Annotated in this window: 102 protein-coding genes, 5 tRNA genes, 1 other RNA gene, 1 pseudogene and 2 riboswitches (2 of these 111 running past the window's edge); of the genes and pseudogenes, 74 read left to right on the forward strand and 35 right to left on the reverse strand. The window is 67.0% G+C overall.

Annotation, left to right across the window (positions count from 1 at the left end; translation table 11 throughout):
- Positions 1–253: the 3' end of a ribonuclease III gene (gene rnc / locus AC6JAM_RS17025; RefSeq protein ID WP_056387882.1), read on the forward strand. The gene continues 476 nt to the left of window position 1, outside the view; 253 of the gene's 729 nt are visible here — the last part of the coding sequence; its start codon lies off the left edge, out of view; the stop codon is at positions 251–253.
- 6 nt (positions 254–259) lie between these two features.
- Positions 260–1,228, forward strand: coding sequence for a bifunctional DNA-formamidopyrimidine glycosylase/DNA-(apurinic or apyrimidinic site) lyase (gene mutM / locus AC6JAM_RS17030; protein ID WP_497935303.1), 969 nt, complete (start codon positions 260–262; stop codon positions 1,226–1,228).
- 24 nt (positions 1,229–1,252) lie between these two features.
- On the opposite strand, the gene AC6JAM_RS17035 is transcribed toward mutM, so the two are convergent.
- From AC6JAM_RS17035 to AC6JAM_RS17045, 3 genes are read right to left on the reverse strand one after another with little or no spacing between them, the layout of a single operon-like run.
- On the reverse strand, positions 1,253–2,224 hold the full coding sequence (locus AC6JAM_RS17035; protein WP_497935304.1) for an NAD-dependent epimerase/dehydratase family protein: 972 nt from the start codon (positions 2,222–2,224) through the stop codon (positions 1,253–1,255).
- Positions 2,221–4,923, reverse strand: a complete 2,703-nt coding sequence (locus AC6JAM_RS17040; RefSeq protein WP_497935305.1) for an alpha/beta fold hydrolase — start codon at positions 4,921–4,923, stop codon at positions 2,221–2,223. The genes AC6JAM_RS17035 and AC6JAM_RS17040 overlap by 4 nt, the downstream gene beginning before the upstream one ends.
- Entirely contained in the window at positions 4,917–5,969 is a 1,053-nt protein-coding gene (locus AC6JAM_RS17045) for a 3-oxoacyl-ACP synthase III (protein ID WP_478223264.1), read from the reverse strand. The genes AC6JAM_RS17040 and AC6JAM_RS17045 overlap by 7 nt, the downstream gene beginning before the upstream one ends.
- 200 nt (positions 5,970–6,169) lie before the next feature.
- Here AC6JAM_RS17045 and smc point away from each other — a divergent pair, with 200 nt between their 5' ends.
- Entirely contained in the window at positions 6,170–9,793 is a 3,624-nt protein-coding gene (smc, locus tag AC6JAM_RS17050) for a chromosome segregation protein SMC (protein WP_497935306.1), read from the forward strand.
- Positions 9,794–9,896: 103 nt separating this feature from the next.
- Complete coding sequence (gene ftsY / locus AC6JAM_RS17055) at positions 9,897–11,102, forward strand: signal recognition particle-docking protein FtsY (RefSeq protein ID WP_497935307.1); 1,206 nt, start codon at positions 9,897–9,899, stop codon at positions 11,100–11,102.
- Between the two features lie 66 nt (positions 11,103–11,168).
- On the opposite strand, the gene AC6JAM_RS17060 is transcribed toward ftsY, so the two are convergent.
- Positions 11,169–12,410 carry an MFS transporter gene (locus AC6JAM_RS17060; protein WP_026265614.1) on the reverse strand — a complete coding sequence of 414 codons (1,242 nt, stop codon included), beginning with the start codon at positions 12,408–12,410 and terminating at the stop codon, positions 11,169–11,171.
- A 226-nt stretch (positions 12,411–12,636) separates the two neighbouring features.
- On the opposite strand from AC6JAM_RS17060, the gene AC6JAM_RS17065 reads away from it, so the two are divergent.
- Positions 12,637–13,998 carry an ammonium transporter gene (locus tag AC6JAM_RS17065; RefSeq protein WP_018768295.1) on the forward strand — a complete coding sequence of 454 codons (1,362 nt, stop codon included), beginning with the start codon at positions 12,637–12,639 and terminating at the stop codon, positions 13,996–13,998.
- The gene (locus AC6JAM_RS17070; RefSeq protein ID WP_018768294.1) at positions 13,995–14,333 is read left to right on the forward strand and encodes a P-II family nitrogen regulator; all 339 of its coding nucleotides are present in this window, start codon (positions 13,995–13,997) and stop codon (positions 14,331–14,333) included. The genes AC6JAM_RS17065 and AC6JAM_RS17070 overlap by 4 nt, the downstream gene beginning before the upstream one ends.
- A 93-nt stretch (positions 14,334–14,426) precedes the next feature.
- On the opposite strand, the gene AC6JAM_RS17075 is transcribed toward AC6JAM_RS17070, so the two are convergent.
- On the reverse strand, positions 14,427–15,830 hold the full coding sequence (locus AC6JAM_RS17075) for a glucose-6-phosphate dehydrogenase (RefSeq protein ID WP_026265613.1): 1,404 nt from the start codon (positions 15,828–15,830) through the stop codon (positions 14,427–14,429).
- Positions 15,831–15,914: 84 nt separating this feature from the next.
- Here AC6JAM_RS17075 and ffh point away from each other — a divergent pair, with 84 nt between their 5' ends.
- Together ffh and AC6JAM_RS17085 are read left to right on the forward strand one after the other, a co-directional pair.
- Entirely contained in the window at positions 15,915–17,498 is a 1,584-nt protein-coding gene (ffh, locus tag AC6JAM_RS17080) for a signal recognition particle protein (protein WP_018768292.1), read from the forward strand.
- A gap of 101 nt (positions 17,499–17,599) precedes the next feature.
- On the forward strand, positions 17,600–18,334 hold the full coding sequence (locus tag AC6JAM_RS17085; protein WP_223991944.1) for an alpha/beta fold hydrolase: 735 nt from the start codon (positions 17,600–17,602) through the stop codon (positions 18,332–18,334).
- Here the strand turns inward: AC6JAM_RS17085 and thiC are convergent.
- The gene (gene thiC, locus AC6JAM_RS17090) at positions 18,331–20,172 is read right to left on the reverse strand and encodes a phosphomethylpyrimidine synthase ThiC (protein WP_497935308.1); all 1,842 of its coding nucleotides are present in this window, start codon (positions 20,170–20,172) and stop codon (positions 18,331–18,333) included. The two genes, AC6JAM_RS17085 and thiC, sit on opposite strands and share 4 nt — an antisense overlap.
- Positions 20,168–20,275: riboswitch (TPP riboswitch) on the reverse strand. It overlaps the preceding gene by 5 nt.
- A gap of 79 nt (positions 20,276–20,354) precedes the next feature.
- Here thiC and AC6JAM_RS17095 point away from each other — a divergent pair.
- From AC6JAM_RS17095 to AC6JAM_RS17175, 17 genes are all read left to right on the forward strand, one after another.
- Positions 20,355–21,437 (forward strand): amidohydrolase family protein, encoded by a 1,083-nt coding sequence (locus tag AC6JAM_RS17095; protein ID WP_497935309.1) that lies wholly within the window; start codon positions 20,355–20,357, stop codon positions 21,435–21,437.
- Positions 21,438–21,536: 99 nt separating this feature from the next.
- The gene (locus AC6JAM_RS17100; protein ID WP_018768288.1) at positions 21,537–22,412 is read left to right on the forward strand and encodes a VOC family protein; all 876 of its coding nucleotides are present in this window, start codon (positions 21,537–21,539) and stop codon (positions 22,410–22,412) included.
- A gap of 167 nt (positions 22,413–22,579) precedes the next feature.
- Positions 22,580–23,035, forward strand: coding sequence for a hypothetical protein (locus tag AC6JAM_RS17105; RefSeq protein ID WP_056387866.1), 456 nt, complete (start codon positions 22,580–22,582; stop codon positions 23,033–23,035).
- A gap of 233 nt (positions 23,036–23,268) precedes the next feature.
- Entirely contained in the window at positions 23,269–23,691 is a 423-nt protein-coding gene (gene rpsP, locus AC6JAM_RS17110) for a 30S ribosomal protein S16 (protein ID WP_497935310.1), read from the forward strand.
- 1 nt (position 23,692) lies between these two features.
- Complete coding sequence (locus AC6JAM_RS17115) at positions 23,693–23,935, forward strand: RNA-binding protein (protein ID WP_013601399.1); 243 nt, start codon at positions 23,693–23,695, stop codon at positions 23,933–23,935.
- 118 nt (positions 23,936–24,053) lie between these two features.
- Positions 24,054–24,599 carry a ribosome maturation factor RimM gene (rimM, locus tag AC6JAM_RS17120; RefSeq protein ID WP_208324221.1) on the forward strand — a complete coding sequence of 182 codons (546 nt, stop codon included), beginning with the start codon at positions 24,054–24,056 and terminating at the stop codon, positions 24,597–24,599.
- Complete coding sequence (gene trmD / locus AC6JAM_RS17125; RefSeq protein ID WP_018768284.1) at positions 24,600–25,412, forward strand: tRNA (guanosine(37)-N1)-methyltransferase TrmD; 813 nt, start codon at positions 24,600–24,602, stop codon at positions 25,410–25,412.
- 235 nt (positions 25,413–25,647) lie between these two features.
- Positions 25,648–26,007, forward strand: coding sequence for a 50S ribosomal protein L19 (gene rplS / locus AC6JAM_RS17130; protein ID WP_018768283.1), 360 nt, complete (start codon positions 25,648–25,650; stop codon positions 26,005–26,007).
- An 88-nt stretch (positions 26,008–26,095) separates the two neighbouring features.
- A complete protein-coding gene (gene lepB, locus AC6JAM_RS17135; protein WP_018768282.1) occupies positions 26,096–26,773 on the forward strand; it encodes a signal peptidase I in 678 nt (225 codons plus the stop codon).
- Positions 26,774–27,604: a signal peptidase I gene (gene lepB, locus AC6JAM_RS17140; RefSeq protein WP_056387858.1), complete on the forward strand. Its 831-nt coding sequence runs from the start codon at positions 26,774–26,776 to the stop codon at positions 27,602–27,604. It begins immediately after the preceding gene.
- A 50-nt stretch (positions 27,605–27,654) separates the two neighbouring features.
- Positions 27,655–28,410 (forward strand): ribonuclease HII, encoded by a 756-nt coding sequence (gene rnhB, locus AC6JAM_RS17145; RefSeq protein ID WP_056388162.1) that lies wholly within the window; start codon positions 27,655–27,657, stop codon positions 28,408–28,410.
- A 48-nt stretch (positions 28,411–28,458) separates the two neighbouring features.
- On the forward strand, positions 28,459–28,785 hold the full coding sequence (locus tag AC6JAM_RS17150; RefSeq protein WP_056335405.1) for a DUF2469 domain-containing protein: 327 nt from the start codon (positions 28,459–28,461) through the stop codon (positions 28,783–28,785).
- A gap of 108 nt (positions 28,786–28,893) precedes the next feature.
- Positions 28,894–29,250: a YraN family protein gene (locus tag AC6JAM_RS17155; protein WP_018768278.1), complete on the forward strand. Its 357-nt coding sequence runs from the start codon at positions 28,894–28,896 to the stop codon at positions 29,248–29,250.
- Positions 29,250–30,794 (forward strand): YifB family Mg chelatase-like AAA ATPase, encoded by a 1,545-nt coding sequence (locus AC6JAM_RS17160; RefSeq protein WP_018768277.1) that lies wholly within the window; start codon positions 29,250–29,252, stop codon positions 30,792–30,794. The genes AC6JAM_RS17155 and AC6JAM_RS17160 overlap by 1 nt, the downstream gene beginning before the upstream one ends.
- Positions 30,791–31,978 carry a DNA-processing protein DprA gene (gene dprA / locus AC6JAM_RS17165; protein ID WP_223991931.1) on the forward strand — a complete coding sequence of 396 codons (1,188 nt, stop codon included), beginning with the start codon at positions 30,791–30,793 and terminating at the stop codon, positions 31,976–31,978. The genes AC6JAM_RS17160 and dprA overlap by 4 nt, the downstream gene beginning before the upstream one ends.
- Before the next feature lie 46 nt (positions 31,979–32,024).
- On the forward strand, positions 32,025–32,951 hold the full coding sequence (locus AC6JAM_RS17170) for a tyrosine recombinase XerC (RefSeq protein WP_018768275.1): 927 nt from the start codon (positions 32,025–32,027) through the stop codon (positions 32,949–32,951).
- Between the two features lie 239 nt (positions 32,952–33,190).
- Positions 33,191–33,694 (forward strand): DUF3145 domain-containing protein, encoded by a 504-nt coding sequence (locus AC6JAM_RS17175; protein WP_026265612.1) that lies wholly within the window; start codon positions 33,191–33,193, stop codon positions 33,692–33,694.
- A 114-nt stretch (positions 33,695–33,808) separates the two neighbouring features.
- On the opposite strand, the gene AC6JAM_RS17180 is transcribed toward AC6JAM_RS17175, so the two are convergent.
- The 6 genes from AC6JAM_RS17180 to aceE form a co-directional block, all read right to left on the reverse strand.
- On the reverse strand, positions 33,809–35,044 hold the full coding sequence (locus AC6JAM_RS17180) for a beta-ketoacyl-[acyl-carrier-protein] synthase family protein (protein WP_018768273.1): 1,236 nt from the start codon (positions 35,042–35,044) through the stop codon (positions 33,809–33,811).
- 177 nt (positions 35,045–35,221) lie between these two features.
- Positions 35,222–35,467, reverse strand: coding sequence for an acyl carrier protein (locus tag AC6JAM_RS17185; RefSeq protein WP_009359314.1), 246 nt, complete (start codon positions 35,465–35,467; stop codon positions 35,222–35,224).
- A 77-nt stretch (positions 35,468–35,544) separates the two neighbouring features.
- Entirely contained in the window at positions 35,545–36,606 is a 1,062-nt protein-coding gene (locus AC6JAM_RS17190; protein ID WP_056387340.1) for a beta-ketoacyl-ACP synthase III, read from the reverse strand.
- Positions 36,603–37,532: an ACP S-malonyltransferase gene (locus tag AC6JAM_RS17195; RefSeq protein WP_497935311.1), complete on the reverse strand. Its 930-nt coding sequence runs from the start codon at positions 37,530–37,532 to the stop codon at positions 36,603–36,605. The genes AC6JAM_RS17190 and AC6JAM_RS17195 overlap by 4 nt, the downstream gene beginning before the upstream one ends.
- A gap of 88 nt (positions 37,533–37,620) precedes the next feature.
- Positions 37,621–38,865 carry a PucR family transcriptional regulator gene (locus AC6JAM_RS17200; RefSeq protein WP_018768270.1) on the reverse strand — a complete coding sequence of 415 codons (1,245 nt, stop codon included), beginning with the start codon at positions 38,863–38,865 and terminating at the stop codon, positions 37,621–37,623.
- A gap of 191 nt (positions 38,866–39,056) precedes the next feature.
- Positions 39,057–41,798, reverse strand: a complete 2,742-nt coding sequence (gene aceE / locus AC6JAM_RS17205) for a pyruvate dehydrogenase (acetyl-transferring), homodimeric type (protein WP_223991926.1) — start codon at positions 41,796–41,798, stop codon at positions 39,057–39,059.
- Between the two features lie 427 nt (positions 41,799–42,225).
- Here aceE and AC6JAM_RS17210 point away from each other — a divergent pair, with 427 nt between their 5' ends.
- The 8 genes and pseudogenes from AC6JAM_RS17210 to AC6JAM_RS17245 all read left to right on the forward strand — a co-directional run bounded on the left by AC6JAM_RS17210 (position 42,226) and on the right by AC6JAM_RS17245 (position 47,862).
- Positions 42,226–42,645, forward strand: coding sequence for a DUF3052 domain-containing protein (locus tag AC6JAM_RS17210; protein WP_026265808.1), 420 nt, complete (start codon positions 42,226–42,228; stop codon positions 42,643–42,645).
- Positions 42,642–43,136: a peroxiredoxin gene (locus AC6JAM_RS17215; protein WP_018769522.1), complete on the forward strand. Its 495-nt coding sequence runs from the start codon at positions 42,642–42,644 to the stop codon at positions 43,134–43,136. The genes AC6JAM_RS17210 and AC6JAM_RS17215 overlap by 4 nt, the downstream gene beginning before the upstream one ends.
- 6 nt (positions 43,137–43,142) lie before the next feature.
- A complete protein-coding gene (locus tag AC6JAM_RS17220; RefSeq protein ID WP_134164633.1) occupies positions 43,143–44,063 on the forward strand; it encodes an NAD-dependent protein deacetylase in 921 nt (306 codons plus the stop codon).
- A 104-nt stretch (positions 44,064–44,167) separates the two neighbouring features.
- Positions 44,168–44,243: transfer RNA gene (locus AC6JAM_RS17225), tRNA-Val, on the forward strand.
- Positions 44,244–44,354: 111 nt separating this feature from the next.
- A complete protein-coding gene (locus AC6JAM_RS17230; protein ID WP_018769520.1) occupies positions 44,355–44,633 on the forward strand; it encodes a hypothetical protein in 279 nt (92 codons plus the stop codon).
- A 452-nt stretch (positions 44,634–45,085) separates the two neighbouring features.
- A complete protein-coding gene (locus AC6JAM_RS17235) occupies positions 45,086–46,015 on the forward strand; it encodes an NAD(P)-dependent oxidoreductase (protein WP_043424978.1) in 930 nt (309 codons plus the stop codon).
- Positions 46,012–46,782 (forward strand): SDR family oxidoreductase, encoded by a 771-nt coding sequence (locus AC6JAM_RS17240; RefSeq protein WP_497935312.1) that lies wholly within the window; start codon positions 46,012–46,014, stop codon positions 46,780–46,782. The genes AC6JAM_RS17235 and AC6JAM_RS17240 overlap by 4 nt, the downstream gene beginning before the upstream one ends.
- Positions 46,782–47,862 (forward strand): annotated as a pseudogene (locus AC6JAM_RS17245) (L-idonate 5-dehydrogenase). Before AC6JAM_RS17240 ends, AC6JAM_RS17245 begins: the two are co-directional and overlap by 1 nt.
- Here AC6JAM_RS17245 and AC6JAM_RS17250 read toward each other — a convergent pair.
- On the reverse strand, positions 47,843–48,568 hold the full coding sequence (locus AC6JAM_RS17250; protein WP_018769516.1) for a FadR/GntR family transcriptional regulator: 726 nt from the start codon (positions 48,566–48,568) through the stop codon (positions 47,843–47,845). The pseudogene AC6JAM_RS17245 and the gene AC6JAM_RS17250 overlap by 20 nt on opposite strands.
- Positions 48,569–48,799: 231 nt before the next feature.
- On the opposite strand from AC6JAM_RS17250, the gene gnd reads away from it, so the two are divergent.
- On the forward strand, positions 48,800–50,239 hold the full coding sequence (gene gnd / locus AC6JAM_RS17255; RefSeq protein WP_018769515.1) for an NADP-dependent phosphogluconate dehydrogenase: 1,440 nt from the start codon (positions 48,800–48,802) through the stop codon (positions 50,237–50,239).
- A gap of 79 nt (positions 50,240–50,318) precedes the next feature.
- On the opposite strand, the gene epsC is transcribed toward gnd, so the two are convergent.
- From epsC to msrA, 3 genes are all read right to left on the reverse strand, one after another.
- A complete protein-coding gene (gene epsC / locus AC6JAM_RS17260) occupies positions 50,319–50,903 on the reverse strand; it encodes a serine O-acetyltransferase EpsC (RefSeq protein WP_018769514.1) in 585 nt (194 codons plus the stop codon).
- Positions 50,904–50,942: 39 nt separating this feature from the next.
- Positions 50,943–51,878 carry a cysteine synthase A gene (cysK, locus tag AC6JAM_RS17265; protein ID WP_026265806.1) on the reverse strand — a complete coding sequence of 312 codons (936 nt, stop codon included), beginning with the start codon at positions 51,876–51,878 and terminating at the stop codon, positions 50,943–50,945.
- Positions 51,879–51,942: 64 nt separating this feature from the next.
- Positions 51,943–52,467, reverse strand: coding sequence for a peptide-methionine (S)-S-oxide reductase MsrA (msrA, locus tag AC6JAM_RS17270; protein WP_018769512.1), 525 nt, complete (start codon positions 52,465–52,467; stop codon positions 51,943–51,945).
- 99 nt (positions 52,468–52,566) lie between these two features.
- Here msrA and AC6JAM_RS17275 point away from each other — a divergent pair, with 99 nt between their 5' ends.
- Both AC6JAM_RS17275 and AC6JAM_RS17280 read left to right on the forward strand, forming a co-directional pair.
- The gene (locus AC6JAM_RS17275) at positions 52,567–53,490 is read left to right on the forward strand and encodes a Nif3-like dinuclear metal center hexameric protein (protein WP_497935313.1); all 924 of its coding nucleotides are present in this window, start codon (positions 52,567–52,569) and stop codon (positions 53,488–53,490) included.
- A 109-nt stretch (positions 53,491–53,599) separates the two neighbouring features.
- Entirely contained in the window at positions 53,600–54,337 is a 738-nt protein-coding gene (locus AC6JAM_RS17280) for a zinc ribbon domain-containing protein (RefSeq protein ID WP_056390741.1), read from the forward strand.
- A gap of 9 nt (positions 54,338–54,346) precedes the next feature.
- Here the strand turns inward: AC6JAM_RS17280 and AC6JAM_RS17285 are convergent, their stop codons facing one another.
- The gene (locus AC6JAM_RS17285; RefSeq protein WP_497935314.1) at positions 54,347–55,111 is read right to left on the reverse strand and encodes a YaaA family protein; all 765 of its coding nucleotides are present in this window, start codon (positions 55,109–55,111) and stop codon (positions 54,347–54,349) included.
- A 56-nt stretch (positions 55,112–55,167) separates the two neighbouring features.
- Here AC6JAM_RS17285 and rnpB point away from each other — a divergent pair.
- From rnpB to AC6JAM_RS17310, 5 genes are all read left to right on the forward strand, one after another.
- Positions 55,168–55,555: RNase P RNA component class A (gene rnpB, locus AC6JAM_RS17290), an RNA gene on the forward strand.
- A 44-nt stretch (positions 55,556–55,599) separates the two neighbouring features.
- The gene (locus AC6JAM_RS17295) at positions 55,600–56,133 is read left to right on the forward strand and encodes a TspO/MBR family protein (protein WP_018769508.1); all 534 of its coding nucleotides are present in this window, start codon (positions 55,600–55,602) and stop codon (positions 56,131–56,133) included.
- Positions 56,134–56,402: 269 nt separating this feature from the next.
- Positions 56,403–57,881, forward strand: a complete 1,479-nt coding sequence (locus AC6JAM_RS17300) for a glyceraldehyde-3-phosphate dehydrogenase (RefSeq protein WP_081620199.1) — start codon at positions 56,403–56,405, stop codon at positions 57,879–57,881.
- A 74-nt stretch (positions 57,882–57,955) separates the two neighbouring features.
- Complete coding sequence (locus AC6JAM_RS17305) at positions 57,956–58,165, forward strand: hypothetical protein (protein WP_018769506.1); 210 nt, start codon at positions 57,956–57,958, stop codon at positions 58,163–58,165.
- Positions 58,166–58,292: 127 nt separating this feature from the next.
- Positions 58,293–59,090: an HNH endonuclease family protein gene (locus AC6JAM_RS17310; RefSeq protein WP_134164638.1), complete on the forward strand. Its 798-nt coding sequence runs from the start codon at positions 58,293–58,295 to the stop codon at positions 59,088–59,090.
- A 37-nt stretch (positions 59,091–59,127) separates the two neighbouring features.
- On the opposite strand, the gene def is transcribed toward AC6JAM_RS17310, so the two are convergent.
- The 3 genes from def to orn form a co-directional block, all read right to left on the reverse strand.
- A complete protein-coding gene (def, locus tag AC6JAM_RS17315) occupies positions 59,128–59,700 on the reverse strand; it encodes a peptide deformylase (RefSeq protein WP_018769504.1) in 573 nt (190 codons plus the stop codon).
- 133 nt (positions 59,701–59,833) lie between these two features.
- Positions 59,834–59,906 (reverse strand) — tRNA-His (locus AC6JAM_RS17320).
- A 129-nt stretch (positions 59,907–60,035) separates the two neighbouring features.
- Complete coding sequence (gene orn / locus AC6JAM_RS17325; RefSeq protein WP_081620198.1) at positions 60,036–60,665, reverse strand: oligoribonuclease; 630 nt, start codon at positions 60,663–60,665, stop codon at positions 60,036–60,038.
- Between the two features lie 154 nt (positions 60,666–60,819).
- Here orn and mptB point away from each other — a divergent pair, with 154 nt between their 5' ends.
- A complete protein-coding gene (gene mptB / locus AC6JAM_RS17330) occupies positions 60,820–62,376 on the forward strand; it encodes a polyprenol phosphomannose-dependent alpha 1,6 mannosyltransferase MptB (protein WP_018769502.1) in 1,557 nt (518 codons plus the stop codon).
- A 24-nt stretch (positions 62,377–62,400) separates the two neighbouring features.
- Here mptB and AC6JAM_RS17335 read toward each other — a convergent pair whose 3' ends face one another.
- Entirely contained in the window at positions 62,401–63,108 is a 708-nt protein-coding gene (locus AC6JAM_RS17335; RefSeq protein ID WP_018769501.1) for a DNA alkylation repair protein, read from the reverse strand.
- Positions 63,109–63,189: 81 nt separating this feature from the next.
- On the opposite strand from AC6JAM_RS17335, the gene AC6JAM_RS17340 reads away from it, so the two are divergent.
- The gene (locus AC6JAM_RS17340; protein WP_268003237.1) at positions 63,190–64,092 is read left to right on the forward strand and encodes an aldose 1-epimerase family protein; all 903 of its coding nucleotides are present in this window, start codon (positions 63,190–63,192) and stop codon (positions 64,090–64,092) included.
- 34 nt (positions 64,093–64,126) lie between these two features.
- On the opposite strand, the gene AC6JAM_RS17345 is transcribed toward AC6JAM_RS17340, so the two are convergent.
- Both AC6JAM_RS17345 and AC6JAM_RS17350 read right to left on the reverse strand, forming a co-directional pair.
- Positions 64,127–64,888, reverse strand: a complete 762-nt coding sequence (locus AC6JAM_RS17345) for an alpha/beta hydrolase (RefSeq protein ID WP_134164641.1) — start codon at positions 64,886–64,888, stop codon at positions 64,127–64,129.
- On the reverse strand, positions 64,888–65,976 hold the full coding sequence (locus AC6JAM_RS17350) for a LacI family DNA-binding transcriptional regulator (RefSeq protein WP_497935315.1): 1,089 nt from the start codon (positions 65,974–65,976) through the stop codon (positions 64,888–64,890). Before AC6JAM_RS17350 ends, AC6JAM_RS17345 begins: the two co-directional genes overlap by 1 nt.
- A 168-nt stretch (positions 65,977–66,144) precedes the next feature.
- On the opposite strand from AC6JAM_RS17350, the gene AC6JAM_RS17355 reads away from it, so the two are divergent.
- Genes AC6JAM_RS17355 through AC6JAM_RS17365 form a run of 3 tightly spaced genes read left to right on the forward strand, consistent with a single transcriptional unit; the run spans position 66,145 to position 69,364 of the window.
- The gene (locus AC6JAM_RS17355) at positions 66,145–67,314 is read left to right on the forward strand and encodes a Gfo/Idh/MocA family protein (RefSeq protein WP_018769497.1); all 1,170 of its coding nucleotides are present in this window, start codon (positions 66,145–66,147) and stop codon (positions 67,312–67,314) included.
- A complete protein-coding gene (locus AC6JAM_RS17360) occupies positions 67,314–68,528 on the forward strand; it encodes a dihydrodipicolinate synthase family protein (RefSeq protein WP_497935316.1) in 1,215 nt (404 codons plus the stop codon). The genes AC6JAM_RS17355 and AC6JAM_RS17360 overlap by 1 nt, the downstream gene beginning before the upstream one ends.
- Entirely contained in the window at positions 68,525–69,364 is an 840-nt protein-coding gene (locus AC6JAM_RS17365) for a sugar phosphate isomerase/epimerase family protein (RefSeq protein WP_018769495.1), read from the forward strand. Before AC6JAM_RS17360 ends, AC6JAM_RS17365 begins: the two co-directional genes overlap by 4 nt.
- 126 nt (positions 69,365–69,490) lie before the next feature.
- Here the strand turns inward: AC6JAM_RS17365 and xylB are convergent, their stop codons facing one another.
- Positions 69,491–70,924: a xylulokinase gene (xylB, locus tag AC6JAM_RS17370; protein ID WP_497935317.1), complete on the reverse strand. Its 1,434-nt coding sequence runs from the start codon at positions 70,922–70,924 to the stop codon at positions 69,491–69,493.
- Between the two features lie 3 nt (positions 70,925–70,927).
- Positions 70,928–72,115 (reverse strand): xylose isomerase, encoded by a 1,188-nt coding sequence (xylA, locus tag AC6JAM_RS17375; RefSeq protein WP_144599806.1) that lies wholly within the window; start codon positions 72,113–72,115, stop codon positions 70,928–70,930.
- Positions 72,116–72,259: 144 nt separating this feature from the next.
- On the opposite strand from xylA, the gene AC6JAM_RS17380 reads away from it, so the two are divergent.
- On the forward strand, positions 72,260–73,486 hold the full coding sequence (locus tag AC6JAM_RS17380; RefSeq protein ID WP_056390715.1) for an ROK family protein: 1,227 nt from the start codon (positions 72,260–72,262) through the stop codon (positions 73,484–73,486).
- Between the two features lie 49 nt (positions 73,487–73,535).
- On the opposite strand, the gene AC6JAM_RS17385 is transcribed toward AC6JAM_RS17380, so the two are convergent.
- Positions 73,536–73,608, reverse strand: a tRNA-Arg gene (locus AC6JAM_RS17385).
- Between the two features lie 206 nt (positions 73,609–73,814).
- Between AC6JAM_RS17385 and AC6JAM_RS17390 the strand changes: the two genes are divergently transcribed.
- From AC6JAM_RS17390 to ettA, 3 genes are all read left to right on the forward strand, one after another.
- Positions 73,815–74,366, forward strand: a complete 552-nt coding sequence (locus AC6JAM_RS17390) for a single-stranded DNA-binding protein (RefSeq protein ID WP_056390711.1) — start codon at positions 73,815–73,817, stop codon at positions 74,364–74,366.
- Between the two features lie 214 nt (positions 74,367–74,580).
- Positions 74,581–75,150 (forward strand): DUF6993 domain-containing protein, encoded by a 570-nt coding sequence (locus tag AC6JAM_RS17395; RefSeq protein ID WP_018769490.1) that lies wholly within the window; start codon positions 74,581–74,583, stop codon positions 75,148–75,150.
- Between the two features lie 61 nt (positions 75,151–75,211).
- Positions 75,212–76,894 (forward strand): energy-dependent translational throttle protein EttA, encoded by a 1,683-nt coding sequence (gene ettA / locus AC6JAM_RS17400; RefSeq protein WP_018769489.1) that lies wholly within the window; start codon positions 75,212–75,214, stop codon positions 76,892–76,894.
- Between the two features lie 148 nt (positions 76,895–77,042).
- On the opposite strand, the gene AC6JAM_RS17405 is transcribed toward ettA, so the two are convergent.
- Positions 77,043–77,963 carry an acyl-CoA thioesterase gene (locus AC6JAM_RS17405; RefSeq protein ID WP_056390708.1) on the reverse strand — a complete coding sequence of 307 codons (921 nt, stop codon included), beginning with the start codon at positions 77,961–77,963 and terminating at the stop codon, positions 77,043–77,045.
- A gap of 63 nt (positions 77,964–78,026) precedes the next feature.
- Between AC6JAM_RS17405 and AC6JAM_RS17410 the strand changes: the two genes are divergently transcribed.
- Positions 78,027–78,686, forward strand: coding sequence for a DUF8185 domain-containing protein (locus AC6JAM_RS17410; protein ID WP_018769487.1), 660 nt, complete (start codon positions 78,027–78,029; stop codon positions 78,684–78,686).
- Positions 78,687–78,729: 43 nt separating this feature from the next.
- On the opposite strand, the gene AC6JAM_RS17415 is transcribed toward AC6JAM_RS17410, so the two are convergent.
- Both AC6JAM_RS17415 and AC6JAM_RS17420 read right to left on the reverse strand, forming a co-directional pair.
- Positions 78,730–79,224: a globin gene (locus AC6JAM_RS17415; RefSeq protein ID WP_056390703.1), complete on the reverse strand. Its 495-nt coding sequence runs from the start codon at positions 79,222–79,224 to the stop codon at positions 78,730–78,732.
- Between the two features lies 1 nt (position 79,225).
- A complete protein-coding gene (locus AC6JAM_RS17420; RefSeq protein ID WP_018769485.1) occupies positions 79,226–79,909 on the reverse strand; it encodes a mechanosensitive ion channel family protein in 684 nt (227 codons plus the stop codon).
- 67 nt (positions 79,910–79,976) lie between these two features.
- Here AC6JAM_RS17420 and AC6JAM_RS17425 point away from each other — a divergent pair, with 67 nt between their 5' ends.
- Positions 79,977–80,975, forward strand: coding sequence for an NAD-dependent epimerase/dehydratase family protein (locus AC6JAM_RS17425; protein WP_497935318.1), 999 nt, complete (start codon positions 79,977–79,979; stop codon positions 80,973–80,975).
- Between the two features lie 17 nt (positions 80,976–80,992).
- On the opposite strand, the gene AC6JAM_RS17430 is transcribed toward AC6JAM_RS17425, so the two are convergent.
- Positions 80,993–81,466 carry an OsmC family protein gene (locus AC6JAM_RS17430; RefSeq protein WP_134164652.1) on the reverse strand — a complete coding sequence of 158 codons (474 nt, stop codon included), beginning with the start codon at positions 81,464–81,466 and terminating at the stop codon, positions 80,993–80,995.
- A complete protein-coding gene (pepN, locus tag AC6JAM_RS17435) occupies positions 81,463–84,036 on the reverse strand; it encodes an aminopeptidase N (RefSeq protein WP_497935319.1) in 2,574 nt (857 codons plus the stop codon). The genes AC6JAM_RS17430 and pepN overlap by 4 nt, the downstream gene beginning before the upstream one ends.
- A 175-nt stretch (positions 84,037–84,211) precedes the next feature.
- Between pepN and AC6JAM_RS17440 the strand changes: the two genes are divergently transcribed.
- From AC6JAM_RS17440 to AC6JAM_RS17450, 3 genes are all read left to right on the forward strand, one after another.
- Positions 84,212–85,240, forward strand: coding sequence for a hypothetical protein (locus AC6JAM_RS17440; RefSeq protein ID WP_497935320.1), 1,029 nt, complete (start codon positions 84,212–84,214; stop codon positions 85,238–85,240).
- A gap of 69 nt (positions 85,241–85,309) precedes the next feature.
- A complete protein-coding gene (locus AC6JAM_RS17445; protein WP_018769480.1) occupies positions 85,310–85,804 on the forward strand; it encodes a ribose-5-phosphate isomerase in 495 nt (164 codons plus the stop codon).
- Complete coding sequence (locus tag AC6JAM_RS17450; RefSeq protein ID WP_497935321.1) at positions 85,804–86,763, forward strand: Fpg/Nei family DNA glycosylase; 960 nt, start codon at positions 85,804–85,806, stop codon at positions 86,761–86,763. Before AC6JAM_RS17445 ends, AC6JAM_RS17450 begins: the two co-directional genes overlap by 1 nt.
- A 51-nt stretch (positions 86,764–86,814) precedes the next feature.
- Here AC6JAM_RS17450 and AC6JAM_RS17455 read toward each other — a convergent pair.
- Positions 86,815–86,888 (reverse strand) — tRNA-Gly (locus AC6JAM_RS17455).
- A 131-nt stretch (positions 86,889–87,019) separates the two neighbouring features.
- Between AC6JAM_RS17455 and AC6JAM_RS17460 the strand changes: the two genes are divergently transcribed.
- The 6 genes from AC6JAM_RS17460 to AC6JAM_RS17485 all read left to right on the forward strand — a co-directional run bounded on the left by AC6JAM_RS17460 (position 87,020) and on the right by AC6JAM_RS17485 (position 92,207).
- A tRNA-Pro gene (locus tag AC6JAM_RS17460) sits at positions 87,020–87,094 on the forward strand.
- A gap of 79 nt (positions 87,095–87,173) precedes the next feature.
- A complete protein-coding gene (gene tig / locus AC6JAM_RS17465) occupies positions 87,174–88,568 on the forward strand; it encodes a trigger factor (RefSeq protein WP_134164653.1) in 1,395 nt (464 codons plus the stop codon).
- Positions 88,569–88,801: 233 nt separating this feature from the next.
- On the forward strand, positions 88,802–89,425 hold the full coding sequence (locus AC6JAM_RS17470) for an ATP-dependent Clp protease proteolytic subunit (RefSeq protein ID WP_018769477.1): 624 nt from the start codon (positions 88,802–88,804) through the stop codon (positions 89,423–89,425).
- 36 nt (positions 89,426–89,461) lie between these two features.
- On the forward strand, positions 89,462–90,121 hold the full coding sequence (locus AC6JAM_RS17475) for an ATP-dependent Clp protease proteolytic subunit (protein ID WP_018769476.1): 660 nt from the start codon (positions 89,462–89,464) through the stop codon (positions 90,119–90,121).
- A 177-nt stretch (positions 90,122–90,298) separates the two neighbouring features.
- Entirely contained in the window at positions 90,299–91,579 is a 1,281-nt protein-coding gene (gene clpX / locus AC6JAM_RS17480) for an ATP-dependent Clp protease ATP-binding subunit ClpX (RefSeq protein ID WP_018769475.1), read from the forward strand.
- Between the two features lie 13 nt (positions 91,580–91,592).
- Positions 91,593–92,207 carry a mycothiol-dependent nitroreductase Rv2466c family protein gene (locus AC6JAM_RS17485; RefSeq protein WP_223991880.1) on the forward strand — a complete coding sequence of 205 codons (615 nt, stop codon included), beginning with the start codon at positions 91,593–91,595 and terminating at the stop codon, positions 92,205–92,207.
- A 360-nt stretch (positions 92,208–92,567) separates the two neighbouring features.
- Here AC6JAM_RS17485 and valS read toward each other — a convergent pair whose 3' ends face one another.
- Positions 92,568–95,189 carry a valine--tRNA ligase gene (gene valS, locus AC6JAM_RS17490; protein ID WP_056390681.1) on the reverse strand — a complete coding sequence of 874 codons (2,622 nt, stop codon included), beginning with the start codon at positions 95,187–95,189 and terminating at the stop codon, positions 92,568–92,570.
- A 72-nt stretch (positions 95,190–95,261) separates the two neighbouring features.
- On the opposite strand from valS, the gene AC6JAM_RS17495 reads away from it, so the two are divergent.
- Positions 95,262–95,642 carry a DUF488 domain-containing protein gene (locus tag AC6JAM_RS17495; protein WP_497935322.1) on the forward strand — a complete coding sequence of 127 codons (381 nt, stop codon included), beginning with the start codon at positions 95,262–95,264 and terminating at the stop codon, positions 95,640–95,642.
- Between the two features lie 18 nt (positions 95,643–95,660).
- Positions 95,661–96,419 (forward strand): SDR family oxidoreductase, encoded by a 759-nt coding sequence (locus AC6JAM_RS17500; protein WP_223991877.1) that lies wholly within the window; start codon positions 95,661–95,663, stop codon positions 96,417–96,419.
- A 36-nt stretch (positions 96,420–96,455) separates the two neighbouring features.
- Here the strand turns inward: AC6JAM_RS17500 and AC6JAM_RS17505 are convergent, their stop codons facing one another.
- A complete protein-coding gene (locus tag AC6JAM_RS17505) occupies positions 96,456–97,490 on the reverse strand; it encodes an endonuclease/exonuclease/phosphatase family protein (protein ID WP_497935323.1) in 1,035 nt (344 codons plus the stop codon).
- A 454-nt stretch (positions 97,491–97,944) separates the two neighbouring features.
- Here AC6JAM_RS17505 and ileS point away from each other — a divergent pair, with 454 nt between their 5' ends.
- The 4 genes from ileS to ndk all read left to right on the forward strand — a co-directional run bounded on the left by ileS (position 97,945) and on the right by ndk (position 103,573).
- Positions 97,945–101,262: an isoleucine--tRNA ligase gene (gene ileS, locus AC6JAM_RS17510; RefSeq protein ID WP_497935324.1), complete on the forward strand. Its 3,318-nt coding sequence runs from the start codon at positions 97,945–97,947 to the stop codon at positions 101,260–101,262.
- 3 nt (positions 101,263–101,265) lie between these two features.
- Entirely contained in the window at positions 101,266–102,624 is a 1,359-nt protein-coding gene (locus AC6JAM_RS17515; protein ID WP_018769468.1) for a bifunctional folylpolyglutamate synthase/dihydrofolate synthase, read from the forward strand.
- A gap of 2 nt (positions 102,625–102,626) precedes the next feature.
- Positions 102,627–103,088: a DUF4233 domain-containing protein gene (locus tag AC6JAM_RS17520; RefSeq protein WP_026265799.1), complete on the forward strand. Its 462-nt coding sequence runs from the start codon at positions 102,627–102,629 to the stop codon at positions 103,086–103,088.
- 65 nt (positions 103,089–103,153) lie between these two features.
- A complete protein-coding gene (gene ndk, locus AC6JAM_RS17525; RefSeq protein WP_018769466.1) occupies positions 103,154–103,573 on the forward strand; it encodes a nucleoside-diphosphate kinase in 420 nt (139 codons plus the stop codon).
- Positions 103,574–103,636: 63 nt separating this feature from the next.
- On the opposite strand, the gene AC6JAM_RS17530 is transcribed toward ndk, so the two are convergent.
- A complete protein-coding gene (locus AC6JAM_RS17530; protein ID WP_223991871.1) occupies positions 103,637–104,305 on the reverse strand; it encodes a vitamin K epoxide reductase family protein in 669 nt (222 codons plus the stop codon).
- Between the two features lie 438 nt (positions 104,306–104,743).
- Here AC6JAM_RS17530 and AC6JAM_RS17535 point away from each other — a divergent pair, with 438 nt between their 5' ends.
- From AC6JAM_RS17535 to AC6JAM_RS17565, 7 genes are all read left to right on the forward strand, one after another.
- Positions 104,744–108,199: an Rne/Rng family ribonuclease gene (locus tag AC6JAM_RS17535; RefSeq protein ID WP_497935325.1), complete on the forward strand. Its 3,456-nt coding sequence runs from the start codon at positions 104,744–104,746 to the stop codon at positions 108,197–108,199.
- 148 nt (positions 108,200–108,347) lie between these two features.
- Positions 108,348–108,445, forward strand: a riboswitch (TPP riboswitch).
- Positions 108,446–108,452: 7 nt separating this feature from the next.
- Positions 108,453–109,973, forward strand: a complete 1,521-nt coding sequence (gene thiD / locus AC6JAM_RS17540) for a bifunctional hydroxymethylpyrimidine kinase/phosphomethylpyrimidine kinase (RefSeq protein ID WP_497935978.1) — start codon at positions 108,453–108,455, stop codon at positions 109,971–109,973.
- A 263-nt stretch (positions 109,974–110,236) separates the two neighbouring features.
- Complete coding sequence (gene rplU, locus AC6JAM_RS17545; protein ID WP_003803420.1) at positions 110,237–110,545, forward strand: 50S ribosomal protein L21; 309 nt, start codon at positions 110,237–110,239, stop codon at positions 110,543–110,545.
- 61 nt (positions 110,546–110,606) lie between these two features.
- Positions 110,607–110,870, forward strand: coding sequence for a 50S ribosomal protein L27 (gene rpmA / locus AC6JAM_RS17550; protein WP_009372867.1), 264 nt, complete (start codon positions 110,607–110,609; stop codon positions 110,868–110,870).
- A 119-nt stretch (positions 110,871–110,989) separates the two neighbouring features.
- On the forward strand, positions 110,990–112,579 hold the full coding sequence (gene obgE / locus AC6JAM_RS17555; RefSeq protein WP_018769462.1) for a GTPase ObgE: 1,590 nt from the start codon (positions 110,990–110,992) through the stop codon (positions 112,577–112,579).
- Between the two features lie 4 nt (positions 112,580–112,583).
- On the forward strand, positions 112,584–113,720 hold the full coding sequence (gene proB / locus AC6JAM_RS17560) for a glutamate 5-kinase (protein ID WP_018769461.1): 1,137 nt from the start codon (positions 112,584–112,586) through the stop codon (positions 113,718–113,720).
- A gap of 26 nt (positions 113,721–113,746) precedes the next feature.
- Positions 113,747–114,093, forward strand: partial view of a glutamate-5-semialdehyde dehydrogenase gene (locus AC6JAM_RS17565; protein ID WP_056390655.1) — the 5' portion only. It continues 1,018 nt past the right edge of the window; the window shows 347 of its 1,365 coding nt (coding positions 1–347); its start codon is at positions 113,747–113,749; the stop codon falls past the right edge of the window.

The following is a 114,093-nucleotide window of genomic DNA, read 5'->3' on the forward strand; positions in this document are numbered from 1 at the left end:
GACCAGCATCCAGGAACTCGCCGCCAGCCGGCAGCTGGGCAGCATCCACTATGCAGTGGACGGCTCCGGCCCGGACCACGCCCGCACCTTCACGGCGGTGCTGAACATTGGCGGCAAGGCCTACGGCAAGGGCTCCGGCCATTCCAAGAAGGAAGCCGAACAGGAGGCAGCGGAAGACGCCTGGCGGGTGCTCTCCGGAGCCGGGGCCCAGGCTGACCCCAGCACCTCCGCAGGCTCCATAGCCGCCAAGTAGCGCTCCGTGCCTGAATTGCCAGAGGTCGAAGTGGTGCGCCGCGGCCTGGTGAACTGGGTCCGCGGCAGGACCATCCGCGCCGTGGACGTCATCGATCCCCGCTCCATCCGGCGCCACGCCCTCGGGGCAGGGGACTTCATCGGCAACCTCGAAGGCGCCACGGTGGCCGACGTCGTGCGGCGCGGCAAGTTCCTCTGGATGCCGCTGCTGGACGGCACCGCTGCGCTGCCGAACGCCGGGGAGGACACCCGCGTTCCCGAGGTGGCGCTCATGGCGCATCTGGGCATGAGCGGGCAGCTGCTGATGCAGGGCCCCGGCGTTCCCGATGAAAGGCACCTCAAGGTCCGTTTCCGGCTCAGTCCCCGCGACGGCATGCCGGACCAGCTGCGGTTCGTGGACCAGCGGATCTTCGGAGGCGTTTTTGTCACCGCCCTGGTACCCACGGACGACGGCGGCCCGGGCGGCCTCGCGGAATCCCCCCTTCCCCTGATCGCCGCCGAAGCCGCGCACATTGCGCGCGATCCACTGGACCCTTCGTTCTCCTTCGACCTCTTCTACCAGCGGCTTCGGAAGCGCCGGACCGGCCTGAAGCGGGCACTGCTGGACCAGGGCCTGGTCTCCGGTATCGGGAACATCTATGCCGACGAAGCGCTGTGGCGGGCCCGGCTGCATTACGCCCGGCCCACCGATACCCTGCGCCGGGGGGACGCCCGGCGTGTCCTCGACAGCGCCCGCGAGGTCATGCTCGATGCCCTGGCCGCAGGAGGAACCAGCTTCGATTCCCTGTACGTCAACGTCAACGGCGCCTCAGGCTACTTCGACCGGTCCCTCAACGCGTACGGCCGCCAGGGCGAGCCGTGCAAAAGGTGCGCGGCCGCAGGAATCCAGGCGGTCATCCGCCGCGAGCAGTTCATGAACCGCTCGTCCCACACCTGCCCCGTGTGCCAGCCGCGGCCACGCAACGGCCGCTGGTAGCACCGGGCCGCCCAGGCGATGGGCTCAGCGGGTGCCATAGTGTGCTGCCAGCCGCGCCAGGCCTTCGTCGATCGGGACGGCCGGAGTCCAGTCGAGGAGTTCCCGGGTTTCGCGCTGGTCGAACCAGTGGGCGGTGGACAGCTGCTCAGCGAGGAATTTCGTCATGGGCGGTTCGTCCTGCATTCCAAGCCTCAGCCACAGTTTTTCCACCACGGACCCCGCCGCCCTGGCAAACCGCCCCGGGACGGACCACGACGGGGCAGGCACGCCACCGGCGGCGCAGATGCCGGCAATCAGTTCGCCCACCGGCCGTGGCTCCCCGTTGCTGACAACCAGCGCCCTGCCATGGATGTGGCTGATGCGCTCCAGCGCGGCAACAATCGCCGACGCGGCGTTGTCCACGTACGTGGTGTCGATCAGGGCAGCGCCCGCATCCAGCAGCGGCAGCCGGCGCCGGGCAGCCCGCGCCAGCACCCGTTCCACCAGCTGCGTGTCCCCGGGTCCCCAGACCACGTGCGGCCGAACGGCAGCAACGCGGAAGTCCGGGGCGTCCGCGGCAAGGGCCAGCAGTTCCGCCTGGGCCTTGGTGCGGGAATAGTCCCCGTGGGCATGCTCCGGGTCCGCAGGCTCTGCGCCCAGGCCCGCAATGGCGGCGCCGGAATTGGCCACTGACGGCGAGGACACGAAGATTAGGTTCCGCACGCCAGCCGCGCGGGCGGCGAGGAGCAGCCGCCGGGTGCCGTGGACGTTTACTTCGTCGAACTCTGCGGCACGGCCGGTGAAGGAGACCTTGGCCGCCAGGTGGATGACTGCCTCGGCACCCCGGACGGCATCGCTGACCGCGGCGTCATCGGTGAGGGATCCGCGGTGGTCCGTGGCGCCGTCGACCCCTGAGGGACGCCGCTGGAAGGTGGTGACGTCATGGCCCCGGTGCACCAGTTGTCCGGCGACTCCGCGGCCCAGGAGTCCGCTTGCACCGGTAACGAGGACTTTCATGGCGTCCCCGCGCGTCCGCCGGCCAGGACGGAGGCAGCCCACCGGGACAGGCGCGTCCGGTCGATCTTTGCGTTGTGGCGGATATCTGTAGGCTGCGCGGGGACCACCAACACGGCGGCCACGGAAATGCCCGCCGTGCGCGCGGCTTCCCGGACCTTTCCAGCCAGTTCCGGACCGGCAGGGCCGGCTTTCCGGACGGGCGGGACCGTCTCGACCACGGCGGTGACGGCCTGCGTCCCCGCCGGCCCCACGCCAACAATCGCGGCCATCCGGATGCCGGCCACGCGTTCGATGGCCTGTTCGGCGCCGACCGGTGTCACCACCGAACCGGGCGCGGTGACGACGTGCGCAAGCCGGCCTTCCACCCACAACCGGCCGTCGGAGTCGAAGTGGCCGACGTCGCCGGTGCGGTGCCATCCGGCCACACCGGTGCTGGCTTCCTGGGTCAGCCAGAGCCGGTCGTACATATCCTTGACGTGCGGCGCACTGACCAGGATTTCTCCTGTGATTCCCGCGTCCGTGACAGGAGTTGAACCGGGGGCTGTGCCGTCTGCCGCCAGGGGGATGACGGCCACCCGGGCGCCGTGGACGGGCCGGCCCACGCAGACACCGTTGCCGGCCCCGGGCTTTGTTCCGGATCCGGCGTCGAAAGCCGCGGCCCTGATTTGTTCGAGGCTGATGTCGGTGACGGGGAGCGCTTCCGTCATTCCGTAGGGCGTGTGCAGGGAGGCACCCGGCAGGAGCCGCTGCATCTCCGCAAGGAGCGGTTCGGGAACGGGGGCGCCTGCGGAGAGCAGCAGTTCAACCCGTTTCAGCGCTGCGGTGCCCTCCGCACTGAGTCCGCCGCTGGTGGCGACGACGTTGCGCAGGGCAGCCGGCGAGGCGAAGACCACGGTGGCGTCGATGGCCGCTGCGGCGTCCGCGAGGGCCCGCGCGGTCAGGGTTCGTGGCGCGGTGACATCCATCGCCGGCGTCACGGACACGGTTCCCAATGCCGGTCCGAGCAGGGCGAAGGGCGCGAAACCCGCCACCAGCCGCTGGCCCGGATGGATCCCGAAGGTTTCGGCCACGGTGTCCCGCATCGCGGCGAGTTGCCGGTGCGTGTACAGCACGCCCTTGGCCGGACCGGTGGAGCCGGAGGTGAAGAGCACGGCGGCGGGGGAGTCCGGGTCCGGCCAGTATGTGCCGTTCCCGTTGCCGTTGCCGTTGCCGTCGCCGGGCCCGGCGGAGCGCACCCTACCCGCCGTTGTTAGTGCGGCCAGGGAGGTTTCCACTCCGAGAATCCGGCGGCGGGCGGCCGGGAGGTCGCGTACGCTGATGCGCCTGGCCGCCCATCCCAGGACGCGGGCAGCTGCCAGCGCCCTGTCGATGCCGATCAGAAAGTCGGGAGTAGCCCCCTTGACCGCCCGGCTCAGTCCCTTCGTCCCGAGTCCGGCATCGGCCACCACCACTACGGCTCCCAGCCGCAGGCAGGCATACAGGGCCACGGTCAGGTCCACCCCGGGCGGGACCATGAGGCTCACCCGGCTGCCCGGCCTTACGCCTGCCAGGTGCAGGCCGGTGGCCAGGCGGTGGACGTCCGAGTCCAGCTGCTGCCACGTCAGGGAACGGGCCACGGTGCCGTCCGCAGCCATTTCGACGACGGCCGGCTTACCTCCGGCGGGTCCTGCCGCCTGTTCGGCGAGGAGCGTCCACAGTGGCTGGAAACCTTCGCGGGCCGGTGGCTGGGAAGCGGCGTTCCCCACCGCGGGCGAACCGTTGCCGCCGCCGCTGACGCGCCCGGCCAGCCAGTCGAAAACCGCCGGGGCGATGTCCCGGTCCTCCACGAGCAGGTGTCCTGCGCCCTCGTAGCGGTGCACGTCAGCATGCGGGAGGCGGGTGATGAGGTCCTTGAGGTAGCGGTCGGAAAAGATCGGGTCGCGCGGACCCCACAGCATCAGGGCAGGGACCTTCAGGTTCCGGAGGCCTTCCGCCACGCCGCTGAGCGCAGAAAAGCTGGGATGCCAGGCGTCCACGGGAATGTCGGCAACAAAGTTTCCCACCCCGGCCCGCCGCTCGGCTCCGCGGTAGGGGGCCATATACGCCTTCCGGACATCCGCGGGCAGCGGCGGGTGCGCCAGCGAATGCGTCACCCGCAGGAAGGAGTCGGATGTGGTGGTTCCCCATGTGAGCACGGCAGGGTGCAGGGCAAGGCGCAAGGCCGGGGGAATGGACGAGCCTGCAGGCTGGTGAACGGCCGTGTTGGTCAGTACCACGCCGGCCAACTGGTGCTGGTGGGCCAGCGCCCAGCCCAGGCCGACCACTCCGCCCCAGTCATGCCCCACCGAGACGACCGGTCCCTCCAAGGCCAGCGCGTCCGTCAGGTCGCCCAGGTCCTGGATCCTGTCAGCCAGCCGGCGGAAGGTGCCCGTGCGTTCGGAGAAGCCCATGTCCAGCTGGTCAACCGCCACCACCCGCCACGGATGCGCGGGGTCGCATCCGGCGGCCAGCAGGCTCCGCCACAGGTAGGACCAGGTGGGGTTGCCGTGCACGCACAGCAGGGTCCCGGCGGGAACCAGGCCACGGCCGGCGAGTTCTGCGCCGTTGTCCAGCAGGTGCCAGCGGCGCACCGTGCCCGGCGCGTCGACGCCGGCTGTGGAAGGGACATCAATCTGGCGCGACCACCCGGCGCCCACGCCCGGCCAGTCCGCGATCACCAAACGATTTCCAGCATTGCGGTGTTCAGGCCGGAACCCACGCCCATGCACAGGACGCGGTCCCCGGTATCCAGGGACTGCGACTCGGCCGCAAGCGTCATAGGCAGCGAGGCGGGCCCAACATTGCCCCAGTGCGGGAACGTGATGGGCACCTTGTCGGGGTCGAGGTCAATGGCGTCAATGATGGCCTGTGTATAGGCGTTGCTGACCTGGTGCGTGACGTAGCGGTCCATGGCCGCCCAGTCCCACTCGGGCTGCGCTTCATGCCACGCGTCCACGACCAGCTGGAGGCCGCCGTCGAGCAGTCCTTTCGTGTCCGTGTTCATGCCGTCGATGCCGCCCACGCACAGTTCATGGTGCTCGGTGCCGGCACGCATCACGCCGCCCACCACGCGGTGGGCCCCGGGGTGCTCATCGGCCGGTCCCAGGACGGCCGCTGCGGCCCCGGATCCCAACGTCAGCGTGGCGAACTCGCGGTTGAAGTCGTCGCGGGTGGTTTCCGGCCGCTGCAGCCGGGCGAGGGTGGCCTCCTGCGTCAGCTGGGCGTCCTCGCCATTGACGATGACGGCGTACCTGATCTGCCCCGAATCGATCATGTTCGCTGCCAGGGTCAGGGCGTTCACGAACCCGAGGCATGCGTTGGCGAGGTCGAAGTTCATGGCCGACGACGGCAGGCTCAGGCCGTGGTGGATCTTCACCGCCACGGACGGTTCGAGGTTGCGGCGCGTGACCGAGGTGTTGATCAGCAGTCCGACGTCGGAGGCTTCGATGCCTGCCTCGGCCAGGGCCTTGGCTCCGGCTTCCACCGCGGCGTCGTCGAACGATGTTCCGGGGGCCCACCAGCGGCGGTGCGTAATGCCCGCAACGCGCTCAAGCAGCCGGGGTGGAAACTTCAGCCGCTTCAGGGTGTGCGCCAGGTGGCGGTCGAAGTCCGTGGAGCTTACGATCCTTGGAGCCTCGACGCTGCTCACCGAGAGCAGCGCGGTGTTGCTGTGGCGGAAGGTTGCATTACCTGCCAATTCAAGCCCCTCTTCGTTTCCGTCGCGCATTCATGCGGTGACTGTACCCACATAAACGCAGGCTCAAGAGCTTAACTATGCCTTTGCCGGGCCGGAACCGGCATATCCGGCCGTGGCGCCGGCCCCGGCTTCCGGGTGCTGCTCCCGGGAAATGTCGGTCCTGCGCAGTAGATTGTAGTGAGCCGGTTCCAGCAAAACTGTCCTATCCGCTCCAGGAGACCTGAAAAGCCTTGCACCTCAAAAGCCTCACTGTCCGGGGGTTCAAGTCCTTTGCCTCTGCCACCACCTTCGACTTCGAACCCGGCGTCACCGCCGTCGTGGGTCCCAACGGATCCGGCAAGTCCAACGTGGTGGACGCCCTGGCCTGGGTTATGGGGGAGCAGGGGGCCAAGACCCTGCGCGGCGGCAAGATGGAGGATGTCATCTTTGCCGGGACATCCGGGCGGCCGCCCCTGGGACGCGCCCACGTTTCGCTGACCATCGACAACGCCGACGGCGCGCTCCCCATCGAATACAGCGAAGTCACTATCTCACGGACACTTTTCCGGACAGGCGGCTCCGAATACGCCATTAACGGTGCCGCCTGCCGTTTGCTGGACATCCAGGAGCTGCTCTCCGACTCCGGGCTGGGCCGGGAGATGCACGTCATCGTGGGCCAGGGCCAGCTGGACCGCGTCCTGCACGCCACCCCCGAGGACCGCCGCGGCTTCATCGAGGAGGCGGCGGGGATCCTCAAACACCGCCGGCGCAAGGAACGGACCGTCCGGAAGCTGGAGGCCATGCAGGCCAACCTGCAGCGCCTTACCGACCTCACCGGGGAGATCCGCCGCCAGCTGACGCCCCTTGGCAAACAGGCCGAAGTGGCCCGCCGCGCCCAGCGCGTCCAGTTCGACGTCCGGGACGCCCGTGCCCGGCTGCTCGCCGATGACCTCGTCCAGCTGCAGCAGGCCCTGGAGCAGGACGTGGCGGACGAGGCAGCGCTCAAAGCCCGCCGGACCGCCGTCGAGCAGGAACTCGAAGCCGGGCGCCGGCAGCAGGCGGCGCTGGAGCAGCTGGCGGCCGAAGCCACACCCCGGCTCAACGCCGCGCGGGACACCTGGTACCAGCTGTCCACTGCACGGGAGCGCCTCCGGTCGCTCGGTTCGCTGGCCACCGAGCGCAGCCGCCTGCTCGGCTCCGACGATGCCGCACCGGCATCCGCGCGGGACCCCGAACAGCTCGAACGCCAAGCCGCCAGGGTGCGGCAGGAGCTGGCCGAGCTCGAACAGGACATCCACGCCAGGCGCACCACCCTGGACACGGCCAGCGCCGCGAAGGCCGAGGCAGAGCAGGCAGCCGTGGCCGAGGACCGGCGGCTCACGGCCCAGCTCCGGGCCGCGGCGGACCGGCGGGAAGGCCTGGCCCGCCTGGCCGGACAAGTGGCGGCGGCCCGGTCCCGGGTGGAATCTGCGCAGGCAGAACTGGGCCGGCTGCGGGAGTCCCTTGCCGCTGGCACGGAACGGCGGGCGCGCGCCCAGGCCGAGTTCACGGCCTTGGAAAACCAGGTGGCCGGCGTGGAGGAAGGGGAGGAATCCCTCGACGCCGATTACGAGGCCGCCAGTGAAGCACTTGATGCGGTCCTTCAGGAGATTGCCCGGCTCAAGGCCGCCGTCAACGAAGGCGTCCGCAAACGGGACGCCCTTGCCGCCCGGCTCGACGCTCTTAAGCTCGGCCTGGACCGCAAGGACGGTGCCAGGCACGTACTGGAGTCAGGGCTGTCCGGGGTGCTGGGCAGCCTGGCGGCCGGGATCAGCGTGCAGGGTGGTTACGAGGCGGCGGTCGCTGCCGCGCTGGGAGAGGCCTCCGAGGCAGTCCTCGTCCAGGATCAGGACACGGCGGCCGCCGTCCTGAAGGTGCTCAAGGACGACGACGCCGGGCGGGCGTCGCTGCTCCTCGCATCAGCGGTGGCAGGCCACCTGGGTGACCCCGCCACGGAGTCCACGCCGGGAGGAGCGGCCGCCCCCAAAGCAGTGCCGCTGCCCGATGGTGCGCAATGGGCCGCCGACCTGGTGGACGGACCTGGGGAGCACACCCCGCTGGTCCGGCACCTGCTGTCCGGAACCGCCGTCGTCGCAGGCATCGACGCCGCGGCTGCGCTGGTGGCCGGGCTGCCCGGACTCACGGCGGTCACCCGCGAGGGGGACGTGTTCACCGCCGTATCCGTTGCCGGCGGTTCTGCCAAGGCGCCCTCCCTCCTTGAGGTGCAGGCGGCGGTGGACGACGCCGACCGTGGCCTTTTGGCGGTCACGGCAGACCTGGAGCGGAACAGGTTCGCCCTGGCCGCCGCCGAGGCGCGCCGCGCCGGAGCGCAGGAGGAGGCGGACGCTGCCCTGGACAAACTGCACGAATCCGATGCCCGCCTGGCCGCCGTGGCCGAACGCCTGGGCCACCTGAATTCGGTCCTGCGCAGCGCCGTCGGTGAGAGCGACCGCCTGGCTGCCTCCCTGGCACGCGCTGCGGAGAACGTTGCCGCGGAGGAGGAGGCGCTCGCTGCCATCACGGCCCGGCTGGCCGCCGCCCAGGAGGCTCCGGTTGAAGAGGAGCCTTCCACCGAACAGCGGGACGCGTTGGCCCGTGCCGCATCCGCCGCCCGTGCAGCGGAAGTGGAAGCGCGGTTGTCCCTGCGCAGCGCCGAAGAGCAGCTGGCGGCAACCCGCAACAGGGTGGCGTCCCTGGAACGCGCGGCCGCCACCGAACGCCGTGCCCGGGAGGAAGCAGCCCAGCGTGCCCGGCGCCGCCGCATCCAGGCCAGGCGTGCGGCCGCCGTCTCCGCCGCGGCGGAACTGGCACTGCGTTACGTGGACGTATCGGTGGACCTCGCCCGGCACGAACGGGACCTGGCCGAGGAAAACCGCGAACAGCGTGACCGTGGGCTGCGGGACATCCGGGAAGCCAACGACGCCCTGGCCCGCGAACTGGCCGACCTCACCGACAACGTGCACAGGGATGAGCTGGCCCGTGCGCAGCAGCGGGCCAGGATCGAGGCAGTGGAATCCCGGTCCGTGGACGAGTTGGGCATCACCCCCGAAGCGCTGGTGGCAGAGTTCGGGCCGCACGTCCCGGTTCCCGTGCCTGCGGAGGAGACCGGCGACAAGTGGGCCGCGCTGCGGGCTCCCGTTGACGCCGGCGGGGAAGAAATCCGGGAAGGGAAGCCCTACGTCCGGCAGGAGCAGGAGAAACGGCTGCGCAAAGCTGAACGCGACCTCGCCAGCCTGGGCAAGGTCAACCCCCTGGCCCTGGAGGAATTCGCGGCACTGGAGGAGCGGCACCAGTTCCTCAGCACCCAGCTTGAGGACCTGAAGGCCAGCCGCCGTGACCTGCTGGACATCATCAAGGAAGTGGACGACCGGGTCCAGCGCGTCTTCGCCGAGGCGTTCGAGGACACCCAGGTCCAGTTTGTCCGGGTTTTTGAGCGGCTCTTTCCCGGCGGCGAGGGCCGCCTGGTCCTCACGGACCCGGGGGACATGCTCACCACAGGCATCGAGGTGGAGGCCCGTCCTGCGGGCAAGAAAATTAAACGGCTGTCCCTGCTCTCCGGGGGCGAGCGGTCCCTTACCGCGGTGGCGCTGCTGGTGGCCATCTTCAAGGCGCGGCCCTCGCCGTTCTACGTCATGGACGAGGTGGAGGCGGCGCTGGACGACACCAACCTCGGCCGGTTGATCACCATCTTCGAGGAACTGCGGGAGTCCAGCCAGCTCATCGTCATCACCCACCAGAAGCGGACCATGGAGGTGGCGGACGCACTGTACGGCGTCACCATGAGGGGCGACGGCGTTTCCACGGTGATCAGCCAGCGGCTCGTTTCCGAGGTGTAGCAGCACCGCCGGCGTCCGGCGGCCGCGGGGGCGCCGCATTGGGGCAGGTCAGGGGCGGGCTGCGCGCCCGAACCGGGCAGGCCGTTTGTGAGAAGCTAGGGGAGTGAATGACATCCTTCCCATTGTCCTGTCCATTCTTGTTGCGCTGGTGGTCATCGGCGGCCTGATTCCGGTCCTGCTCAAGACGCGGAGGAACATCACCCGGTACCCCGGCACGCGGGACGCCAACGATCCTGAGGTCCGCTCCGGCGGCAGCACCGCCGTAGCGGACAGCGCCGGACCAATCGAACGCACGGCGCCCGCGGGCGTGGACCTCGAAGGGCTTGACACCACTACGGTTCCGAACGACGCTGCCGGGCTGGAAACCATTCCCGTCGAAACCCCGCTGCCTGTCCCGGGCCGCCTCACCCGCCTCCGTGAGCGGCTGGTCCGCTCCAACAACATCATGGGCAAGGGCCTGCTGGCGCTGCTGTCCAGCGACCGGATCGATGAGAGCGTCTGGGACGAGGTGGAGGAGACACTCCTCCTCGCGGACCTGGGAACCGAACCCACCATGCAGCTGGTGGATGCCCTGCGCGAACGGGTCAAGGTGCTGGGCACCCGGACCCCCGAACACGTCAAGGCCATGCTCCGCGAAGAGCTCATCAAGCTTGTCGACCCCTCCATGGACCGCAGCCTGAACGTCCAGCGCCATGCGGACAGGCCTGCCGTGATGATGGTGGTGGGCGTGAACGGCGTCGGCAAGACCACCACCGTCGGCAAGCTGGCGCGCGTGCTGGTGGCAGAGGACAAGGACGTCCTGCTGGGTGCCGCGGACACGTTCCGCGCCGCCGCGGCGGAACAGCTGGCCACGTGGGGGCAGCGCGTCGGCGTCCCCACCGTGAAGTCGGACATCGACGGCGCCGATCCCGCCTCCGTTGCCTACGAGGCCGTGAAGGCAGGCATTGAGCAGGAAGTGGACGTTGTCATGATCGACACCGCCGGCCGCCTCCAGAACAAGGTGGGCCTGATGGACGAACTGGGCAAGGTCAAGCGCGTGGTGGAGAAGCTGGCCGAGGTGGACGAGGTCCTGCTGGTTCTGGATGCCACCACCGGCCAGAACGGCCTGAACCAGGCGCGGGTCTTTTCGGAGGTTGTCAACATCACCGGCATCGTCCTGACCAAACTGGACGGAACCGCGAAGGGCGGCATCGTCGTCGCCATCCAGAAGACGCTCGGCGTGCCCGTCAAACTCATCGGACTGGGCGAAGGCGCCGACGACCTGGCCCCGTTCGACACCGAAGGCTTTGTCGACGCCCTGCTGAACTAGCTAAGCCAGCCCAACCAGCTCGCATTAGTTGTCGTTTTGAGTCCTCAAAACGACAACAACTGCGGGCTAGTTGGGTTTAACCCGGAGTGTTTCGCGGGTGGGCAGCCAGCCGACGGCGGCCAGGAGCATGACGCCGCCGGTCACGCCGAAAGCCCAGCCGAAACCCAGCCGGTCCGCGAGCAGCCCGGCCGCGACCGGTCCGACGATCGCTCCGACGTCGGACGTCATTTGGTAGACGGCCAGGACCTTGCCGCCGGAGCGTGCGTTCCCAATGACGTCGGCGACGGCGGCCTGCTGCGCCGGGCCGAAAAGGCCGGACCCGACGCCGGCAAGCGTCGATGCGGCAAGGAACCAGGGCAGGTCGGAGGTCAAGCCGATCGCCGCAGTCGCGAAGGCTGCCACCAGCAGGCCGGAGATCATCATCGGCTTGCGCCCCAGGGAGTCCGCCAGCCGCCCCGAGAAGGTCAGCGCGGCGGCGTTCCCGGCAGCGAAGACTGCCAGCGCCAGTCCGGCCGCCTGCGGTCCTGCCCCGAAGGCTGCCGCGGCGAACAGCGGCACCGTTGCCATGCGGACGCCAAACGTGGCCCACCCGTTGGCAAAGCTGGACAGCAGGGCCGACCGGTAGGTTCCGGCAGCCACGGCTTCGCCAAAGCGCATGTCCGGCGGACGGTGCTGGGTTTCACCCCCGCCCCGGCGCTGGTGGCTGAGCTGGGTCTGCACCACAAACGCGGCAACGAGCAGGGCCCCGGCGTAGGCAAGGAACGGGACCCGCAGGCCCAGCCCCGCCAGCAGACCGCCCACAATCGGCCCGCACACATTCCCGATCAGGAAAGCGGACGCATAGGCACCTGAGACCCTGCCCCTGCTCTGGGGTGGGGCCAGGCGGACCACCAGGGCCATCGATGCCACCGTGAACATCACGGACCCGGCTCCGCCAAGGCCGCGGAACAGCAGCAACTGCCAATAGTCCTGCGCAAAGGCGCAGGCCGCCGTGGACAAGGCCACGATCAACAGCCCAGCGACATAGACGGGCCGTTCACCGCGCTTGCCGATCAGTGCTCCGCCGGCGGGTGCAAAGGCAAGGCGCATGAAGGCAAAGATCGCCACGATGACGGCTGCCTCGGTGTTCCCTACGCCGAAGGTTGTTGCGAACTGCGGCAATACAGGCGCAACGAGCCCGAATCCAAGCGCAATCAGGAACGCCGCGGCCAGCATCACCTTAATGTCGCGGGGAAGTTTCTCCCGCCGAGGCCTTAGCCGGGCCAAAAACCTCGAAGTGGCGCCGCTTTCGCGGGGTGTTGCCGTCATTGTGAAGGAGTCCTTGCAGGAAAGGGAGCCGGGTGGCTGCGCGGGTGCGGAAACATAACCGTAACAAGGCGGATATGCACCATTTACTTCCTAGAGGTTGTTGTAACAGGCCCGCAATCTAAATCCTCCGCGGGCGAAACACGCCGCCCACAAACTCATTACAGGACGCAAAAAGGCGTTGGCAGGCGGAGTACTCCGCAAGATTCGATGAGAGAGGACGTGCACCATGGAACTTACCGCAGGTCACGTTTGGGTCATGGTGGCGGCAGCCCTTGTGCTGTTCATGACACCCGGTCTGGCATTTTTCTACGGCGGCATGACCCGCGCCAAGGCAGCACTGAACATGATGATGATGAGCTTCATCTCCATCGGCATGGTGGGTGTTGTCTGGGTGCTGTGGGGCGCGTCCATGAGCTCCGGTGAAGGCTTCCTGGAGATCGTGGGCAACCCGTTCGCCACATTCGGCCTTGAGGGCATCACCACCCCTGACGGTCTGATCAAGGTTGGCTACGCCGCCACCTTCGCCATCATCACCGTGGCATTGATCAGCGGCGCCATCGCCGACCGCGCCAAGTTCGGCGCCTGGTCCGTCTTCGTTCCCGTGTGGGTCACGCTCGTCTACTGCCCGCTGGCGTACATGGTGTGGGGCGGCGGACTCTTCGGCCCCGAAGGCGCCATCGGCAAGGCCCTCGGCCCCGCCATCGACTTCGCCGGCGGCACCGTGGTCCACATCAACGCAGGTGTGGCGGCGCTCATCCTCGTCCTCATCATCGGCAACCGCAAGGGCTTCGGCAAGGACCCCAACCACCGCCCGCACAACATCCCGTTCGTCATGCTCGGCGCAGCCATCCTGTGGTTCGGCTGGTTCGGTTTCAACGGCGGTGCAGCCACCACTGCCGAACAGGGGGGCCTGATCTGGATCAACACCCTCGCAGCCCCGGCAGCAGCCATGCTCGGCTGGCTGGTCACCGAACGGATCCGCGACGGACACCCCACTTCCCTCGGCGCCGCATCCGGCGTGGTGGCCGGCCTCGTCGCCATCACCCCGGCCTGCGCCAACGTCAGCCCCGTCGGTGCACTCGGCCTGGGCGTCGTGGCCGGCGTAGCCTCCGCCCTGGCAGTCGGCCTGAAGTTCCGCTGGGGCTTCGATGACTCGCTGGACGTCGTCGGCGTGCACCTGGTGTCCGGCATCATCGGCACCGTGGCGCTCGGCTTCATCGCACTGCCCACCGACGGTGTTGGCGGCGGCCTCTTCTACGGCGGCGGACTGACCCAGCTCTGGGCGCAGCTCGCGGCAGCCGGCGTCGCCATCGCCTACTCCGCAGTCCTGACGGCCATCATTGCGCTGGCCATCCACAAGACCATGGGCTTCCGGGTCTCGCAGGAACAGGAAACGGTGGGTGTGGACCTCAGCCTGCACGCCGAGACTGCCTACGAGTTCGGACTGAGCGGACACGGCGGAAGCTTCCAGCCGCTGCACGACATGATCACCGGCAAGGGCCAGGGCGAGTCCCACGCGCCAGTCCAGGGGACGCCGGGTACGCAGAAGTCACAGTCAGCAACAGGTAAGGAAAGCGTGGGGGCATGAAACTGATTACTGCAATCGTCCGGCCGGAAAAGCTCGAAGCCATCAGGGAGGGACTGGAATCCTATGGTGTTCAGGGCCTGACCGTCAGCGCAGCCAGCGGATACGGCCGGCAGCGCGGCTACACCGAGGTCTACCGCGGAGCCGAATACAACGTGGACCTCCTGCCCAAGATCCGGGTGGAAGTCCTGGCCACGGACGAGCAGGCAGACGACATCCTGGACGTGATCATCGCCAGTTCCAATACCGGCAGGGCCGGGGACGGCAAGGTCTGGACCATCGATGTCCATGAAGCAGTTAGGGTCCGGACCGGGGAACGCGGAGTGGCCGCCATCTAGGCACCGGCACGGAACCATAAAGACAGGCAGGGCGGGAACCGAAAGGTTCCCGCCCTGCCTCTTGTCACCGCCGCCGGTGCTGCCGCGGACTGCTCAGTCCTTTGAGCGGTTGGTGGGCCAGGATGCCGGGCCGGCCGAACCGGCGTCGTACTCTTCAAGCGGGACGTCCCCGCGCTCCCACGCCTTGAGGACCGGCTCAACAATCCGCCAGCAGTCCTCTGCAGTGTCTCCCCGGACGGACAGCAACGGATCGCCGGTCAGCACGCCTTCCAGCACTTCGCCGTAGGGCAGGAGATCGGAGGCGCTCAGTTCGGCTTCCAGGGTGACCCGGCCCAGGCTGAAGATGTTTCCCGGACCGTTGACGTCGACGTCGAACTCCAGTGTGTCCGGGCCGAAACCGATCCGGAGCTGGTTGGGGGAGTCCACCCCCGTAAAGCCCTGGGGCAGGTGGGGCACCGGAAGGAAGGTGACCACCGCTTCCTTGCGCTTGTCGCCCAGGGCCTTGCCGGAACGCAGGATGAAGGGAACCCCCCGCCAGCGCCAGTTGTCGATGCCCACCTGGATTTCGGCAAGGGTTTCGGTTCCCTTTCCGGGATCCACGCCTTCCTCCTTGGCGTAGTCCGGGACGTCCTTGCCTGCCACGGAACCGGCGGTGTAGCGGGCCCTGCGCGTTGAGCCAGTGAAGGGGGCACTGACGCTGCTGGCCCGCAGGACGGTGGAGACGGCGTCGCGGAGGTCGCGCTCGCCGATGGTGGCCGGAGGTTCGATGGCCATGATCGCCATGACCTGCAGGAGGTGGCTCTGGATCATGTCCCGGAGGGCGCCGGCGCCGTCGTAGTAGCGCGCGCGGCCTTCCAGGGCCAGGTCCTCATCGAAAAAGATCTCCACCTTTTCCACGTGCTGCCTGTTCCATACCGGCTCAAGGAAGTTGTTGGCGAACCGAAGGCCCAGGATGTTCAGGACGGTGGCCTTGCCCAGGAAATGGTCAACCCTGTGGATATGGTCTTCGGGAACCAGCCGTGCCAGGGTCCGGTTCAGCGACCGGGCCGATTCCTCGCTGAAGCCGAAGGGCTTCTCCATTACCAGGCGGGTGCCTTCCGGAACCTCTTCCGGCTGGAGCGTCTCGCATGCCTGCTGGCTGATCCGGGGCGGCAACGCAAAGTAAACGGCCACCGGGCCTTCCAGCCCCGCGAGCAGGGCGGCCAGGGCACCCTTAGCAGTGACGTCCACCTGGTGGTACGCCGTCTCCTTCTGCAGCAGCTCGAGGGCGTCCTTTCCGGAACTGTCTGCCGCGCCGGCTGCAGCAGCGAACGATGCCTGGACCCGCTCCCGCCATTGTTCCGGCGTCCACGGATCCGAGCCTGCCCCCACCAGGGTGAGGCCCTCCGCGCGGCCTGCGGCAACGAGCCGCGCCAGGCCGGGCAGGAGGAGCCGGCCGGTGAGGTCGCCCGAGGCGCCGAGGATGAGCAGGGTCTTCACAGTCGTTTGGCTCGTCATTTTGCCAGCATGCCACCTACCGGGCCTGACTTGATACCCTAGATAGTCGAGTCCCGATCATCCACTGAAAGAAGTGCACGTCGCGTGTTCAATTCACTCTCTGACCGGTTGACAGCAACCTTCAAGAATCTCCGCGGTAAAGGCAGGCTCACCGAGGCCGACGTCGATGCCACCGTCCGGGAGATCCGCCGCGCGCTTCTGGACGCCGATGTTGCCGTTCCCGTTGTGCGTGAGTTCACTGGCCGGGTCCGTGAACGCGCCCTGGGTGCCGAGGTCTCTGCGGCACTGAACCCCGGCCAGCAGATCGTCAAGATCGTCAATGAGGAACTCGTCGAGATCCTGGGCGGCGAAACCCGGCGGATCCGGCTGGCCAAGAACGGCCCCACCGTCATCATGCTCGCCGGCCTCCAGGGTGCCGGCAAGACCACCCTTGCGGGCAAGCTGTCCAAGTGGCTGAAGGCCCAGGGGCACAGCCCCATGCTGGTGGCCTGCGACCTGCAGCGCCCTAACGCCGTCACCCAGCTCCAGGTGGTGGGGCAGCGGGCAAAGGTCCCCGTCTTCGCCCCGCACCCGGGTGCCACCTCCACCGAGTTGGACCAGCCCGCCGGCGACCCCGTCGCCGTCGCCCGCGCCGGCGTCGAGGAAGCACGCCAGAAGCTGCACGACGTCGTCATCGTTGACACGGCCGGCCGCCTGGGCGTGGACGCCGACATGATGGAACAGGCGCGCCAGATCCGCCGTGCCATCGTGCCCAACGAAGTCCTGTTCGTGATCGACTCCATGATCGGCCAGGACGCCGTGAACACGGCCCTCGCCTTCGACGAAGGCGTGAACTTCACGGGCATCGTGCTGTCCAAGCTCGACGGCGACGCCCGAGGCGGTGCCGCTCTTTCAGTCGCGTCGGTCACCGGCAAGCCGGTCATGTTCGCCTCCACCGGCGAAGGCCTGGACGATTTCGAACTCTTCCACCCGGACCGGATGGCCTCGCGCATCCTGGATATGGGCGACATCCTCACCCTCATCGAACAGGCCGAAAAGGCCTGGGACAAGGATGAGGCCGCCCGGATGGCGAAGAAGTTCGCCGACCAGGAAGACTTCACCCTCGAGGACTTCCTGGCCCAGATGCAGCAGATCCGCAACATGGGCTCCATGAAGAAGATGCTCATGATGATGCCGGGTGCACAGAACATCCGGCAGCAGCTGGAGCAGTTCGACGAGCGCGAGATCGACCGCGTCGAGGCAATCGTCCGCTCCATGACACCGCACGAGCGGCTGGCGCCGAAGATCATCAACGGTTCACGGCGGGCACGCATCGCCCGTGGTTCCGGCGTCCACGTCTCCGAGGTCAACGGCCTGCTTGAGCGCTTCGCCCAGGCCCAGAAGATGATGAAGAAGATGGCCCAGGGCGGCATGCCGGGAATGCCGGGGATGCCTGGCCTGCCCGGCGCCGGCGGCGGTGCCCGGAAGAACGCCAAGAACGCGCCCAAGAAGAAGGCAAAGTCCGGCAACCCGGCCAAGGCTGCCCAGGAGCGCAAGGAAGCGGAAGCCCGCCGTGCCAACGCCGCCAAGGCGCTGCCAACGGGCGCCGCCTTCGGCCAGCAGGGCGGGGACTTCGACCCGTCCCAGCTGAACCTCCCCAAGGGCTTCGACAAGTTCCTGGGCAAGTAGCAGTTCCCCGGCAACGCAGCGCCAGGTGTCGTTTTGACCTCTCAGAACGACACCTGGCGCTGCTTGCTTGGGATGTCAGTGCCGTGGAATAGGGTTGGGACATGTTCAAGCAGAGGGTAGTGTTCGTGCACGGCGCCGGAACCTTCGGTGCCGCCGCGTGGCCTCGCCAGCACGGCATGGCACTGTCCTATGACGCCCTGTTCCTCCGCCGCCACGGCTTTGACGCCCTCGCGGAGCCACTGGAGTCGTCCTTCGCGGAGGACACCGCCATCATCCTGCGCTCCCTTGCCGATGACGGCCGCGGCGCCGCCGGCGGGCATGTGGTGGCGCACTCCCAGGGGGCGATCGCGGCCATGATGGCCGCCGTCGAACGTCCGGACCTGGTCTTCTCATTGACGCTGGTGGAACCGGCCTGCCTCTCCCTGACAGCGGAACTCCCGGCCACTGCCGCCCACATCAGCCTCATGCAGCCCCTCTTCGACGTGCGCCACCAGCTCAGCGACGAAGACTTCCAGCGCGAATTCGTCCGGCGGGTCTTCGCCACCGACCTCCAGCAGCCCGCCACCACGGAAGAAAAAAGGTCCGCCCGCAGGCTGCGGCTCCAGGCCCCGTCATGGGAGGCGCCGCTGCACATTGTTCCCGGGGTGCCCACGCTGGTGCTGACCGGTGGGTGGGAACCGCTCTACGAGGAAATCGCCGGGTACCTCCGGGAGACCGGTGCCCTGCACCGCGTTGCCGCGGGAGGACACCGGCCCCATGACTCCCCGGACGGGGACCGGGCCATCCGGCAGTTCATCAGCCAGGTCAGCCGGAGCCAGCCGGCCCGCGCGTCCTAGCTGTCAGCAGGCACCCGCAGTTCCGGCAGGTAGACCTTGCCGCCGGCCGCCAGGAATTCCTCGCTCTTCCCGCCCATCCCGGCCGCAGCATCGGCCAGTGCCGCCTGCGCCTCCGCGGAACCAAATTCGTCGCGGATGTCCTGGCTGATCCGCATGGAGCAAAACTTGGGCCCGCACATCGAACAGAAGTGCGCCGTCTTGGCAGGCTCAGCCGGCAGCGTCTCGTCGTGGAACGCCTCAGCCGTCACCGGGTCCAGGGACAGTGCGAACTGGTCCCGCCAGCGGAATTCGAACCGCGCCTTGGACAAGGCGTCGTCCCGTTCATGCGCCCCCGGGTGCCCCTTGGCCAGGTCCGCCGCGTGCGCGGCGATCTTGTAGGTGATCACGCCGGTCTTCACGTCGTCCTTGTTGGGCAGGCCCAGGTGTTCCTTCGGGGTGACGTAGCACAGCATCGCGGTGCCGTAACGGGCAATCTCGGTGGCACCAATCGCTGAGGTGATGTGGTCATAGCCCGGAGCAACATCTGTCACCAGCGGGCCCAGGGTGTAAAACGGGGCCCCCTTGCAGAGTTCCTGCTGCCGCTCGACGTTTTCCCGGACCAGGTGGAAGGGAACGTGGCCGGGCCCCTCCACCATGACCTGAACGTCGTACTCCCACGCGCGCTGGGTGAGCTCGGCGAGCGTGTCCAGTTCCGCGAACTGGGCGGCGTCGTTGGCGTCCGCCGTCGAACCGGGGCGCAAACCGTCGCCCAGGGAGAAGGCAACGTCGTACTTCGCGAAGATCCCGCACAGCTCATCGAAGTGCGTGTAGAGGAAGTTCTCCTGGTGGTGGGCCAGGCACCAGCCGGCCATGATGGAGCCGCCGCGGGACACAATGCCCGTCACCCGGTTGGCGGTCAGCGGGACATAGCGAAGCAGCACGCCGGCGTGGATGGTCATGTAGTCCACGCCCTGCTCGCATTGTTCAATGACGGTGTCCCGGAAGATTTCCCAGGTCAGCGCGTTGGCCTCGCCGTTGACTTTCTCCAGGGCCTGGTAGATCGGCACGGTGCCGATCGGGACGGGGGAGTTGCGGATGATCCATTCCCGCGTGGTGTGGATGTCGTCGCCGGTGGACAGGTCCATAACGGTGTCGGCGCCCCATTGCGTGGCCCACTGGAGCTTGTCCACCTCCTCCGCGATGGAACTCGTCACGGCCGAGTTTCCGATGTTGGCGTTGATCTTCACCAGGAAGGCCTTGCCGATGATCATCGGTTCGGATTCCGGATGGTTGATGTTGTTCGGAATGATGGCGCGGCCGGCGGCCAGTTCGCTCCGGACCAGTTCCACATCGCAGTTCTCGCGCAGCGCCACGAAGCGCATCTCCTGCGTGATGACGCCCTGCCGGGCATAGTGCATCTGGGTCACCGTCCGGCCGTCGACGGCGCGGCGGGGCACCGGCTGCGCGCCCTGCCACTCCGCGGAGGCGGCGCCGCGGCGGACGGCCGAGCGGCCATCGTCGAGCAGGTTGCGTTCCCTGCCGCTGTAGGCCTCGGTGTCTCCGCGCGCCACGATCCACTCCGCGCGGAAGGGCTCCAGGCCGCGGACGGGGTCGCTTCCCGGCCCCGCCGTCCGGTAGGTCCGGAACGGTGCGTTCGGCTGGCCGTTGGGCGATGGCTCCAGGGCAATTTCCGTGACGGGTACCCGGATGCCGGACCCGGCGTCGTCGATATAGGCCAGCGAATGCGACGCCAGGGACCGGGTCACTTCGGACTGGTTCACCTGGGGCGTGGAGCCGGCTCCGGAACCCCCGGTGGACGGCAGGTGGGCAGGGTTCAACTGGGTGTTTTGCGTACTCAAGGGAATACTCACTTCCTTCGCCGGCATTACCCGGACAGGTTCAACGGTCGCAGGCTGCGTCAGCCCGATCTCAGCCCCTGCAAGGGCTCCCGTGTGGTCAGAGAAGAAGCTACCACAGGCCCCCGAAAGGGCGGTGTCACATTCGCGGGTGCTAGCCTGACCGGGCATCGAAAGGAAGCCCGATGGCAGACATCATCTACTTTCGCGGACCCGTCCTGGCCGCACCGGACCGGGTACGCCATGGACTCTGGTCGGTGGACGGCAAGCTCACGTTCAGCCGGCCCGCTGCCGCTCCGGCGCGGGAACTCGACGGCTGGGTGCTGCCGGGGTTCGTCGACGCCCACTGCCACATCGGCCTGGGTCCCGACGGCCCGGTGGAACCCGCCATTGCCCGGGAGCAGGCGCTGGCTGACCTCAACGCCGGAACCCTGCTGGTCCGCGACGCCGGCTCACCTGCCGATACCCGCTGGATGCAGGGCGGCCGGGACTTCCCGGTACTGATCCGTGCAGGACGGCATGTGGCCCGCACACGCCGCTACCTGCGCGGCTTCGCGGCGGAGGTCGAACCCGACGGGCTCGTGGAGGCCGTGCGGAAGCAAGCGCGCGACGGCGACGGCTGGGTCAAACTGGTGGGCGACTGGATCGACCGGAGCGCCGGCGACCTTGCGCCCTCCTTTCCTGCCGCCGTCGTGCGTGACGCTGTGCAGGCTGCCCATGATGAAGGTGCCCGGGTCACGGCACATTGCTTCGCCGAAGACACCCTGGACCAAATGCTGGACGCCGGCATTGACTGCATTGAGCACGCCACGGGGCTGCTGCCGCGCCACCTGCCCCGGTTCGTGGAGCAGGGCGTACCGATCGTGCCCACCCTCATCAACATCGCCACCTTTCCTGATATCGCGGAGCAGGCGGACGCAAAGTTTCCGCGCTACGCCGCCCACATGCGTGCCCTGTGGGAACGCAGGCTGGAACGGGTGGCGGAGGCCCATGCCGCCGGCGTCCGGATCTTTGCCGGCACGGACGCAGGCAGCGTGATCCGGCACGGCAGGATCGCAGATGAGATCCTCGCCCTGCACGGGGCCGGCCTGCCCATGCATGCGGCTCTGGATGCCGCCTGCTGGGCAGCGCGTGCGTGGCTGGGCGTTGACAGCCTGGAGGAAGGCGCGCGGGCCGACGTCGTGGTGTGCCGGGACGACCCCCGGACCACCCCGGACACGATCACGGCGCTGGAGCACGTGGTGCTGGGCGGCCGCATCATCCGTTGAGTTATTTGGTTCCGCTACTTGGAATAAATTGAAGCTTCAAGTAATTTTAATATGTGACAGGCCGCCGAAGTGACGGCCTCCAACACAAGGAGCCTTCAAATGACCGACGCAGCCAGCAGCCAGGATCTTCTTCCTGCCGACCTCGCCATGGGTACGGTAATGCTCAAGGTGGGCGACATGAAGGTCATGACCGACTACTACCAGCGCGCACTGGGCCTGGAGGCGGTGGCGGAGCAGGACGGCGGGCTCTACCTGGGCAGGCTCGGCAGGCCGCTGGTCCACCTGGCGCCGGCCCCCGGGCTGCACCTTCCCGGCAGGGGAGAGGCCGGCCTGTTCCACACCGCCCTATTGTTCGAGGACCAGGCTTCCCTGGCTGCCACCATCGCCACGGCAGCCCAGTACGAACCCCGGTCCTTCACCGGCAGCGCCGACCACCTGGTGAGTGAGGCCTTCTACTTCACCGACCCCGAGGGCAACGGCATCGAGCTGTACTGGGACCGGCCGCGCAGCAACTGGTCCTGGAACGGGACGGACGTGGTGATGGACAGCCTGGCGCTTCCGCCGCAGCGCTACCTGGAGCAGCACCTCACTGAGGAATCCCTCGAAGGCCAGCGACGGACGTCCGCAGGCGTGGGGCACGTCCACCTCCAGGTTGGCGACGTCCAGACCGCCAGGGACTTCTACGTGGGTACCCTGGGCTTCGAGAAGACGGCGGGCTGGCATGGGCAGGCCCTGTTCGTTTCCGCGGGCCGCTACCACCACCACATGGCCATGAACGTCTGGAACAGTCGCGGCGCCGGCCCCCGCAAGGACACCCTTGGGTTGGGCGAGGTGCTCATCGAGGTTCCCTCGGGTGACGACGTCGGGGCGCTGGCTGACCGCCTGAGGGTCGCCGGGGTGCCCGCCCACCACACCGGCGCGGAGCTCCGGTTCGAGGACCCGTGGCGCAACCGGCTCCGGGTGGCAGTCCGCTGACCGGTGCTCCTGCACGGGCCGTGCGCCAGTGCTGACGGGCCAGTGTTGGGGCTCGCGGGCTCCGGCCCGGCGCGTTTGCCGGCGGGCGCGCAGCAACTAGGCTGATTCCATACGGCCGGCTGCAACTCCCGGCACGCAGCTCCGCCAACGGAAGAAGGGCACCCGCCATGGGCTTCACCGAGATCTTCGTCGCCACCCATGACGCCGCGCTGAAACGCGCCGGCATCCTTGACCAGGGAAGCGGCTCCGCGGCGGACAGCGGGCCCGGGGGCCAGGCGGTGCGGATCCAGGGCATCAGCGACTTCGAAGTCGAACAGCTGGGCGATCTTGCCGGGACTGCCGTGCACGCCGGCGGGGCCGACTATGAGCTGACCATGGTGGACGTCGCCAGCGATTCGCTCCTTGCCGTGCCGCCGGCCATGGTCCGTGCGCTGGCCGACCTGCTCTCCTATGAAACCGAAGGCGAAGGCAATGTCCTTGACGACGTCGCCGAACAGTGGGCCGGCCAGGAGGATATGCCGTTCGACGCCGGCCAGGCCCGGAGCTACGTTCAGCAGGTGGCGGAGTTGGCCGCCTCGATCGACGATTCCGAGCGGACGGGACTGTACGTCTGGTCGGCCTGACCCCGTGATGCCGGTTTCGGCCGTCCTCCGCCTCCACAAGGGCCGGCCGCGGCGCCGGCGCGGTGGCTCAAGTCGAAATAACGCCGTTCATCTGGCACAATAAACAGGTACTCGATCTGCGTGGCCCCTCTCTCCGCGTCCGGATCCTGTCCTTCGAACCCGCAAGTACGGCCCGCCCCACGGGTGCAGAAAGCCGGGTTCACCCCTTTTCTGAAACAGGAGTGACCACAAAAGTGGCCGTAAAGATTCGCCTTAAGCGCTTCGGCAAGATGCGCGCCCCGTACTACCGCATCGTCGTTGCGGACTCACGCACCAAGCGTGACGGCCGCGCCATCGAGGAGATCGGCAAGTACCACCCCACCGAAGAGCCCTCGTTCATCGAGGTCAACTCCGAGCGTGCGCAGTACTGGCTCTCCGTCGGCGCCCAGCCGTCCGAGCAGGTCGCCGCGATCCTGAAGATCACCGGTGACTGGCAGAAGTTCAAGGGCCTGCCGGGCCAGGAAGGCACCCTCAAGACCAAGGTCGCGAAGGAAGCCTTTGTTGCCCCGGAGAAGGGCTCGGTCATCATCCCGGAAGCCATCACCAAGAAGGCATCCAAGTCTGACGCTGCCGAGGCCCCGACCGACGCCGAAGCTGAGACCACCGAGGCTGAGTAGATTGCTGGCAGAAGCGCTGGAACACCTGGTCCGCGGAATCGTCGATTCCCCGGATGACGTCAAGGTCAGTTCGAAGAGCAACCGCCGCGGGGACACCCTCGAGGTGCGCGTTCACCAGGACGACCTTGGACGGGTGATTGGCCGCCAGGGCCGCACGGCCCGCGCATTGCGCACCGTGGTGGCAGCACTGGCCGGTGGCGAACCGGTGAGGGTCGACGTCGTCGATACCGACCGCCGCCGCTGAGCGCTCGGCAACATTCAGTTTTTGCTCCGGCCCCTTCACCGCCAGGTGGAGGGGCCGGAGTGCTTTGACCAACATGGTGCTTCCACCGGAACCACCACAACCCGGAACAGAGGAACAGATGCAGCTTCAGGTGGCACGGATCGGCAAGCCGCACGGCATTCGCGGGGAAGTCACCGTCCAGGTGCTGACGGACGCTCCGGAGGACCGCTTTGTCCCGGGAACGGAATTCGTCGTTGAGGACGCCGCGGCAGGACGGCTGACCGTGCGGAGTGCGCGCTGGAACAAGGACATCCTGCTGCTCGGTTTTGAGGAGGTGGCGGACCGCAACCAGGCTGAAACCCTCCGCGGCGCCAAGCTGTTCATCGAAACCGAAGAACTGGACGGGGATGATGACGAGGGCTGGTACGAGCACGAGCTTGTCGGCCTGGAGGCCCGGGTAGGGGCGCAGGTTGTGGGCAAGGTGACTGCGCTGAACACCATGCCCGTGCAGGACCTTCTCATGGTCACCACCCCGGACGGCAAGGAAATCCTCATCCCGTTCGTGGAGCAGATCGTGCCTGAGGTGAATATCGAGGAAGGCTTCATCCTCCTCACCCCGCCGGACGGACTCTTCGAACTCAACACCGACGAAGCCGCTGCCCCGGAACCGGAAAGCAGGGACTAGATGCGCATCGACGTCGTCAGCATCTTCCCTGAATACCTCGCCCCGCTTGAACTCTCGCTGATTGGCAAGGCCCGCCACGACGGCATCCTGGACCTGCACGTCCATGACCTGCGCAGCTTCACCACGGACAAGCACCGCACTGTGGACGACACCCCGTACGGCGGCGGCGCCGGAATGGTCATGAAGCCCGAACCCTGGGCCCAGGCACTCGCCGCCGTGGCGGAGGAGCGGCCGGATCCGCAGCGCAAGCCGGTCCTCATCGTCCCATCCCCGGCCGGCGAGCGGTTCACCCAGGCCCTCGCCTATGAACTGGCCGAGGAACAGCACCTGGCGTTTGCGTGCGGGCGGTATGAGGGCATCGATGAACGGGTCATCGAATGGGCGCAGGAACACTTCACGGTCCGGCCTGTCAGCCTGGGCGACTATGTGCTGAACGGCGGGGAAGTGGCCGTCCTGGCCATGGTGGAAGCCATTGGCCGCCTGCTGCCCGGTGTAGTGGGCAATCCCGAATCCCTGGTGGAGGAATCCCACTCGGACGGACTCCTGGAATATCCGGTCTACACCAAGCCTTCCATGTGGCGTGACCGCGAGGTGCCGCCGGTGCTCCTGAGCGGCAACCACGGCAGGATCGCCCAATGGCGGCGCCACGAGCAGTACCGCCGCACAGCGGCGCGGCGTCCGGACCTCCTGGAAGGGTTCGACGCCGGCAGCCTCCCGCGTGCCGACCGCACCGAATTGCACAACCTGGGGTATGACATCGTGGATGGCAGGCTGGTCCGCCGGCCGGAAGCGGCAGCCGCGCCGCAGGATTAGTGCCGGGCGAATTGGCGTAACCCTGCCGCTGTGGCAAAATTAACCCTTGTGTCTGCTGGGTCCGCACCTGCCACAGGGGGTAGCGCGGCCAACAGCCGGACAACCGGCCCCGTCAACCCTTGAAGCGGCCGGACTATTTTACTTCGGCGGTGAGACCCGGCCTGCCTTCCGGCAGCCGGACTTGCCCGCCGTGACCCAAAGTGAATGACCTGTGGCGTTCACCAGGAGTGCAATCATGCATATTCTCGATTCCGTCGATGCAGCCTCGCTGCGCAACGATGTTCCCGAGTTCCGCGCCGGCGACACGCTCAAGGTGCACGTGAACATCATCGAAGGCAAGAACACCCGTGTCCAGGTCTTCCAGGGCTTCGTCCTGGGCCGCCAGGGCGACGGCGTGCGCGAAACCTTCACCGTTCGCAAGGTCTCCTTCGGTGTCGGCGTGGAGCGTACCTTCCCGGTGCACTCCCCGATCATCGAAAAGATCGAGGTTGTCACCAAGGGTGACGTCCGCCGCGCCAAGCTGTACTACATGCGTGCACTGCGTGGCAAGGCCGCGAAGATCAAGGAAAAGCGCGACTTCAGCTCCGCCAAGTAAGTAAGTTCTGCCCGGACTTACGGCCAGGCTGGAGCGCGGCCGTACCCGGCATGCGCCGGAGCAATGCACCAGCGCCAGGATACGGACCATGCACCAGACAAAACGCCAGCCCCGCAAAATGGGCTGGCGTTTTGTTTTACTGGCCCTGCTCCTCGCGGTGGCCATCAGCGGAGTGGTCCGGTCCCTGTGGCTTGACGTCTACTTCATCCCCTCGGATTCCATGGAGCCGCTCCTGCAGGGCGGGGACCGGATCCTGGTGTCACGCACGGACTTCCAGTCCGAACCCATCCGGCACGGGGACGTCGTTGTCTTCGATGGCCGTGGCAGCTTTGCACCGTTGAACAGCGGCAAGGGTCCGCTGCCGGACGCAGCCGCTGCCGCCATGCAGTGGCTCGGCCTGACCGGCAGCGACACAACCTACGTCAAACGGGTCATCGGCCTTCCCGGCGACACGGTGGCCTGCTGTGACGCCGGCGGCAAGGTCACCGTCAACGGCACACCCATGGATGAGCCCTACATTTTTTCCGGCGACGCGCCGAGCACGCAGAAGTTCAGCACCGCGGTTCCGGAGGGCAGGCTTTGGCTGATGGGGGACCACCGCTCGGTGTCCGCTGACTCCCGCAGCCTGCTCGGTGCTCCCGGCGGCGGACTGGTTCCGCTGGACAGGGTGATTGGCCGGCCGGTCCAGATCCTTTGGCCGCTTGATAGATTTGCTCCAGTAGCACGGCCGCCCGCAGCGGGGCCGACAACACAGAACGGACGGTAAATGCCCGAGAATCACGCGCGGAAACCTGAACCGCGCCATGACGGCGCATCAGAAACGCCCACCGTTCCAGTTCCCTCCGTACCCGGCGACACCCCGGAAACCGCCGCCCCCGTCCATCGGCGGCACAGGACGGCGTCGAAGGCAGCGGCCGCCAAGTCCGGCGGCAATCCCGTGCTCGGCTGGCTCAGGGAAATCGCCACGGTGGTGGTCATCGCCGTGGTGCTGTCCTTCCTTATCAAGACCTTCCTGTTCCGGGCATTCTTCATTCCCTCGGAATCCATGGTGAACACCCTCGACGTGGATGACCGGATCTTCGTGAACCTCCTGGTGCCGGAGCCCTTCGCGCTCAGCCGTGGCGACGTGGTGGTATTCCGTGACACCAAGGGCTGGCTGCCGCCGGCCCCGGCCAAGGCACAGGGACCGTTCACCTGGGTCCAGGACGGCCTGACGTTCGTCGGCCTCCTGCCCGACAACTCCGAACAGCACCTGGTCAAGCGTGTCATCGGGCTCCCGGGCGACCACGTTGTCTGCTGTGACGCCGGCGGTAAACTGACCATTAACGGGACCGCGATTGACGAGACCTACATCAATCCCGCGGAAGTCCCGCAGATCCGCAACTTTGACGTCACCGTACCGGAAGGCAAGGTGTGGGTGATGGGTGACAACCGGAACCACTCTGCCGATTCCCGTGCGCACATGGAGACTGACGGCGGATTCATCAATCTCAAGGACCTCGAAGGCAAGGCCGCGGTCATCGCCTGGCCGCTGAACAGGATCAAGACCCTGGACAACTACCCGGACGTGTTCCGCAGCGTCCCGGCGGCCCACTGACCGTGCCTTCAGCAGTGCAGGCGTCCCCAGCAGTGCAGACTACCCCGGCAGTGAAGGCGCGCTCCGGCTCAAAACCGGCAGCACGCGGAGCCAAGGCGCCCACGCTGCGGCACGAGCGTACCTTCAAGGCCCAGGGGGTGCGCCTGCTTGCCGGGGTGGATGAGGTTGGCCGGGGTGCCCTCGCCGGTCCTGTCAGCGTGGGAATCGCCGTCGTTGACCTGGAACGCCAGAAGCCGCTTGCAGGCGTGCGGGACAGCAAACTCCTGAGCCCTGCGGAACGGGAACGGCTGGATCCCCTGGTGCGCCGGTGGAGTATCGCATCGGCGGTGGGACACGCTTCCGCCGGCGAGATAGATTCACTCGGCATCATCGCTGCCCTTCGGCTGGCGGGAACCCGCGCGTGGAACAGCATCATCAGCGCCGGCATCATCCCGGAGGCTGTGCTGCTTGATGGAAGCCACAACTGGCTTTCCCCGGCAGGCCAGCTGTCCCTGTTCGACCAGCCCGTGCTGGAGGCCGCGTGTGAAGCCCCGGTCCATACCAAGGTCAAGGCGGACATGCAGTGCCTCAGCGTCGCGGCCGCAAGTGTTATTGCCAAGGTGGAACGGGACCGGATGATGCGGGAACTGCACACCGAATATCCCGATTACGGCTGGGACATCAACAAGGGATATGCCACGGCAGCCCATCGGAACGTCCTCCGCGCCGCCGGGCCCACACCGTACCACAGGGTAAGCTGGCGGCTGCTTGGCGGGGAACTGCAGGACGCCGAGGTGCCCGACGGGGACGAGCCGTACGAAGACTGACCCCCGCCACCCGCGGCACCCGTGCCGGACATGGTGCAAGATGGAAGCATGAGTGCTGAGGATCTTGAGAACTATGAAACCGACATGGAGCTTCAGCTCTATCGTGAATACCGCGACGTGGTCGGCCTCTTCAGCTACGTTGTCGAGACCGAACGGCGCTTTTACCTGGCCAACCATGTGGACCTCCAGGCCCGCAGCGCCGATGGTGAGGTCTATTTCGACCTGACCCTCCAGGACGCCTGGGTATGGGATGTCTACCGCTCGGCACGGTTCGTCAAAAGCGTCAGGGTCCTGACCTTCAAGGACGTGAACGTGGAGGAACTGCCCCGCAACGAGGAACTGGCCCTGCCCAAGGATGTAGACCTGGGCAACTAGGGTCCCGCGGGACCCTGACTTCCCCTCCACACCGGCCCCTGTCCACATACGGCAGGGGCCTTCTGTCTTCCGCGGCCCTTCGCCTCCAGGCTGGTTGCGGAGGTACACATGAAATCCAAAGACCTGTTGGGCCGGCGGGGCGAAGACCTTGCCGTGGGCTATCTTGAAGCGCTGGGCATGCTGGTGGTGGAGCGCAACTGGCGGTGCGCCGGGGGCGAGATTGATATCGTCGCCCTCGACGGCGATGCGCTGGTGATCGCCGAAGTCAAAACCCGCCGTTCGCTCGACTACGGCCATCCGTTTGAAGCCGTCGGTCCGGAAAAGCTGGCCCGGCTGCACCGCCTCGCTGCTGCCTGGTGCCGTGACCGCGAACTGCGGATGCCGCTGCGCCGCGTGGACGTCATAGCCGTCGTGGACGACGGCGGCGGGGAACCCGTGGTCGAACACCTCAAGGGGGTGGGGTAATGTCCCTCGGGCGCACCTACTCCATCGCCCTCGTCGGGCTCAACGGCTACATGGTGGAAGTCGAGGCTGACATCGGCCAGACGCTCCCGGCCTTCGTCATTCTTGGGCTGCCGGACGCTTCCCTCAACGAAGCCAAGGAGCGCATCCGCTCAGCCGCGAAGAACTCCGGGATCCCGCTCAGCCGAAGGAAGATCACCGCAAACCTCATTCCTGCCTCACTGCCGAAACGAGGCTCCGGCTTCGATCTCGCCGTCACCATGGCCGTCCTCCGGGCAGCGAACGACATCAAGCCCACGGGGCGCACAGTCTTTATCGCCGAGCTGGGGCTCGACGGGAGGCTGCGGCCGGTGCGGGGAATCCTGCCGGCGGTCATGGCGTCGGTGCAGGCCGGGTATCCGGAGATCGTGGTGGCCCAGGCCAACCTCGCCGAGGCCTCCCTGGTCCCCGGAGCCAAGGTGCGCGGGTACCGCACGCTTGCCCGGCTTGCCCTCGACTTTGGGGCGGACCCCCAGGAACTTGCCCTGGACTTCGAACCGGACGAGGCCGATGACGCCGGTGACGGCCAGGCGCTTCCCGGCCCGTGTCCCGACATGGCAGACGTCTCCGGGCAGGGCGAAGCCCGCAGGGCTCTGGAAGTGGCGGCGGCGGGCGCCCATCATCTGCTCCTCACCGGGCCGCCAGGAGCCGGCAAGACCATGCTGGCGGAGCGGCTGCCGGGCCTCCTGCCGGACCTTGGCGACCACGAGTCCATGGAAGTCACGGCCATCCACTCGCTGTGCGGCCTGCCCGCATCCTCGGTACAGCTCCTGCGCCGGCCGCCGTTCGAGAACCCGCACCACTCAGCCACCGCTGCCGCCATCATCGGCGGCGGGACCGGCCTGCCCCGGCCGGGGGCAGCATCACGTGCCCACCGGGGCGTGCTTTTCCTGGATGAGGCACCGGAGTACGAGCGGCGTGTCCTGGACGCGCTGCGGCAGCCGCTGGAGAGCGGGGAGCTGGTTATCCACCGGTCAGCCGGAACAGCCGCCTATCCGGCCCGTTTCCAGCTGGTGCTCGCCGCCAACCCCTGCCCCTGCGGCAAGGCATCGGGCAAGGGGCTGGACTGCACCTGCACACCCGTGATGCGCCGCCGCTATCTGGCCAGGATGTCCGGGCCCCTGCTGGACCGGGTGGACATCCAACTGCAGGTGGAGCGCGTATCCCTGGCCGAGTTTGGCCAAGCGGGCGCGGAAGAGGGCACTGCATCAGTGGCAGGCCGGGTCCTGGACGCGCGTGCCCGGCAGGCGGAACGGTTACGGTGCTTCGGCCTGGAGACCAATTCCCAGGTGCCGGGGCGCATCCTCCGCGGTGAACTGCGTCTCCCCGCGGCCGCGACCCGGATCCTTGACCAGTCCCTGGAGCGGGGGGTACTTACCGCCCGCGGGTATGACCGTGTCCTTCGGCTCGCGTGGACGCTGGCGGACCTGGGGCACCGCGATACGCCGGACCCGAACGACATCGGACAGGCCCTGGGCCTGCGGCAGGCTTCGGCGGCCGCGGCATGACACCCAGGGATGCCGAACGGCTGGCCCGGGCCGCCCTGTCACGGCTCATGGAGCCCCAGGACACCGCGGGCCTGGCCCTTGTCCAGATGGCAGGGGCAACGGACGCGCTGCGCATCGCTGCCGGTGAGGTGGCACCCGGGCCCGACCTGGAGCGCGGGATGACATCGCTGCTGGCTGACAGCGGGGCTGCCGGCAGTTGGGCCGGACTGGCAGCCGCGTTGAAGCGTTGGCGGCCACGGCTGCCCGACCTTGCGCCCGAACGCGACCTGGCCACTATGGCCCGGCTCGGCGGACGCCTCATCATTCCCGGTGATGAGCTGTGGCCGGCCCAACTTGCCGACTTGGGAATCCAGGAGCCCATCTGCCTTTGGTGGCGCGGGCAGGAACAACCGTTGCCGGGTGCGGACAAATCCATCGCCCTCGTGGGATCGCGGGACAGCACCAGCTATGGTGCGTCCGTGACAGGGGACATCGCTTACTCGCTGGCGCAGCGGGGTTTCACGGTGGTCTCCGGCGGAGCTTACGGTATCGACGCTCATGCCCACAGAGCCGCCCTCGCCGGCAGTTCCTCCGCCGTCCCCACCATCGCCGTCATGGCCGGGGGAGTGGACCGCTTCTATCCATCCGGTAATGACGACCTGCTGCGGGCCGTGGCAAACCAGGGTGCGGTGCTGGCCGAGGTACCACCGGGGTCGGCCCCTACCCGCTACCGCTTCCTCCAGAGGAACCGCCTCATTGCTGCCCTCTCCGCGGTGACAGTGGTGGTGGAGGCGCGCTGGCGGTCTGGGGCGCTTAATACCGCCCATCACGCAGAGACCCTGGGCCGAGCCGTCGGGGCCGTACCCGGATCCGTCCACAGTGCCAACTCCGCCGGTTGCCACCGACTCCTCCGGGACGGGGGAGCCGTCTGCGTCACCGACGCGGCTGAAGTGGCCGAACTCGCCTCGCCGAGTGGAGCTGCCCTTCCCGATCAGCCCACCGCAGACGTTGCAGTGCAGGACGGGCTGACCCTGGAGGACCTGATCCTGCTGGACGCGCTTCCGCTCCGCTCCACTGCGTCCGTGGAAAAGCTCTCAGCCGTGGCCGGGCTTGGCCAGGACTCCGTCAGGGCAGGACTTGGGAGGCTGGGGCTGCTGGGACTCGCCGTATCGGAGCGGGGCGGCTGGAAACGCGGCAAGGCATGACCGTGTCCACCGGCGGTACCGGCCGGGCAACTGGGAAAGTAGAGGAGTGGACAATGAAGAACTGCCCGGGGAACTGGCCAAGGCACTGGACGCGTTCGCCGGGTACCTGTCAGGGGAGCGCGGGATGTCCGCCCATACCATGCGTGCGTACCTGGGCGACCTGCGCAGCCTCCTGGCCCATGCTGCATCGGAAGGCGTGGCAGGGCTGAAGGAGCTTGAACTGGGGACATTCCGCCGCTGGCTTGGCAGCCAAAGTTCGGCGGGCGCCTCGCGGGCGACGCTGGCACGCCGGTCTGCCACGGCACGGGCCTTCACCGCCTGGGCCGTACGGGAGGAACTCATCACCGCAGACCCGGCCCTGCGGCTGAAGGCACCCAAACGCGAGGGGTCCCTGCCGGGGGTCCTGCAGGCCTCCCAGCTCGCGCGCATACTGGAGGGCCTGGAAAGGGCGGCCGCGGAGGGCGAACCGCTGGCTGTACGCAACCGCGCCATCGTGGAACTCCTTTACGCCACAGGTATCCGGGTAGGCGAACTCGCCGGACTGGACGTCGACGACCTTGACCCGGACCGCCGGACGCTGCGGGTCATCGGCAAGGGCAACAAGGAACGCACGGTTCCGTTTGGAGTCCCGGCCGCGGTGGCCGTGGACGACTGGCTCCGGCGCGGGCGCCCGGGACTGGTGAAGGACACCAGCGGGCCCGCCCTCTTCCTCGGTGCCCGCGGTGGACGGGTCGACCAGCGGCAGGTGCGCGCCCTGGTCAACGCCCTGTTTGAGGCGCTCGGTGATACCTCCGCGTCCGGGCCCCACGCCCTGCGCCACTCGGCGGCCACTCATCTGCTCGACGGCGGCGCGGACCTCCGGGCAGTGCAGGAGATTCTTGGCCACAGCAGCCTGGCCACCACCCAGATCTACACACACGTCTCGGTTGACCGGCTCCGGAAGAGTTACCAGCAGGCGCATCCCAGGGCCTGATCGCCGAGGTAATCGCACTGGCGTAATTCCATGGCGTACGGCACAATAAGAGTCACGTCCGGCAACTTTCAAGTGCGGCTTGAAGCTCTCACGGCTTCGGACCGCGCGGCAAGCCCGGACACAGCTTAATCTGATACATCTGAATACAGGCAGGGAACCATCGCCGCAGTGCAGGGCGCAGCAGTTCCATCCAGGCCGAGGTCGTTGGGGAAGACGTACCTAGAGCTATGGAGGATGGAATGTCTGTTGCAATGACCCGCGGTGTGCTGTTCGTTCACTCGGCCCCTACGGCGCTGTGCCCCCACGTTGAGTGGGCAGTCGGCGCCGTGGTGGACAAGCGGACGGACCTTGAGTGGACCCCGCAGCCTGCTGCGCCCGGAATGTTCCGGGCCGAACTGTCCTGGACCGGAACCCCCGGAACGGGATCGAAACTGGCGTCCTGCCTGCGCGGTTGGGCGCATCTCCGCTATGAGGTGACGGAGGAGCCCAGCCAGGGCGTGGATGGTGGCCGGTGGTCGCACACCCCCGAACTGGGGATCTTCCATGCCGTCACGGACGTCCACGGCAACATCATGGTGTCCGAGGACCGCATCCGGTACGCCTACGAGTCCGGAGCCGGCGACCCCGCCGCCGTCTACCACGAGCTGTCCCTCGCCCTCGGCGAGGCGTGGGACGAAGAACTTGAACCGTTCCGCCACGCTGCCGAAGGCGCTCCCGTTCGCTGGCTGCACCAGGTGGGCTGACCGCCGTCGTCCACTTTTACCGCGACGACACCACAACACCTCCATAGCGCAAAGGAGGCCCCGCCAAGCGGCGGGGCCTCCTTTGCCGTCCGGGGTGACTTCCCCGGGCAGCGCCTAGATGCTGCGGATAGCCACGACGGCGTTGTGGCCGCCGAAGCCAAAGGAGTTGCTCAGTGCCACGATGTTCCCTGCAGGGAGGTCGCGGGCGGAGGTGACCACGTCGAGCGGGATCTCCGGATCCTGGTTTTCGAGGTTGATGGTCACCGGCGCCTTGCGGTCATGGACGGCCAGTACGGTGAGGACAGCCTCAACCGCCCCCGAAGCGCCCAGGAGGTGGCCCATCTGCGACTTGGTGGCAGAGACCGCCACGTCGTCCACGTGGCTGCCCAGGGCCGCACGCAGGGCCGTGTACTCGGGCTTGTCGCCGACAGGGGTGGAAGTGGCGTGGGCGTTGACGTGAACCACGTCCTCAGCCTGGATCCGGCCGTCGAACATGGCCGCCTTCAGTGCGCGGGTGGCACCAAGCCCCTGGGGATCCGGGGCAGTGATGTGGTAGGCGTCAGCGGTGACGGACGTACCGGCGAGCTCGGCATAGATGCGGGCTCCGCGGGCCAGGGCGTGTTCCTCGGCCTCGAGGACCAGGGCGCCGGCACCTTCGCCCATGACGAAGCCGTCACGGCCGGTGTCGTACGGGCGTGAGGCGCCCTGGGGATCATCGTTCCGGCGGGACAGCGCCTGCATCGAGGCAAATGCTGCCAGCGGCATGGGGTGGATGGCTGCCTCGGCGCCGCCGCACATGACGACGTCGGCCTTGCCCGAGCGGATGAGCTCCAGGCCAAGGTGCATGGCCTCCGTGCCGGAGGCGCAGGCGGAGACGGGGGTGTGGGCGCCGGCGCGGGCACCGAGGTCCAGGCTCACGGCCGCGGCAACACCATTGGGCATGAGCATGGGCACCGTCATGGGCAGGACGCGGCGCGGGCCCTTTTCCTTCAGGGTGTCCCAGGCGTCCAGCAGCGTCCAGACGCCACCGATGCCGGTGGCAAAGGCAACAGCCAGCCGGTCCTGGTCGAATTCCGTGATGCCCGAATCGGCCCAGGCTTCCCGGGCAGCGATGACGCCGAACTGGGTGGACGGGTCCATCCGCTTGGCCTCGACGCGGCTGAGGACATCAAGGGCCGGCGTGCTGCACCGTGCGGCGAAGTGGACAGGGAGTTCGTACTTGGCTACCCAGTCGTCCTCCAGGGTGCGGGCACCGGAGACCCCCTTGAGGGCGTTGCTCCACATTGTGGGCACATCGCCGCCGATGGGCGTAGTGGCGCCCAGACCGGTAATGACTACTTTGCGTGTCATGGGATCACTCTTTCGTCGGTGGGGGTATCCGCCTGCGGCTGCCGCAGGGTCCCGCACAGTTTGATGATCGGCCAGTCCCGGTCGGGGGGTACTGTGCCGGATAAATGCGGCGGGCTGCCGGTCCGGTCAGTCCGGACCGGCAGCCCCGCCAAGCCGTAGGACGGCGAAAGCCCTTGGCTAGGCCTGTGCTCCGGCGATGAAGCTGACGGCGTCGCCAACAGTCTTGAGGTTCTTGACCTCTTCGTCCGGGATGCGGACGCCGAACTTTTCCTCGGCGTTGACCACGATGGTCATCATGGAGATGGAGTCGATGTCCAGGTCCTCGGTGAAGGACTTGTCCAACTCGACGGCCTCCGGGGCCAGGCCGGTTTCCTCGTTGACGATTTCAGCCAAGCCGGCCAGGATCTCTTCGTTGCTAGCCATTGGTGGCTCCTTTTCTTGTATTGCCGGCAGGGACTGCCGGAAACGGTCCGGGCCGCGGTTGCGACCCTTGGGCGTATCTAGGGAAGGACAACTACCTGTGCGCCGAAGACCAGCCCGGCACCGAAACCGATCTGCAGGGCCAGCCCGCCGCTCAGTCCGGGGTTCTCCTGCAGGAGCCGGTGCGTTGCCAGCGGGATCGAGGCAGCGGACGTGTTGCCGGCCTCGGCAATGTCCCGTGCCACTGTAACCGTCTCGGGCAGCTTCAGCTTCTTCACCATCTCGTCGATGATGCGCATGTTGGCCTGGTGGGGGATGAAGGCAACCAGGTCTTCAGCCTGGATGCCGGCAGCATCGAGTGCCTGCTGGGCCACCTTGGCCATTTCCCACACTGCCCAGCGGAACACCGTCTGGCCGTCCTGGCGGAGGGTGGGATAGAGCTCCTGGGCTTCCTCCAGGAGGGCGAGGTCGCCCGTGGAGTCGGACTGCCGGGCGGCGAGGCCGAGGTCGCGGACGTCAAGCAGGGAGCGGGTCATGCCAATGGCGTCCCACTTGCTGCCGTCTGAGCCCCATACCGAGGGGGCGATGCCCGGGGTGTCGGAGGGGCCGATCACGACGGCGCCGGCACCATCACCGAGCAGGAAGGAGATGGTGCGTTCCCGGTTGTCGATGACGTCGGAAAGCTTTTCGGCCCCCACCACCAGGACATACTTTGCGGTACCGGAGCGGACCAGGGCGTCGGCCTGGGCAATCCCGTAGCAGTAGCCGGCGCAAGCGGCGGAAATATCAAAGGCAGGTGCGGGCGTGGCGCCGATCCTGTCGGCCAGGCTGGCTGCGGCGGAAGGCGTCGCGTAGGGGTGTGTCACGGTGGAAACAATGACGGCCCCGAGCTCCGAGGCGTCAATACCGGCCTTCTCCATGGCTTCGCGGGCAGCGCCCTCTGCCATGTCGATCACGCTGACGTCGGCAGCCGCGCGGTGGCGGGTGACGATGCCGGTGCGCTGGCGGATCCACTCGTCCGAGGAATCAATCCACTGGCACACGTCCTCGTTGGTGACGATGACGTCCGGCCGGTAGGCCCCCAGGCCAAGGATGCGGCTGTGCTCGTGGATGGGAACCTGTTTCAGCGTGGGAACGCTCATGCGTTGCCCTCCAGTTCTGCAAAGAGCGCCAGGGCCGCGGAGAGGTCATCAGGAGTCTTCACCGCAACGGTCTTGACGCCGGGCATGCCGCGCTTGGCCAGTCCGGCCAGCGTGCCGGCAGGGGCGAGTTCGATCACGCCGGTCACACCGCGGTTGACCATGCTCTCCATGCAGAGGTCCCACCGGACCGGGCGGGACACCTGGGCAATCAGGCTTTCGACGGCGGCATCACCGTCCGTGACTTCACCGCCGTCGAAATTCGACAGCAGCGGCACCTTGGGCGCCACCGGGTTCAGCTGCGGCTTCAGTTTCTCAAGCGCGCTGACAGCGGGCGACATATGGCTGGTGTGGAAGGCGCCGGCCACCTTGAGCGGGATGACGCGGGCCTTGGCGGGCGGGTTCTCGGCCAGGGCCTTCAGCTGTTCAAAGGTTCCGGCCGCCACTGTCTGGCCTGCCCCGTTGACGTTGGCGGGGGCGGCGCCGGCCGCCTCGATGGCTGCCAGCACCTCGGCCGGGTCACCGCCTACGACGGCGCTCATGCCTGCGGGGGTGACGGCTGCCGCGGCGGCCATGCTGTTGGCACGTTCGCGGACGAAGGTCATGGCTTCCTGCTCCGTCAGCACTCCAGCCAGGGCGGAGGCGGTGATTTCACCCACGGAGTGGCCCGCGAGGATCACCGGAAGGGAGTTGAGTTCGACATCGAAGAGGGAGGCGGCGGTGACCAGCCCCGCGGCAACGATCAGGGGCTGCGCAACCGCAGTGTCCTTGATGGTTTCCTCGTCGGAGGTGGTCCCGTGGGCTATCAGGTCAATGCCTGCGATGTCACTCAGGGAGGCCAGCTGGCCTGCCACCGAGGGAAGTTCCAGCCAGGGGGCCAGAAAACCCGGGGTCTGTGAGCCCTGTCCAGGGCAGACTATTGCAAGCACGTAACCAGCTTTCCAAATTACTGTGTGATCCAGCGGTGTTTCACCGCACCAAGCTCACGGGGTCAGGTTGTAGGAAGTCTACAATGCCTCACGACTGGTTACGGGACGGTTGCCGCTCCGTGGCGGCCTTGGGCGGGGCCGACAGCCGGCCCACCACCAGCGCGGCCTGCAGGACGAACGCCTCCCGCGGCAGCAACGGATCCCAGCCTGTGACGTCGCAGACGCGCTTCAGCCGGTACCGAACAGTATTGGCGTGGACGAAGAGTTCCCGGGCTGTCGCCTCCAGCGAGTGGCCCAGTTCCAGGTACGTTCCCAGCGTTTCCACCAGGCCGTTGGACGCCGCCAGGAGGGGCCGGTAAATGTTCTTCACCAGCGAGCGGCGCGCCGCATCATCGCCGGAAATAACGCGTTCGGGCAGAAGGTCGTCCGCGGCTACCGGCCGCGGAGCGGAGGGCCAGGCGCGCGCGGCGGTAAGCCCCGCAAAGGCCGACTGCGCGGAACCGCTGGCTTCCAGCAGCGAGCTGGCCTCGGGCCCGTAAACCACGGGTCCGGGGGCGAACATGTCGCTGAGCTTCACATAGGCTGTTTCGCGGTCCTGCACGCCGCCAAGGATGAGGATCAGCCGGTCGCCCTGGATGCCCACCAGCGCGTCCTCGGCATAGCGCCCGGCCATCCGCCGCAACTCGCTGACGTAGCTGGCGCTGGGTTCGGAGGGCGAATTGCCCACCATCACGGTGAACCTCTCCTGCGCCTTCCAGCCAAGCGCTGCGATGCGTGAGCGCAGGGCGTCCGTGTTTTCGCCGCGCAGGATCGCATCCACGATCAGGGCTTCCAACCGGGTATCCCAGGAGCCGCGGGATTCGGCAGCGCGGGCGTACACGTCGGCGGCGGCGAAGGCCACCTCCCGCGAATAGCGCAGGACTGCTTCGCGCAGGGACGGCTGGTCGGCTTCCGGCGCGATGACCGGAACCTGGTCCTCCACCACCTCCACCACGATCCTGATCAGCTGCAACGCCTTCTGCAGGCTGATCGACCGCGTGAGTTCCGTGGGGGCTGTCCCAAAGACATCCGTGAGGATCCACGACGGCGAGCTCGGCCGTTCGTACCAGGTCACGAAAGCGGCGATGCCGTTCTGTGCCACCATTCCCAGTGCCGACCGCTCATCCGCACTGAGCCGGCTGTACCAGGGGAGCGACTGCTCCAGCTTGCGCATGGTGCTGGTGGAGAGCTGGCCGACGTTGGCGCGGAGCTGCTTGAGGGTTTCGGACTTCTCCGGCGTGACCTTCGGCGGGGTCGGTTTCCGCTTGGAGGACGGGCTGGCTGGTGCTGGCATTCTTTGAGCATACGGCCACCGTCGCGCAAGCTCCATTTGTGCGAAGGCTACAATCCGCCTTGTCACGGATCACAAGACGTCCGGCCCCGTCCGGTGCCGCACACTACAGACACGACGACGGCGGCCCCCACCTTGGTAGGTGGGGGCCGCCGTCGTCGTGATGCTGCTTGATACGCTGTCCAGCCGGAAGGCTAGGCTTCGCCCCCGGCATTGCCGGTGGTGCCGGCATTGACGTTGAGCAGCTTGTACTTCTCGATGGCCTTGACCGGGGCGTCAACATCCACCTCGCCACGGCGCGCCAGCATTTCAAGGGCACGCACCACGATGGAGTGGGTGTCGTTCTTGAAGTAGCGGCGGGCTGCTGCGCGGGTGTCGGAGAAGCCGAAGCCGTCGGCGCCGAGGGTGGCGAATTCGTTGGGGACGAACTGCCGGATCTGGTCGGGGACGGCTTTCATGTAGTCGGAGACGGCGACGATGGGGCCGGTGGCGCCTTCGAGTTGCTGGGTGACGAACGGGGTGCGGGCGGGTTGGCCGGGGTTGAGGAAGGCTTCTTCTTCGGCGGCGAGGCCGTCGCGGCGCAGTTCGTTCCAGGAGGTGACGGACCAGACGTCGGCGGAGACGTTCCAGTCGTCGGCCAGGACGCGCTGGGCTTCGATGGCCCAGGGCACGGAGACGCCGGAGGCGAGGATCTGGGTGCGGGGGCCGTCGATCTTTGCCGGGGCGAGCAGGTAGATGCCCTTGATGACGCCTTCGATGTCGAGGTTTTCGGGTTCGGCGGGCTGGACGATGGGTTCGTTGTACACGGTGAGGTAGTACATGACGTTCTTGTCCGTTGAGTCCGGCCCGTACATGCGTTCGAGGCCGGAGCGGATGATGTGGCCGATTTCGTAGCCGTAGGCGGGGTCGTAGGTGAGCACGGCGGGGTTGGTGGAGGCGAGCAGGGGGGAGTGGCCGTCGGCGTGCTGGAGGCCTTCGCCGGTGAGGGTGGTCCGGCCTGCGGTGGCGCCGATGATGAAGCCGCGGGTCATTTGGTCTGCTGCGGCCCAGAAGGCGTCGCCGGTGCGCTGGAAGCCGAACATGGAGTAGAACACGTAGACCGGGACCAGGGGCACGCCGTGGGTGGCGTAGGAGGTCCCGGCGGCGGTGAAGGCTGCCACGGCGCCGGCTTCGTTGATGCCGGGGTGGATCAGTTGCCCGGCGGGGGATTCCTTGTAGGCCAGGACCAGGTCGCGGTCCACGGAGAGGTAGTTCTGGCCCTTGGGGTTGTAGATCTTCGCGGTGGGGAAGAACGCATCCATGCCGAACGTGCGTGCTTCGTCGGGGATGATCGGGGCGATGTGCTTGCCGAAGTTCTTATCCCGCATCAGGTCCTTGAGGAGCCGGACGAAGGCCATGGTGGTGGCGGCCTGCTGCTTGCCAGAACCGCGCTTTGCCACCTCGTAGGACTTCGCGTCGGGCAGCACAATCTCGGCGTGGGTATTCCGGCGTTCCGGGACGGCTCCGCCCAGGGCAGCGCGGCGCTCCATCATGTACTTGATTTCCGGGGCGTCGTTACCGGGGTGGTAGTACGGCGGCCGGTACGAGTCCTTCTCGAGCTGTTCGTCACTGACGGGGATCCGCAGGTGGTCGCGGAACTTCTTCAGGTCATCCAGGGTCAGCTTCTTCATCTGGTGGGTCGCGTTGCGGCCCTCGAAGTGCGGTCCCAGGCCGTAGCCCTTGACGGTGTGGGCGAGGATGACGGTGGGTTTGCCCTTGAATTCGGTGGCGGCTTTGTAGGCTGCGTAGACCTTGCGGTAGTCGTGGCCGCCGCGTTTGAGGTTCCAGATCTGGTCGTCGGTGAGGTCCGCGACGAGGTCTTTGGTCTGCGGGGTTTTGCCGAAGAAGTGTTCGCGGACGAACCCGCCGGATTCGGCTTTGTAGGTCTGGTAGTCCCCGTCGACGGTTTCGTTCATGATTTTCACGAGCGAGCCGTCGGTGTCGCGGGTGAGCAGGTCATCCCATTCCCGGCCCCAGACGACCTTGATCACGTTCCAGCCTGCGCCGCGGAAGAACGCTTCGAGTTCCTGCATGATCTTGCCGTTGCCGCGCACCGGCCCGTCCAGGCGCTGGAGGTTGCAGTTGATCACGAAGTTCAGGTTGTCCAGGTTTTCGTTCGCCGCCAGCTGCAGCAGGCCGCGGGATTCGGGTTCGTCCATTTCGCCGTCGCCCAGGAACGCCCAGACCTGCTGGTCGGAGGTGTCTTTCAGGCCCCGGTTGTGCAGGTACCGGTTGTTCTGGGCCTGGTAGATCGCGTTCATCGGGCCGATGCCCATGGACACGGTAGGGAATTCCCAGAAGTGCGGCATCAGGCGCGGGTGCGGGTAGGAGGACAGGGCATGGCCCTCGCGGGACTTTTCCTGCCGGAACCCGTCCAGGTCCTCCTCGGAGAGGCGTCCTTCCATGAACGCCCGGGCGTACATCCCGGGGGAGGCATGGCCCTGGAAGAAGACCTGGTCCCCGCCGCCGGGGTGGTCCTTGCCGCGGAAGAAGTGGTTGAACCCGACCTCGTACAGGGTCGCGGCACCGGCGTAGGTGGAGATGTGCCCGCCGACGCCGATATCGGGCCGCTGCGCCCGGTGGACCATGACCGCGGCGTTCCACCGCATGTAGGCCCGGTACCGGCGCTCGTACTCCTCGTTGCCCGGGAACTGGGCTTCCTGGTCCACCGGGATCGTGTTCACGTAATCGGTGGTGGTCACCATCGGCACCCCGACACTCTGCGCGCCGGCGCGCTGCAGCAGGCTCCGCATGATGTATTGGGCACGCTCGGTGCCCTGTTCCCTGATCAACGCATCCAGGGACTCAACCCACTCGGCAGTCTCTTCCGGATCACGATCAGGCAGCTGGTTAGTCAACCCGCTGAGGATATGGGAGGTATCTTCTCCTGCAGCCACGTCCAACCTCTCTTTGCGCGCATGAATCGGCGCACTCAGGCCAGGCAGGGTGACTGCCCGGCGTACATACGCCGTGTGCGACGTATCGGTTACAACAGCCCGGGCATGTGTGCCGGGCAGCTTCCTAGCGCTCCTATGTCTGCACGGAGTCACAAGGTTGTCGTCCCGCAGCCATAGTTGTCATCAGCCACTCTAGCCCTGACCGCAACGCGATGCGTAGCCGCGGGTCAGGTGCTGCGGTTGTATTTCGTTCGTCATACTGGTTGTGTGACAAAAAGCCCTTGTGACGGGGATGCTGCAGCCGGATGTGACGCAGAATATGCGCAGTCCCGGGGGCGGCAGCTTGAAGCGCAGGCGCAAAGGGTGTTGGCTTGGGAGTAATGGAAATCACTATGCACACTGCATATATGAGGTATTGGAGGAACACGTGAGCGAGGCCGACGCCGCCACTTCGGTAAATGTGGCGGAAAAATTGGGTTTCAAGAACGGGGATCTGATTCAGGAGTTCGGTTACGACGACGATGTCGATTTCGACTTGCGTGACGATATTGAGGACCTCACCGGTTCCGAGTTGCTGGACGAGGACGATCACGAGGTGGCGGACGCCGTCATCCTGTGGTGGCGCGACGGCGACGGGGACCTGGTGGACAGCCTGATGGATTCCCTCACTACCCTGAGCGAAAACGGTGTTGTCTGGGTCCTCACCCCCAAGTCAGGCAGGGACGGCTACGTCTCGCCAGCAGACATCCAGGAAGCCGCACCCACCGCCGGCCTGCACGTCACCACCTCAGCGGGAGTCTCGAAGGACTGGAGTGCAACCCGCCTTGTCAGCAGGAAGAACAAATGACGGCAGCGGTTGAGGCCGCTTCCGCAGCTGTTCCTGCACTGGGCGCGGAAGCGCCCGACTTCGAGCTTGCCAACCAGTACGGCGAGCCCGTGACGCTGTCATCCTTCCGGGGGCAGAACGTGGCCCTGGTCTTTTACCCGTTTGCATTCTCGGGGATCTGCACGGGTGAACTGTGCGAGATACGGGACAACCTGGCCACATTCGAGGATTCGAACGCGGTGGTCCTTGCAGTGTCCGTGGACAGCAAGTTCAGCCTCCGGGCCTATGCGGCGCAGGAAGGCTACAGCTTCGACCTCCTTGCCGACTTCTGGCCGCATGGGGCCGTGGCCAGTGCTTACGGTGTGTTCGACGACGTCAGTGGCATGGCCAAACGCGCCACCTTCATCATCGACGCTGACGGCAGAATCCGTTACAGCGTTGTGAATCCCCGCGGACAGGCCCGGGACTTCGCCGAATACCGCGCGGCCCTGGCGGATCTGAAACAGGCCTGATCGACCATGGCGGAACATCGGCGGGGGACGGGCCTTACCGGCTTTGCCAGCATGCCGCCGGTAGCCCCTGCTCCGCTGTCAGCCGATGACCTTGAGGTGCTGGCCAGGATCCGCGACCTGCTTGCCGGTGCCCCGTTCGCCCTGCTGACGGGCGCGGGCCTGAGCACCGACTCCGGCATTCCGGACTACCGTGGCCCGGACTCGCCGCCGCGGCAGCCCATGACCTACCAGGAGTTTGTCCGGGACGCGGCCAACCGGCGCCGCTACTGGGCCCGGAACCACATCGGGTGGTCCCACATGCGGCACGCGGACCCGAACGTGGGCCACTATTCAGCAGCGGAGCTGGAACGCCGCGGTTACCTCACGGGCCTCATTACCCAGAACGTTGACCGCCTGCACCAGGACGCCGGCAGCTCCAACGTCGTCGATCTGCACGGCCGGTATGACCAGGTGATATGCCTCGACTGCGGGCGGACCTACACCCGGCGCCTCCTGGCCGGTGTTTTCGAGGAACTCAACCCCGGATTCCTGGAACGGGCAGCGGCGTCCGGGTTGGTGGAGATGGCGCCGGATGCTGACGCCACCGTGGAGGACCAGGTCCTCATCAGCAGCTTCGTGGTGCCGGTCTGTCCTGCCTGCGGCGGTACCCTGAAGCCGGACTTCGTCTACTTTGGGGAAAATGTGCCCAAGGACCGGGTGGAACGTTCGTACGCCATGGTGGACGGGGCAGCCGCGCTGGTGGTTGCCGGTTCATCCCTGACGGTCATGAGCGGTCTTCGGTTTGTGCGGCATGCCGCCAAGGAATCCAAGCCGGTGGTAATCATCAACAGGGGCGCCACCCGGGGTGATGACAAGGCGACCGTCAAGCTTGAAGCCGGCGTCAGCCAGGCGCTGGGCTACCTCGCGGCCGAACTCCCCGCCCTGTAGGGACACCTCAGGCGGTTCGGTGCTGGGATTCGCGTTTCCGGCCCCCTGTCGGGTAGAGTTTATGTTCGTTGGTTGCGGCAGTCCGGCCGGAAACCGCCTGATTTGGGTCTTTAGCTCAGCTGGTAGAGCGCCACGTTTACACCGTGGATGTCATCGGTTCGATCCCGGTAGGACCCACCAAACTACAAACCCGCTGTCCCCGCCTTACCGGCGGGCGGCGGGTTTTTTGCTGCCTGCCCTCCTGCCGTCATTGTCGGACCCTTGCCATACGTTGCAGGAATGGAACATGTCATGGTGCACACAGACAGCAACGGAATACCGACGACGGTGCTGAGCCGGGGCAGGGAATGGGCGGTTGGTGCCGAACCGGTCAGGTGGTTCGAGCGCATCAACTGGTGGGAAACCAGCCGGCGGATGCCGAAGGGCAACAGTGGTGTGGACGTCGAAGTCCTGCAGCTGCAGGTGCGGCTGGGCAACAACAGCAAGTCAGCGCTGACCACCGTGTACCTCCAGCGCGACGGGACCGGCGGAGGCTGGAGGCTACGGGAAACGGCAGCGGACGCAGCTTGACGTATCAATGCCCGGATACGAAGGCATCACGCCGGCGTTGACTTTCCGGCATTGGAAAACCCTCCACCGCGGCTATTGGGGGATGCCGCGGTGGAGGGCTTGGGATGAATATACCGTGAACTGCTGGAAACAAAAAGTCATGCGCCGTTCGGCTGCTTCACGTTGGATCAGGGCCACGAAAACCGCCGTTCACAGGCCGTCATGGTGGTTGTTGTTCACATGAATGGACACTATGGCAGCGCCGGGCAGCGGTTTGGGACGTGGAGGATTTGGGGATCCCAAGGTTCACGGGAAGGTCCTCAAGGATCGGTCCCCCACCAGTGAGGTCCATAAAACCTGCCTCAACCCGGACAGCAGCGGAAACGTAATTCCAAGCACTATGGAGTTCATTATGCTGAATTGTGACTAGGATATTGAACGACTCATTCCAGTGCGACGATGTGAGGCAGATCATGGAGGACAAGCGGGCAGGCTTCGTGGGCCTGGGGCATATGGGTAATTTGATGGCTTCCAATGCCATCGCAGGGGGCTGGCAGGTCAGCGGCTGGAACCGGTCGCCTGAAGCGCTCACCCGGCTGCAGGACCTCGGCGGGTGTGCCGTTGAGCGGGTCGTGGAGATGCGGAACCTCCCCGCCATCGTGTTCATGCTGCCTGACCTGCCACACATAGAGGAAACAGCACATGACCTGCTGGAGAGCTGGAAGCAGAACCCGCCGGCACCGAATACCGTCCTGCTGGTCATGAGCAGCGTTTCGCCCACCGGCGTACAGGAATTCGGGCGGCGCGTCCGGGAGTTCAGTTCCGGCAACGCACGGGTCGTGGATGCACCCGTGAGCGGAGGCACCAAGGGTGCGGCGGACGGCACCCTCGCCATCATGGCAGGCGCGGACGACGAACAGTCCTTCCGCCGCGTTGAGCCCCTGCTGCGGACCATGGGTACCACAGTGCGCCACCTTGGCCCACTGGGCGCGGGCTCACTTGCCAAGGCCTGCAACCAGTTGGTGGTGGGGACCACGACGGCGGCGCTTGCCGAGGCTGCCGAACTTGCCGAACGCTCCGGGCTGGATCCGGCGGCACTGTTCGAGGTCCTGTCCGGCGGCTTGGCCGCGAGCAGGGTCCTGGAGATCGTGGGCCCGCGCCTGGTCAGCAAGGATTACACCCCCACCGGCCCGGCCAAATTCATGCACAAGGACCTTGGGTTTGTGCTGGATGCCGCCGAGGCGGCGGGCGTGGCAACCCCAATGGCAGCGGCCGGCATCGAGCTCTACGCGGAGCTAAGGCGCCAGGGCCACGGCGACCAGGACCTTGCCGTCGTGCGGCAGGTGGTCTCCAACCTCAGTCAAGGAGCCGCGGGAGCGGCGGAAGGAACAGTTGCACCATGAGTTCTTTGTTTGATTTGACCGGCCGGGTTGCCTTGGTGACGGGGTCCAGCCGGGGGATTGGCAACGCGTTGGCGCGGGCACTGGCCGACGCCGGGGCAACGGTGGTGTTGAACGGTATCAACGGGGAGCGGCTCAAGGATGCCGCGGCGGCGATGGCCGCCGACTACGCTCCGGGCCGGGTTCACAGTGTCGCTTTTGACGTGACGAGCGACGCCGGGGCGGCGCGCGGGGTGGGATGGGTGGAGGAGCATGTGGGGCCGTTGGAGATCCTGGTGAACAATGCAGGGATCCAGCACCGGGTGCCGATGCTGGATTTGGACGTGAAGGATTGGGAACGGGTGATTTCCACGGACCTGACCAGCGCGTTCCTGGTGGGCCGGGAAGCAGCGCGGTACATGATCCCGCGGGGGCGGGGGAAGATCGTCAACATCTGCTCGGTGCAGACGGACCTGGCCCGCCCCACGATCGCGCCGTACATTGCGGCGAAGGGCGGGCTGCGGAACCTGACCCGGGCGATGACGGCGGAGTGGGCCGGGTCCGGGTTGCAGATCAACGGGATCGCGCCGGGCTATATCCATACGGAGATGACGCAGAACCTGGTGGATGATGAGCAGTTCAACTCCTGGATCCTGGGCCGGACCCCGGCCAACCGGTGGGGGACCGTGCAGGACCTGGCCGGGCCGGCCGTGTGGCTGGCCTCGGACGGGTCTGATTTCGTGAACGGGCAGACTATTTTTATCGATGGCGGAATGACGGTGGTGGTCTGATGGCACTGGATACAGCACTCCCCGTGTCCGGCCCGGCCGTGGTGGCGCACGCCGCCAACGATCTGCGGATCGACGAGCTGGCCCTTACCGCTCCGGCCGCGGATGAGGCGGTGGTCGAGGTGGCGTTCGGCGGGATTTGCGGGTCGGACCTGCACTACTGGCTGCACGGCGCGGCCGGGGAGTCGATCCTGAGGGCGCCGCTGGTGCTGGGCCATGAGATTTCCGGGACGGTGGTCCGGGCCGCGGCTGACGGGACCGGCCCGGCCGCGGGCACTGCGGTGGCGGTCCATCCGGCCACCCCGCCCGGGTGCCGCACGTTACCCGGCGGACCGGCCCAACCTGTCCCCGGGCTGCACCTACCTGGGCAGTGCCGCGCGGTTCCCGCACACGGACGGGGCGTTCAGCCGCTACGTGAACCTCCCCACCCGGATGCTCCGGCCCCTGCCCAACGGTGTTGGCCTGCGGACCGCCGCGTTGATCGAGCCGGCCGCCGTGGCCTGGCACGCCGTCTCCCGGGCCGGGGACGTGGCCGGCAAATCGGCGCTCGTGATCGGGTCCGGGCCCATCGGGGCCCTCGCCGTCGCCGTCCTGAAACGCGCCGGTGCGGCCCGGATCACCGCCGTCGACGTGCACCCCACACCACTGGAAATCGCCCAAGCCGTGGGAGCGGACCAGGTGATCACCGCCGGCGATGCGGAGGCGATCGCCGCCGTGGAGGCCGACGTCGTGATTGAATCCTCCGGCAACCACCACGGCCTGGCCTCCGCCATCCAGGGCGCGGCCCGCGGCGGCACCGTGGTGATGGTGGGCCTGCTGCCCACCGGGCCGCAGCCGGTACTGATCTCCCTGGCCATCACCCGCGAACTCGACCTCAAAGGCTCCTTCCGGTTCAACGACGAGATCGATAACGTCATCGCCGCCCTCACCGACAGGACCCTGCACATCGAGCCCGTCATCACCCACGAATACCCCGTGGACAACGCACTGGAAGCCTTCACCATGGCCCGCAACTCCGCCGAATCCGGAAAAGTCCTCCTCAGCTTCGGCCCCCGGAGCGAAGCTACTGTCGAACGGGGATAAACACCCGTGGCTGTTCCGTCCAGGTGTCGGCCATCTGGGACATGGTGCGCCGCATGATCCGGTCAGAGGCTTCGCGCGCGGACGCGGCATCGCCCCTGGCAATCGCTTGCGCCACATCCTCGTGCCACTGGAGGGCGGCCTGGTGCGGGTGGTCGGGCATCAGGCCATGAACGGTGCGGCCTGTCAGGGTCTCGGCCACCTGGCCCATGAGGTTGGCGAACATCTCGTTGCCCGAGCCGGAGAGCAGCAGGGAGTGGAACCGGATGTCCAGTTCCAGGAAGCGTGCAACTTCGCCGTTGTTGCCGGCCTCCCGCATTGCACGGGCAACGTCCACGAGCTCCATCCGCAGCGGTGCAGGGGCATTCTGTGCCGCCAGTTCGGCGGCCGCGGGTTCCACCGCGGCGCGCAGTTCGGCGAGGGAGCGGAGCTGCGCGCCGCGTGCGTCGCTTGCCAGCCGCCACCGGATCACCTGCGGATCGAAAGGATTCCAACGGCTTGCCGGCAGCACACGGATGCCCACCCGCTTGGTGGTTTCCACCAGCCCCAGCGACTGCAGGACCCGCACCGCTTCCCGGATCACCGAGCGGGACACTTTCAGTTCATCCTCCAACTGCTCCGCCAGCATGACGTGGCCCGCCGGGAGATCCCCCGAGATAATCCGGGTGCCCAGGTTGTCGATGGCACGGTGGTGGAGGCTGCTGGTCATGCTGCTAAGCCTAGTTGCTGGCCGACGCCCGGTTGTGCGTGCGCCCGCTGCCGCGGTGGTTCGCAGGGTGGCCAACCTGAACCGGCACCGAAACAATGGTTCCATTACGCAGCTGTTACTTTCGCGTCACAGCGAGAATATATATGCTTTATTCCGACCCCCTGATCTGCCCCGGTGTCTTCCCGCCTGCGGAAGCCGGCAACCGGGGCAAACAATGAATTGGAGTTATTGATGTCTGCAGCACACATCGGTGTCACCGGCCTCGCCGTCATGGGCGCCAACCTGGCCCGCAACCTGGCCCGCAACGGGTTCACGGTTGCCCTGCACAACAGGTCGGTGGAGAAGACCGACGCGCTGCTGGAGAAGCACGGCTCCGAAGGCGACTTCGTCCGGACCGAGACCCTCCAGGAACTTGTTGATTCCCTGGAAAAGCCCCGCCGGGTGCTCATCATGGTCAAGGCCGGCAAGCCGGTCGATTCCGTCATTGAGCAGCTGGAGCCGCTCCTGGAGCCGGGCGACATCATCATCGACGCCGGCAACTCCCACTACGAGGACACCCGCCGCCGGGAAGCCGCACTGGCCAAGAAGGACCTGCACTTCGTGGGCGTCGGTGTGTCCGGCGGCGAAGAGGGTGCACTGAACGGCCCGTCCATCATGCCCGGCGGTTCCAAGGAGTCCTACAAGGCCCTCGGCCCGCTGCTGGAGAAGATTTCCGCGAAGGTCGACGGCGAGCCCTGCTGCGCCTGGATCGGCACCGACGGCGCCGGCCACTTCGTCAAGATGGTCCACAACGGCATCGAATACGCCGACATGCAGGTTATCGGCGAGGCCTTCGACCTGCTCCGCTCCGGTGCCGGCATCGAGCCCGCCGAACAGGCCAAGATCTTCACCGAATGGAACAAGGGGGAGCTTTCATCCTTCCTGATCGAGATTTCCGCCGAGGTCCTGGGCCACGTGGACGCCAAGACCGGCAAGCCGTTCGTTGACGTCGTCGTCGACGCCGCCGGCCAGAAGGGTACGGGCCGCTGGACCGTCATTTCCGCCCTGGAACTCGGCTCGCCGGTGTCCGGCATCGCCGAATCCGTCTTCGCCCGCGCCCTCTCCTCCCAGGCCGGGCAGCGCAGGCTGGGCCAGGAACTGCTGGCAGGCAACGAGGCCGACGTCGAGATCCCGGAAAGCTTCGTTGAGGACGTCCGCCAGGCGCTCTACGCCTCCAAGCTGGTCTCCTACGCCCAGGGCCTGGACATGCTGACCTCGGCCGCCAAGGAATACGGCTGGGAACTGAAGCTGGACGAGATCGCCTCCCTGTGGCGCGCCGGCTGCATCATCCGCGCCGAGCTCCTCAAGGACATCACCAAGGCCTACGCCGCGGACCAGAAGCCGGCCAACCTGCTGTTCGCCCCGGCATTCACCAAGGCCATTGCAGACGCCCTGCCGGCGTGGCGCCGCGTTGTTGCCACCGCCGTCCAGCTCGGCATCCCGGTGCCGGTGTTCTCCTCATCGCTGGCGTACTACGACGGCCTGCGCCGCAAGCGCGTGGCCGCCGCCCTGATCCAGGGCCAGCGCGACCTCTTCGGTGCACACACCTACGGCCGCATCGACACCGAGGGAACCTTCCACACCCTCTGGGGCGAGGACAAGTCCGAAGTTGAAGCGGTGGACACCCACTAGCAGCTGCCGCCGCATGACAAAGGCGGGCAGTTTCCCGGTTCTCCGGGAAACTGCCCGCCTTTTGCTGTGCCTGGTACTTCTAGATCCGGTACTCGATGTCGTATTCGGCCGGATCGACGGCGGGCTTGGTTTCCCGCTGCGCGTCCCGGTGCCTCCATTTGGCCGGAACACCGGTAACGATCGATTCCGGCGGCGCATCCTTCACCACCACGGCGTTGGCGCCGACGGCACTGTCCCGGCCGATGGTGATGGGCCCCAGGATTTTGGCTCCGGCACCGATGGTGACCCGGTCACCGATGGTGGGGTGGCGTTTGATCCGGGCAAGTGAGCGCCCACCGAGCGTGACGCCGTGATAGATCATCACGTCCTCGCCGATCTCGGCTGTCTCGCCAATGACCACACCCATGCCATGGTCAATGAAGAAACGACGTCCGATCGTGGCACCCGGATGGATCTCAATACCGGTCCAGGACCGGCCCAGCTGGGACAGCAGGCGCGCCGGGAAGCGAAGCGACGGGTTCTGCCACATGCGGTGCGTCAGCCGGTGGATCCAGATGGCGTGCAGGCCGGAATAGGCGAAAAAGTTCTCAAAAGAACCTCGAGCCGCCGGGTCGTGGGACCGGGCGGCGTCGAGGTCTTCCTTCAGTCTTGCGAAAAAGCCCACAAAGTTCTTTCTACAGGAAACGGGCGGACGGCGGGCTGATCAGCCGCGGATGTCGTCATAGAGCACGGTGGAGATGTAACGCTCACCGAAGTCGCAAACGACCGCCACGATCAGCTTGCCGGCATTTTCCGGACGCTTGGCCAGTTCCAGCGCGGCCCAGACGATGGCGCCGGAGGAGATGCCGCCCAGGATGCCTTCCTTGATGCCCAGTTCGCGCGCAACGCGGACCGAGTCCTCCAGGTTCGCGTCAATAACCTCGTCGTAGACGTTGGTGTCCAGCAGCTCCGGGATGAAGTTGGCGCCCAGTCCCTGGATCTTGTGCGGGCCGGGGGCGCCGCCGTTCAGGATGGGGGAGTCCTTGGGTTCCACCGCCACGATCTGTACGCCGGGCTTGCGTTCCTTCAGGACCTGCCCGACGCCGGTGATGGTTCCACCGGTGCCAACGCCGGCCACGAAGATGTCCACGCCTCCGTCGGTGTCTTCCCATACTTCCTCGGCGGTGGTCCTGCGGTGGATCTCCGGGTTGGCTTCGTTGGCGAACTGCTGGGCCCAAATGGAGTTCTCGGTGTTGGCCACGATTTCCTGGGCCTTTTCCACGGCTCCGCGCATGCCCTCGGATCCCGGGGTCAGGACGATCTCGGCACCGAAGGCGCGCAGCATGACCCGGCGCTCGGTGGACATGGTCTCAGGCATGGTGAGGATGACCTTGTACCCGCGGGCGGCACCCACCATGGCGAGGGCGATGCCCGTGTTGCCGGAGGTGCCTTCGACGATGGTGCCGCCGGGCTTGAGGGCGCCCGATTTTTCCGCGGCGTCGATGATGGCAACGCCGATGCGGTCCTTGACGCTGTTGGCCGGGTTGTAGAACTCCAGCTTCACGGCAACGGTGGCGTCCAGCCCCTCGCTGAGCCGGTTCAGCCGGACCAGTGGGGTCCCGCCCACCAGTTGCGTCACATCGTCATAGATCCGTGCCATGTACATACGCCTATCTCTAAGGGGTGAATACTGAGGTCAGCCTAACGAGGCCGCGTAACGGAGGCTAAGCGTTAAGCCATGCAGAGTAATATTTCCGGGCCTTGGCCAGCTTGGGGTTGATGATCACCTGGCAATACCCCTGCTCCGGGTGTTTGGCGTAGTAATCCTGATGGAATTCCTCCGCCACGTGGAACCGCGGCAGGCGGCTGACCTCGGTGACAATGGGATGCGGCCACAGCGCCTGGTTGCGTTCGATGGCTTCCTCGAACAGGATCTTCTCCTCCGTGGTCTCGTAGAACATCGAGGAACGGTACTGGGTGCCCACGTCGTATCCCTGCCGGTTCAGCGTGGTGGGGTCATGAAGGGCGAAGAACATGTCAAGGACAACTTCCGCGGGGATAACCTCCTCGTCGAAGGTCACCGCCACCACCTCCGCGTGGCCAGTGGTTCCACTGCAGACCGAGTAGTAGTCCGGATGGGGATCGTGCCCGCCGGTGTAGCCGGACACCACCGAGGTGACACCCCGTGTCTTCTGGTAGACGGCGTCAAGGCACCAGAAGCAACCTCCGCCAAGAACAAAAGTTTTCATGACCTCTTCAATGGTTGACGGCCCGGGATCATTCCCTGCCGGCCCCGCGCCATGCCGCAAACTGCGGCGGCCGCAAGCCGATGGGGTAAAACTAAGACTATGGAACCTGTGGACACCGACGTTACCGGCCAGGCAGATCACGACGGCGAAGCCTCCTCCGACACGCCGGCTCCGGCCGGTTCCGCGGACGCTCCCACTTTGGCCGAACTGCTCCTGGCAGTTGAGGAACTGTGGCCGGAGTCCCTGGCGGAAAACTGGGACGAGGTAGGGCTCGTGGCAGGCCACCCGTCCGCCGCCGTCACCAAGGTGATGTTTGCGGTTGATCCCACGCTGGAGGTCATCGAGGAAGCCGTTGAGTGGGGAGCCGAACTGCTCATCACCCACCACCCCCTCCTGCTGAAGGGCGTCACGTCGGTCGCCGCCACGTCGGCGAAGGGCCGGGCAGTCCACCGGCTCATCGAGTCGGGAACGGCACTGCTGACCGTGCACACCAACGGCGACTCCGCCGTCGGAGGCGTTTCCGATGTCCTGGCCGACGCCCTGGGGCTCCAGGACGTCGCCCCGCTCACGGTGGCAGCCAACGGGCTCCCGGAGGAAGGCATTGGCCGCGTGGGCGACCTGGCGGATGCCATGAGCCTGGGCGACTTCGCGGCCCGGGTGTTTGGAATTCTTCCGTCAGTGGCCGGGGGAGTGCGGGTCTCCGGCGACAAGGACGGACTGGTGCGGCGCATCGCGGTGTGCGGCGGTGCCGGCGATTCGCTGTTCAATGAGGTGCGCGCCAGCAACGCCGACGTCTACGTCACCGCGGACCTTCGCCACCACCCGGCATCCGAGGCGCGCGAAGCCGCCCTCAACGGACGGCCGTACCTGGTGGACGTGTCGCACTTCGCCAGTGAATGGCTTTGGCTGCCTGCGGCCGCGGCCGCCCTGGGCAACGTCCTGGCTGACCAGGGACACGAGGTGGAGACCCAGGTCAGCACCACCAACAGCGACCCCTGGGACTTCATCCTCACGCCGGGCTAGGCAGCAGCCCGGGATGCGTCGAGGCAGGGAAACGGGGCCACGCGCTAGAGTCTAGGAAGCGCCGGTTCGGTGCCCGGCTACGGCCGGAAGGGATTTATCGGAGGTAACAGTGGCCAAGGCAGCACCGGCGGAACAGTTGAAGTTGCTTGAACTGCAGGGGCTGGACGCCCGGTTGAAGGGCCTCACCAACCGCCGGCGCACGCTGGAAAACGATCCCCGCATCAAGGACCTCGAAGCCGCGCTCTCTGTTGCCAACGGTGAATTGGGAGCAGCCAAGGTGGCCGTGCACGATGCCGAGGCCGCGCTTAAGCGGGCGGAAGCCGACGTCGAACAGGTTGCTTCACGGATCGAACGCGACGAGGCCAGGCTCAACAGCGGCACCGGCCTTTCCAAGGACCTGGTTGCACTGCAAAAAGACATCGCCTCGCTCAACAAGCGGCGCTCCGACCTTGAGGACGTGGAGCTGGAGGTCATGGAGCGGCTGGACAGCCTGCGGGAACGGCAGGCGGCGCAGCAGCAGATTGTCGACGACATCCAGGGCTCCTTTGCCACCATCAGGGCCGAGCTTGACGCGGCCCTCGCGGAGGTGGAAACGGAAGCGGCAGGCCTTCGCGCGCAGCGCGCCGCATTCGCTGCAGGCCTGGAGGCGGGCATGCTGGCGGTTTATGAAAAGACGCTTGCCAAGCGCGGAGTGGGCGCGGCCCGGCTGTTCCACGGCACCTCCGAAGCCTCCGGCATGAAGCTCAGCCCCGGCGACCTCGCGGAGATCAAGGCTTCGGCCGCGGACGACATCGTGTTCTGCCCGGACTCCGGCGCCATCCTGGTCCGCTCGGACGAGTGGTCCTGACCGGGCGGATCAGCCCGGCAGGATGATGTTCAGGGCGTGCGGCCTGCGGGCCGTGCCCGGCACCAGTTCTGCGTCCCACTTCTCGCGGGCAGCCTTCAAAAGGTCCGACGGCGCCGCCGGGGCTTTACCGCGGCGTACCAGCAGGTGCCGCGCCAGTTCCCCCCGGGTGTGCTTGGCGAAGTGGCTCACCACTTTGCGGACCCCACCTGTTTCGGTGAAGACGTTGACCGCCACGGTCTGCTCCGGCGGCGGTGCGCAGGCGGCTGCATAGGTGCTGGACCGGCAGTCCACCACCAGGTGCCCCCGGGCGGCGCTGCCCAGGGTTTCGCCAAGCTGCGTCTTCCAGAACGGGGCCAGCCTGCCGACGTCGGGCAGTGCCGTGCCCATGGAGAGCCGGTAGGCGGGGACGCTGTCGCCGAAGCGAAGGGCACCCCACAGGGCCGAGATCACCAGGACGGACGCGTCCGCCTTGCGCCGCTGGGCCGGTGTCAGGCTCCGATAGCCAAGGGCGTCGTACAGGACGCCGGAATAGATGCTGTGTGCGGGCGCTGCCGGCTCGGCGCCCAGGCGCGTATTGCGTTCCACGTCCTCACGCAGTGATGCGCCCACGCCCAGCAGGGCGAGGGCGTCCTGGTGGGCACTGACGGTTCCCAGCGCTTCGAGGACCTTGGCGCGGTAGGGGTTCAATTCCGGAAAGCCGAGCGTGGACCAGTCGACGGCGGGTCCCCGGAGCGCGGGTGTCTTGCCTTCGGAAGGGGGAAGCAGAATCAGCACCGTCCGATCCTACCGGCGCAAAAGCGGGTGGCGGCGCCGGTAGACTGGACGGCGGATGGGACAGCCAGGCGGCCGCGCGTCACGCAAGTGGCTCGAGGAACGTCCGGGCTCCGCAGGGCAGGGTGGTGGGTAACGCCCACTCGGGGTAACCCGCAGGCCAGTGCCACAGAAAACAGACCGCCTGCATTGCCGGCTTTGGCCGGGAAGGGCAGGTAAGGGTGAAACGGTGGTGTAAGAGACCACCAGCTTCCCGGGTGACCGGGAAGGCTAGGTAAACCCCACCCGGAGCAAGGCCAGACAGGACACGTTCGAGGGCTGCCCGCCCGAGTGTCCGGGTAGGCCGCTGGAGGGTGCCGGCAACGGTACTCGTAGATGGATGGCCGTCGCTCCCTTTCCGGTAACGGCAGGGGAGAACAGAACCCGGCGTACCGGCTGTCCCATCCACATTCCGCGTTTGACCTAGGGCGATGCGTTGGGGATGCTGGACCGTGCCCGTTATTCCTGATCCCCGTCCCGCCGCCCGGGCCGGCGTCCCCGGCATCCGTTCCCAGGTCATTGCGCTTGGCGGGTTCCTGGCGCTGTCCGCCGCGGCGTGGGTCATCGCTTCGGTTCCCATCATCCTGAATTCCAACGGGTGGTACGCCGGTTCGGTGAAGGCGCCGTGGATGCCGCCGCCGTGGATGTTCCGGAGCACCTGGATGGCGCTGTACACCGGCGTGGCGGCAGCCGCGTGGCTGGTCTGGCGCAAGGGCGGCCTGACCGGGAGCACCCGTGCAGGCTACATTGTCCAGCTGCTGCTCAACGCGGCGTGGCCGGCGGCCTTTTTTGCCCTGTACCCAATGCTCGGAGCTGCCGCCCTCTGGGCTGCGTTCGGGGTTATCTGCGCACTCGCCGGAACCTTGGTATTCCTGATCCTGCGCTTCGGGCCGGTGGACGCCGCCGCCGGCCTCCTGGTGCTGCCGTACTTTTCCTGGCTTGTCTTTTCCGCCAGCCTGAACCTCTACTCAGCCGTCCACAACTGAGTCCGGCAACACCACGGCTGCGGGGCATCCCGGCCATGTGAGTGATTTCACGCAGCGCAAGCGTGTTCCCGGCGGCGGGCCAAATTAGAATGGATCCCGGACGCAGGAGTTCTACCGCCGAAAGTTGCGTTCGCAACCGGCGGTTTTTCTTTGCACGCGATCCAGGCGCCTGGGGGCCATCCCTGCAGGCGCGGGTGCCCCTGGACATCATCAGGTGGCCTACATCTGTGTACGAGGACGTACACGGCTGAACCGAGGAAGGTATTTCTGTGAGCCAGACGTCTGATTCTTGTCTTGATACGTGGATGGGCCGGGAGGCCCTCGCCGAGGCCATGATCCCGGTGATCGGCAGGCTGTACCGCGAAAACAACGTGGTCACCAGCATCCACGGCCGGAGCCTGATCAACAAGTCCACCATGAACATCCTCAAGGCGCACCGCTTTGCACGCCGGATGAGCAAGGACGAACTGCTCCTCGAGGACACCGCGCCCCTGCTGAACACGCTGGCCGGACTGGAGCTGGGCGCTGCCGCGATCGACATCGCCCGCCTGAACCAGAAGTTCAAGGAAGAAGGCAACGGCGCCACCCTGGAGGAGTTCCTCCGCGCTGAGCTCGCCGAAATCGTTGGCAAGCGGGGCGGCGATGACCGCACCAGCACCGACGTCGTGCTCTACGGCTTTGGCCGCATCGGCCGGCTCCTGGCCCGCCTCCTCATCGAAAAGGCCGGTGGCGGCCACGGACTGCGCCTGCGCGCCATCGTGGTGCGCCGCGGCTCCGACAACGACCTCTCCAAGCGCGCCAGCCTGCTGCGCCGCGACTCCGTCCACGGGTCCTTCGAGGGCACCATCCGGATCGACGAGGACGCCAACACCATCACCGCCAACGGCGTGCAGATCCAGGTCATCTACTCCAACGACCCCGCCACCATCGATTACACCGCCTACGGCATCAAGGATGCCCTGGTGGTGGATAACACCGGCCGCTGGCGCGACGCCGAGGGACTTTCCCAGCACCTGCAGAGCAAGGGCGTGGCGCGGGTCCTCCTGACCGCACCGGGCAAGGGAGAGCTGAAGAACATCGTCCACGGCATCAACCACCGGGACATCACAGACTCGGACCGGATCGTCTCCGCGGCGTCCTGCACCACCAACGCCATCACCCCCGTGCTGAAGGCCATCAACGACAAGTTCGGCGTGGTGCACGGGCACGTGGAAACCGTCCACTCCTTCACCAACGACCAGAACCTGATCGACAACTTCCACAAGGGCGACCGCCGCGGCCGCTCTGCAGCCCTGAACATGGTCATCACCGAAACCGGCGCCGCCAAGGCAGTGGCCAAAGCCCTGCCCGAACTGCTCGGAAAGCTGACGGGCAGCTCCATCCGCGTCCCCACCCCGGACGTATCGCTGGCCATCCTGAACCTCAGCCTGGAAAACGGCACCACCAAGGACGAGGTCAACAACTACCTCCGTGAAATGTCGCTGCACTCGGACCTCCGCAAGCAGATCGACTACATCGACTCACCCGAGGTTGTCTCCACCGACTTTGTCGGCTCCCGCCGCGCCGGCATTGTTGATGGACTCGCTACGGTCTCCACGGACAAGAACCTGGTCCTCTACGTCTGGTACGACAACGAATTTGGCTACAGCTGCCAGGTGGTGCGCGTTATGGAGGAAATGGCCGGCGTGAACCCGCCGTCGTTCCCCGCCAAGGAAAGCGCCGCCGCCCTGGCCGCCATCGCGGTCTGACCCTGTCCGCCACGTCCAGCGAATTCCCGGCTGGTTCTCTGGAATCAGCCGGGAAAGGGGACCACACTGGTGGCATGGACAACGAATCGACTCTTCAGCACGACACCACCCTCGAACACGCCCTGGACGTGGCCAAGGCGAACCACAAGGAAGCCGTACGGCTGCTTGAACGCGCCCGCGCCGCACACGCGGCCGGGGATGTCAGCCAAGACCGCGTGCGCCAGCTCGAGGGACTGCTGGCCATTGCCGAGGAAGACCTTCGAAGGGTCACCAGGGAGCAGTAGCCCAAAGGCGGCCGCGCCGGCCGTGTGAGCCATCACTCGTCCTCAACAGTGTGGATATCACCGGCTTGGGGTGCCCTTTGTCCTAGGCTCTTGGGGTGCCTGACTTTCCCCTTCCGGCGTCGACGCCTTGACCGTCCACTGGGCTGCCTACCGCCGCGCACGCCGCCGTTCCCGGCAGGCCTGGGCGCTGCTGGCAACGGCCGCAGTATGCATTGTCGCTGCCCTGTCGTGGTTCTTCACCGCAGGACAGTTTGCAGCCGCAGGGCCGGCGCCGGAGGGCCCGACCGAGGCGCCGGTCTTCGATGCCGCGTGGATGAAACCGGTGCAGGAACCAAACCCTGTACCGGCGGGCAGTGCCCTCTCTGCACTCGACGGCCTCGCCGTGAAGGGCCGGGCACCGAACACCGGCTACAGCCGCGAGGCCTTCGGCCCGGCGTGGCTGGATGTCGACAGGAACGGCTGCGATACCCGCAATGACATCCTGCGACGGGACCTTGCCGGCGTGGTGTTCGCCGAAGGCTCCACCTGCAAGGTAACGGCCGGTCACTTCCGGGAACCCTATACAGGCCAGGACGTGGACTTCCAGCGCGGTTCAGACAGCAGCCGGGCTGTCCAGATCGACCATGTGGTGGCGCTCGGGGATGCCTGGCAGAAGGGGGCCCAGGGCCTGGCGCCCAAGGAACGCCAGAGCCTGGCCAACGACCCCCTGAACCTGATTGCCGCGGACGGCGCTGCCAACCAGCAGAAGAGCGCAGCGGACGCCGCCACGTGGCTGCCGAAGAACACCGCACTGCGCTGCCATTACGTGGCCCGCCAGATCTCTGTGAAGGCCGCCTACGGCCTGTGGGTGACGGCTGCCGAGAAGGACGGCATGAAGCGTGTCCTCGGCTCCTGCCCCCGGCAGGAAACCATCACTGCCCGCTGACGGGGACCTGCCCGGAAGGGATGAGTGGCCGAACTTGTCAGTGGCCGAACGGATCCGGGTCCACGCCGGGCATCCACGTCAACCCCGGCACGCCCCACCCGTTTTTCTTCGCCTGCTTCCTGGCTTTGCGGGAATAGCGGTCAATCAGCCGGTTGACATACAGCTTTCCGTCCAGGTGGTCGTATTCGTGCTGGATTACCCGGGCGAACCAGCCCGTTGCCTCAAACTTCACCGGGTTTCCAAAGCCGTCGAACCCCTCCACCCGGGCCCATTCGGCCCGCTTGAGCGGATACTGCTCACCGGGGAAGGAAAGGCAGCCCTCCTCCTCCTCGTCGGGGTCGGGCGCCGCGCCGGAGACCTTGGACAGTGTCAGCACGGGATTCACCAGTACACCGCTTGGGGGAGCGCCATCGTCGTTGGCGTACTTGTAAACGAAGATTCTCTTGCCCACGCCGATCTGCGGGGCGGCGAGGCCCACGCCATGCGCGGCTTCGTTGGTTTCGAACATGTCGGCAATGAGGGTGCGCAGTTCGTCGTCGAAAACCTCCACCTCGGCCGCGCGCCGGTGCAGGACAGGCTCGCCCCAGATGGTGATTGGCAGAACGGTCATATCAGTTGTCCCTCGGCTTTCGCGGTGTCCCCGGTTTTCCTGCGCGTACCCCCGGTGGGGCACAACAAAGGAGGCCGCACCGGATATCCGGTGCGGCCTCCCATGTTGACGGCTGCATGTGCCGCCCCGTGAGGGTGAGCGACGGGGGTTGAACCCGCGACCTCCTGGACCACAACCAGGCGCTCTGCCAACTGAGCTACGCCCACCATGTGCTTCAAGTGAAATCCGCCTTAGCGGCTCCCTGGAAACGCAACTCAAATAGCTTACCTGTTCGGAAGGGGTGCTTTGTCCACTTTTAGCGATTTTCGCCAAATTTCACCGAAACGTGGCGCAGATTACTCCCCGGACTGCCCGGCGGACCCGCCGGTGGTGATCCCCTGGGCGATCTTCTGGGCGGTGGCGCTGTCAGGTCCGGGCGCGGGGACGAAGACGGCTTCGCGGTAGTACCGCAGTTCATCGATCGAATCCTTGATGTCCCCGAGTGCGCGGTGTCCACCCTTTTTGGCCGGTGACTGGAAGTAGGCACGCGCGTACCAGCGGCGCGACAACTCCTTGATGGTGCTGACGTCGATGACCCGGTAGTGGAGATGTTCCACCACGGCGGGCATGTCCCGCGACAGGAACACGCGGTCCGTGCCCACCGAGTTGCCGCCCAGCGGCGCCTTGCGTGGATCCGGAACCCAGGCGGAGATGTACTCCATTACCGCGGCCTCGGCTTCTGCCATCGTCTTGCCGTGCGGAAGTTCCGCCAGCAGCCCCGACTTGGTGTGCATGTCCCGGACGAAGTCGGACATCTGTGCAACCGCGGCGTCGTCGGGTTTGATGACCACGTCAACGCCGTCACCCAGGATGTTCAGTTCCGAATCGGTGACCAGGGCTGCCACCTCGATGAGGGCGTCGTTCTTGATGTCCAGACCGGTCATTTCGCAGTCGATCCAGACGATTCGTTCGTTAGATATAGGCACCGGACCAGCCTACCGTTACACTCCCGGACCCCCTGCCGATGCTAGGATTTCGGGTACGCGGCGGGTCGCCCTTCCGCCCTGAACCATGTCCTGGCCGGCCCGTGCGGCGCGCCGGGCAAACCGCGGAAACGCAAGAAGATTGGACAATCCTGAGATGACGGCGCCTGTGCCCGCAACGGGGGAGATGGCGGCGGCCGGCAGTGCTGGAACGGGCAGTGCCGAGGTGGACAATCCGCGCTCGCCACTGCTTGTCGGTTTCCTGGGGTCCGTGTTCATGCTGTTCGGATCCTTCGGCGTGGGCTGGCTGGCCCCGGTATCGGAACTGCGCCGCATGCCCCTGTTTATCTGGATGCGCACTGAAGCCCCCGGCGTGGCCCTGTCCATCGTCCTGGTGGCGGTGGGGGGCATGCTGCTGGTGCGCGCCTGGCTGCGCCTTGGCCAGAAGGTCCGGGTGTGGGGACCGCAGGCGCGGCGGGCCACCCTGGCCGCGCTGGCGGCGTGGGGGCTTCCCATGATGTTCAGCGTGCCGCTCTTCAGCCGTGACGTCTACGCCTATATCGGGCAGGGGCGGCTGATGGTGGAGGGCTTCAACCCCTACGAAAACGGCATCTCCGCCCTGTCCAACTACTTCCAGCTCGGCGCGGACAAGATGTGGACCGAAGCCCCGGTTCCCTACGGCCAGCTGTTCCTGTGGATTGAACAATTTGTCGTCTGGGCCACCAACGTCCAGCCGGAGGCCTGCGTCATGCTGTTCCGGCTGGTGGCGGTGGCCGGCGTGGTCCTGTGCGTCATCTACGTGCCCCGGCTCGCGGAACTTCACGGCGTCAACCCGCACCGTGCCCTCTGGCTGACCGTGGCGAACCCGCTTTTCCTGACCAACTTCATCGCCAGCGTGCACAACGACTCCCTGATGATCGGGCTGGCCCTGGCGGGGCTGTACTACTCCGCCACCCGCCGGGAAATCCTCGGCATTGTGATCGTGACCCTGTCCATCGCCGTCAAGCCCATCACCATCGTTTTCCTGCCGTTCATCGGCCTCCTCTGGGCAGGGAAGAATGCTGGCTGGCTGCGGAAGGCTGCCTTCTGGGCGTTGACGGCCGGCATCAGCCTCGCGCTCCTGGCCGCGATGAGCCTGGTCAACGGATTCGGCTTCGGCTGGATCAACGGGCTGTCCGCTCCCGGCAGCATCTCCATCTGGTATGCCCCGGTGGGGCTGATCGGCATGGTGGTGGGATCGCTGGCCAACGCGTTCGGCCTGGACGGGTCGGTGCCGGCGGGCTGGGTGTTCGACGCCGGGAAGCTGCTTGCCGTGGGCATCGTCGCCTGGCAGATCCTCAAGGGGGACTACGACCGGCTGATGCGCCGGCTGGCCCTCGGTTTCGCCGCCGTGGTGCTGCTGGCCCCCATCATCCAGTCCTGGTATGTCGTCTGGCTGATCCCGCTCTTCGCCGTGACCGGGATCCGCAACGACTGGCAGGTCAAGGCCCTGTACTTCGTGGTGTCGTTCTTCATGATCTACGCCATTTCGGACCAGCTGGACGTCTTCCCCTACCTGCAGACCCAGGATCTGGGCTTCGCCCTTGCCCTGGCACGGATCGCCGCGGCGCTGACGGCTCTCCTGTTCGCCCTGTACCTGATCTTCTGGGACCCCGGCACCCGCAGGCTGTTCCGCAAAACGCACGAGCCCGTCGTCGAACGTCCCGTGATCTAGCCGTACGCCCATCTGCCAGGCGCACTACTGCGGCGCCGGTACGGCGGCGATCCCGCGCAGGGCCTCCCTGCGTGACAACGCGCTCATGGCGGGTCCCTGCCGGGCGACGAAGGCTTCCACCCACTCCGGCGCCGTCTTGCCATATTCGCGCAGGGCCCAGCCGATCGCCTTCCGGATGAAGAACTCCCGGTCCGCCAGGTTCGGCTCAATGACGGCCGCCAGCAACGCGGTGTCAGTGTCCTTCTTCGCACGCAGTTGCGACGTGATGGAGGCCCTGCGGATCCAAAGCTCGGGGTCGTGGCTCCACAGCCTCAGGGTTGCCGACACCGGGGCCCGGTGCGCCTGCAGCAGCCCGCAGATCCGGCCGGACACGCCATCCGCGAAATCCCACCAGGCGCCGGTGCGGATGATCTCCTCGTAGACGGGCAGCATGTCCAGGTCCCGGGCCACCAGCCGGTGCCCGGTCAGGTCTATGGCCGCATACCGTTCCTCCCGGAAGGTGGAGGTGCGCCAGAGCTCCAGTACCGTGGCGCGCAGTTGCCCGGCAGAGGCGGGCGGAAAGTCAGCCGCAGCCCGGGCCGCGATCCGCCGCACGTCCGGAACCCGGACGCCCAGCGAGGGAATCGCTGACCTCATGTAGGCCTGGGCGCCGGTGGCACGCTCCGGGTTGGCGAGTTCCCGGAGCGCGCCTTTGACGGCGGCGATGAGCTCCTGGTCGGCGGCGGTGTCCATGGGGCCAACTTTAGCCACCCGCCAAGGGCCGGGGTGGGGTACGCTGGTGAGCGCTAACACAATCAGAACCTGGGGGAATCCATGCCCGGCACCGAGATCCACCTCGCCCACGGACCCTACTCCGCCGTCGTCACCCGGCGCGGCGGGGCGCTCCGCGAACTGCGCCACGGGAACCGGGACCTGGTGGTGGGCTTCGGGCCCGAAGGCCCCGTGCCTGACTACCGCGGCGTCATCTGCGCGCCCTGGCCCAACCGGCTGGCCGACGGCACCTACACCTATGCCGGGAAACCGTACACGGCCGCCGTCAACGAACCCGAACGCGGCGCCGCGCTGCACGGCCTGGCCATCCATCAGGCGTGGAAGGTGCTGGAGGCGGCCGCGGACCGGGCGGTCCTGGGCTGCCGCATCCCGTCAGGCCCGGAGTACCCGGCCGACCTGGACCTCAGCGTCACCTACTCGCTTTCCGCTGACGGGCTCCACAGCACCGTCCTGGCCGTCAATGCCGGCCCCGTTGCCGCGCCCTACGGGGTGTGCCCACATCCCTACCTGGTGGCCGGGCCCTCCCCGCTGGATGACTGGTCGCTGGAACTTCCGGCCGCTGCCTACCTGGAGGTCACGCCGGACCGGCTGCTTCCCGTGGGGATGCGGGAGGTGGGCGCAGGTGCCTTTGACTTCCGCTCGCCCCGCCGGCTGGGAGAGGTGAAGATCGACCACGCCTTCACGGACATCTCCCGGGACGCCGCCGGCCTGGCACGCGTCCGGGTGCTGGATCGGTCGGGGACCGGCGTGGAACTGGAATGGGGGGCGGAGTGGCCCTGGGTCCAGGTGCATACGGGGGACAAGCCTGCCGGCCCGGACCGGCTCGGCCTGGCCGTTGAGCCCATGACGTGCCCTCCGGATGCCCTGCATTCCGGCACGGACCTGGTGCACCTGCAGCCCGGCGCATCACATTCCGCGGACTGGACCATCCGGGCGCTGCCCTAGCAGGCCGCCCTTCCGGCCACCGGCAGGGCCGGTCTCAGTTTCCTGCTGCCGTGCCGGCCGGGGAGCCGGCCCATCCGGCGCGCTGCAGCCACGCCGCGCACAGGGACGTCCATTGCCCGGGCCCTGGTTCGCCGGCCGCGAGTCCCAGCCCGTGCCGTCCTTCAGGGAAAACATGCAGTTCCGCCGGAACGCCGGCAGCAATCAGTGCCCTGGCATAGTCCAGGCTGTTGCTGACCGGGACGGCCTCGTCGTCGGCGGTGTGCCAAATGAATGCCGGCGGTGTGCGGGGCGTGACGTTCAGCTCCGCCGAGAGTGCCGTGAGGAGGGCCGACGGCGGTGCGTCGCCAAGGAGGTTGGCCACCGAGCCCTGGTGGGCTTCGTGGGTCAGGGACGCCACGGGGTAGCACAGCACCGAAAGATCCGGCACCGCCGCGGGATTGTCGAGGTCCGGCTTCCCCGTGGCAGCCGCCGTGCACAAGGTGGCGGCCAGGTGCCCGCCCGCGGAGAATCCCAGGACGCCGACGCGCTCCGCGTCCACGGGGAGCCCGTGCTCCCCGTTCCGGATGTGGAGCATGGCTTCCTTGGCGTCTTCCAGCGGGGCCGGGTGCCGCTCCGGGGCCACCCGGTAGCGGAGGACGAAGGCGTGGATCCCCAGTGCGGCAAGCCATTCTGCCACCGGCTCGGCTTCGTGGTCTGCCTGGCGGGCATAGCCCCCGCCCGGCAGGACCAGGATGGCAGGACGCGGGCCCGCGGCGCCGGAACGGGCGGCCACCGCGGTAAGTCCCCGCGGTGCCATCAGGCTGCCGCTTCCGTGCTGCGCCGCAGGGTTACCTCTCCGGTGATGCCGCCGGGAGCGGCGGCCTCCACCTCGCCGCCGTCGCCGTCGGCCGGATTCCGGCCAGTGGCCCTGGTGGCAAGGCGCCCGATGTCTTCCAGGGGCAGCCGGACAGTGGACAGGGCGGGGCGGAAGTCGCGGAGGGTTTCAATGTCGTCAAAGCCGGCGATGGCTGCGTTGCGGGGGATCCGCAGCCCCTCGGACCGCAGGGCTGCTGCGGCGCCGATGGCCATGACGTCATTGACCGCAAAAATACACAGCCTGGGTGCGGCCCCGTCCCCGGACTGGGCTGCTTTGATCCTGGCGGCCAGTTGAAGTCCTGCCTCATATCCACCGGACCGGTTGAAGGCCGTGCGGAGCACCTCTGCCGGCCGCCGCCCGGCGCGCTCCAACCCTTCCTGGAAGCCGCGGACACGGTCATCGGACGTCAGGAGGCCCTCAGGGCCGCCGATGATCACGAAGTCGCCGTCCCAGCCTTCCGCAAGCCCGGCGGCGAGCTGCCCGGCCAGCTCCTGGTTGGGGACTTTCACCACGTGGTACCCCTCCGGAGCGGTTGCACCCACGACGGGATGTCCCACCACGGCAACCCGGCCGCCGTTGCGGCAGTAGCGGTCAAGTTCGGCAGCCAGTTCGGCGTTGCCCTCCCGGTCCTCTTCCCGGCAGGAACGGGAACCGGCGATCACAATGGAGTCCGCGCGCCGCGCCGCGAAGGCGGCCACTGCTTCCTTCTCTTCGGCCGGGCCGCCTCCGGTGGTGGCGAGCAGCACCATTTTGCGTTGTTCCCGGGCGGCTTCCTGCACGCCCCTGGCGATGGCCGCGAAATAGGGGTCGGCAATGTCATGCACAATCAGGCCGATCAGGCCGGAGCTGGATTTCGCCAGGCCCTGCGCCTGGGCGTTGGGGATATAGCCCAGCGATTCAGCTGCCTGCCGGACGCGGTCGGCAATGTCCTTGCCCGGTTTACGGGCCGAGCCATTCAGCACGCGGGAAGCGGTGGCGGGCGAGACGCCGGCCAGGCGGGCCACCTCGGTAAGGGTACTTGCAGCCACTGCATCTCCTGGTGGTCGGTACGGGCTCAAAGGCTAAGCACATTATGACAGTTCAAACTACTTCCGGAAAGCGCTTGCCAACGGAAAGCGCGCCGTGCATTATTGAAGCAGCGGGAACGCGCTTTCCCAGACAACTTCAGTACATTGCTCACTCACCGTGGAGGACACATGGGCTACGAAACCAAAACGATCCGCATCGCCATGAACGGCATTACCGGCCGGATGGGCTACCGCCAGCACCTGCTGCGCTCCATCCTGCCCATCCGCGATGCCGGCGGCTTCACCCTCGAGGACGGAACCAGGGTCCAGGTTGAACCCATCCTGGTGGGCCGCAACGAGGCCAAGATCCGCGAGCTGGCGGAAAAGCACAAGGTCTCCGAATGGTCCACCGACCTGGACGCCGTGATCAGCGACCCCACTGTCGACGTCGTGTTCGACGCCTCGATGACCAGCCTCCGCGCCGCCACACTGAAGAAGGCCATGCTGGCCGGCAAGCACATCTTCACGGAGAAGCCCACGGCGGAAACGCTGGAGGAGGCCATTGAACTGGCGCGCGTCGGCAAGGAAGCCGGCGTCACTGCCGGTGTTGTCCACGACAAGCTGTACCTGCCCGGCCTGGTCAAGCTCCGCCGCCTGGTGGATGAAGGCTTCTTCGGCCGCATCCTTTCCATCCGCGGCGAGTTCGGTTACTGGGTCTTCGAAGGCGACATCCAGTCAGCCCAGCGTCCGTCCTGGAACTACCGCAAGGAGGACGGCGGTGGCATGACCACGGACATGTTCTGCCACTGGAACTACGTCCTCGAGGGCATCATCGGCAAGGTCAAGAGCGTCAACGCCAAGACGGCCACCCACATCCCCACCCGCTGGGACGAGGCCGGCAAGGAATACAAGGCCACCGCCGACGACGCCTCCTACGGCATCTTCGAACTCGAGACTCCGGCCGGAGACGAAGTCATCGGCCAGATCAACTCCTCCTGGGCAGTGCGCGTGTACCGCGACGAACTGGTGGAATTCCAGGTGGACGGCACGCACGGTTCCGCCGTCGCCGGCCTGAATAAGTGTGTCGCCCAGCAGCGCGCACACACCCCCAAGCCCGTATGGAACCCGGACCTGCCCGTCACCGAATCCTTCCGGGACCAGTGGCAGGAAGTTCCCGCCAACGCCGACCTGGACAACGGCTTCAAACTGCAGTGGGAAGAGTTCCTCCGCGACGTCGTGGCCGGCCGCGAGCACCGCTTCGGCCTGCTGTCCGCCGCCCGTGGCGTCCAGCTCGCCGAACTTGGCCTGCAGTCCAGCGGCGAACGCCGCACCATCGATATCCCGGAGATCACCCTCTAATGACGTCCCTCATCCTTCCCTCCGAAGACGGCGGAACCAGGGAGTACCGCCTTCAGGGCGGCACCGCCTGGGCCCGGCCCACTGCGCCCCTGACTGCACGGCGCGCCTACGCGGCCGCCCATGTCATCCCCGAGGTGCTGGCGGACAATACGCCCGGTGCCCCGGCCCGCCTGGACTGGGACGCCACCATGGCGTACCGCCACGAACTGTGGTCCTACGGTCTGGGCGTCGCCGATGCCATGGACACAGCCCAGCGCGGCATGGGCCTGGACTGGGCAGCGACGCAGCAGCTCATCAAGCGCACGGGAGTGGAAGCCGCATCCGTGGTTTCCGCCAACAACCCGGCCACCGCCGGCAAGTCCGTCCGTGACCTCGTCTCCTGCGGCGCCGGAACCGACCAGCTGGACACCGCTGCACTGCCCACCGGCGAAGCAGGCATCCAGGCGGTGCTCGAGGCCTACCGCGAGCAGATTGCCGTGGTTGCCGAGGCCGGACCCAAGGTCATCCTGATGGCCTCCCGGGCCCTGGCCAGGGTCGCCGGCGGCCCGGAGGACTACCTGCGGGTGTACTCCACCCTGCTGCAGGAAGTGGACCAGCCGGTCATCCTGCACTGGCTGGGCACCATGTTCGATCCCGCGCTCGCCGGCTACTGGGGCTCGGACGACGTCGCAACCGCCACCGAAACCTTCCTGCGCCTCATCAGGGACCACGCGGACAAGGTGGACGGCGTCAAGGTCTCGCTGCTGGATGCCGGCCACGAAATTGCCCTGCGGGCGGCACTGCCCGAGGGCGTCCGCCTCTACACCGGGGACGACTTCAACTACCCCGAACTGATCGACGGCGACGGCAGCCACCACTCGGACGCCCTGCTGGGCATCTTCGCGGCGATCTATCCCGCCGCCTCGGTGGCCCTGCAGAACTATGACGCCGGCAACCCGGCGAAGGCGCGGGAGATCCTGGACTCCACCCGCGAACTGGGCAAGCACATCTTCAGCGCCCCCACGTTCTACTACAAGACCGGCATCGCGTTCATGTCCTGGCTCAACGGCAAGCAGCCCGGCTTCCAGATGGTGGGCGGCCTGCACTCCGGCCGCTCGGTATGCCACCTGGCCAGGACCTTCGAACTCGCCGACCAGGCCGGCCTGCTCAGGGACCCGGCGCTGGCAGCCTTTCGGATGTCGGACTACCTGCGGATCAACGGGGTGGGAGTATGAGCGACTTCTCCCGCCTCTCCATCAACAGTGCCACCACCAAGAAGTGGACGCTCGCCCAGGTCGTCGAGGGCTGCGTCAACGCCGGGATCCCCGCCATCGGACCGTGGCGGGACCGGGTGGAGGAGGCCGGCCTGGACAAGGCCGCCCGCCTGATCAAGGACGCCGGGCTGCGTGTCTCCTCGCTGTGCCGCGGCGGATTCCTCACCGCCCCCGATCCAGAGGGCCAGGCGGCCGCGCTCGCGGACAACAAGGCAGCCATCCTGGAAGCCGTGGCACTGGACACCAGGGAGCTCTTCCTGGTGGTCGGCGGCCTGGCCCCGGGGGAGAAGGACGTGGTGGCAGCCCGCCAGCGCGTCGCCGACCGGCTCGCCGACCTGGTTCCGTTTGCGCAGGAAAACGGCGTACGCCTGGTCCTGGAACCGCTGCACCCGATGTATGCGGCTGACCGCGCGCTCATCTCCACCCTGGGCCAGGCGCTGGACCTCGCAGCGCCCTTCGACGCCTCAACGGTGGGGGTCGCCGTCGATACCTTCCACGTCTGGTGGGACCCGGAACTGAAGGCGCAGATCGAGCGGGCCGGCCGGGAGAGCCGCATCGCCTCCTACCAGGTGTGCGACTTCAACATGCCCATCGCCGCCGATCCGCTGCTGTCCCGCGGCTACATGGGCGACGGCGTGGTGGACTTTGCCACCATCGGCACCTGGGTGCGGGATGCCGGGTACACCGGCGACATCGAAGTGGAAATCTTCAATCAGGAGATCTGGGACACGGACGGCAATACCGTCCTGGCCTCAGTAAAGGAGCGCTACGCGGAGCTCGTCCTCCCGTACGCCTGACCTGACCCAAGACCGCGGGCTCCTGCCACGTTCCCAACATGACTGGCAGGAGCCTGCGCCCCACATGGAAAGGACCCGGACCGGCGGTGGATGCCCACCGCGGGTCCGGGTCCCTTTGTTTCTTTGTTACCTGTTGCTGCCCTGGGTATACAGCGAGGCGAACCGCCGGTACCGGGCCAGCACGCCGCCGTCGTCCTTCCCCGGTGGAAGGTTGACGGCGCCAGCAGCCCATGCAGGGAAACGTCCGGTGAGGGCCGCCGCTGCCTGGCGTGCCGCGCCGTCGGCAACATACTCACCCGGCTCCGGCACTGTGACGGGTGTTCCCAGCAGGGCCGCTGCGACTTCCTGCACGGCGGTGGATTGGGCGCCCCCGCCCACCAGGAGGATCCGGCGGGCAGACACGCCCTGGGCCTGCAGCGCCGCCAGGCCGTCGGCCAGGGAGCAGACCACGCCTTCGACGGCGGCGCGCGCCAGGTTGGCCGGGGTGTAGTTGGCACGGGTGATGCCGTGCAGGGTACCCGTGGCGTCCGGCAGGTTGGGTGTCCGTTCCCCGTCAAGGTAGGGCACCAGGGTGAGCCCTCCGGCGCCGGAACCGGCAGACAGGGCCAGCCGGTTGAACTCCGGCAGGTCCACGCCCAGCAGCGCCGCCGTGGCATCAAAGACCCGGGTGGCGTTCAAGGTGCAGACCAGCGGCAGGTAGTGCCCGGCAGCGTCGGCAAACCCCGCCACCAGTCCGGACGGATCTGCCGCCGGTGTTTCCGAGACGGCGAAAACGGTGCCGGATGTGCCCAGGGACATCACGACGTCGCCCAACCCCGCCCCTGCGCCAAGCGCGGCGGCCGCGTTGTCCCCGGCACCCGCTGCCAGGACGCTGCCTGCGGGAGTCCGCCCGGCCGCCTCCAACGGGCCAAGAACCCTGGGGACGGCAGGAACGTGGCCGAGCGCCGCGGACAGGACGTCCGGAAGGTAGTTGTCCTCCGCCGTCGAGTAGTACCCCGTGCCTGATGCGTCGGAGCGGTCTGTGGCCAAGGCGGCAAGCCCTTCGGCGCCGCTGCCCGGGCCGAAGCCGGCGAGCCGCCACGTCAGCCAGTCGTGCGGAAGGCAGACAGCGGCCACCTTTGCCGCATTCTCCGGTTCGTTTTCCGCCAGCCAGTGCAGCTTGGTCACCGTGAGGGAAGCAACGGGGACAGTTCCGGTGGTGCGGGCCCAATACTCGGCGCCGGCGGCGGGATCGCCGCCGCCGGCATCCTTGATGAGCTCCACGGCCGCGCCGGCGCTGCGGGTGTCGTTCCACAGCAGCGCCGGGCGGATGACGGCACCGTCGCTGTCCAGGCAGACCATGCCGTGCTGCTGCCCGCCCACCGAGACGGCGCTGACGTCATCCAGCCCGCCGGCGTCGGCCGCCGCCTTTTGAAGGGCAGTCCACCAATGGTCCGGATGAACCTCGCTGCCGGCAGGGTGCGTGGCCCGGCCCTGGCGGACGAGTGCTCCGGAATCCGCGTCGCGGATCACCACCTTGCAGGACTGGGTGGAGCTGTCGATGCCTGCGACGAGCACCATGGCCTAGTGGGCGCCGAGGAGGTGTTCGATGGCGAGCTGGTTGAGGCGGACGAAGGCAAAGGAGCGTTCGGCTGCCTTGTCGGCGTCGAAGTCCTGGAATGCTGCGGCGTCGGCCAGCAGGTCGGCGGTGGTTTCGCCGGCGTTGAGGGTGGGTTCGCCGAGTTCGAAGACGCCGGAGGTCTTGAGGGCTTCCTGTACCTGCGGGTCGGCGCGGAAGGCCAGGGCGCGTTCCTTCAGCAGCAGGTACATGGACATGTTGGCCTTGGCCGACTCCCACACGCCGTCGTAGCCATCGGTGCGGGAGGGCTTGTAGTCGAAGTGCCGGGGGCCGTCATAGGTAGGGCCGCCGCCGGGGAAGCCGTTCTCGAGCAGGTCCACGGTGAAGAAGGCGCTGGTCAGGTCCCCGTGTCCGAAGACGAGGTCCTGGTCGTACTTGATGCCGCGCTGGCCGTTGAGGTCGATGTGGAAGAGCTTGCCGGCCCACAGGGCCTGGGCGATGCCGTGGGTGAAGTTCAGCCCGGCCATTTGCTCGTGGCCGGTTTCGGGGTTCAAGCCCACGATGTCGCCGTGCTCGAGCTGGGCGATGAAGGCCAGGCCGTGGCCCACGGTGGGCAGGAAGATGTCGCCGCGGGGTTCGTTGGGCTTGGGCTCAAGCGCGATCCGCAGGTTGTAGCCCTTGTCCTTGATGTAGCCGGCGGCGGTGTCCACGCCTTCCTTCATCCGGTCCAGGGCGGCGGCCAGGTCCTTGGAGCCGTCGTATTCGCTGCCTTCCCGGCCGCCCCACATGACAAAGGTTTCGGCGCCGAGTTCGGCGGCGAGGTCGATGTTGCGCAGGACCTTGGAGAGGGCGAAGCGGCGGATCGAGCGGTCATTGGAGGTGAAGCCGCCGTCCTTGAAGACCGGGTGGCTGAACAGGTTGGTGGTCACCATGGGAACTTTCAGCCCGGTCTCGGACAGGGCCGCGCGGAAGTTCTTCAGGATCAGGTCCCGCTCCGAGGCGGAGGCATCAAACGGGACAAGGTCGTTGTCGTGGAACGTGATGCCGTACGCGCCCAGTTCTGCCAGGCGGTGCACGGCCTCCACCGGGTCCAGCGCGGCACGGGTGGCGACGCCGAACGGATCGGCGCCGGTCCAGCCGACGGTCCAGAGACCAAAAGTGAATTTGTCGGCGGGGGTGGGCGTAAGAGTCATGATGCGTCCTTGCGATCGGGCTCCGCGGAGGTGCGAAGCTTTAGTTTATTGCCTGAACTATATGAGCCGTCGTAGGGTTGGGTCAAGAGTCCCGGCTGGAAAACAGCCGGAAAATCTGTCGGAACTTGGACGGGGAGGTTTGTGATGGTGATGCCGGCGCCTGCAGTGGCGGGACCCGGAGGCGCAGCCCCCGGAAGCGTGGCGGATGTCCGGCGCAGCAACCTGGCACTGGTCCTTGGCGCAATCGCCGAGTTTCCGCCAGGCGTCCATCCCAGCCGCGCCCAGCTGGCCGGAGCCACCGGACTGACCAAGGCATCAGTGTCCAGCCTGGTGCTGGACCTCCTTGACGCAGGGATCGTCCGCGAAATCGGCCTCAACCCGCAGGGGCGGGGCCGTCCCGGCGTGGGTCTGGAACTCAGCCCCAGCCGGGCGGTCATGGGGATGGAAATCAACGTCGACTACATCTCCGCGGCAGTGGTGGACCTCGCCGGAACCGTCCTCGTCCGGGAGGAAGAGGAACGCGACAACCGCAACAGCCCGGACGCGCCGGTGCTGTCCGCGCTCGCAGCCCTGGCCGCCCGGGTCAGGAGCACGGCGGGGGAGCACGGCGTCGAGGTCCTGGGTGGCGGACTTGCCGTGCCCGGGCTCGTTGACCCGGCCCTGGCGCGGGTGCTCACCGCTCCGAACCTGGGCTGGGTCAATGCGGACCTGGACCTGGAGGCGCTGCTGCCCGAAGCTCCCCTTGGAGTGGCGCTGTTCAATGAAGCCAACGCCGCAGCCCTCGCCGAACTGCGGCACCGGCCGGACGGGGCGTCGAACTTCCTCTTCGTCTCCGGCGAGGTGGGCGTCGGTGGCGGGATAGTCATCGGATCAGAGCTATTCACCGGTCCGCACGGCCACGCGGGCGAGGTGGGGCACATTGTGGTTGACCCCGACGGCGGGCATTGTTCATGCGGCGGGACCGGCTGCCTGGAGACCGTTGCCGGCCAGGACGCCATTTTCGCCGCGGCCGGCCTGGCCCTGGATCGGGGTTCCCGCTCCGCGGACATGTCCGCCCTGCTGCAGGCGCTGCGGGCCGGGGAGCCCCGGGCTGTTTCCGCCGTCGAACGTGCGGGACGCTGCCTGGGGATAGCACTCGCCTCGACGGCGCGGGTGGTCAACATCGAATCCGTGGTCCTTGGGGGCCACTTCGCGGTCCTCGAACCATGGCTGCGTGCCCCGTTGCTGGCGAGCCTGGACAAATATGCGCCAGGGAAATATGCATCCAGCCAGGTGACGATGTCCGCCGTTGGCGAGTCGGGCGCCCTTTTGGGGGCAGCCGGAAGCGTGATCCGCTCCCTGATGGAAGCGCCGCACCGGCTGCACGCGTAGCGCCACGCACAACGCCCCGGTCCGAAGACCGGGGCGCCATCCACTGCGGTGCCCCAGGAGGGAATCGAACCCCCGACCGGCGGATTAGAAGGCCGCTGCTCTATCCCCTGAGCTACTGAGGCGTTGGCTTCCGGCCTGCAGGCCGGCGCCTCAAAAAGTTTACATTGCCCGGCTGCCGGCGGTGTCATCCAGCCGCCACTCATCCTCCACACCGGCCTTTCCCCCGGACGTTGTCCACATAGGCAAACCCGTCCCTCCTGCCCGACGTGGTCCGGCGCGATGCTGGTCATGCCTGCTAAAGGCGCCACCATCCAGACAGGACGTAGACATGAGCGAAACCATCACCATCCGGGGCTTCGTGGCCACCGAGATAACCAGTTCCACCACGCCAGGGGGAGTGGCAACAGCTTCCTTCCGCATCGGTTCCACCACCCGCCGCTTCGACCGCGAATCCAGGACCTGGGGCGACGGGCACACCAACTGGTTCACCGTGCAGGGCTACCGCCAGCTGGCGGGAACCCTGGGGTGCAGCATCAGGAAGGGCCAGCCGGTCATCGTGGTGGGCAAACTGAAGATCCGCACGTGGGAAAAGGACGGGCGGGTGTACCACTCCGCCATCATTGACGCCGATGCCGTGGGGCACGACCTCTCCTTTGGGTCGGCAAACTTTATCCGCACCGCTTCCAGGCCGGCGCTCTCCCTCGTGGAGCAGCCGCCGGCCCCCGATGACGTCCCCGGGCTGGACCAGGACCCGGACGAGCCGGAGGACCGCGAAGATGAACACCCCGGGGATCCCGGCCACCCCGCCGTCGTCATTGAGGACAGCGACGGCGGTCTCGCCTCCCTTGACCTGGAAACGGGGGAACTCGCCGAAGTCTAGGAACCACGTATCAGGTATCAGCGTTGCCCATCCAGTCCCGGGCGGACGGAATGGCGGCACCCCCCGGCCGCCCTCCGTCCGCCCGCCAACACCCGTCCGCCCGCCAACATCCCACATCCGCAGGCCCTTGACGGACACTGCGTCCCAGGGGAGCTCTGGTGCACTGCCCGTTTTCCGGGCCGGGCCGTCCCATCACCCATGGCAGAATGACACCATGCGTCCCATCCCCCGTAAACGGCAGTACAACCGCGCCGGCGCAGCCCTGGCATGTGCAGTGCTGGCCTGCCTCCTGTCCGGGTGCACCGCTGCTCCGTCCGGAACCGGACCTGCAGCCGGTGGCAGCGGCAACCAGCCCTCACCGGCGGCCCCGGCTGCCGGTCCCGGTGCGGACGGACAACCGGTCCAGGCCAAGGACTCCGCGACGCCGGGCAGTAATGCCGGCGGGGAACCGCTGGCCAACACGTCCGGCGGCGCGGTTTCGGCCGCAGCTGCCGCCGCCACCGAAACGGTGAAACGGACGGTTACGGATACCCTGACCAAACTGGCCACGGGAACGCCGAAACCTGCCACTGCCCAGGTCAGCGACGCCCTGACCGGGGCCGGCATCGCGCCGGCCGCGCTTCAGGTCTCGCAAAGCCGCACACCCACCGGGCTGGAGGCGGACGCCATCGAAGCCGCCGTGCTGCAGGGCAAGGACTGCGTCATCGGGCAGGTTCGCGAAGGTGCGGTGACCGTCACAGTCCTTCCGGTACTTGCCAGCGGCAAATGCTTCGTGGGCTCCTGATCCGGCTGAGCTGTCCGCCGCAAATGTGAGATCTGCCCGCCAACCCACTAGATTTGAGACCATGGCGGAATTTATCTACACAATGACCAAGGCCCGCAAGGCCGTTGGCGAAAAACTCATTCTTGATGACGTAAGCATGTCCTTCTTCCCGGGCGCCAAGATTGGTGTTGTGGGCCCAAACGGTGCCGGTAAGTCCACCATCCTCAAAATCATGGCCGGGCTGGACACGCCCTCCAACGGCGAGGCCAGGCTCAGCCCCGGCTACAGCGTGGGCATCCTGCTCCAGGAACCGCCGCTTAACGAAGAAAAGACTGTCCTGGGCAACGTCCAGGAAGGCGTTGGCGAGATCTACGGCAAGATCCAGCGCTTCAACGAAATCTCCGAGGAAATGGCCAGCCCCGATGCTGACTATGACACCCTCCTCGAAGAGATGGGCAAGCTGCAGGAGGCCATCGACGCCGCCGACGCCTGGGACCTCGATTCCCAGCTGGAACAGGCCATGGACGCCCTCCGGTGCCCGCCGGCCGATGCCGATGTCACCAACCTTTCCGGCGGTGAGCGGCGCCGCGTGGCACTCTGCAAGCTCCTCCTGCAGAAGCCCGACCTGCTGCTCCTCGACGAACCCACCAACCACCTGGACGCCGAAAGCGTGCTTTGGCTCGAGCAGCACCTCTCCAGCTACCCCGGCGCCGTCCTCGCCGTCACCCACGACCGGTACTTCCTGGACCACGTGGCGGAATGGATCGCGGAAGTGGACCGCGGCCACCTCTACCCGTACGAAGGCAACTACTCCACCTACCTGGAGAAGAAGCGCGCCCGCCTCGAGATCCAGGGCAAGAAGGACGCCAAGCAGGCCAAGCGCCTCTCCGAGGAACTCGAGTGGGTCCGGTCCAACGCCAAGGGCCGCCAGACCAAGTCCAAAGCCCGCCTGGCCCGTTACGAGGAAATGGCCGCCGAGGCCGACCGCACCCGCAAGCTTGACTTCGAGGAAATCCAGATCCCGCCGGGACCCCGCCTGGGTGGCCTGGTCCTGGAGGCCAGGAACCTCCAGAAGGGCTTCGATGAGCGTGTCCTGATCGATGGGCTGTCCTTCACCCTGCCCCGCAACGGCATCGTGGGGGTCATCGGCCCCAACGGTGTGGGCAAGTCCACCCTCTTCAAGACCATCGTCGGCCTGGAACCGCTGGACGGCGGCGAGCTCAAGATCGGTGACTCGGTCAAGATTTCCTACGCTGACCAGAGCCGCGGCGGCATCGACCCCAACAAGACCCTGTGGGAGGTTGTCTCCGACGGACTCGACTTCATCCAGGTGGGCAATGTTGAGATGCCGTCCCGTGCCTATGTGGCCGCTTTCGGTTTCAAGGGCCCGGACCAGCAGAAGAAGGCAGGTGTCCTGTCAGGTGGTGAGCGGAACCGCCTGAACCTGGCACTGACCCTGAAGCAGGGTGGAAACCTGCTGCTCCTCGACGAGCCCACCAACGACCTCGATGTCGAAACCCTCAGCAGCCTGGAAAACGCGCTGCTCGAGTTCCCCGGCTGCGCCGTGGTGGTCTCGCACGACCGCTGGTTCCTGGACCGCGTGGCCACGCACATCCTTGCCTACGAAGGTGACGACGAGAACCCCTCCAAGTGGTACTGGTTCGAGGGCAACTTCGAATCCTACGAGGAGAACAAGGTCCAGCGGCTGGGCCCCGACGCGGCCAAGCCGCACCGCGTCACCCACCGGCGCCTGACCCGCGACTGACCTGCCGGGCCCAAGGGCTCGTCAACAGGACGCCTGCGGGCCCGTTTGCAGGAAAACGGAAGGCCGGCACCCGGGCTGAATTGCTCCCCGGATGCCGGCCTTTCCCATGCCCGGCGCACCAGCGCCGGATCGCAGACGTGTGCGGATCCTACGTGTGCGACGCCTCGGCGGGAACGCGCACCATGCCCTCCTGCGCCACGGAAGCCACGTGCTGGCCGTCCCGGTTGAAGATTTTGCCGGTGGCCAGGCCGCGTGCGCCCTGCGCGCTGGGGGACTCCTGGACGTAGAGCAGCCATTCATCCACGCGCGCCGGGCGGTGCCACCACATCGCGTGGTCAAGGCTGGCAACATTCATGCCCGGGGTGATCCAGCTGAGGCCGTGCCGCCGAAGGATGGATTCGAGCAGGGTGTAGTCGCTGGCGTAGGCCAGGGCGGCGCGGTGCAGGTTGGAGTTGTCGGGCATCGGCCCGAACGTCTTCATCCAGACCGCGTTGCGGGCCTCCCGCGGGCCGGTCGCGGTAACGTACAGCGGCGGATCGACGTGCCGGATGTCGAAAGGCCGCTCATACGCCCAGTGCCGGGCCACAGGATGGTCGAACTTGCCCAGCAGGTCCGCCGTGCTGGGCAGCGATTCGGGGTCCGGGATGCCCGCCGGCATCGCCGACGCGTGCTCGATCCCTTCGTCCTCACCCTGGAAAGAGGCAATCATGGACAGGATGGGAACACCGTCCTGGTAGGCGTGGACGCGCCGGGCGGAAAACGACCGGCCGTCACGCAGCCGCTGCACACCAAAGGTAATGGGCTTGTTGGCGTCACCGGGCCGCAGGAAGTAGCCGTGCATGGAATGCACAAACCGTTCAGGATCCACCGTTCGAATGGACGCCACGAGTGACTGCGCCAGCACCTGTCCGCCGAACACCCTGTGGTGTGGCTGCCGCTGTGAGGGCCCCAGGAAGATGTCCTCGTCCGTCCGGGCGCCCTCAAGTTCACCGAGGTCCAGCAGTTCGATCAGTGATGAGGTGGGGTCTCCGCTTGGCGGGGCCAGGAGTCCGGCTTCGGCTTCAGTCATGGTCCGACTCTAGACGGCGCCCGGGGAGCCACTCAACCGGAGCGCAGCCGGTAGTGTTTAGGTGTGTCTGAACTTCTCACCTCGTCCTTCCGTTTCGCCGATCCCCGGGATCTCGCCGACCTGAAGACGTTTGCCACCAGGGCCAAAGCCATCGATGACGGCGCCATCCGGCTGCAGGCAGCCGGTTCCGTCCTGGCCGCGTACGTGTGCGTCCTGCGGCCCAGGCTCCTGGGCGAAGCCACCCCCACCATCCTGGGCCTGCGGACCATGGCGCTCGCCGAACCGTCCGGAACAGATGTCACTGTTGCCCTGTCCGCCGTCCTGGACCGGCTGGCACGCGCAGGGGAGGACGACGTCGAATTGCCGGTTCCGCCCAGCACCGTCACCGAATCCTGGACAGGAGTGGGCGCCCCAAGGGGCGGATGGGAGCTGCTGGGCGCTGTCAGCGACGCCGGCCTGAAGGCGGCGGCCGAAGCAGGCATGGCGGAGGTGGCGGGCATCGTGCCGGACAAACCGGGTGCCCTGATTGTCAACAACGCCCGGGCGGCTGTCTGGGGACGGGAACTGGACGCGTCAGGCCTGCCCGCCGGAGCGGCCTTCGCAGCGTTCGCCCTGGGCTTCCTCGCCGACGGCGACCAGAAGCTCTACCGCGCCGGCCGCTGGTTCCGGCTGACCGGTCCGCGCGGCCATGTGCTGGCGCGGACCGGCAGCGGCCTGCTGTAGCTGAAGGCGGCCCGGGCCCCTTCCAGGTTCCGGTCGGCAGGCGTCAGGCCTCGGAAGCGCTGTTCACCATGGACAGCGCCGCCCGCTCCATGTACTCCCACAGCGTGCCTTCGTAGAGCGGCGGCAGTTCCAGGGCGTCTACGGCGGTGCGCATGTGGAACAACCACCGGTCCTTCGCCTCGTGGGTCACCTTGAACGGCATGTGCCGCATGCGCAGGCGCGGGTGGCCGCGCTCCTCGCCATACGTTGTGGGCCCGCCCCAGTACTGCTCAAGGAACATCAGGAACCGGCGTTTTGCCGGGGCAAGGTCCTCCTCGGGGTACATGGGCCGCAGCAGCGGATCGGTGGCAACGCCGTCGTAAAAGACATCAATGAGCTTAACGAAGGTCTCGTGGCCGCCCACCGCATCGTAGAAGCTGTCTGTGTAGGCCGGCTTGCTGAAGGGATCGTTCTGCATCAACTGGGGCCGCTGCTGCCGGTCGGGTCCTGCTTTGGCAGGTTGGGGCTCAACAGGGCGCGGTTCGATCGGAAGCGACATGCTATTCCCCGGCTTTCTGGTCAGTCTTCTTCGTCTCAACATGGGCCGACCCCTGGTCGGTGGTCCCGTCGTCGGACTCGTGCAGCGGAACGTACCGTCCCTGCGAGCGGTTGCCCACGCGGAGGATCTCACCGTTGCGCAGGTACCAAATGGCGCCGTCGTCGGAGCGGACGCGGGTGATCCGCAGACCCATGGACTCCACTACGCCCACCACTTCGCTGGTTTCGATGACGTCACCGATTCCGTACTGGTCTTCAATGGTAATGAAAATCCCGGCCAGGAAGTCGCGGATCAGCTGCTGGGCGCCGAAGCCGATGGCCACACCCAGGATACCCACGCTGGTGAGCAGCGGGGCGATGTTGATGTCCAGGTTCTGCAGGACGTACATGCCGGTGATGACCACCACCAGCACGCCCACAATGCTGTTCAGCAGCGAGCCGATGGTTTCCGCGCGCTGCACGCGCCGTTCGTGGTCAAGGGCCCGGAAGGCCGGGGCCGCCCACCTAAACGTGGGCTTCTTGAAAAAGTTGCTTCCCGCCGCCACCCGTTTGGTGATGCGCGAAATGACGAACGTGGCCACGAGCCAGACGGCGACGCCGATGCCCAGGCTGATGACGATGCCCGGGACGCTCACGCCATCGGGCTGTGTTGTGGCGTTGGGAAGGATGGACAACATGCTGACCATGGGTGGAAGTAGCTCCTTGGGATATTGCTTGGTTCTCTTTCAACACTAGCCCCCGTAGCGTGGGGCCATGCGCATTCTCATCCTCGGCGGAACCGCCTTCCTCTCCAGGGAAATCGCCGGACAGGCGGTTGCCGCGGGGCATGACGTGACGTGCCTGGCGCGGGGAATATCGGGTGAGCCGCCGCCGGGCGCCCACTGGGTCAGGGCGGACCGCGCGACGGGACCGGCCGCATATTCGGGCCTGGTGGGCGAATGGGATGCCGTGATCGAGGTGGCCCGGGACCCCGGGCCCGCCCGGCAGGCTCTCGCCGGCCTCGCCGGCAGGGCCGGGCACTGGACCTTTGTTTCCAGCTGCTCGGCTTACGCCGGCCATTCCGTCCCGGGAGCGGCGGAAGACGCGGCGCTGCTGCCGGCGCTGCCGCCGGGGGTGCAGTCCACGCCGGAAACCTACGGCGAGTCAAAGGTGGCCATCGAAGAAGCGACCCTGGAGGCCGCTGCCGGCAAGGCCCACCTGTGCCGGGCAGGCCTGCTCAGCGGCCCCGGCGACCCCACCGACCGCTACGGCTATTGGCCCGCCCGCATTGCCAGGAACTCCGGACCTGTGCTGGTCCCGGACATCGGGGAGAACCCCACGCAGGTCATCGACGTCCGGGACCTTGCGGCCTGGATCCTGCTCGCCGCGGGGAAGGGGATCAGCGGAACCTTGAACGCCCTTGGTGACCAGGTGCCGTTTGCGGAACTCATCAGCGCCTGCCACGAAGCGTCCGCCTCCAGCAGCACCACGATTACCGCCGGCGGGGAGTGGCTGGTGGACCAGGGCGTGAACTACTGGTCCGGGCCGGACTCACTTCCGCTCTGGCTTCCGCCCGGCCACGACGGCTTCATGGCCCGCAGCAACCAGGCTGCCAGGGCCGCGGGAATGGTCCTGCGGCCCTGGCAGGAAACGCTGGCCGCCACGTTGGCCGATGAACGCCTCCGCGGACTGGACCGGCAGCGGAAAGCAGGCCTCTCACCGGCAACGGAACAGCGCCTGGTGGCGATGCTCCAGGGCGAAAGCCGGGCCTGACGCGGATCCGGCAGGGCCTAACCCGCCACCGTCACCGGCTGGTGCTCCACCGGAAAATTCACGCTGCGGGCAATGAAGCAGAGCCGGTTCGCCTCGTGGTGGAGGCCGGCCGCCAGTTCGGCCTGTCCGGCGTCGGCCACCGTCACGCGCGGGTGCAGGACCACCCGCTCGAACTGCCCGCTGCCGTCCCTGTTGAGCCGCATCAGCCCGGTGGCCTCGTCCCGGTAGTCCGTGACCACCACCCCGTTCTTCACCGCCACGTGCAGGTAGGACAGCATGTGGCACTGCGCCAGCGCGGCCAGCAGGAGCTGCTCGGGGTTGTAGCGCCCGCGGTCCCCATGGAACGTCGGATCCGCCGAGCCTTTGAGGACCGGCAGGCCGGGGATGAGCACGTCGTGGTCCCGTGAGTAGCCCCGGTAGGACGAGGTGCCGTCCCCCCGGTTGCCGGTCCACTGGACTGCCAGTGAATACCGGTGTTCATCAAGACTCACTGGGGACTGCCGTCCGGAAGCATGTCGGCGGCGCGGGCACGCAGGGCGCGGGCAACGCCGTCGCGGTTCTCCAGCATCATCCGCCGCAGCGCGGCGCTTTCCGCCGGCAGCGACGCCAGGAATGCGTCCGTCCGGTCAATGGTGGCCTGCGTGGTCAGCAGCGCCGGGTAGAGGCCGACGACGATCTGCTGGGCGAGTGCGTGGGTCCGGGTGGCCACGATGCCCGGCACAGCCGCGAAGTACTTTTCGGCGTACGGTTCCAGCAGCGAACGGTCCAGCACGCGCATGAAGCCCGTTACGGCCGATCCCTGCAGCGCATTGGACAGCTCCCCCTTGACCACGATCGATTCCCAGGCCGCGGCCTTCGCCTCCGGGGTGGGGATGGCGGCCTTGGCCAGGGCCGCAGCATTCTGTCCGCTGGAGGTGTTGTCCCGCTCCAGCTCGGCGTCGATGCCTTGCTGTCCCATGCGGCCTCCGGCCACCAGGGACTCCACGAGCTCCCAGCGCAGGTCCTGGTCCACCGCCAGCCCGTCCAGGACAACCGACCCGTCCAGGAGGCCGGCCACCCGGTCCAGCTGGGACGCACTGCGGGCCAGGAGGGCAAAGGACTTGATGAACTGCAGCTGCGCATCGGAGCCGCCCGGGACGTCCGAGGCCAGGTCCCACAGCCGGTCCACCGCCGCAACCGCTGTGGCTTCGCGGTGTTCCTCGGCCACATAGAAATTGAGGGTGGTGGCCAGCTGGCGGAGCTGGACCAGGATCACGGAGGAGTCCGTTTCCGCCGCGACGTTGGACAGGATCAGCTCCACGTACTTCCGGGCCGGCGTTTCGCCGTCACGGGCAGCGTCCCATGCGGAATTCCAGACCAGGGTCCGGGGCAGGCTGCCGCCAAAATCCTTGAGGTGGGCGGTGGCGGTGGCCAGCGACTTGGGATCCAGCCGTACCTTGGCATACGCCAGGTCGTCGTCATTGATAAGGATCAGGTCCGGCTGGTCCATGCCGGCCACTCCCGGCACCTCTGTGCGGTCACCGTCCACATCCAGCTCTTCGCGGTGCACCCGCTCGAGCTTTCCGGCGCTGTCCAGGTTGTAGAAGCCCACGGCCAGGCGGTGCGGGCGGATAGTGGGCCATTCCGGGACCGCGGACTGCAGGATGGCGAAGGAACGCAGCTTCCCGTCGGCATCCACGTCCAGCTCCGGGCTCAGTGTGTTGACGCCGGCGGTTTCCAGCCACTGGCGGCCCCAGCTGTCCAGGTCCCTGCCGCTGGCCTTTTCGAGCTCCACCATCAGGTCACGCAGCTCGGTGTTGGCCCAGGAGTGCTTGGCGAAATACTCCCGGACACCGGCCATGAACTGGTCGGGGCCAACCCAGGCCACCAGCTGCCGCAGCACCGAGGCGCCCTTGGCATAGGTGATGCCGTCGAAGTTGACCTCCACGTCCTGGAGGTCGTTGATCTCGGCGAAGATCGGGTGCGTGGTGGGCAGCTGGTCCTGGCGGTAGGCCCACGACTTCTCCACGGAAGCGAACGTTGTCCAGGCGCTGGTGAAGGACGTGGCCTCCACCGCCGCCAGGTGCGACATGTACTCCGCGAAGGACTCGTTGAGCCACAGGTCGTTCCACCAGCGCATGGTCACCAGGTCACCGAACCACATGTGGGCGAGTTCATGGAGGACCGTGATGGCGCGCCGCTCGATCTGGGCCCCGGTGACCTTGCTGCGGAAGACGTAGCCTTCCAGGATGGTCACGGCACCGGCATTCTCCATGGCACCGGCGTTGAACTCCGGAACGAACAGCTGGTCGTATTTCTCGAACGGGTACGGGCAGCCGAACTGCGCCTCAAAGAACCCGAAGCCCTGCCGCGTCAGTTCGAAGATGTTGTCCGCATCCAGGTACTGCATCAGCGACTTCCGGGCGAAGACACCAAGGGGGATGATGCGGCCGTCCGAGCTGGTGACCTCGCTGCGGACGGACTGGTAAGGGCCCGCGATCAGGGCCGTGACGTAGGAGGACAGGCGCGGCGTGGGCGCGAACGCCCATACGGACCTGGCCGTGCCGTCTTCCGCGGGAGGCGCCTCCACGGGGTGGGGGGTGGGGGAGTTGGAGACAACGTCCCAGTGGGACGGCGCCGTGACAGTGAAGGCGAAGGTTGCCTTCAGGTCCGGCTGTTCGAAGACGGCGAACATCCTGCGCGAGTCCGGAACCTCGAACTGCGTGTACAGGTAGACCTCGCTGTCCACCGGGTCCACGAACCGGTGCAGGCCCTCACCCGTGTTCATGTACGGCAGGTCGGCCACGACGGTCAGTTCGTTGTGCTCCTGCAGGTCCGGCAGCTGGATCCGGACGCCGTCGGACACGGTGGCGGGGTCAAGGCTGCGGCCGTTCAGGGTCACGCTGTGCACGGTGCGGGTGACCGCATCAATGAAGCTGGACGATCCCGGCGACGCCGTGAACTTCACGGTGGTGGTGCTGCCAAAGACCTCTCCGCCGCGCGTCAGGTCCAGGCTGACATCGTAGGACTCGACGGTGATCAGTTCGGCGCGCTCACGGGCTTCGGCGCGCGTCAGGTTCATGCCTGGCAAAGGAGGTCCTCCAGAGAAGTTTTCGGCTGCCGGCCGGTGGTCCCGGGTCCGGCACTGTGTTGCATTCTTCCATCCTTGGGATCCTTGGCAAGTTGCGCAGCTCACAGCGGCCGGCCGTTGCCGCCTGGGCGGTTGGCCGGGCGGCCGCAGGGGTAGCGTTAATTGCATGGGAAAGCTGCTGGATTCGGTGGATACCAAGGCACTCAGGTTCGCCGTGGGGTTCCCGGTCGTCCTGGCCGCTGCCTTCGCCTACTGCGCGTCGCTGCTGCGCCCGGACCTTCCGGAGCCGGTCGCCGTCCGGTGGACGGACGACGGCGGTGCCGCCTTTGCGCCTTTCGGCGCCTACGTGGGCGTGGGCGCGGCGATCATCGTCATCGCCGGATGGCTGGTCCTGCTGCAGGCGGTGCCCCTCAGCAGGCCGGTGATGATGCGCAGGATCATGATGGGGGCCGGGCTGTTCCTCAGCCTCTTCATCACCTCCGCCCTGGCCGCGGGGCTCATCGGCCAAACCGGGCTGGCCGACGCCCGGCAGTCGCGGGTGGACATGACCGTCCTTGCCCTCGGCAGCGGTGCGGCAGTGTCGCTCGGCGTCGCCATGGCCATGGTGTACAAAGCCGACCGGCAATGGTCGCCCGATGACGACCGTGCGCTGCAGGCCGCCATCACCAGGGAACTGGACCCCGACCTTGCCCTGGACACCCTCCGGCTCTGGGTCCACGCCAGGAGTTCGGTCTTTGTCATGATCGCCATCGCCTCCCTGTTCCCGGCAGCCCTTATCGCCGTGGTGGTGCCGTGGCTGGGCATCCTGCTCGTTGTCCTGGCCCTCGTGGGCGCCGCGTTCCTCTTTGCCCGCATCCGGGCGGACCGGCGCGGGCTGAAGGTCCTGCTGGCCGGGGTGGTGCCGGTCATGAATGTGCCGGCCGGCGCCATCTCCGATGCCAGCGCCGAGGACGTCAAAGCCGCCGACTATGGCGGGTGGGGCTACCGGCACCACGGCGGAACCGCGGCCATGCTGGTCAGCAGCGGGCCCGCCGTCGTCGTGAGCAAGACTGACGGCCAGCGCCTGGCCGTCAGCGGCGGAAGCCAGGCCTCCGCGGCGCGGCTGGCCGAAGTCCTCACGCGCGTGGCCGCGAGGGCCCGGCGCGGCGGAGGGCCGCCGGCCGGGGGCCAGCACCCGGAGGGCGGGCAGTCCTAGTATCCTTATCGGTGTCATTCCGGCCTCCACCGGCGACCCGCCAGCCCCACAACCGAACGGACTTTGCACGTGACCACTTCCCCTGCCTACCCGCGGGTCCACATCGCCACCGACCACGCAGGCATGGAGCTCAGCGCCCACCTGGTGTCCCACCTGACCGGCAAGGGATACGAGGTGGTGGACCACGGGCCCCAGGTCTACGACGCCCAGGACGACTACCCGTCCTTCTGCATCAACGCTGCCCTTGCCGTCGTTGCCGACCAGCAGGCAGGCGTCCACGCCCTTGGCATCGTGCTGGGCGGCTCCGGCAACGGCGAGCAGATCGCCGCCAACAAGGTCAAGGGCATCCGCGCGGCCCTCGCATGGAACCTCTCCACCGCCACCCTGGCCCGCGAGCACAACAACGCCAACGTGGTTGCCCTGGGTGGGCGGCAGCACACGTTCGAAGAAGCCACCGCGCTGGTCGAGGCGTTCCTGTCCGAGCCGTTCAGCAATGACGAGCGCCACGTCCGCAGGATCGAAAAAATCGCGGTCTACGAGGCAACAGGCGAGGTCATCGAGTAGTGCCCGAGGGCCATTCCGTCCGCAGGCTCGCCCGGCAGTTCGGCGATGTCTTCGCCGGTGAGGCACTGGCTGTTTCCAGTCCCCAGGGCAGGTTCAGCGGGGGTGCGGCGCTGCTGGACGGGCATACCCTGCTTGCCGCCGAGGCGCACGGCAAACACCTGTTCCTGCACTTCGACAACGCCCTGGTCCTGCACGTCCACCTTGGACTGTACGGGGCCTGGAGCTTCGGCGGGGACCGCACCTTCGCCGGCGCCTCCAGCATTGGTGCCCCCCGGCGCGTCGGGGAGCGGGAGGCCTTCGGTGACGGGGACGACGACGGCGGCGCGCCTTACGCCGGTCCGCCGGCGCCCGTCGGGGCCGTGCGGGTGCGGCTCGCCGGGAGCCATGGCTGGGCGGACCTTCGGGGTGCCACCACCTGCGAAACCATCACCGAGGCGGAAGTCCGCGCCGTGCTGGCACGGCTGGGACCTGACCCACTGCGGAACCTCCGCGGCGATGCCGGGCGCTTTGCTGCCAACGTCCAGGCGCGGAAGACGCCCCTGGCTGCCCTGCTCATGGACCAGAAGGTGATTGCCGGCGTCGGGAACGTCTACCGGGCGGAAGTCCTGTTCCGCCGCCGCCTGGACCACTGGCTGCCCGGCACTGCCCTGCCGGACAACGATGCCCGCAAGCTGTGGCGCGACATCGTGGCCGTCATGGGCGACGGCGTGACGGACGGGCGGATCATCACCACGCCGCCGAAGTACTGGGCGCTTGACGGCACCACCGCCGCCAAAGCCGCCGCGGCCGGCGCGCCGGTGCCACCCAGGAGCGCCCACTTTCCCGGCCGCGACGATGCCCACTTCGTCTACAAGCGGCACGGCCTGCCCTGCCGCGTCTGCCGCACCATCGTGCTCATCGCCGACCTGGCCGGGCGGAACCTCTACTGGTGCCCTTACTGCCAGCAACCGGGGGAGTAGGAAGGCGAAACACGAAGAAGGCCCCTCCGGAGAGGGGCCTTCTTCGTGTTGTGGAGGGGACGACGGGAATCGAACCCGCGTAATCAGTTTGGAAGACTGAGGCTTTACCATTAAGCTACGTCCCCGAAGGAAGATCCGTTTTTCGCGGACACTCCGGGCTGGCTGTTCAAGCCGGATACAACTAAACCTAATCCATGGCCTACGTGTCAAATGTGCAATCGCGACGCGTATCACCGTAGACTTGCCTGTGCACTTACGGGGTGTAGCTCAGCTTGGCTAGAGCGCCTGCTTTGGGAGCAGGAAGTCGCAGGTTCAAATCCTGTCACCCCGACTCTGCGGCCAGGACCGTCAGGCCTGGACATCCATTGCGTTTGCAGAAACCCATCCCACAACCCAGGAGTACTTAGACCGTGAAGAGCGCTGTCGAGAACCTCACCCCCACGCGGGTCAAGCTCAATGTTGAGGTCCCCTTTGAGGAACTGAAGCCCAGCATCGACTCGGCCTACAAGACCGTTGCGTCCCAGATCCAGGTTCCCGGGTTCCGCAAGGGCAAGGTTCCTGCCAAGCTCATCGACCAGCGCGTCGGCCGCGGCTACGTCCTGGAGACGGCCATCAACGACGGCCTCAACGGCTGGTACCAGGCTGCCGTGCAGGAGTCCGGCATCCGCCCCCTGAGCCGTCCCGAGGTGGAAATCACCGAGGTGCCCGATCCCTCCGCGACCGACGGCGGCCTGAAGTTCGCCGCTGAGGTTGACGTCCGCCCCGAGATCGAACTCCCGGACTACTCCGGCATCGAGGTCCAGGTTGCGGCTGCGGAATCCTCCGAAGCTGATGTGGACAAGGCGCTGGACGAACTGCGCGGCCGCTTCGGCACCCTGAAGTCCGTGGACCGCCCGGCTGCCGACGGTGACTTCCTCACCATCGACATCACCGCCACGATCGACGGCGAGGAAGTCGACTCCGCCGCCGGCCTGTCCTACCAGGTGGGCGCCGGCACCATGCTTGAGGGCATGGACGAGGCCGTGACCGGCCTCAGCGCTGACGAGGACGCCATCTTCGACACCACCCTGGTGGGCGGCGACCACGCCGGCGAAGCCGCCCAGGTCAAGGTTGTGGTGAAGGCCGTCAAGGAACGCGAACTGCCGGAAGCGAACGACGACTTCGCCCAGCTCGCCTCCGAATTCGACACCCTTGCCGAACTCCGCGAAGACCTGGCCAAGCAGGCTGCCGACTCCAAGATCGTTGAGCAGGGCGTCGAAGCCCGCGACAAGGTCCTGGACAAGCTCGTCGAAATGGTCGAGGTTCCTGTTCCTGACTCGGTGGTCGAGGAGCAGCTCGAAGCCCACTTCCAGGAGGGCAACGGCCACGGCGAAGGCGAGCACGACACCGAGGAGCACCGCGAAGAGGTCCGCGCCAACACGGCCCGCGCCTTCCAGAACGAGATCATCCTTGACGCCATCGCGGAAAAGGAAGAAGTCAACGTCAGCCAGAACGAGCTGATCGACTACATCGTCACCACCGCCAGCCAGTACGGCATGGATCCCAACCAGTTCGCCCAGATCATCGACCAGAGCGGCCAGGTCCCCATGATGGTCTCCGAGGTCCGCCGCCGCAAAGCACTGGCTGTCGTCCTTGGCCAGGCCACCGTGACCGACACCGAGGGCAACACCGTTGACCTCAGCGACTTCGTCCGCCCCGGCGGCGAGGAAGCCCCCGCTGCAGAGGCAGCCGGCGCTGACGCAACCGAAGCCGCCGAGGCGGAGGTTGTCGACGCCGAGGACGCCACGGCAGACGCCAAGGCCTAGTCCTTAACAACCCGCAGCAACGGCCCCTGGATCCTTCCGATCCGGGGGCCGTTCGCGTTGGACCCGAAACCCCGCAGCGCCGGTTCGGCGATCGTGCGCCGTCAGCGAACAGCCGTCAGTGCGCGAACAAAACGCCGGGGAAACCGGTTAGTGTCCAAGTAGTGATTTTCAGTGATGTCACCGTCACCAGTGAGAGGTAAGTAAACATGTCACAGCACTCAGAGGCCCCCCGGATGGCGACCGTCGATCCTGCAGCCCAGGACAACTACATTTACAACCGCCTTCTCAAGGAGCGGATCATCTGGCTGGGCTCGGAGGTGCGTGATGACAACGCCAACGCGATCTGCTCGCAGCTGCTCCTGCTCTCGGCCGAGAACCCGGAAAAGGACATCTACCTCTACATCAACTCGCCCGGCGGCTCCGTCACCGCAGGCATGGCCATCTACGACACCATGCAGTTCATCCCCAATGACGTCGTGACCGTCGCCACCGGCCTGGCCGCGTCCATGGGACAGTTCCTGCTCTCCTCGGGCACCAAGGGCAAGCGGTACGCCACGCCCAACGCCCGCGTCCTGATGCACCAGCCCTCCGGCGGCATCGGCGGCACGGCCTCGGACATCAAGATCCAGGCCGAGCTCATCCTGCACATGAAGAAGGTCATGGCGGAACTGACGGCCGAGCAGACCGGCCAGACCGTTGAGACCATCCTCAAGGACAACGACCGTGACAAGTGGTTCACGGCTAAAGAGGCCCTCGAGTACGGTTTCTTCGACAAGATCGCCGCGCACGCCGGTTCGGTATCCGGCGGCGGCGGAACGTCCAACGGGGCCTCCGGCGAATCAGCCTCCCAGAACTAACCGGCAACCAGAACACTTCGATCAGGAGCAAAAACAATGAACTACAACTTCGGGTGGTCCGCCGGCAATCTTCCGTCCAGCCGCTACGTCCTGCCGCAGTTCGAGGAGCGCACGCCCTACGGCTTCAAGCGCCAGGACCCCTACACCAAGCTGTTCGAGGACCGCATCATCTTCCTCGGCGTGCAGGTTGACGACGCCTCCGCCGACGACATCATGGCCCAGCTGCTGGTCCTTGAGTCCACCGACCCGGACCGCGACATCACCCTCTACATCAACTCCCCGGGCGGCTCGTTCACGGCCATGACGGCCATCTACGACACCATGCAGTACATCCGTCCCGAGATCCAGACGGTCTGCCTGGGCCAGGCCGCCAGCGCGGCTGCTGTCCTGTTGGCTGCCGGTACCCCCGGCAAGCGGCTGGCACTGCCCAACGCCCGCGTCCTGATCCACCAGCCGGCCCTGTCCGGCGGCCAGGGCGGCCAGGCTTCCGACCTGGAGATCCAGGCGGCCGAGGTCATGCGCATGCGCTCCTGGCTCGAAGACACGCTGGCCCACCACTCCGGCCGCACGTCGGAGCAGGTCAACAACGACATCGAGCGCGACAAGATCCTCACCGCCGAAGAGGCGCAGGCATACGGCCTGATCGACCAGGTGCTTGACTCACGCAAGATCAAGCCCCAGGCAATCACGAGGTAGCAGTACGGAAAGCCGGTGCGGCCCAGCTTCATTTGGCCGCACCGGCCTTTTCTTTCCACCCTTGGGGGCGAATGTGACCTAGAGTGGATGTTGTCACAAACCGGCCCCCGCGGGCCGGCCGAAGATTTCAGCAACGGTGCAGGGCTGCCTGGCAGCAGGATACTAAGGGGTTCACATATGGCTCGGATTGGCGAGAGCACGGATCTGCTGAAGTGCTCTTTCTGCGGAAAGAGCCAGAAGCAGGTGCGCAAGCTCATTGCCGGGCCCGGTGTCTACATCTGTGATGAGTGCATCGAGTTGTGCAACGAAATCATCGAAGAGGAGCTCGCGGAGGTGGCAGACCTCGGCAGCTTTGAACTGCCCAAGCCGCGCGAAATCTTCGACTTCCTGCAGGAATACGTCATCGGCCAGGAGCCCGCAAAGCGTTCCCTCGCCGTCGCGGTCTACAACCACTACAAACGCATCCAGGCGGGCCACGCGCCCAAGTCCGGAAGCCTGGGGGACGGCGGGCATCACGACGACGTCGAAATTGCCAAGTCGAACATCCTCCTCATCGGCCCCACCGGCTGCGGCAAGACCTACCTGGCCCAGACCCTCGCCCGGCGCCTGAACGTCCCGTTCGCCGTCGCGGACGCCACCGCCCTGACCGAAGCCGGCTATGTGGGTGAAGACGTGGAGAACATCCTCCTCAAACTCATCCAGGCCGCAGACTATGACGTCAAGAAGGCCGAACAGGGCATCATCTACATCGACGAGATCGACAAAATTTCCCGCAAGAGCGAAAACCCCTCCATCACCCGTGACGTATCCGGTGAGGGCGTGCAGCAGGCCCTGCTGAAGATCCTGGAAGGCACCGTTGCCTCTGTCCCGCCCCAGGGCGGACGGAAGCACCCGCACCAGGAGTTCATCCAGATCGACACCACCAATGTCCTGTTCATCGTGGCCGGCGCCTTCGCCGGCCTGGAGGAGATCATCGGTTCCCGCTCCGGCCGCAAGGGCATCGGCTTCGGCGCCCCACTAAACGACGCCAGCAAGAAGGTGGACTCCTACGGCGAAGTCATGCCGGAGGACCTGCTGAAGTTCGGCCTGATCCCGGAGTTCATTGGCCGCCTTCCGGTGATCACCACGGTGTCCAACCTTGACCGTGACGCCCTGATCCAGATCCTGTCCACCCCCAAGAACGCCCTGGTGAAGCAGTACCAGAAGATGTTCCAGATCGACGGCGTGGAGCTGGTGTTTGACGAGCCCGCCCTGGAAGCCATCGCCGACCAGGCACTGGAGCGTGGCACCGGTGCACGCGGTCTTCGCGCCATCCTGGAGGAAGTCCTGCTTCCCGTGATGTTCGATCTCCCGAGCCGCGAGGACGTCGCCAGCGTGGTGATCACCGAGGACGTGGTCCTGCGCGGGGCCGAACCCACCATGATTCCGCACGTGGCCAAGCGCCGTAAGTCTGCCTGACCGAGAGGACCCTGTGACTGTACCTGCCAAGAACAAAGCCGACTTCTGGTTCGACCCCCTCTGCCCGTTCGCATGGGTCACCAGCCGCTGGCTCGGCGAGGTGGAGGCCGTCCGGGACATCGAGACCGAATGGCACGTCATGAGCCTCGCCGTCCTGAATCAGGGACGCGACCTGGAGCCCGCTTACCGGGAGTCCATGGACAACGCCTGGGGCATGGTGCGCGTGATCATTGCGGCCCGCGAAGGGCACGGCCCGCAGGTCATCAAGCCGCTTTACGACGCCATGGGCACGCTGATCCACAACCAGGGGGAAAAGGACCGCGCACAGGTCATCACCAAAGCCCTCGCCGAGTGTGGCCTGCCCGCCTCCCTGGCCGATGCCGCCACCACCGACGCCTATGACCGGCAGCTCCGGGCCAGCCATGAAGAAGGCATCTCACTCGTGGGCCAGGACGTGGGAACGCCCGTGGTCGCTTTCAACGGAACGGCGTTCTTCGGACCGGTCCTGACCCGCATCCCCCGCGGCGAAGAAGCCGGCAGGATCTGGGACGCCACCACCACCATCGCCGCCTATCCGCATTTCTTCGAGCTCAAGCGCAGCCGCACGGAGAGCCCGGAATTCAACTAAGCGCCGGGCCGCCTGCCATTGGCTGGCCGCGCCAAGGGCCCCGCAGAAACTACCAGCGTGTAGTTCCTGCGGGGCCCTTGTGCATGCCTTGGGGCAGGAGAACAATGGTTCTTACCCACTTCGAAAGAGGCGGGACGCAGGAACCAAAGATCCAGTGATATGTAATTTGACGCAGCCATCGGCAAAGTTGAGTGCAAGCTACCAGTGACGGTGTAGTAAGACCTGGAGTTTCGGAGGATCCTGCCAGACCATCGAAATAACGTCACAAGATGGCCGAAAAGTCGAAGCCCCACCAACGGCAAAACGCTGATGGGGCTTCCCCTTTGCCCGGAAACGGGCCCGTTCGGATGAGACCGGCTGTCAGGCCTTGGCGGGTTCGTCGCTAGCGGCGAGGGCAACGTCCGTGACGGCAAGATCTCCGTCGCCCGCCACCAACGTGATCTGCCGGGCGTTGGACGCCGCCTTCAGGTCGGCCAGGCCAGCCTGCAGTTGCGCCGTCAGTGCCTCCGGAGCGGTGATCGTCGCGGAGAGGACCTCGGTGCGCTGCTTGACCTTTGCCTCGGACTTGGCCTTGCGGACACCGCTGAGGGCCACGCCCACGGTTGCCAGCATGGTGGTGTCTCCGCCGGGGATCTCCAGCGCGGCCGGCCACGCCGCCCGGTGCACCGATCCGTTGCGCCACCAGCTCCAGACTTCCTCGGTGGCGAAGGGCAGGAACGGGGCGAAGAGGCGCAGCAGGGTGTCCAGGGTGGTGGCCAGGGCTGCCAGCACTGATGCCTGCTCGGCTTCGCCTGCCGCTCCATAGGCGCGGTCCTTGATCAGCTCCACGTAGTCATCCGTGAACTGCCAGAAGAATGTCTCCGTGAGCTGCAGGGCGCGGGCGTAGTCGTAGTTGTCGAACGCCTTGGTGGACTGGGTGACGACGTCGGCCAGTTGGGCCAGCAGGGCACGGTCCAGGGGGTTCGAAAGGACGGAGAGATCGCCGGCCAGCACCGAGTTCTCGGTGGCACCGAGGTTCAGCACGAACTTGGAGGCATTGAGGAGCTTGATGGCCAGGCGGCGGCCGATCTTCATCTGGGCAATCTCATAGGCGGTGTCGGCGCCAAGGCGTGCGGAGGCAGCCCAGTAGCGGACCGCGTCCGAGCCGTACTCGTTCAGCACGTCGGTGGGGACCACCACGTTGCCTTTGGACTTGGACATCTTCTTGCGGTCCGGGTCCAGGATCCAGCCGGAGATGGCAGCGTGCTTCCACGGCGCGCAGTTCTGGAGGGCATCGGCGCGGACCACCGACGAGAAGAGCCAGGTCCGGATGATGTCGTGCCCCTGGGGGCGGAGGTCGAACGGGTAGACCTTGGCAAACAGGTCCTCGTCGCGGCTCCAGCCGCCAACGATCTGCGGGGTCAGCGAGGAGGTGGCCCACGTGTCCAGGACGTCGGCATCGCCCGTGAAGCCGTTGGGCTGGTCGCGCTGCGCCTCGTCGAAGCCGGGGGCGGCGTCAGCCGCGGGGTCAACGGGCAGCAGTTCGTCGGAGGGCAGGATGGGGTTGTCGTACTCCGGGTTGCCCTGGGCGTCGAGCGGGTACCAGACGGGGATGGGCACGCCGAAGAACCGCTGGCGGGAGACCAGCCAGTCACCGTTCAGGCCGGCGATCCAGTTCTCGTAGCGGGAGCGCATGAAGGACGGGTGGAAGTCGATCTCCTTGCCGCGGCCGATCAGGCGTTCGCGGCGGTCCTCGTCGCGGCCGCCGTTGCGGATGTACCACTGGCGGGACGTGACCACTTCCAGGGGTTTGTCGCCCTTCTCGAAGAAGTTGACCGGGTGGGTGATCTTCTTGGGCTCACCGTCCAGCAGGTCCGCTTCCTTGAGCAGTTCCACCACGGCTTCCTTGGCGGAGAAGGCCGTCTTGCCGGCGATCGCGGCGTACGCTTCCCTGCCGGCCTCACTGGTGATCCAGTCGGGGGTCTCGGCAATGATGCGGCCGTCGCGGCCCATGATGGCGCGAGTGGGCAGCTGCAGTTCCCGCCACCACGTGACGTCGGTCAGGTCACCGAAGGTGCAGACCATGGCGATGCCGGAGCCCTTGTCCGCTTTGGCCAGCGGGTGGGCCTTGACCTCGAGTTCAACGTCGAACAGCGGGGACTTCACGGTCTTGCCGAACAGCGGCTGGTACCGCTCGTCGTCGGGGTTTGCCACCAGCGCGGCACAGGCAGCCAGCAGTTCCGGACGCGTGGTCTCGATGAAGACCTTGTCGCCGTCTTCGGTGAAGAAGGGGTACCGGTAGTAGGCGCCCGGAACCTCACGGTCCTCCAGTTCGGCCTGCGCAACCGCCGTGCGGAAGGTGACGTCCCACAGTGTGGGTGCTTCGGCCATGTACGCGTCGCCCGCGGCCAGGTTGGCAAGGAAGGCGCGCTGGGACACGGCGCGGGAGGTGTCGTCGATGGTGCGGTACGTCAGGTCCCAGTCGACGGACAGGCCCAGGGTCTGGAACAGGTTTTCGAAGACCTTCTCGTCCTCGACAGCCAGTTCCTCGCACAGTTCGATGAAGTTCTGGCGTGAGACGACGTCGAAATCGCGCTGGTTCTTGGCAGGCTGGGCGGGCGGCCGGTAGTCGGCGTTGTAGGGGATGGCGGGATCGCAGCGGACACCGTAGTAGTTCTGGACACGGCGCTCCGTGGGGAGGCCGTTGTCATCCCAGCCCATGGGGTAGAAGACGTTCCTGCCGGTCATGCGCATGTAGCGCGCCTGCACGTCGGTCTGGGTGAAGGAGAACATGTGGCCCACATGCAGGGATCCCGACGCCGTGGGCGGGGGAGTGTCGATCGAGTAGACCTGCTCCCGGGTGGTGTCGCGGTTGAACTTGTAGGTTCCCTCGGCCAGCCAGCGCTGGGTGAGCGCTGCTTCGAGGCCTTCGAGGGCCGGCTTGTCCGGAACGTTGATGGGGGCGGTGGTGGGCGTGTCTGTACCCTGCGTGTCTTCAGCCATTGGGCAATTCTTTCATGCCCGCTTCCATCCCACCCAACCGGTCCCGCCCGGCCGCATGCGAAGGCGGGTAGCATGCGGCGTATGGTCCAACAGCGGGGCACCTTCGGCATCAAGCGCATCTACGATCCACCGGCGGACGACGACGGCTGCCGGGTGCTGGTGGACCGTCTCTGGCCGCGCGGGATGTCAAGGGACAACGCGGCCATCGATGTGTGGCTCAAGGACGTGGCCCCGTCCACCGGGCTGCGCAAGGACTTCAACCACCGCCCCGGACGGTTCGTGGAGTTCAGCGAACGCTACCGGGTGGAACTGGATTCCAATCCGGCGGTGGAGACGCTGCTGGAACTGGCCGCCGGCCACCCCAGGATCACCCTGCTCTACGCTGCCCGCAACACGGAGGCAAACCACGCCCTTGTCCTGCTTGATTACCTCCGGGGACGTCCTGCCGGCTGATCCCGTTAGGGTGGTGCCATGACGAAGGACATGCAGAAAAAAGCGGCACTGGTGACCGGAGCAAGCAGCGGAATCGGGGAGGCCACTGTGCGCGCGCTGCGCGCCGACGGGTGGACGGTCTTCGCCGTGGCACGCCGCGCCGAACGCCTGGCCGCCCTGGAAAGCGGGACAGGCGCCGTGGCGATTCCTGCTGACATTGCAGAGGACGACGACGTGTCCCGGCTCCTCGCGCAGGTCACCGACGCGGGCGGCATCGATACGCTCATCAACATTGCCGGCGGCGCCCGCGGCGCCGACAGGGTAGGAGATGCCAGCACGGAGGACTGGGAGTGGATGTACCGGGTCAACGTCCTGGGCACCATGAAGCTCACCCGCGCCTTCCTGCCCATGCTGCGCGCCAACGGCGAAGGTACCGTGCTGAACCTCACCTCCACTGCGGGACTGGACGCGTACGAGGGCGGCGGCGGCTACAACGCCGCGAAGTTCGCCCAGCACGCCATGACCAACGCGCTCCGGCTTGAAGAGGTGGAGAACAACGTCCGCGTCATCGAGGTGGCGCCGGGCCTGGTGCAGACCGAGGAATTCGCGCTCAACCGCCTGGGGGACGCGCAGGCGGCGGACAAGGTCTACCGGGGGGTTGAGAAGCCGCTGACCGCGGAGGACGTGGCCGACGTGGTCCGTTATGCCGTCACGGTTCCGCACCACGTCAACCTGGACCAGATCGTCATCCGGCCGGTGGCGCAGGCAGCCACCCACAAGCTGGTCAGGAAGGGCTGAGCCGGGCGGGGTCTGCCCATCCCGTGGCTGGACCGGTCAGGAACACTGGGAGACCCGGACGGTCAGGGTGGCTGCCACGGCGGCATGGTCCGTCCCGCCAACCCGGTGGACCGAGTAATCCGATGCTCTGATGTCCGGGCTGGTCACCAGATGGTCCAGGGCAATCCCCGGCAGCCGGAAGCCGCGCATGGGCCACGTGGGCACCAGCCTGCTGCCCACGGCGGCAGCCACGTCCACCAGGGGCAGGTTGCCGCCCGTTCCGGCCAACAGGTCCCGGAATTCCCGGTGGTCGTAGGTCGCGTTGAAGTCTCCCGCCAGCAGCAGGGGACCGGATCCGTCGGCAGCCCTGGCCACGGCAGCCAGGTCGCTGCGCCATTGACTGAGGCCTTTTCCCACTGGCGCCAGGGCGTGGACTGCCACCACACGCAGGCCGGCACCGCTGCCGAGGTCAAGGCGTGCCACGGGCATGGCGAACCGCGTGTCCGGGAGGACGCCGGTGGCTGTCAGGTTGTAGGAGGAGTAGATGGCGGAGCCTGCGGCGCGGTCACGGGCCTGGGCAACCCGGTGGGGGAGCAGGTCGTCGAGTCCGGCCGCCATCAGCTTTCGCGCCATTTCGGGTGTGTACTCCTCAACCGCCAACAGGTCTACATGCAAATCACGGACCAGGGCCACGATGCTGCCGGCATCAGCCCCGCCCAGTTCCGTGTTGATGCTCATGGCAACCAGGGAGACCGACGTGCCGGAAGCCCCGGCCGCTGCCCCGGCGGTTGCCCCGGCGGCCGGTGCGCGGATATCGAGCGGGAAAAGCCAGAACACCTGGCAGGCCGCCAGTGCCGTGGCCAGGACCTGCTGCCACCGGCTCCGTCCAGCGAAGGCCATGAGCAGCGCTGCGGCGGCGGGAACGGCGAGCCAGGGCGTGAATGCCACCAGCTGGACACCGAGTACCGGCCAGTCGGCAGGCACCGCGCGGACGGCGGAGACCGCCGCCACCGGCAGGGCAGCAGGGATGAACAGCCACCTGCACGCCGTGGCCGTACGCCTCCATCCCCCGGGGCGCCCGGAAGCCGTCATGACGCGAGTCTAGGCAATGCACGGTGACGGCGGCAGCCCCCGGACGGAGAAGACCGCCCGGAAATGGCCCGGCCCGCCCCGAACGGCACACCCCGGCGGAACGGCACTGCCCGCCGGAACCGCGTTGCGCCCGGAATGGCACTGGATGCCGCGGCGATAGTAGACTCTGCAGTGGCTATGACCCGGCAATCACCGGTGAGCTTCCGGAAGAACACGCAGGCCGCGCCCCGCAAGGCGGGCCCGCGTCAGTAGAACCGGACGGGTAAGCCCGTCACAGCAGTAATGAAGCGGCCGGGGCGGCGGGTGTTCCTTTGGGAACCACGCGGCGCCGGTAAGTGAGGTGGTACCGCGGTGGGCGTGCAGTCTTCGGGACGGCACGGCAGCCGTCCTCGCATCCTGAACGGAACCTCCGGCCGTGCCGGGGGCTCACCACGCTCAACCCAGGATGTCGAACATGACGTTTTACCCCAAGGCCTCAGCCTCCAGCACCTCCTCCAAAGGCAGCGCCGGCGTTTCCGCCTCCGTGAAGTTCCCGGAGATCGAAGAGCGCATCCTGAAGTACTGGGACCAGGACGGCACCTTCCAGGCCAGCATTGACCAGCGCAGCGCCGACGTCCCCGGCGGGGAGCCGGGCAGCAACGAATTCGTGTTCTACGACGGCCCGCCGTTCGCCAACGGCCTGCCCCACTACGGCCACCTCCTCACCGGCTACGCCAAGGACCTGGTTGGCCGCTACCAGACCCAGCGCGGCAAGCGCGTGGAACGCCGTTTCGGTTGGGACACCCACGGCCTGCCCGCCGAGCTGGAGGCCATGAAACAGCTGGGGATGACGGACAAGACCCAGATCGAGGCCATGGGCATCGACAAGTTCAACGACGCCTGCCGCGCGTCCGTCATGAAGTACGCCGATGAGTGGCGCAGCTACGTCACCCGGCAGGCCCGGTGGGTGGACTTCGACAACGACTATAAGACACTCAATGTCGAGTACATGGAGTCGGTCCTCTGGGCGTTCAAGCAGCTGCATGACAAGGGCCTGACTTACAACGGCTACCGGGTGCTGCCGTACTGCTGGAAAGACGAAACCCCGCTGTCCAACCATGAGCTGCGCATGGACGACGACGTCTACAAGAACCGCCAGGACCAGACCGTCACCGTCACCTTCCCCATCCTTGCGGGGGAGTCGGAACTGTCCAAGGAACTTGCCGGCGTGCAGGCGCTCGCCTGGACCACCACCCCCTGGACGCTGCCCACCAACGCCGCGCTCGCCGTCGGGCCTTCCATCACGTACGCCGTGCTGCCCGCCGGTCCCAACGGCATCAAGGCCGCCTCGGCCGACGCCCCGGTCACGGGCAGCTTCCTGCTCGCGGCGGACCTCCTGGGCGCCTACGCCAAGGACCTCGGCTACGACAGCTTCGAGGACGCGGAAGCCGCCGTGGTGTCCACCCACTCCGGCGCCGAACTGGAAGGCCTGGCATACCAGCGGCTCTGGGACGACTTTGCTGACAACGAAAAGTACGGCATGGAGAACGCCTGGCGGTTCGTAGTGGCTGACTACGTCACCACCACCGACGGAACCGGCGTGGTGCACCAGGCGCCCGCCTACGGTGAAGACGACCAGAAAGTCTGCGAGGAGGCTGGCATTCCCGTGGTGCTCTCCGTGGACGAGGGTGCCAAATTCCTGCCGTTGTTCAAGCACGGCGACCTCCACGACATCGCGGGCCTGCAGGTCTTCGAGGCCAACAAGCCCATCACCCAAGTGCTCCGCGCCCAGGGCAGGCTGGTCCGGCAGGCCAGCTACGAGCACAGCTACCCGCACTGCTGGCGCTGCCGCAACCCGCTGATCTACCGTGCGGTGTCCTCCTGGTATGTGGAGGTCACCAAGTTCAAGGACCGGATGTCCGAACTGAACCAGGAGATCAACTGGATCCCGGGGAACGTCAAGGATGGCCAGTTCGGCAAATGGTTGGAGAACGCCCGCGACTGGTCCATCAGCCGGAACCGCTTCTGGGGCAGCCCCATCCCCGTGTGGCAGTCAACGGATCCCGAATACCCGCGCACCGACGTCTACGGTTCCCTGGCCGAGATCGAGGCGGACTTCGGCCGGCTGCCCCTGAACAAGGACGGCGAGGTGGACCTCCACCGGCCGTTCATCGACGAGCTCACCAGGCCCAACCCGGACGATCCCCGCACCCCCGAAGAGGGCCAGTCCGTGATGCGCCGCGTCGAGGACGTCCTGGACGTCTGGTTCGACTCCGGCTCCATGCCCTACGGACAGGTGCACTACCCGTTCGAAAACGAAGCCTGGTTCAACACGCACAACCCCGCGGACTTCATCGTGGAGTACATCGGCCAGACCCGCGGCTGGTTCTATATGCTGCACATCCTGTCCACCGCACTGTTTGACCGGCCGGCGTTCCGCAACGTCATCAGCCATGGCATTGTGCTTGGATCCGACGGCCAGAAAATGTCCAAGAGCCTGCGCAACTACCCGGACGTCTCCGAGGTCCTGGACCGCGACGGCTCCGACGCCATGCGCTGGTTCCTCATGTCCAGCCCCATCCTCCGGGGCGGCAACCTGATCGTCACCGAGCAGGGCATCCGGGACGGCGTCCGCCAGGTGATCCTGCCGCTCTGGAACGTGTACAGCTTCTTCACCCTGTACACGAACGCCGCGAACGGTGGCGCCGGTTACGATGCCAAACTGCGCTACGAGGGCTACCGGGACACCCTGGACCAGTACCTGCTGGCCAACACGGGCGACCTTGTCCGCAGCATGACGGCACAGCTGGACACCTACGACATCTCCGGCGCCTGCGACTCGCTGCGCAGCTACCTGGACATGCTCACCAACTGGTACGTCCGCCGCAGCCGCCAGCGGTTCTTCGACGAGGACCAGGACGCCTTCGATGCGCTGTTCACTGCCCTGGAGACCGTCACCCGTGCCGCCGCGTCGCTGCTGCCGCTGGTTTCCGAGGAAATCTGGCGCGGCCTGACCGGCGGCCGGTCCGTGCACCTGGCCGACTGGCCGGACGCGGACCTCTTCCCCGCCAATCCCTCCCTGGTGGAAACCATGGACCGGATCCAGCAGATCTGCTCCACCGGTTCCTCGCTCCGCAAGGCAGCCAACCTGCGTGTCCGCCTGCCGCTGCAGGAGCTGACGGTTGTGGCACCCGGAGCGGACGCCCTGCAGGGTTTCGCCGCCGTCGTCGCCGATGAACTGAACCTCCGTTCCGTTCGCCTGCTGGACGCCGCCACCGCCTCCCCGGAGGAGTTCGGGATCCAGCAGAAGCTGGTGGTCAACGCCCGCGCTGCCGGGCCGCGCCTGGGCAAGAACGTCCAGGTTGCCATCAAGGGGTCCAAGTCAGGGGACTGGTCGGTGGACGACGCCGGTGTGGTCACCGCCGGCGGGCTGCAGCTGGAACCCCAGGAGTACACGCTTGAGACAGTGGTTGCCGGGTCCGGCGGTGCTTCCGCGGCTGTGGCCGTGCTGCCCGGCGGCGGCTTCGTCGTGCTGAACACGGAAGTCACGCCGGAGCTTGAAGCCGAAGGGCTGGCACGCGACATGGTGCGGGCAATCCAGCAGGCCCGCAAGGACGCCGGGCTCAACGTGAGCGACCGCATCCGTACCACCGTCACCGCTCCCGGGAACGTCGTTGATGCCCTGCTGGCCAACGCCGAACTGGTCAAGGGCGAGACACTGACGGTGGACCTGGTGGCAGAGCCGGGCACCGTGTCCGAACCCGCCGTTGCGGTTGAAAAAGTGGAGGCCTAGGACATGAGCGACGAATTTTCCGTGGAAAGCGTGTACGCCGAACTGCTGGGACGGGCGCCGGAAAACAAGATGGAGCCGCGGCTGGCTCCGCTGTTCCGTGCGATGGACGTGCTGGGCGAGCCCAACAAGGCGTTCCCGATCATCCATGTGACCGGAACCAACGGCAAAACGTCCACATCCAGGATGATCGAGTCCGTGCTCCGCGCCCACGGCCTGAGCACCGGACGCTACACCAGCCCGCACCTGTCCAAGGTCACCGAGCGGATCAGCATCGACGGCCATCCGGTATCCGACGAGACGTTTGTCAGGATCTGGGACGAAATCAGGCCCTACCTGCAGATTGTGGACTCGGAACTCGAAGCCGAGGGGGAGCCGAGACTGACGTACTTCGAGTGCCTCACCATCCTGGGCTTCGCCATCTTCGCTGACCAGCCGGTCAACGTGGCCATCATCGAGGTGGGTTTGGGCGGCATTACCGATGCCACCAACGTCGGCGACGGCCAGGTCTCGGTGGTGACGCCGATTTCGCTGGACCATACCGACCTCCTGGGCGACACCACGGAGGACATCGCCCGCGAAAAGGCCGGCATCATCAAGCCCGGCGGCTACCTCATCAGCGCGGCCCAGCCCCTCGATGCGGCCCAGGTGCTGCTGGAGAAGGCCAAGGAGGTGGGCGTACCGTTCCGCTTCGAGGGCGTTGAGTTCGGTGTCGAGTCACGGACGGTGGCTGTTGGCGGGCAGGTGTTGACTATCCAGGGCATCGCCGGCCGCTACCCGGACCTCATGCTGCCACTGCACGGCGCCCACCAAGCACAGAACGCTGCCGTCGCGGTGGCCGCCTTGGAGGCGTTCTTCGGCGGTGAAAAGGAACTCGACCTCGACGTGCTGCAGGAAGGCTTCGCGGCCGTCACGTCCCCCGGCCGCCTTGAGGTGGTGCGGACCGCACCCACCATCATCGTGGACGCCGCCCACAACCCCGACGGCATCAAGGCCTCCGCCGCCGCCCTGCGGGAAGCATTCACCTTCACCAGGCTGGTTCCGGTGGTGGGCGTGCTCAAGGAGAAGGACGCGGAGGAGATCCTGCGCGAAATCAGGGAGTCGCTGGGCGACATGGCAGTGGATTACTGCTTCACCCAGTCCAACTCTCCCCGGGCGGTTCCGGCCGCCGAGCTGGCGGAGCTGGCGATCGACCTGGGATTTGGCGAGGACAACGTCCACATCGCCGAAAAGCTGGACGACGCACTCGAATGGGCCGTGGAACGGGCCGAAGCCAATGACGACCTTTCCGGCGGCGTGCTGGTCACCGGCTCCATCACCCTGGTGGCAGAGGCGCGGATCCTGCTCGGAAAAACGGAGGCGTAGGCGTGGCCAGATTGACCAAGGCCCAGCGCGAGTGGCGTCCCGGCATGCCCAAGAAGCGCCGCTCCACCAAGGTGATGTTCGCTTCCACGGTGCTGCTCCTGGAAGCGTTCGTCATGTTCTTCGCCACCCTGGTGGTGTTTGGCCTGCGCCGCGGGGAGTTTCCGCCGGCACTGATCCTCGGCGTGGGGATCGCACTCAGCGTGGTCATGATCTTCGCCTGCGCGGTCCTCAACAGGCCCTGGGGCATCGGCCTGGGCTGGATCCTGCAGCTGGTCCTGATCCTCACAGGCATCTTCGAGCCGGCCATGTTCCTGGTGGGTGGGCTTTTCGCCGCGGCCTGGTGGTACGGAATCCGCACCGGCATCCGGCTGGACCGCGAGGCTGCGCAGCGGGCACGCGAACAGGCCGAATGGGAAGCCGCCCACCCGGACGGGGCCGGTCCCGCCCAGCCCCAGTCCCCGTAAACCAGTCCCCGTAAGCCAGTCCCCGTAGACTTATCCCGAAACCCCACGAACGCATTGGAGCAGTTGTGACTACAGAGCGCACCCTCGTCCTGATCAAGCCCGACGGCGTCGCCCGTAACCTGACCGGCGCCATCCTGGCCCGCATTGAAGCCAAGGGCTACAGCCTTGTTGAGCTGAAAAAGGTCGACGCCACCCGTGAGCTGCTGGAGCAGCATTACGAGGAGCACGTAGGCAAGCCGTTCTACGAGCCGCTGGTGGAGTTCATGCTCAGCGGACCCGTGGTGGCGGCCATCTTCGAAGGCCACCGCGTCATTGAAGGGTTCCGGTCACTGGCCGGCACCACGGACCCCACGACCGCGGCCCCGGGCACCATTCGCGGCGACTTCGGCCGGGACTGGGGCCTGAAGGTCCAGCAGAACCTGGTGCACGGCTCCGACTCAACCGACTCCGCCGAGCGCGAGATCAAGATCTGGTTCCAGGGCTGACAGTCCAAGGACGGCAGAAGGCCCCTGGTTCTTCGGAACCAGGGGCCTTTTGCCGTCCGCAGCTCAGAAGCCTGACGTGCCCGCAAAGACCTGGATGAACGCGAAGAAGATGGTGGCGACGACGGCCACGTACAGCAGTGCCGTGATGATCCAGCCGGAATCACCCAGCACGCGGGCCGCCCCCGCGGGCATTGGGATCACTCCGGCCGTGATGTTCCTGATGGTGGTCCACACAAAGAGCGGAATCATGGCCGCCCAGACGATCATGCAGAACGGGCACAGGATGTGGATCGAATACAGGGCCTGGGACCACAGCCACACCACGAAGGCGAAGCCGAGCGTGACGCCCACCTGAAGCCCCATCCAGTACCACCGCGCGAACGTGGCACCGGACAGCAACGCCATGCCCACGGTTATGGTGACGGCGAACGCGACGATACCGATGAACATGTTGGGGAAACCGAACAGCGAACTCTGCCACGTCTGCATGACCTGGCCGCAGGAGATCCAGGGGTTCACGTCGCAAACGGTGGTGTGGTTGGGGTCCTTGAGGACTTCGAGCTTTTCCAGGACCAGGGTTCCGGAGGCAAGCCAGCCCACGATTCCGGTGATGACCAGCAGCCAGCCGAAGGGCCGGTTCCGGGCCATCCGCGGAACGCCAGGGGCCGCAGTGGCCTGCGGATCCGTGGCCCTTTCCGTTTCATGGGCGCTGACGGGGGAGATGCTGGGCATGGGTGTGGCGTCCTTTTCGTCCGGTGCTCCTGAGCCTGATTGTAACGCCGGCGGCTGGTGCCGCCACACAGGAATGGGAACGGAAGTGCCTGCCTCCGCGGCGATCCGGCGCGGGTATGAGAGAATGAACGTGGCTGGAAGCCGATCCACATTCGGACTCCGGTCCGGTGGTATGTTCCCAAGACCGCCAATGATGGGCAGGGCAGGCTTCGGATTCTTCCGGCACTCCCGCCACTCCATTGGGCGGCACCTGGTTGTGGCACGCAGAACAACGGGTTTTCAGAACATCCACCGGCTCCCACGGGCTGCCGCACCCCAATGACGGTGCGAACCTGGGAGTATCCACGTGACTTCTGTCAACGCCTGCGGGTTTTGACAATATGTGCCCCAATGGGTGCCGGATGTGGCGGTACGTCAGGGGCAGGAGTGTTGCCACATATGGACAATGATCAGGAACTGGCCGTTAACGATGATGCACCGGCTGCCGAGGCTGCTGCTGCACCCAAGAGGGCTGTACGCACCCGCCGGAAAACGGCTCCCAAGACCGAAGAAGCCGTGACGGATGCAGCGGCCACGGCGCCGGAGGCAGCCGCCCCTGAAGCAAGCGGCGACTCGCCGTCGGCGGAAGCCGCCGCGGCGACCAAGGCCCCGGCCCGCCGCACCCGCCCCCGCAGGAAAGCGGACGCCCCCGAACCCCTGCCCGCCTTCGCTGATGACGCAGAGGCAACCGCTGCCGCCGGCACTGCGCCTGTTGATGCTGTGTCCGTCGATGCTGCGTCCGTTGATGCCCCGGCACCGGCCGTGGCCGGTGAAGACGCTGCCGCAGCACCTGCTGCCACGGCGGACGCCGAAACCAAACCTGTTCGCCGCCGTCGGGTAGCCACCCGCAAGGCCGCGTCCCCGGCTGCCCCGCCCGCGGCGGAAGCCGCGGCAGCGGACGCCGTCGCTGCAGAACCAGCAATCCCGGAAGCCCCGGCACAGGAACCGGCCCGGGAGGAAGCTGCCGCCCAGGAAGCAGCTCCTGCGCAGGAGCAGCCCCAGGAACCCGTCGCGGCCGCCGAGGCTGCCGGAGCCCCCGGGCCTGCCCGGGAAACCCCCGCTGTGGCCAAGGAAGAGCACGCTGCGGTCAAGGAACAGACCGCCCCCGCCGCGGCCGCCAGCCCCTTTGGTTCCCTCTTCCTGGAGCCTGCATCGCCCACATCCGTGCTCTTCCAGGCCCCGGACCTCAGCACCGTGGTCCGTCCCGCAGCACCCGCCGTCGAGGAACCTGAAGAGGAAGAAACCGACGACGGCGACGATTCCTCCAGCCGCCGCAGGCGCCGCAGCCGCGGCCGCAGGGGCCGCAGCCGCGTCGGCGACAAGGCGGACGAGGACATCGAGGGTGGCAGCGCCGAGGCTGACGCCGAGGACGAGGCCGACGAGGACAGCGCCACACAAGCCGAGGACGGCGTGACGTCCCGCCGCCGCCGTCGCCGCCGCCGCGGTGACCAGGACCTGGAGCTGACCGGCGGGGAAGGCGACGACCCGCCCAACACGGTGACGAGGGTCCGTGCCCCGCGCGCGGTCAGTGAAGCGCCGGTCAACAACCGGGTCACCAGCGTCAAGGGCTCCACCCGCCTTGAGGCCAAGAAGCAGCGCCGCCGCGAATCCCGCGACACCGGCCGCCGCCGCACCGTCATCACCGAGGCCGAGTTCCTGGCCCGCCGCGAATCCGTGGACCGGCAGATGATCGTCCGCCAGCGCGACGACAGAATCCAGATCGCCGTCCTTGAAGACGGTGTCCTGGCCGAGCATTTCGTGTCCAAGACCCAGCAGGACTCGCTCATCGGCAACGTCTACCTGGGCAAGGTCCAGAACGTGCTGCCGTCAATGGAAGCTGCGTTCGTGGACATCGGGCGTGGCCGCAACGCCGTGCTGTACGCCGGTGAGGTCAACTGGGAAGCCGTCAACCTCGAAGGCAAGCAGCGCCGCATCGAGAACGCGCTCAAATCCGGCGACACCGTCCTGGTCCAGGTGACCAAGGATCCCGTCGGCCACAAGGGCGCCCGGCTGACCAGCCAGATCTCCCTTCCCGGCCGCTACCTGGTCTACGTGCCCGGCGGCTCCATGACCGGCATCTCCCGCAAGCTGCCCGACGTCGAACGCAACCGCCTCAAGCGCATCCTCAAGGACCGCCTGCCCGAGCACGCCGGCGTCATCGTCCGGACCGCCGCGGAAGGTGCCTCGGAAGAGGAACTGACGCACGACATCAACCGCCTGCGCGCCCAGTGGGAAGGCATCGAAAGCCAGTCCCAGTCCACCAAGATCCTGGCCCCGGAGCTGCTGTACGGCGAACCGGACCTGACCATCAAGGTGGTCCGGGACGTCTTCAACGAGGACTTCTCCAAACTGATCGTCTCCGGTGAGGAGGCCTGGGACACCATCGAGGCCTACGTCACGTACGTGGCGCCGGACCTGGTGGGCCGCCTCGAGAAGTGGACCAAGGACCAGGACATCTTCTCCGCCTGGCGCATCGACGAGCAGATCCACAAGGCCCTTGAGCGGAAGGTCTTCCTGCCCTCCGGCGGCTCCCTGGTCATCGACCGCACCGAGGCCATGACCGTGGTGGACGTCAACACCGGCAAGTTCACCGGCAGCGGCGGCAACCTCGAGGAAACCGTCACAAAGAACAACCTGGAAGCCGCCGAGGAAGTGGTGCGCCAGCTGCGGCTGCGCGACATCGGCGGCATCATCGTGATCGACTTCATCGACATGGTGCTCGAATCCAACCGCGACCTGGTCCTGCGCCGCCTGGTGGAATGCCTGGGCCGCGACCGGACCAAGCACCAGGTTGCCGAGGTCACGTCGCTGGGCCTGGTCCAGATGACCCGCAAGCGCATGGGGACGGGCCTGCTGGAAGTCTTCGGCGAGCAGTGTGAGGCCTGCGCCGGCCGGGGCGTAGTGACGCACGACGATCCCGTGGAGCACCGCCGCGCCAACATTGTGGCGGCCGAGCACCACGTCCAGCGCGCCGACAGCCGCCCCGAAGCCCGCGGGGAAGCCCACCGCCCCGAAGGGCAGCGGGCCGATGGCGGCCAGCCCGGAGTCCGTCCCGAGCGCAAACGGCGGCGGGGACGCGGCGGCCAGCAGCCCGAGGCTGCCCCGGCGCCTGCTGTCCACGTCCACACCGTCCTGCCGGACCCCACAGACGCAGAGCGGCACGCCAAGGCAGAGGCCACCCGGCTTGCCCTGGCGAACATCGCGGCTGCCGCCCATGCGGCCCACCTGCATGACGATGAGGTGGCAGCCACCCGGCAGGCACCGTCCGCCGAGCCGGCGCAGGTCCCTGTTGAAGAGAAGCACGACGCCGATGGCCCGGCACGCCCCGCAGCTGTCCTGACCTTCGGCGGCGAGGAAGTCCCGCTTCCCTTCGTGGAGCACGCTGAGGACCAGCATCCCAGGCCCGCCCTCACGCTGGACCGGCTCGCGGAAGCCTTCGCCCACCTCGGCCAGCCGGCTTCCCCGGTGGAGAACGCGCCCGCCAAGGCCGCAGACACGGTGAAGCCGGCCGAACAGTCAGCGCCCGAACAGTCGGTGCCCGAACAGCAGCCCGGCGGGGGAGCGCAGGCGCGTGCCGCCGTGAAAGCTCCGGTGGAAAAGGACTACTCCGACCACACGCTGGAGCAGTCCCGGCAACGCAGGCCGCGGCGCCACCGCGCTGCCAGCCGTGCCCAGGGTGCCGCAAATGAAACCGCTGTCCAGCACCACGAGAACGTCCAGGCGACAGGCGCGGGGCACTCGCACGCAGCCAAGGCCCCGGACACCGCCAAAGCACAGCCCGCTGCGGCGGAGCCCGGCAAGCCGGCAGGGGAACCGATCATCCTCGGCGTCGGCGTCCCCGCCTCGGAGCTCTAAGCCAAGGCGCAGTTAACGCGCCACCCAGGAAGTCCCCGTCGTGCGGACTGTCCCCCATGAATCCAGGGGGAACAGTCCACGGACGGGGACTTCCTGCATGCGCGGGTGCTGTCACCTTTCCGCCGGGTACGCCCCAGCGGCTACTCTGGAACCCGACACGGGGTGCCGCGCAGAAGGCCGGCTGAGATCCACACCCGTTGAACCTGTCCGGCTAGTACCGGCGAAGGGATGTCTGTTGTCTTCGACCCTCTCCATGCCCCTGCCCACAGCGTCCGGCGTGGCCCCCGCGCTGCCTGGGGGCCGCGATGTCCCGCGCGTCCTCTCCATTGCAGGCTCCGACCCGTCCGGCGGGGCCGGGATCCAGGCGGACCTCAAAAGCATTGCCGCCCATGGCGGATACGGCATGGCCGCGATCACGGCACTCACGGCGCAAAACACCCGGGGTGTGCAGTCCGTCCACGTCCCGCCGGCCGGCTTCCTGGCCCAGCAGCTGGGCGCGGTCAGTGACGACATCAGCATCGACGCCGTCAAGATCGGCATGCTGGGCGACGAGTCGGTGATCCGCACTGTCCGCCAATGGCTCGAAAAGGCCCGTCCCGCCGTCGTGGTCCTGGACCCCGTCATGGTGGCCACCAGCGGCGACAGGCTGCTGAAGGAATCCGCCGAAGCCGCGCTCCGGGAACTGCTGCCCCTTGCCCACCTCATCACCCCCAACCTTCCCGAACTCGCGCTGCTGCTGGGCACGGAGCCGGCGAAAGACTGGGACACCGCGCTGGACCAGGGCAGGCGCCTGGCGGAAGCCACCGGAGCCACCGTGCTGGTCAAGGGTGGCCACCTTTCAGGCCTCGACTGCCCGGATGCGCTGGTCAACGCTTCGGGCCTCCTGGGCCCGGACGTGGTGGAAGTGCAGGGGAAGCGGGTTTCCACGCGGAACAGCCACGGGACGGGCTGTTCCCTGTCCTCTGCCATGGCAACAGTCCAGGCCCGTTTGGGCAATTGGGAGGCATCACTGCGAACGGTCAAGCCCTGGCTGGCCGGCGCACTTGAGAACTCCGGCCAATTGGAGGTGGGCCAGGGGAACGGCCCCGTACACCACTTCCACCACGTGCGGCCGGTCCTGGAGGAGGGCGGCTTCGCGGCCCGGTTGTGGTCGGAAGCCCAACAGGACCTGGCGGACATCTACGCACTGGACTTCATCCACGGCCTGGCGTCAGGAGACCTTCCGGAGAAGGACTTTGCCTACTACCTGGCGCAGGATGCCCTCTACCTGAACGGCTACTCCAGGGTGCTGGCACGGGCCAGCGCGCTGGCCCCCTCGGAGGCCGAGCAGCTTTTCTGGGCCGGATCCGCGCAGCAGTGCCTTGAGGTGGAATCGGAACTCCACCGCTCGTGGCTCAGCACCCGCCCGGCCCCGAAGGGCCTGGGCCCCGTCACCAAGTCATACGTGGACCACCTCACGGCAGCGTCGGCGTCGGGCAGCTATGCCGTCCTCGCCGCCGCCGTGCTTCCCTGCTTCTGGCTCTACGCCGAAGTCGGCGGGAAGCTCCACGCCCGGTTCCTGGCCTCGGGCGAACCGGACGGCCATGCCTACGCGGCCTGGCTCCGGACGTACGCCGACGAGGGCTTCGCCGAAGCAACCCGCAAAGCCATCGCCATCGTGGATGCAGCCGGACGGACCGCGCCGGACCATGAGAGGGCGGCGATGGTGACGGCGTTCAAGCAGTCCTGCCGCCTGGAAGTGGAGTTCTTCGACGCGCCGAGGCTGCATTCCTGACCCCCGCGGGCCGGGCCCGGCTATGATGGTGGAGCACGGTTGCGGCGGTTCCTGCCGGGCTGTGGTTACTACCACAGCCGGCCCGCCTGAACCAGCCTCATTTGCGGCCGAAGATGGATTTAGCGTATTCTTGATCTTCGGTGCTTACGCCAACACTTGGGTTACGACCCCACGGCGTTGAGGCACAGCGAGAAACCAAGCTTTTAGCAAGTCGGTTCCGCACGCAAATTTTGTAATAAACGTCGAGAGAAGTGAGTTCCCAAGTGGTGTACGCGATTGTCCGCGCAGGCGGCCGCCAAGAGAAGGTTTCCGTTGGAGACTTCGTTACCCTGAACCGCGTCGCCGGTGGAGCCGGCAGCACCATTGAGCTGCCCGCACTGCTCCTGGTTGATGGTGACAAGGTCACCTCCGCCGCCGCTGACCTGGCCAAGGTAACTGTTACGGCTGAAATCCTCCAGGACCTGCGTGGTCCTAAGATTGTCATCCAGAAGTTCAAGAACAAGACCGGCTACAAGAAGCGCCAGGGTCACCGCCAGGAACTGACCAAGGTCAAGATCACCGGCATCAAGTAACCACCGGTTACTGTTCAGGCATTTCAACAGATTCCCCAGAATTTAGAGGCAGGCATTTCAGATGGCACATAAAAAGGGCGCGAGCTCCACTCGCAACGGTCGCGATTCCAACGCTCAGTACCTCGGCGTCAAGCGCTTCGGCGGCCAGGTTGTTTCGGCCGGCGAGATCATCGTCCGCCAGCGTGGCACCCACTTCCACCCGGGCGCCGGCGTTGGCCGTGGCGGCGACGACACCCTGTTCGCCCTGACCCCGGGCGCCGTTGAATTCGGCACCCGCCGCGGTCGTCGCGTAGTCAACATCGTTGCTGCTGCAGCTGCAGAGTAACAACAAGTTCTGAAACGGTGGAGCGGGCCTGAGGGTCCGCTCCACTGTTCTTTTAACCGCATTACAATCGATGTGGCGTCCCCTGGGCCGCCAGGTAAACAGTTTCTGAGGAGATCCACGTGGCCAGCTTTGTAGACCGGGTAGTACTGCACGTATCCGGCGGTACCGGCGGCCATGGGTGCGTCTCCGTCCACCGCGAGAAGTTCAAGCCGCTGGGCGGACCCGACGGCGGCAACGGGGGCAACGGCGGCGACGTGATCCTCCGCGTCGACCACCAGACCACCACGCTTCTTGACTACCACCACGCACCGCACCGGCACGCCAGCAACGGCGGCCCCGGCATGGGTGACTGGCGCGGCGGCAAAAACGGTGAAACCCTCATCCTGCCCGTCCCGGACGGCACCGTGGTGAAGTCCAAGGACGGCACCGTCCTGGCTGACCTCGTCGGCGAGGGCACCGAGTACGTGGCCGCCGCAGGCGGCATTGGCGGACTCGGCAACGCCGCCCTGTCCTCGCAAAAGCGCCGCGCCCCCGGCTTTGCGCTGCTGGGCATCGAAGGCGAGTCCCGCGACATCGTCCTGGAACTGAAGTCCATCGCCGACATCGCGCTGGTGGGTTTCCCGTCGGCCGGCAAGTCCAGCCTCATCGCGGCGATGTCCGCGGCCCGGCCCAAGATCGCTGACTACCCGTTCACCACGCTGGTTCCCAACCTCGGCGTCGTGCAGGCCGGAGACGTGCGGTTCACCATCGCCGACGTACCCGGGCTCATCGAAGGTGCCAGCGAGGGACGCGGCCTGGGCCACCACTTCCTGCGGCACGTGGAGCGCTGCGCAGCCCTGGTGCACGTGCTGGACTGCGGCACGCTGGAATCGGAGCGCGACCCGTTGTCGGACCTCGCCATCATCGAGGGCGAGCTGGAGAAGTACGCCGTCGACATGAGCTACGCAGGCCAGGACGGCGAAGTGGTACCCCTGAACCACCGCCCCCGGCTGGTGGCCCTGAACAAGGTAGACCTGCCCGACGGCAAGGACATGGCCGAATTCGTGCGTCCGGAACTCGAATCCCGCGGCTACCGCGTGTTCGAGGTGTCCGCCACCAGCCATGAGGGCCTGCGCCAGCTGGGCTTCGCCATGGCGGAGATCGTCAAGGCGGCCCGCGACGCCGTCGCTGCGGCACCGCCCAAGGTCCAGCCCGCCGTACTGCGTCCCCGCGCCGTCAACGAGGCCGGCTTCAAGATCCGGCGCGAGGAAAAGAACCTGGAGCCGCTGTTCCGCGTCCTCGGCGAAAAGCCCGAACGCTGGGTCAAGCAGACCGACTTCACCAACGAGGAAGCCATCGGCTACCTTGCGGACCGGCTCGCCAAGCTCGGCGTGGAGACTGAACTGTTCAAGCAGGGCGCCAAGCCGGGCGACACCGTGGTCATCGGCGGGGACGACGGTGTCGTCTTCGACTGGGAGCCCACCATGATGGCAGGGGCCGAGCTCCTGGCGTCACCGCGCGGCACCGATGTGCGGTTCGCAGACATTGGGGATCGGCCCACCCGCAGCCAGAAGCGCGATGAGCAGCAGGAGCGCCGTGACGCCAAGGCCGCCGCCCGGGCCGAGCTCGAGGCGGAACGGAAAGCCGGTATCTGGACCGAATCCGTCAGTGGCCGCCGCGCTGCCCACCCTGTGAAGGAGAGCGGACTGGAAGCGGACGATGACCTCTAGGGGCATGACCGCGGAACCCGCCGGGCGGACGGCGGACAGGAGCGCACTGGCAGGCGCCCGCCGGATCGTCGTGAAGGTGGGCTCCTCGTCTCTGACCAGCATCAAGGGCGGCATCTCGGAGGAATCCCTGACCGCCCTGGCGGACGCACTCGCGGCCAAGCGCAACGCGGGCGCCGAGATCATCCTGGTCTCCTCCGGCGCCATCGCGGCCGGACTGGCCCCGCTGGGACTGGCCAAGCGCCCCCGCGACCTCGCCACCCAGCAGGCCGCCGCCAGCGTGGGCCAGGGGCTGCTGATGGCCCGGTACACCCAGGCCTTCGGCGCGCACGGCGTCACCGTCAGCCAGGTCCTGCTCACGGCCGAGGACCTGATGCGCCGCAGCCAGCACACCAACGCCCTCCGCGCCATGGACCGGCTGCTGAACCTCGGTGTGGTCCCCGTGGTCAACGAGAACGACACCGTGGCCACCCACGAAATTCGCTTCGGCGACAACGACCGGCTCGCCGCCCTGGTGGCGCACCTGGTGCGCGCCGACGCACTGGTGCTGCTGTCCGACGTCGACTCCCTCTATGACGGGCCGCCCGCCCAGGGTGCCAAGCGCATCCCCCTGGTCACGGGCGCGCACGACCTCGAGGGCGTTTCCATCGGCAAAGCGGGCAAGGCCGGTGTGGGAACCGGCGGGATGATGACAAAGGTGGAAGCTGCCAGCATGGCGGCAGGTTCGGGCATTCACGCCCTGGTGACCTCCACGTCCAACGCCGCCGCAGCCCTGAATGGCGAGGACGTGGGCACGTGGTTTTCCGTCAACGGTTCCCGCAAGCCCGTCCGGCTCCTGTGGCTGGCGCACGTTGCCTCGGTGCAGGGCCGCCTGGTCCTGGACGAGGGGGCGGTGCGTGCCGTGCGGCACCACCGCACCTCCCTGCTGCCGGCGGGGATTTCCGCGGTGCAGGGCGACTTTGAAGCGGGCGACGCCGTGGAGCTGGCAGGAACCGACGGCATCGTTGTGGCCCGCGGCCTGGTGAACTACTCGTCGGAGGAGCTGCCCCGCATGCTGGGGCGTTCCACCCGGGAGCTGGGCGAGGCACTGGGCAGCGGCTATGACCGCGAAGTTGTTCATGTTGATGACCTGGTGCTGGTCTGAGCCCAGGGCTCGCCTAAACTTGGAGCATGACTGAAGCCCTGATCCACACTGCTGAAAATTCCGGAACCACTGCTGCGCAGGCGCAGCCGGGTGCCGTGGCAGAACAGGGATCAGCTGCTGCGCCTCTATCCGCTGCGGAGGTTGAAGCGGCTGTCCACGCCCTCGCGGACCGGTCCCGCCACGCTGCCCGCCGGATGGCCACTGCCAACCGTGCCTGGAAGGACCGCGCCCTCCGGGCTGTCGGAGCCGCCCTGCAGGAGAACGTGCCGGCCATCCTCACCGCCAACGCCATGGATGTGGAAAAAGGCAAGGCCAACGGCACCTCCGCCGCGCTCCTGGACCGGCTCACCCTCACCGAGGCCCGCGTGGCAGG

This window comes from Arthrobacter sp. GmRoot5-12 (genome assembly GCF_059739365.1).

What these genes read in the sequence shown, in the direction of transcription:
- AC6JAM_RS17305 (WP_018769506.1), top strand. Translation starts at nt 57,956, where the DNA reads ATGGACAACGAATCGACTCTTCAGCACGACACCACCCTCGAACACGCC.
- AC6JAM_RS17530 (WP_223991871.1), bottom strand. Translation starts at nt 104,305, where the DNA reads ATGCCCAGCATCTCCCCCGTCAGCGCCCATGAAACGGAAAGGGCCACG.
- AC6JAM_RS17070 (WP_018768294.1), top strand. Translation starts at nt 13,995, where the DNA reads ATGAAACTGATTACTGCAATCGTCCGGCCGGAAAAGCTCGAAGCCATC.
- gnd (WP_018769515.1), top strand. Translation starts at nt 48,800, where the DNA reads ATGTCTGCAGCACACATCGGTGTCACCGGCCTCGCCGTCATGGGCGCC.
- AC6JAM_RS17415 (WP_056390703.1), bottom strand. Translation starts at nt 79,224, where the DNA reads ATGTCGCTTCCGATCGAACCGCGCCCTGTTGAGCCCCAACCTGCCAAA.
- AC6JAM_RS17240 (WP_497935312.1), top strand. Translation starts at nt 46,012, where the DNA reads ATGAGTTCTTTGTTTGATTTGACCGGCCGGGTTGCCTTGGTGACGGGG.
- AC6JAM_RS17045 (WP_478223264.1), bottom strand. Translation starts at nt 5,969, where the DNA reads ATGCGCGACGGAAACGAAGAGGGGCTTGAATTGGCAGGTAATGCAACC.
- AC6JAM_RS17235 (WP_043424978.1), top strand. Translation starts at nt 45,086, where the DNA reads ATGGAGGACAAGCGGGCAGGCTTCGTGGGCCTGGGGCATATGGGTAAT.
- rpmA (WP_009372867.1), top strand. Translation starts at nt 110,607, where the DNA reads ATGGCACATAAAAAGGGCGCGAGCTCCACTCGCAACGGTCGCGATTCC.
- AC6JAM_RS17035 (WP_497935304.1), bottom strand. Translation starts at nt 2,224, where the DNA reads ATGAAAGTCCTCGTTACCGGTGCAAGCGGACTCCTGGGCCGCGGAGTC.
- ileS (WP_497935324.1), top strand. Translation starts at nt 97,945, where the DNA reads ATGACGTTTTACCCCAAGGCCTCAGCCTCCAGCACCTCCTCCAAAGGC.
- rplS (WP_018768283.1), top strand. Translation starts at nt 25,648, where the DNA reads ATGCATATTCTCGATTCCGTCGATGCAGCCTCGCTGCGCAACGATGTT.
- ettA (WP_018769489.1), top strand. Translation starts at nt 75,212, where the DNA reads ATGGCGGAATTTATCTACACAATGACCAAGGCCCGCAAGGCCGTTGGC.
- AC6JAM_RS17230 (WP_018769520.1), top strand. Translation starts at nt 44,355, where the DNA reads ATGGTGCACACAGACAGCAACGGAATACCGACGACGGTGCTGAGCCGG.
- AC6JAM_RS17355 (WP_018769497.1), top strand. Translation starts at nt 66,145, where the DNA reads ATGGGCTACGAAACCAAAACGATCCGCATCGCCATGAACGGCATTACC.
- dprA (WP_223991931.1), top strand. Translation starts at nt 30,791, where the DNA reads ATGACACCCAGGGATGCCGAACGGCTGGCCCGGGCCGCCCTGTCACGG.
- AC6JAM_RS17085 (WP_223991944.1), top strand. Translation starts at nt 17,600, where the DNA reads ATGTTCAAGCAGAGGGTAGTGTTCGTGCACGGCGCCGGAACCTTCGGT.
- lepB (WP_056387858.1), top strand. Translation starts at nt 26,774, where the DNA reads ATGCCCGAGAATCACGCGCGGAAACCTGAACCGCGCCATGACGGCGCA.
- AC6JAM_RS17060 (WP_026265614.1), bottom strand. Translation starts at nt 12,410, where the DNA reads ATGACGGCAACACCCCGCGAAAGCGGCGCCACTTCGAGGTTTTTGGCC.
- xylB (WP_497935317.1), bottom strand. Translation starts at nt 70,924, where the DNA reads ATGGTGCTCGTCGCAGGCATCGACAGCTCCACCCAGTCCTGCAAGGTG.
- trmD (WP_018768284.1), top strand. Translation starts at nt 24,600, where the DNA reads ATGCGCATCGACGTCGTCAGCATCTTCCCTGAATACCTCGCCCCGCTT.
- AC6JAM_RS17395 (WP_018769490.1), top strand. Translation starts at nt 74,581, where the DNA reads ATGCGTCCCATCCCCCGTAAACGGCAGTACAACCGCGCCGGCGCAGCC.
- AC6JAM_RS17200 (WP_018768270.1), bottom strand. Translation starts at nt 38,865, where the DNA reads ATGCCAGCACCAGCCAGCCCGTCCTCCAAGCGGAAACCGACCCCGCCG.
- mptB (WP_018769502.1), top strand. Translation starts at nt 60,820, where the DNA reads ATGACGGCGCCTGTGCCCGCAACGGGGGAGATGGCGGCGGCCGGCAGT.
- AC6JAM_RS17185 (WP_009359314.1), bottom strand. Translation starts at nt 35,467, where the DNA reads ATGGCTAGCAACGAAGAGATCCTGGCCGGCTTGGCTGAAATCGTCAAC.
- AC6JAM_RS17175 (WP_026265612.1), top strand. Translation starts at nt 33,191, where the DNA reads ATGTCTGTTGCAATGACCCGCGGTGTGCTGTTCGTTCACTCGGCCCCT.
- AC6JAM_RS17275 (WP_497935313.1), top strand. Translation starts at nt 52,567, where the DNA reads ATGGAACCTGTGGACACCGACGTTACCGGCCAGGCAGATCACGACGGC.
- AC6JAM_RS17190 (WP_056387340.1), bottom strand. Translation starts at nt 36,606, where the DNA reads ATGAGCGTTCCCACGCTGAAACAGGTTCCCATCCACGAGCACAGCCGC.
- xylA (WP_144599806.1), bottom strand. Translation starts at nt 72,115, where the DNA reads ATGACTCTTACGCCCACCCCCGCCGACAAATTCACTTTTGGTCTCTGG.
- AC6JAM_RS17420 (WP_018769485.1), bottom strand. Translation starts at nt 79,909, where the DNA reads ATGGTCAGCATGTTGTCCATCCTTCCCAACGCCACAACACAGCCCGAT.
- AC6JAM_RS17470 (WP_018769477.1), top strand. Translation starts at nt 88,802, where the DNA reads ATGGCGACCGTCGATCCTGCAGCCCAGGACAACTACATTTACAACCGC.
- AC6JAM_RS17505 (WP_497935323.1), bottom strand. Translation starts at nt 97,490, where the DNA reads ATGACGGCTTCCGGGCGCCCCGGGGGATGGAGGCGTACGGCCACGGCG.
- AC6JAM_RS17100 (WP_018768288.1), top strand. Translation starts at nt 21,537, where the DNA reads ATGACCGACGCAGCCAGCAGCCAGGATCTTCTTCCTGCCGACCTCGCC.
- AC6JAM_RS17360 (WP_497935316.1), top strand. Translation starts at nt 67,314, where the DNA reads ATGACGTCCCTCATCCTTCCCTCCGAAGACGGCGGAACCAGGGAGTAC.
- AC6JAM_RS17390 (WP_056390711.1), top strand. Translation starts at nt 73,815, where the DNA reads ATGAGCGAAACCATCACCATCCGGGGCTTCGTGGCCACCGAGATAACC.
- AC6JAM_RS17535 (WP_497935325.1), top strand. Translation starts at nt 104,744, where the DNA reads ATGGACAATGATCAGGAACTGGCCGTTAACGATGATGCACCGGCTGCC.
- pepN (WP_497935319.1), bottom strand. Translation starts at nt 84,036, where the DNA reads ATGAACCTGACGCGCGCCGAAGCCCGTGAGCGCGCCGAACTGATCACC.
- msrA (WP_018769512.1), bottom strand. Translation starts at nt 52,467, where the DNA reads ATGAAAACTTTTGTTCTTGGCGGAGGTTGCTTCTGGTGCCTTGACGCC.
- AC6JAM_RS17160 (WP_018768277.1), top strand. Translation starts at nt 29,250, where the DNA reads ATGTCCCTCGGGCGCACCTACTCCATCGCCCTCGTCGGGCTCAACGGC.
- rimM (WP_208324221.1), top strand. Translation starts at nt 24,054, where the DNA reads ATGCAGCTTCAGGTGGCACGGATCGGCAAGCCGCACGGCATTCGCGGG.
- AC6JAM_RS17095 (WP_497935309.1), top strand. Translation starts at nt 20,355, where the DNA reads ATGGCAGACATCATCTACTTTCGCGGACCCGTCCTGGCCGCACCGGAC.
- AC6JAM_RS17335 (WP_018769501.1), bottom strand. Translation starts at nt 63,108, where the DNA reads ATGGACACCGCCGCCGACCAGGAGCTCATCGCCGCCGTCAAAGGCGCG.
- AC6JAM_RS17405 (WP_056390708.1), bottom strand. Translation starts at nt 77,963, where the DNA reads ATGACTGAAGCCGAAGCCGGACTCCTGGCCCCGCCAAGCGGAGACCCC.
- AC6JAM_RS17150 (WP_056335405.1), top strand. Translation starts at nt 28,459, where the DNA reads ATGAGTGCTGAGGATCTTGAGAACTATGAAACCGACATGGAGCTTCAG.
- AC6JAM_RS17340 (WP_268003237.1), top strand. Translation starts at nt 63,190, where the DNA reads ATGCCCGGCACCGAGATCCACCTCGCCCACGGACCCTACTCCGCCGTC.
- AC6JAM_RS17250 (WP_018769516.1), bottom strand. Translation starts at nt 48,568, where the DNA reads ATGACCAGCAGCCTCCACCACCGTGCCATCGACAACCTGGGCACCCGG.
- AC6JAM_RS17215 (WP_018769522.1), top strand. Translation starts at nt 42,642, where the DNA reads ATGACGGCAGCGGTTGAGGCCGCTTCCGCAGCTGTTCCTGCACTGGGC.
- AC6JAM_RS17105 (WP_056387866.1), top strand. Translation starts at nt 22,580, where the DNA reads ATGGGCTTCACCGAGATCTTCGTCGCCACCCATGACGCCGCGCTGAAA.
- AC6JAM_RS17365 (WP_018769495.1), top strand. Translation starts at nt 68,525, where the DNA reads ATGAGCGACTTCTCCCGCCTCTCCATCAACAGTGCCACCACCAAGAAG.
- AC6JAM_RS17065 (WP_018768295.1), top strand. Translation starts at nt 12,637, where the DNA reads ATGGAACTTACCGCAGGTCACGTTTGGGTCATGGTGGCGGCAGCCCTT.
- AC6JAM_RS17495 (WP_497935322.1), top strand. Translation starts at nt 95,262, where the DNA reads ATGCGGCGTATGGTCCAACAGCGGGGCACCTTCGGCATCAAGCGCATC.
- AC6JAM_RS17500 (WP_223991877.1), top strand. Translation starts at nt 95,661, where the DNA reads ATGACGAAGGACATGCAGAAAAAAGCGGCACTGGTGACCGGAGCAAGC.
- AC6JAM_RS17075 (WP_026265613.1), bottom strand. Translation starts at nt 15,830, where the DNA reads ATGACGAGCCAAACGACTGTGAAGACCCTGCTCATCCTCGGCGCCTCG.
- proB (WP_018769461.1), top strand. Translation starts at nt 112,584, where the DNA reads ATGACCGCGGAACCCGCCGGGCGGACGGCGGACAGGAGCGCACTGGCA.
- AC6JAM_RS17345 (WP_134164641.1), bottom strand. Translation starts at nt 64,888, where the DNA reads ATGGCACCGCGGGGACTTACCGCGGTGGCCGCCCGTTCCGGCGCCGCG.
- AC6JAM_RS17180 (WP_018768273.1), bottom strand. Translation starts at nt 35,044, where the DNA reads ATGACACGCAAAGTAGTCATTACCGGTCTGGGCGCCACTACGCCCATC.
- clpX (WP_018769475.1), top strand. Translation starts at nt 90,299, where the DNA reads ATGGCTCGGATTGGCGAGAGCACGGATCTGCTGAAGTGCTCTTTCTGC.
- AC6JAM_RS17380 (WP_056390715.1), top strand. Translation starts at nt 72,260, where the DNA reads ATGGTGATGCCGGCGCCTGCAGTGGCGGGACCCGGAGGCGCAGCCCCC.
- AC6JAM_RS17475 (WP_018769476.1), top strand. Translation starts at nt 89,462, where the DNA reads ATGAACTACAACTTCGGGTGGTCCGCCGGCAATCTTCCGTCCAGCCGC.
- AC6JAM_RS17515 (WP_018769468.1), top strand. Translation starts at nt 101,266, where the DNA reads ATGAGCGACGAATTTTCCGTGGAAAGCGTGTACGCCGAACTGCTGGGA.
- thiD (WP_497935978.1), top strand. Translation starts at nt 108,453, where the DNA reads ATGCCCCTGCCCACAGCGTCCGGCGTGGCCCCCGCGCTGCCTGGGGGC.
- def (WP_018769504.1), bottom strand. Translation starts at nt 59,700, where the DNA reads ATGACCGTTCTGCCAATCACCATCTGGGGCGAGCCTGTCCTGCACCGG.
- lepB (WP_018768282.1), top strand. Translation starts at nt 26,096, where the DNA reads ATGCACCAGACAAAACGCCAGCCCCGCAAAATGGGCTGGCGTTTTGTT.
- valS (WP_056390681.1), bottom strand. Translation starts at nt 95,189, where the DNA reads ATGGCTGAAGACACGCAGGGTACAGACACGCCCACCACCGCCCCCATC.
- AC6JAM_RS17425 (WP_497935318.1), top strand. Translation starts at nt 79,977, where the DNA reads ATGCGCATTCTCATCCTCGGCGGAACCGCCTTCCTCTCCAGGGAAATC.
- AC6JAM_RS17155 (WP_018768278.1), top strand. Translation starts at nt 28,894, where the DNA reads ATGAAATCCAAAGACCTGTTGGGCCGGCGGGGCGAAGACCTTGCCGTG.
- cysK (WP_026265806.1), bottom strand. Translation starts at nt 51,878, where the DNA reads ATGGCACGGATCTATGACGATGTGACGCAACTGGTGGGCGGGACCCCA.
- AC6JAM_RS17220 (WP_134164633.1), top strand. Translation starts at nt 43,143, where the DNA reads ATGGCGGAACATCGGCGGGGGACGGGCCTTACCGGCTTTGCCAGCATG.
- AC6JAM_RS17440 (WP_497935320.1), top strand. Translation starts at nt 84,212, where the DNA reads ATGGGAAAGCTGCTGGATTCGGTGGATACCAAGGCACTCAGGTTCGCC.